This is a genomic window from Streptomyces albipurpureus, from assembly GCF_023701525.1.
In the GTDB taxonomy this organism is placed as follows: Bacteria; Actinomycetota; Actinomycetes; order Streptomycetales; family Streptomycetaceae; genus Streptomyces; species Streptomyces albipurpureus.
The window spans coordinates 1-83,679 of sequence record NZ_JAMQAW010000041.1; the positions used below are offsets into that span (position 1 = coordinate 1).

The 83,679-nt window shown below is 66.9% G+C and carries 76 protein-coding genes, 2 pseudogenes and 1 riboswitch; of the genes and pseudogenes, 36 read left to right on the forward strand and 42 right to left on the reverse strand.

Annotated features, from left to right (window positions below; translation table 11 throughout):
• Positions 1-8 precede the first annotated feature (8 nt).
• From NBG84_RS30160 to NBG84_RS30190, 7 genes are all read right to left on the reverse strand, one after another.
• On the reverse strand, positions 9-500 hold the full coding sequence (locus tag NBG84_RS30160) for a hypothetical protein (RefSeq protein WP_250922830.1): 492 nt from the start codon (positions 498-500) through the stop codon (positions 9-11).
• A gap of 81 nt (positions 501-581) precedes the next feature.
• Positions 582-1,454 carry a DUF2637 domain-containing protein gene (locus NBG84_RS30165; RefSeq protein ID WP_250922831.1) on the reverse strand — a complete coding sequence of 291 codons (873 nt, stop codon included), beginning with the start codon at positions 1,452-1,454 and terminating at the stop codon, positions 582-584.
• Positions 1,451-1,606 carry a hypothetical protein gene (locus tag NBG84_RS30170; RefSeq protein WP_250922832.1) on the reverse strand — a complete coding sequence of 52 codons (156 nt, stop codon included), beginning with the start codon at positions 1,604-1,606 and terminating at the stop codon, positions 1,451-1,453. The genes NBG84_RS30165 and NBG84_RS30170 overlap by 4 nt, the downstream gene beginning before the upstream one ends.
• Positions 1,603-2,058: a Pycsar system effector family protein gene (locus NBG84_RS30175; protein ID WP_250922833.1), complete on the reverse strand. Its 456-nt coding sequence runs from the start codon at positions 2,056-2,058 to the stop codon at positions 1,603-1,605. The genes NBG84_RS30170 and NBG84_RS30175 overlap by 4 nt, the downstream gene beginning before the upstream one ends.
• The gene (locus NBG84_RS30180) at positions 2,055-2,378 is read right to left on the reverse strand and encodes a hypothetical protein (protein WP_250922834.1); all 324 of its coding nucleotides are present in this window, start codon (positions 2,376-2,378) and stop codon (positions 2,055-2,057) included. The genes NBG84_RS30175 and NBG84_RS30180 overlap by 4 nt, the downstream gene beginning before the upstream one ends.
• Positions 2,375-2,635, reverse strand: coding sequence for a DUF6303 family protein (locus tag NBG84_RS30185; RefSeq protein WP_250922835.1), 261 nt, complete (start codon positions 2,633-2,635; stop codon positions 2,375-2,377). The genes NBG84_RS30180 and NBG84_RS30185 overlap by 4 nt, the downstream gene beginning before the upstream one ends.
• Positions 2,636-2,649: 14 nt before the next feature.
• Entirely contained in the window at positions 2,650-2,919 is a 270-nt protein-coding gene (locus tag NBG84_RS30190) for a DUF6284 family protein (protein WP_250922836.1), read from the reverse strand.
• 464 nt (positions 2,920-3,383) lie between these two features.
• On the opposite strand from NBG84_RS30190, the gene NBG84_RS30195 reads away from it, so the two are divergent.
• Genes NBG84_RS30195 through NBG84_RS30205 form a run of 3 tightly spaced genes read left to right on the forward strand, consistent with a single transcriptional unit; the run spans position 3,384 to position 5,234 of the window.
• Positions 3,384-4,196 carry a GntR family transcriptional regulator gene (locus NBG84_RS30195; protein WP_250922837.1) on the forward strand — a complete coding sequence of 271 codons (813 nt, stop codon included), beginning with the start codon at positions 3,384-3,386 and terminating at the stop codon, positions 4,194-4,196.
• Entirely contained in the window at positions 4,186-4,575 is a 390-nt protein-coding gene (locus NBG84_RS30200; RefSeq protein WP_250922838.1) for a hypothetical protein, read from the forward strand. The genes NBG84_RS30195 and NBG84_RS30200 overlap by 11 nt, the downstream gene beginning before the upstream one ends.
• Positions 4,572-5,234 carry a YdcF family protein gene (locus NBG84_RS30205; RefSeq protein ID WP_250922839.1) on the forward strand — a complete coding sequence of 221 codons (663 nt, stop codon included), beginning with the start codon at positions 4,572-4,574 and terminating at the stop codon, positions 5,232-5,234. Before NBG84_RS30200 ends, NBG84_RS30205 begins: the two co-directional genes overlap by 4 nt.
• 93 nt (positions 5,235-5,327) lie before the next feature.
• On the opposite strand, the gene NBG84_RS30210 is transcribed toward NBG84_RS30205, so the two are convergent.
• On the reverse strand, positions 5,328-5,822 hold the full coding sequence (locus NBG84_RS30210; RefSeq protein ID WP_250922840.1) for a hypothetical protein: 495 nt from the start codon (positions 5,820-5,822) through the stop codon (positions 5,328-5,330).
• 1,598 nt (positions 5,823-7,420) lie between these two features.
• Here NBG84_RS30210 and NBG84_RS30215 point away from each other — a divergent pair.
• Positions 7,421-7,690 (forward strand): type II toxin-antitoxin system Phd/YefM family antitoxin, encoded by a 270-nt coding sequence (locus NBG84_RS30215; RefSeq protein ID WP_250922841.1) that lies wholly within the window; start codon positions 7,421-7,423, stop codon positions 7,688-7,690.
• A complete protein-coding gene (locus NBG84_RS30220; protein WP_250922842.1) occupies positions 7,680-8,138 on the forward strand; it encodes a type II toxin-antitoxin system VapC family toxin in 459 nt (152 codons plus the stop codon). Before NBG84_RS30215 ends, NBG84_RS30220 begins: the two co-directional genes overlap by 11 nt.
• A 1,049-nt stretch (positions 8,139-9,187) precedes the next feature.
• Here the strand turns inward: NBG84_RS30220 and NBG84_RS30230 are convergent.
• The 6 genes and pseudogenes from NBG84_RS30230 to NBG84_RS30255 all read right to left on the reverse strand — a co-directional run bounded on the left by NBG84_RS30230 (position 9,188) and on the right by NBG84_RS30255 (position 16,485).
• Positions 9,188-10,969 (reverse strand): reverse transcriptase domain-containing protein, encoded by a 1,782-nt coding sequence (locus NBG84_RS30230; RefSeq protein WP_250922843.1) that lies wholly within the window; start codon positions 10,967-10,969, stop codon positions 9,188-9,190.
• 124 nt (positions 10,970-11,093) lie between these two features.
• A complete protein-coding gene (locus NBG84_RS30235; protein WP_250922844.1) occupies positions 11,094-12,920 on the reverse strand; it encodes a reverse transcriptase domain-containing protein in 1,827 nt (608 codons plus the stop codon).
• Positions 12,921-13,870: 950 nt separating this feature from the next.
• Positions 13,871-14,602 (reverse strand): IS5 family transposase, encoded by a 732-nt coding sequence (locus tag NBG84_RS30240; RefSeq protein ID WP_250922845.1) that lies wholly within the window; start codon positions 14,600-14,602, stop codon positions 13,871-13,873.
• A 379-nt stretch (positions 14,603-14,981) separates the two neighbouring features.
• Positions 14,982-15,317 (reverse strand): annotated as a pseudogene (locus NBG84_RS30245) (tyrosine-type recombinase/integrase); the annotation flags it as partial.
• 54 nt (positions 15,318-15,371) lie between these two features.
• Complete coding sequence (locus NBG84_RS30250; RefSeq protein WP_250922846.1) at positions 15,372-15,821, reverse strand: hypothetical protein; 450 nt, start codon at positions 15,819-15,821, stop codon at positions 15,372-15,374.
• Positions 15,822-15,831: 10 nt separating this feature from the next.
• Positions 15,832-16,485, reverse strand: a complete 654-nt coding sequence (locus NBG84_RS30255) for a hypothetical protein (RefSeq protein ID WP_250922847.1) — start codon at positions 16,483-16,485, stop codon at positions 15,832-15,834.
• Positions 16,486-17,405: 920 nt separating this feature from the next.
• Here NBG84_RS30255 and NBG84_RS30260 point away from each other — a divergent pair.
• A complete protein-coding gene (locus NBG84_RS30260) occupies positions 17,406-18,248 on the forward strand; it encodes a hypothetical protein (RefSeq protein WP_250922848.1) in 843 nt (280 codons plus the stop codon).
• Between the two features lie 1,075 nt (positions 18,249-19,323).
• Here NBG84_RS30260 and NBG84_RS30265 read toward each other — a convergent pair.
• Complete coding sequence (locus NBG84_RS30265; protein WP_250922849.1) at positions 19,324-19,539, reverse strand: DUF6243 family protein; 216 nt, start codon at positions 19,537-19,539, stop codon at positions 19,324-19,326.
• Between the two features lie 385 nt (positions 19,540-19,924).
• Here NBG84_RS30265 and NBG84_RS30270 point away from each other — a divergent pair, with 385 nt between their 5' ends.
• The gene (locus NBG84_RS30270; RefSeq protein WP_250922850.1) at positions 19,925-22,981 is read left to right on the forward strand and encodes an FG-GAP-like repeat-containing protein; all 3,057 of its coding nucleotides are present in this window, start codon (positions 19,925-19,927) and stop codon (positions 22,979-22,981) included.
• 279 nt (positions 22,982-23,260) lie between these two features.
• Here NBG84_RS30270 and NBG84_RS41795 read toward each other — a convergent pair.
• The 4 genes and pseudogenes from NBG84_RS41795 to NBG84_RS30290 all read right to left on the reverse strand — a co-directional run.
• Positions 23,261-23,436: pseudogene (locus NBG84_RS41795) on the reverse strand (tyrosine-type recombinase/integrase); the annotation flags it as partial.
• A gap of 158 nt (positions 23,437-23,594) precedes the next feature.
• On the reverse strand, positions 23,595-24,875 hold the full coding sequence (locus NBG84_RS30280) for a VWA domain-containing protein (protein ID WP_250922851.1): 1,281 nt from the start codon (positions 24,873-24,875) through the stop codon (positions 23,595-23,597).
• 749 nt (positions 24,876-25,624) lie between these two features.
• Positions 25,625-26,836: a S8 family peptidase gene (locus NBG84_RS30285; RefSeq protein WP_250922852.1), complete on the reverse strand. Its 1,212-nt coding sequence runs from the start codon at positions 26,834-26,836 to the stop codon at positions 25,625-25,627.
• A gap of 397 nt (positions 26,837-27,233) precedes the next feature.
• Positions 27,234-27,710, reverse strand: a complete 477-nt coding sequence (locus NBG84_RS30290) for a DUF2399 domain-containing protein (protein ID WP_250922899.1) — start codon at positions 27,708-27,710, stop codon at positions 27,234-27,236.
• Between the two features lie 57 nt (positions 27,711-27,767).
• Between NBG84_RS30290 and NBG84_RS30295 the strand changes: the two genes are divergently transcribed.
• Entirely contained in the window at positions 27,768-28,013 is a 246-nt protein-coding gene (locus NBG84_RS30295) for a hypothetical protein (RefSeq protein ID WP_250922853.1), read from the forward strand.
• Positions 28,014-28,375: 362 nt separating this feature from the next.
• On the opposite strand, the gene NBG84_RS30300 is transcribed toward NBG84_RS30295, so the two are convergent.
• From NBG84_RS30300 to NBG84_RS30320, 5 genes are read right to left on the reverse strand one after another with little or no spacing between them, the layout of a single operon-like run.
• Complete coding sequence (locus tag NBG84_RS30300) at positions 28,376-28,576, reverse strand: ferredoxin (RefSeq protein WP_250922854.1); 201 nt, start codon at positions 28,574-28,576, stop codon at positions 28,376-28,378.
• A gap of 6 nt (positions 28,577-28,582) precedes the next feature.
• Positions 28,583-29,770 carry a cytochrome P450 gene (locus NBG84_RS41230; protein ID WP_250922855.1) on the reverse strand — a complete coding sequence of 396 codons (1,188 nt, stop codon included), beginning with the start codon at positions 29,768-29,770 and terminating at the stop codon, positions 28,583-28,585.
• 26 nt (positions 29,771-29,796) lie between these two features.
• A complete protein-coding gene (locus tag NBG84_RS30310; RefSeq protein WP_250922856.1) occupies positions 29,797-30,534 on the reverse strand; it encodes a class I SAM-dependent DNA methyltransferase in 738 nt (245 codons plus the stop codon).
• Positions 30,535-30,541: 7 nt separating this feature from the next.
• Positions 30,542-31,867, reverse strand: a complete 1,326-nt coding sequence (locus tag NBG84_RS30315) for a YcaO-like family protein (RefSeq protein ID WP_250922857.1) — start codon at positions 31,865-31,867, stop codon at positions 30,542-30,544.
• Entirely contained in the window at positions 31,864-32,814 is a 951-nt protein-coding gene (locus tag NBG84_RS30320; protein WP_250922858.1) for an aKG-HExxH-type peptide beta-hydroxylase, read from the reverse strand. Before NBG84_RS30320 ends, NBG84_RS30315 begins: the two co-directional genes overlap by 4 nt.
• 1,148 nt (positions 32,815-33,962) lie before the next feature.
• On the opposite strand from NBG84_RS30320, the gene NBG84_RS30325 reads away from it, so the two are divergent.
• From NBG84_RS30325 to NBG84_RS30360, 8 genes are all read left to right on the forward strand, one after another.
• Positions 33,963-35,234, forward strand: coding sequence for a cation:proton antiporter (locus tag NBG84_RS30325; protein ID WP_250922859.1), 1,272 nt, complete (start codon positions 33,963-33,965; stop codon positions 35,232-35,234).
• A 586-nt stretch (positions 35,235-35,820) separates the two neighbouring features.
• Complete coding sequence (locus NBG84_RS30330) at positions 35,821-36,024, forward strand: cold-shock protein (RefSeq protein WP_020133169.1); 204 nt, start codon at positions 35,821-35,823, stop codon at positions 36,022-36,024.
• A 376-nt stretch (positions 36,025-36,400) separates the two neighbouring features.
• Positions 36,401-37,930, forward strand: coding sequence for a DEAD/DEAH box helicase (locus NBG84_RS30335; RefSeq protein ID WP_250922860.1), 1,530 nt, complete (start codon positions 36,401-36,403; stop codon positions 37,928-37,930).
• 88 nt (positions 37,931-38,018) lie between these two features.
• A complete protein-coding gene (locus tag NBG84_RS30340) occupies positions 38,019-38,417 on the forward strand; it encodes a CBS domain-containing protein (RefSeq protein ID WP_425608732.1) in 399 nt (132 codons plus the stop codon).
• A gap of 48 nt (positions 38,418-38,465) precedes the next feature.
• Entirely contained in the window at positions 38,466-38,774 is a 309-nt protein-coding gene (locus tag NBG84_RS30345) for an SCO5918 family protein (protein ID WP_250922861.1), read from the forward strand.
• A gap of 1,028 nt (positions 38,775-39,802) precedes the next feature.
• Positions 39,803-40,141 carry a helix-turn-helix domain-containing protein gene (locus NBG84_RS30350; RefSeq protein WP_250922862.1) on the forward strand — a complete coding sequence of 113 codons (339 nt, stop codon included), beginning with the start codon at positions 39,803-39,805 and terminating at the stop codon, positions 40,139-40,141.
• 1,002 nt (positions 40,142-41,143) lie between these two features.
• The gene (locus NBG84_RS30355) at positions 41,144-41,344 is read left to right on the forward strand and encodes a hypothetical protein (protein WP_250922863.1); all 201 of its coding nucleotides are present in this window, start codon (positions 41,144-41,146) and stop codon (positions 41,342-41,344) included.
• A gap of 2 nt (positions 41,345-41,346) precedes the next feature.
• Positions 41,347-42,060, forward strand: coding sequence for a hypothetical protein (locus tag NBG84_RS30360; RefSeq protein ID WP_250922864.1), 714 nt, complete (start codon positions 41,347-41,349; stop codon positions 42,058-42,060).
• An 83-nt stretch (positions 42,061-42,143) separates the two neighbouring features.
• Here NBG84_RS30360 and NBG84_RS30365 read toward each other — a convergent pair whose 3' ends face one another.
• On the reverse strand, positions 42,144-43,070 hold the full coding sequence (locus NBG84_RS30365) for a PaaX family transcriptional regulator C-terminal domain-containing protein (RefSeq protein WP_308312138.1): 927 nt from the start codon (positions 43,068-43,070) through the stop codon (positions 42,144-42,146).
• On the reverse strand, positions 43,070-43,915 hold the full coding sequence (locus tag NBG84_RS30370) for a GNAT family N-acetyltransferase (RefSeq protein ID WP_250922865.1): 846 nt from the start codon (positions 43,913-43,915) through the stop codon (positions 43,070-43,072). Before NBG84_RS30370 ends, NBG84_RS30365 begins: the two co-directional genes overlap by 1 nt.
• Positions 43,916-44,031: 116 nt before the next feature.
• On the opposite strand from NBG84_RS30370, the gene NBG84_RS30375 reads away from it, so the two are divergent.
• The 3 genes from NBG84_RS30375 to NBG84_RS30385 all read left to right on the forward strand — a co-directional run bounded on the left by NBG84_RS30375 (position 44,032) and on the right by NBG84_RS30385 (position 46,745).
• Positions 44,032-45,261, forward strand: coding sequence for a DUF418 domain-containing protein (locus tag NBG84_RS30375; protein ID WP_250922866.1), 1,230 nt, complete (start codon positions 44,032-44,034; stop codon positions 45,259-45,261).
• Between the two features lie 146 nt (positions 45,262-45,407).
• Complete coding sequence (locus NBG84_RS30380; protein ID WP_250922867.1) at positions 45,408-46,151, forward strand: DJ-1/PfpI family protein; 744 nt, start codon at positions 45,408-45,410, stop codon at positions 46,149-46,151.
• Positions 46,152-46,355: 204 nt separating this feature from the next.
• Positions 46,356-46,745: an SHOCT domain-containing protein gene (locus tag NBG84_RS30385; protein WP_250922868.1), complete on the forward strand. Its 390-nt coding sequence runs from the start codon at positions 46,356-46,358 to the stop codon at positions 46,743-46,745.
• A gap of 285 nt (positions 46,746-47,030) precedes the next feature.
• Here the strand turns inward: NBG84_RS30385 and NBG84_RS30390 are convergent, their stop codons facing one another.
• The gene (locus NBG84_RS30390) at positions 47,031-47,459 is read right to left on the reverse strand and encodes a DoxX family protein (protein WP_250922869.1); all 429 of its coding nucleotides are present in this window, start codon (positions 47,457-47,459) and stop codon (positions 47,031-47,033) included.
• Positions 47,460-47,956: 497 nt separating this feature from the next.
• Here NBG84_RS30390 and NBG84_RS30395 point away from each other — a divergent pair, with 497 nt between their 5' ends.
• The 5 genes from NBG84_RS30395 to NBG84_RS41235 are packed head-to-tail and all read left to right on the forward strand — an operon-like array spanning position 47,957 to position 56,397.
• Positions 47,957-49,198 (forward strand): hypothetical protein, encoded by a 1,242-nt coding sequence (locus NBG84_RS30395; RefSeq protein ID WP_250922870.1) that lies wholly within the window; start codon positions 47,957-47,959, stop codon positions 49,196-49,198.
• Positions 49,199-49,241: 43 nt separating this feature from the next.
• Complete coding sequence (locus NBG84_RS30400) at positions 49,242-50,504, forward strand: toll/interleukin-1 receptor domain-containing protein (protein WP_250922871.1); 1,263 nt, start codon at positions 49,242-49,244, stop codon at positions 50,502-50,504.
• 58 nt (positions 50,505-50,562) lie between these two features.
• The gene (locus NBG84_RS30405; protein WP_250922872.1) at positions 50,563-51,486 is read left to right on the forward strand and encodes an AAA family ATPase; all 924 of its coding nucleotides are present in this window, start codon (positions 50,563-50,565) and stop codon (positions 51,484-51,486) included.
• Between the two features lie 4 nt (positions 51,487-51,490).
• Positions 51,491-52,453: a hypothetical protein gene (locus tag NBG84_RS30410; RefSeq protein ID WP_250922873.1), complete on the forward strand. Its 963-nt coding sequence runs from the start codon at positions 51,491-51,493 to the stop codon at positions 52,451-52,453.
• A complete protein-coding gene (locus tag NBG84_RS41235; RefSeq protein WP_250922874.1) occupies positions 52,450-56,397 on the forward strand; it encodes a CHAT domain-containing protein in 3,948 nt (1,315 codons plus the stop codon). Before NBG84_RS30410 ends, NBG84_RS41235 begins: the two co-directional genes overlap by 4 nt.
• Positions 56,398-56,641: 244 nt before the next feature.
• On the opposite strand, the gene istB is transcribed toward NBG84_RS41235, so the two are convergent.
• The 4 genes from istB to NBG84_RS30440 all read right to left on the reverse strand — a co-directional run bounded on the left by istB (position 56,642) and on the right by NBG84_RS30440 (position 61,235).
• A complete protein-coding gene (istB, locus tag NBG84_RS40810; RefSeq protein ID WP_285368073.1) occupies positions 56,642-58,072 on the reverse strand; it encodes an IS21-like element helper ATPase IstB in 1,431 nt (476 codons plus the stop codon).
• 221 nt (positions 58,073-58,293) lie between these two features.
• Entirely contained in the window at positions 58,294-59,301 is a 1,008-nt protein-coding gene (locus tag NBG84_RS30430; RefSeq protein WP_250922875.1) for a polyprenyl synthetase family protein, read from the reverse strand.
• 83 nt (positions 59,302-59,384) lie between these two features.
• Positions 59,385-59,903 (reverse strand): hypothetical protein, encoded by a 519-nt coding sequence (locus NBG84_RS30435; RefSeq protein ID WP_250922876.1) that lies wholly within the window; start codon positions 59,901-59,903, stop codon positions 59,385-59,387.
• Positions 59,904-60,419: 516 nt separating this feature from the next.
• Positions 60,420-61,235, reverse strand: a complete 816-nt coding sequence (locus tag NBG84_RS30440; protein ID WP_250922877.1) for a calcium-binding protein — start codon at positions 61,233-61,235, stop codon at positions 60,420-60,422.
• Positions 61,236-61,718: 483 nt separating this feature from the next.
• Here NBG84_RS30440 and NBG84_RS30445 point away from each other — a divergent pair, with 483 nt between their 5' ends.
• A complete protein-coding gene (locus NBG84_RS30445; RefSeq protein WP_250922878.1) occupies positions 61,719-62,060 on the forward strand; it encodes a hypothetical protein in 342 nt (113 codons plus the stop codon).
• 365 nt (positions 62,061-62,425) lie between these two features.
• On the opposite strand, the gene NBG84_RS30450 is transcribed toward NBG84_RS30445, so the two are convergent.
• Entirely contained in the window at positions 62,426-63,316 is an 891-nt protein-coding gene (locus NBG84_RS30450; protein WP_250922879.1) for a universal stress protein, read from the reverse strand.
• Positions 63,317-63,723: 407 nt separating this feature from the next.
• Between NBG84_RS30450 and NBG84_RS30455 the strand changes: the two genes are divergently transcribed.
• Together NBG84_RS30455 and NBG84_RS30460 are read left to right on the forward strand one after the other, a co-directional pair.
• A complete protein-coding gene (locus tag NBG84_RS30455; protein ID WP_250922880.1) occupies positions 63,724-64,116 on the forward strand; it encodes a helix-turn-helix domain-containing protein in 393 nt (130 codons plus the stop codon).
• A gap of 235 nt (positions 64,117-64,351) precedes the next feature.
• Positions 64,352-64,762, forward strand: a complete 411-nt coding sequence (locus tag NBG84_RS30460) for a VOC family protein (protein ID WP_250922881.1) — start codon at positions 64,352-64,354, stop codon at positions 64,760-64,762.
• 64 nt (positions 64,763-64,826) lie between these two features.
• Here the strand turns inward: NBG84_RS30460 and NBG84_RS30465 are convergent, their stop codons facing one another.
• The 3 genes from NBG84_RS30465 to cobN all read right to left on the reverse strand — a co-directional run bounded on the left by NBG84_RS30465 (position 64,827) and on the right by cobN (position 69,940).
• The gene (locus tag NBG84_RS30465; RefSeq protein WP_250922882.1) at positions 64,827-65,234 is read right to left on the reverse strand and encodes a hypothetical protein; all 408 of its coding nucleotides are present in this window, start codon (positions 65,232-65,234) and stop codon (positions 64,827-64,829) included.
• A complete protein-coding gene (locus NBG84_RS30470; RefSeq protein WP_250922883.1) occupies positions 65,227-65,829 on the reverse strand; it encodes an RNA polymerase sigma factor in 603 nt (200 codons plus the stop codon). Before NBG84_RS30470 ends, NBG84_RS30465 begins: the two co-directional genes overlap by 8 nt.
• A 379-nt stretch (positions 65,830-66,208) precedes the next feature.
• Positions 66,209-69,940 (reverse strand): cobaltochelatase subunit CobN, encoded by a 3,732-nt coding sequence (cobN, locus tag NBG84_RS30475; RefSeq protein WP_250922884.1) that lies wholly within the window; start codon positions 69,938-69,940, stop codon positions 66,209-66,211.
• A 35-nt stretch (positions 69,941-69,975) separates the two neighbouring features.
• Positions 69,976-70,134, reverse strand: a riboswitch (cobalamin riboswitch).
• A gap of 310 nt (positions 70,135-70,444) precedes the next feature.
• Here cobN and NBG84_RS30480 point away from each other — a divergent pair.
• The 3 genes from NBG84_RS30480 (at position 70,445) to cobJ (ending at position 74,426) form a co-directional block, all read left to right on the forward strand.
• A complete protein-coding gene (locus tag NBG84_RS30480) occupies positions 70,445-72,130 on the forward strand; it encodes a hypothetical protein (protein WP_425608733.1) in 1,686 nt (561 codons plus the stop codon).
• Positions 72,131-72,168: 38 nt separating this feature from the next.
• A complete protein-coding gene (locus NBG84_RS30485; protein WP_250922902.1) occupies positions 72,169-72,795 on the forward strand; it encodes a precorrin-8X methylmutase in 627 nt (208 codons plus the stop codon).
• A gap of 110 nt (positions 72,796-72,905) precedes the next feature.
• Positions 72,906-74,426 carry a precorrin-3B C(17)-methyltransferase gene (gene cobJ, locus NBG84_RS30490; RefSeq protein WP_250922903.1) on the forward strand — a complete coding sequence of 507 codons (1,521 nt, stop codon included), beginning with the start codon at positions 72,906-72,908 and terminating at the stop codon, positions 74,424-74,426.
• Here cobJ and NBG84_RS30495 read toward each other — a convergent pair.
• The 3 genes from NBG84_RS30495 to NBG84_RS30505 form a co-directional block, all read right to left on the reverse strand.
• Positions 74,348-75,163 (reverse strand): cobalt-precorrin-6A reductase, encoded by an 816-nt coding sequence (locus NBG84_RS30495; RefSeq protein WP_250922886.1) that lies wholly within the window; start codon positions 75,161-75,163, stop codon positions 74,348-74,350. The two genes, cobJ and NBG84_RS30495, sit on opposite strands and share 79 nt — an antisense overlap.
• Positions 75,164-75,684: 521 nt before the next feature.
• Positions 75,685-75,897, reverse strand: a complete 213-nt coding sequence (locus NBG84_RS30500) for a DUF397 domain-containing protein (RefSeq protein WP_250922887.1) — start codon at positions 75,895-75,897, stop codon at positions 75,685-75,687.
• Entirely contained in the window at positions 75,894-76,733 is an 840-nt protein-coding gene (locus NBG84_RS30505) for a helix-turn-helix domain-containing protein (protein WP_250922888.1), read from the reverse strand. Before NBG84_RS30505 ends, NBG84_RS30500 begins: the two co-directional genes overlap by 4 nt.
• Before the next feature lie 104 nt (positions 76,734-76,837).
• On the opposite strand from NBG84_RS30505, the gene NBG84_RS30510 reads away from it, so the two are divergent.
• From NBG84_RS30510 to NBG84_RS30520, 3 genes are all read left to right on the forward strand, one after another.
• A complete protein-coding gene (locus NBG84_RS30510; protein ID WP_250922889.1) occupies positions 76,838-77,089 on the forward strand; it encodes a hypothetical protein in 252 nt (83 codons plus the stop codon).
• A gap of 2 nt (positions 77,090-77,091) precedes the next feature.
• On the forward strand, positions 77,092-77,367 hold the full coding sequence (locus NBG84_RS30515) for a hypothetical protein (RefSeq protein WP_250922890.1): 276 nt from the start codon (positions 77,092-77,094) through the stop codon (positions 77,365-77,367).
• Between the two features lie 534 nt (positions 77,368-77,901).
• A complete protein-coding gene (locus NBG84_RS30520) occupies positions 77,902-78,243 on the forward strand; it encodes a hypothetical protein (protein WP_250922891.1) in 342 nt (113 codons plus the stop codon).
• A 698-nt stretch (positions 78,244-78,941) separates the two neighbouring features.
• On the opposite strand, the gene NBG84_RS30525 is transcribed toward NBG84_RS30520, so the two are convergent.
• Together NBG84_RS30525 and NBG84_RS30530 are read right to left on the reverse strand one after the other, a co-directional pair.
• Complete coding sequence (locus tag NBG84_RS30525) at positions 78,942-79,187, reverse strand: hypothetical protein (RefSeq protein ID WP_250922892.1); 246 nt, start codon at positions 79,185-79,187, stop codon at positions 78,942-78,944.
• Entirely contained in the window at positions 79,184-79,429 is a 246-nt protein-coding gene (locus NBG84_RS30530) for a hypothetical protein (RefSeq protein WP_250922893.1), read from the reverse strand. Before NBG84_RS30530 ends, NBG84_RS30525 begins: the two co-directional genes overlap by 4 nt.
• Positions 79,430-79,826: 397 nt before the next feature.
• Here NBG84_RS30530 and NBG84_RS30535 point away from each other — a divergent pair, with 397 nt between their 5' ends.
• Both NBG84_RS30535 and NBG84_RS30540 read left to right on the forward strand, forming a co-directional pair.
• Complete coding sequence (locus NBG84_RS30535; RefSeq protein WP_250922894.1) at positions 79,827-80,141, forward strand: hypothetical protein; 315 nt, start codon at positions 79,827-79,829, stop codon at positions 80,139-80,141.
• 50 nt (positions 80,142-80,191) lie between these two features.
• On the forward strand, positions 80,192-80,383 hold the full coding sequence (locus NBG84_RS30540; protein WP_250922895.1) for a hypothetical protein: 192 nt from the start codon (positions 80,192-80,194) through the stop codon (positions 80,381-80,383).
• A gap of 39 nt (positions 80,384-80,422) precedes the next feature.
• On the opposite strand, the gene NBG84_RS30545 is transcribed toward NBG84_RS30540, so the two are convergent.
• Entirely contained in the window at positions 80,423-80,980 is a 558-nt protein-coding gene (locus NBG84_RS30545; RefSeq protein WP_250922896.1) for a GNAT family N-acetyltransferase, read from the reverse strand.
• A gap of 17 nt (positions 80,981-80,997) precedes the next feature.
• Entirely contained in the window at positions 80,998-82,362 is a 1,365-nt protein-coding gene (locus NBG84_RS30550; RefSeq protein WP_250922897.1) for an NsdA family TPR-like regulatory protein, read from the reverse strand.
• A gap of 267 nt (positions 82,363-82,629) precedes the next feature.
• On the opposite strand from NBG84_RS30550, the gene NBG84_RS30555 reads away from it, so the two are divergent.
• Positions 82,630-83,130: an ATP-binding protein gene (locus NBG84_RS30555; protein ID WP_250922898.1), complete on the forward strand. Its 501-nt coding sequence runs from the start codon at positions 82,630-82,632 to the stop codon at positions 83,128-83,130.
• The last annotated feature ends 549 nt before the right edge of the window (positions 83,131-83,679 follow it).

The window sequence follows — 83,679 nt, forward strand, 5'->3', positions numbered from 1 at the left end:
CCGCATCCTCACTCATCGGCATCTTCAATGCCGCTTCCGTCGGCATTTTCAGCGTCGCCCAACAAGCCCATGGCGTCCGCGTAGGCGCGCTCTTTGCTGTGGTCGAAGGCGAGCAGGTTCCTGTGATGCCAGCAGGGTGGGAGGAGGTCCCCGCCACCGCCCCAGCTCGTTTCGAATGCGCGGTGGCGGCGGACACGGAGCCCGAACTGGGAGCCACACAGCAGGTAGTCGGGTCTGATCGGGGCCTCGGGGACGCTCTCCATCACCCACGGCACCCCGGATACGGCGAGCAGCTGCCTGCCGGGGGTGAGGAGGTCGGGGTGGTCGCTGCGACTGCCTCGCCAAGCGGTGACCCTGGCGAACGCCTGGCACGGCCAGGACGCGTGGACCAGGTCGTACTCCTCGATCTCACCGCTGGTCATGAGCGCGGTGAGGTACTCCAGGGCGTCGGCCTGGACGAAGCGGTGGGGGGTAGTTCGGTTGGGGCCGGTTGTCGACACCGGTCACGTCGAACCCGGCCCGGTGGTAGCCCATGGCCAAGCCCCCGGCACCAGAGCACAGGTCCAGCAGGCGGGGGCGGGTCATGCGGCCACCGCCCCAGACTCACCGCTGGTGGCCCGTTCTGCCCGCAGCGCGTCGCGTAGGGTGCGGCCGTTCGCGGACGACGTCCGCACGGCTCGGCGGATCGCTTCCCCGGTCAGCTCCGAGTCGGACCAGTCGGCCGTAGCCGACCGGGCTTCAGTCAGCAGCTCGTCCGGGGTGCGGTTCGGTCGACTCGACCGGGCCGACTCCGGGACCGGGCCAGTCGACCGGGCGGCAGAAGTCGACTCCACCCCGACCGGGTCCACCCCATCAAGGCCTGGGTCGACTGCTTCGGTTTGGGCGGTCTGCTCAGTCGACTGGCCCGGTGGCAGTTCAGCCACCGTAGGGGCGGCGGTCCGGGTCGACTCCTGCAGCTCAGACCCCGACCGATCCTTCCAGTCGATTTCCACTGATTCATGCCGGTCTGCGGTCGGGTCTGACCGCTGCTGGTGGTGGAGCACCTTGGCCACCAGATCAGACCCGAAGTAGATCGAGCCGACCGGCAGGGACGTGGCGAGTAGGACCAGGGCCCAGTGGGCGGGGTCCCATCCGGCCAGTCGACTCCAGTCGACTACCCCACCATCGACGGCCGGTCCGTGGAGGCCGTGGACGTAGTTGAGGACCAGCGACGCGACCGTGTAAGCGGCAAGTACCCGCAGCGCGAAGTCCCGATCCCGGTCAGTCAGCACGAGTGCGGCGACCAGGGCCAGAGCCATCAGCCCATCTACCACGAACGGATACAAGAGCGCGGCCGTCCCGTCCGCACCCGTCGCCGTAGCGACATCCTTCAGGGCGTTCCACGACACCCGAAACGCCATACCGACCACGCCGACCAGGGCGACGACCAGGAGCGCCTTCGCGAAGCGGTTCACCGGTCGCCCTCCTCGATCTCGTCGAGGTCCCCCGGCACCCACATCCACGACTCGCCCCACCAATCCTCAGACGTGCCATCCGGGGTCGAGGGCGGGGCAGTGACCTGAGTGCGCGGGCTGAACAGCCCACGCAGGAAATGGGGGATGTTCATGCCGCACCCCCGATGGTGAACGCGGCGGCAGTGATCAGGAGCATTCCGCCCGCGCAGACCAGGTCAACCGCGCGTCGCAGGGTCCGGTATTTGGCCACGGCGATGCGGGAGAGGTTGACGATGTCCTGCCCGCGCTCATCGTGAGCGAGCCGGGCCAGGATCTCGTCAGCGGTGAGCGTGGCCCAGAGCGGGAACCCTGCCACGGCTGCACCGGAGATCCGGGGGCGGACCGCTCGCAGCAGCAGACCAGCGGCCACCACCAGCAGCAGGACACCCAACCTGCCGGCCACCGAAGCGGTGACGGGCAGTCGCACGTCCCTGGCCGCAGTCCAGACACCGGCCAACACCGCACCGATGAACGCCAGCAACAACGACGTCTTGGTGTCCGTGCGGGCGATTTCCGCCTTCACTTCCGCGTGAGCGGCGGTGAGGCCAGCTTCTAGGGCGCTCACGCTGCCACCCCCCGGACAGGGGCGGGGATTTCGCTGTAGCCGGTGAGGATCAGGGCGGCGCCGGAGTATTCGGTGAGCGCGGTAAGGACGCGCGTCCGGCTGCTCTGCTCCTTGTAGGTGATCGCATCGGACGGGATGACCAACGCTTCCCGCCACGCCTCGAACGCGGCGAAGTCGCCGTGAAAGCGCAACCGCAGGTGGTCGGGGAAGACCGTGGACACATCCACGTCCGGGGCGGGCAGATTCGGGAAGTCAGCGGCCAGCACCCGCAGCAGCCGCAGCGGGGCGGCCAGAGCAGTGAGGGTCAGGGGCTCGCTCATGCCGCACCCCCCATGGCGGCGGGCCGGACGGGGATGGTCGCGTCCAGCTCGACCCGGTCCATCGGACCGCCGGGCGACTCGCGCCACTCCCACTCGGCCCCGTCGGGGATCTCGTAGCCGAGAGCGGCCAGTGCCGCGGCCCGCTCGGCGGCCGTGGGGATCGGGTGGCCCGGTCCGAAAGCGTGCTCGGGCCAGTCGTCCACGGGGTCCTCGGAGCCGATGAACAGCTCCCACCCGCCCCGGTACTTCAGGCTCATGTGCGCGGTGTGCCTCATGCCGCACCCCCAGCAGGGGTTCCCGTGGCGGCCTGGTTGGTCAGAGCGATACGCGCGGCCAGCACCCGACGACGTGCACGGCGGATACGGCGTTCGTCCAGCTCCGAGACCGGACGGTCCAAGATGCTGATCTCAACGTCCAGCAACTCGACCTCGGCGGTGATGAGCGGGAGCTCCCGTTCGATGGCGTCCAGCTCTGCGGCGGTGGGCTCACGGTCGGGCAAGGCGGGGGCGGTGTCGACCGCCCGAAGGGGCATGATGGTCATGAGTCGGGTTCTCTCCCTAGCAGGTGGAAACGGCTCAGCACCCTCGGAGTGGTAGCTCCGGGGGTGCGCCGTTTCGTGGGTGGAGTGCCCCGGGCCGGATTCGATCCAGCGGCGTCACGCCTGGTCCGGGGCTGATCTGGCAGCGCCTACGGATGTCGTCGCAACGGGTCTCCTTCGGTTGACGGGTCTGTGGTTGTGCACTGCAAAGGGGCCTCAACGCCCCACTCTCCGGCCGTTGCTCGCGGTCGCCGGGCCACCTCGCCAGTCGGGCCGAAACCCTGTTCCACCTGGCCTTTAGCGGGATTGCAGCGTCCCCGCCCTCTACTCCGAGCAGCCCAAAGAAGGCTCCTCAGGCTTCGCTGTCCTGGGACTGCGAAGCGCCTAGGAGTAGGTTGGCGGACAGTCCCGGGACTGTCAACAGTCCTAGGACTGTGTTTGACTGATGGCGTCGAGAGGAGTGCCGCGTGGCACCAAAGTGGCGGGAACTGGCGGACCGATTGGCCGAGCGGATCAAGAGCGGCGAGTGGGAGCCGGGCAGGCAGCTGCCCCACATCCGGGAGCTGGTGGACGCGGGGGAGGGGTCGAAGACCACAGTCCACAGGGCGTACCAGGCCCTCGAAGCTGAGGGGCTTGTGGTGTCGTCACGTGGGCACGGGACCGTGGTCCGGGAGCACGCCCCACTCAAGCGGCTGGGTATCGCCCGGTACGACAAGGCCAAGTGGCGCGACGGTGACGAAGTCGCTTTCGTAGCGGACCGGGTGGCGTCCGGACGGGCGTACAGCCGGAATGACCAGACGCAGACAGTGAAGCGTGTCGTGGCTCCCTCGCGCGTCGCGGAGGCGTACGGAGTGCCGGAAGGCAGCGAGGTCTATGCGCGGGCCCGTCTCGTGAAGGAAGGCCGGCAGCCGACCCACACGCTCACCAGCTACTACCTGCCGCGGCACGTCGAGGGCACCCGAATCGTTGATCCGGCCCCCGGGCCTGCCGGCCGCGGGGGCGGCTTCAAGGTCCTCTACGACGCCGGATACGAGATCGACCACATGCGGGAAGAGCTCTTCGCTCGCGTCCCCGCTCCCGATGAAGCCGACCTGCTTCAGCTTGCCCCGGGGGAATGGGTCGTGGAACTTCACCGCACCACGTATACGGCTGACGGAACGATCGTGGAGTTCGCCATGGGCATTCACGCAGCGTCCCGTTTCGCGTGGTCCTATGACTTCAAGGTTCCCGACTCCGCAGGCGACCAGAAGACCGAGGAAGGAGGCCCCAGTGCCGAGTGAAGGAAAGCCGCAGCCGATCGACACAGCGGTCATCACGGGCCCTGGCGACGTTCCCACCACCGACCTGCGCCTATTGGCGGACCGGCGAGAGCGCCATACGACAGGTATCACCAGCAAGGGCGTAAACGGTGACCGTGCGAGGGATGTAATCGCCGCCCTTGCCCTCGGCGCTGCAATCCGCCGCGTCCTCGACGACCAGGAGCAGAATCTGATCCGCGAGGGTTTGCGGCACGGAGCGACATGGGAGCAACTCGCGGGGGCACTCGGCGTGGTAGACCCAGCAGAGGCGCGGAGGGCGTTTACGTCATGGTCCCAGCAGCTCCCAGAGAACGAGGCCACCGAAGCGCTACGCATCGCGGGAGACGGGCCAAACCAGTGATCTCAGCGCAGGCTTGGGAGGACGCGCAACTCATCTGGGACTACCACCAGATGCACCACACACCGAAGCCCTGTTCGGTCGCTATTGGCCTCGGCAGTCATGATCTGAGCGTCGCCACAGCAGCAAGCAAGGCGTACGAAGCAGGCTTGGCCACTCTCATCGTGTTCACCGGGGCCAACAGCCCGACGACTCGGGACCGCTTCCCCGACGGCGAGGCCACAGCCTACCGGGAACACGCACTCAAACTCGGGGTGCCGAACAGCGCGATACTCATCGAACCGCACGCCACGAACACCGGGCAGAACATCACGTACTCGCGGGAGCTCCTGGAGAGTACTGGCATCGACATCTCGTCAGTCCTTCTCATATCCAAGCCCTACGAGCAACGCCGGGCATACGCGACCGCTTGCAAGCTCTGGCCCAGTGTCGAGTTTGTGTGCCTCTCAGCGTCGATGGAGTTTACCGAGTACGTCGACAGCCTCGGTGATGCCCAACTCGTAATTGACATGCTCGTCGGTGCACTCCAGCGGCTCATGATCTATCCACAAAAAGGATTCATGATCAAACAGGAAGTGCCTGGTGACATCCTGGAGGCGTACGAGCGGCTGCGCCGAGATGGCTTCACAAGTCGCCTTATGCCTACGGATGCCCCTGACTGACCACTTCTTGCCCGCAGTCTCACTTCTGGCTCCTCCCCGCTGGCCATTCGTCACGGGAAGGGGCCACAGGTGATTCAAACTTTCTTTGCGGGTTCAAGAACTCCAACGCTTGAATGCTTCCCCCGCGTTTGGGTTCGAATGTTTCTTCATCGCCTTGAACTCGAAAATCAGCCTGCTCTGAACATCCGCTATTTCGTCAGCGAGGACGGCCACGTCACCTACCGACAATTCCCGCGCTTCGTCAATTTTTCGATATCTGCTGCGCGTGCAGTAGTAAACAGGCGATCCGTCATCCCTAGCACCCCAGGGTCGAGGGAGTAGGTCGTCCTCTGTGAAGGGGTCATACGGATACCAGACACCATGTATCACTGCGTTTCTGATGACACGATGTCGTGAGAGTTTATTCAACAACTCCAGAACGTTGGCATGGTGGCTCTCTGGCCAGCGTCGGCAGTACGGATCTCTCTCATGCAAGATGGATTTGCAAGTCTCAGAAAGCCACTCACTGCTCTGTCCCTGAAGAAGAATCCAAATGACCTCATTGGCGCCAGATATGTCAGTGATAAGCTCACGCAACAGTTCATCCATACGTGCACTCTCCGAGGCTACGCGACCTATTGCGCGATAGAGGTCATCATCCTCTACGAATACCGATCCGCCAGCCATCTTGCTACTTTCTGTTTTGTCGGGCAGTCGCCGATTTGTAACACATCCCTGCGACCCACCGCAGGGATTTATACCATCCACGCCCCGTGAAACTGTGCTGGTGTGCCGGACAGACCACCGGGGCCCAACCCCCTGCCCTTCCCTTGGATAGTTGGCATCTACGCTTGACAACAACGGCGGTACACATGGACAGCTTTGAACGACCTCTCGCGACCCGTGCCTGCACAGGCATTTATGGATGATTCCGCAAGTGATCGAACTCCTAAAGCGGATGTAGCCTTCGGCTAACCGAACCTTCGGACTGTCCGGTCCAGGCTTTAGGCCATGTGTGGGCCATCGAAGCGTCCAGAGACCTGCATCTGGTGAATCCGCAGGTCAGAGGCTCAGACATTTAAGGACCTGGGCGGTCTTGAAAGCCGTTTCCTTACTGGGACTACTAGCCCGCGTCGATCACCTCCTCCGACCAAGGCCCTTGCCCAACCCTGCCCTAAACCCCACACAAGCTGAGTAGGCTGTGCGAAGCGGCTCAGGTGCCGATGTCCCCGCGCGGGCGGGGGTGGTCCGGCTTCGACGTTTCCCATCCCCCCTCACGTCATACGACGTGAGGGAAGCGACCGGGGGTAACCCCGACACTTATGGGAGAAACAGTGTCGAAGCAGAAGGCTGAACTGTCCAAGGAGTTGGGGCTTCGCGCCATGGCCACGTTTGTCGGCCAGGCTCTGTGGCGTCTGGTGAGCTGGGCGGTGAGTAAGAACAGCCTGTAGCTGCACTGGCGGGGGCTCCACTGCGTGGAGCCCCCGTTCTCGCAATGTCAGCCTGCGCGTAAGACCGTTTGCTCCGATCCACAGTCGCATCAGCAGTCTCGTTCGCAGCCGTTCGGCTTGCCCACTCGCCCTTGTGCGGCCTAGGACTTGAACGGCCACGCACAGGGTGAACTAGGCCATGCAGAGTTGGAAAGCGTGTATTGGAGCAAGCGCACCACCTACGCACCACCTAGGGCAGACAGCCACGGTCAATCACGGGGCCGCCCACAGGCTGCCGGTGTTGCCGCCATAGGTCCATCGGTGCAGGTCAGAGCAGCAAGTAAGGATTGAGAAGCGCAGATTCCCAAGCTCAGAGCGCGAGTTCGATTCTCGTCACCCGCTCCACGAAGAAGGCCCAGGTCAGAGACCGGGGCCTTTCTTGTTGTCTAGACCACATCAGGCGTCGCGTGCCCGTCCCGTGCCCGTCCGTGTCAAATGGCCGATCGCGGCCCTTCTGGCAGGCAGTCTGCAGCAGCTGGTCCAGCCGGCCGACGACCGTCGACGCCCCAAGCAGTCCGCATCTCATCCGTTCGATTCTCGTCACTCACTCCCCGGGAAGCTTCAGCCCCCGCTCCCGGGATCTTGTCGTTGCTTGAAACCCCCAGCGCGGTGCATGGCCGTCGCAGCACAGCGCCACCGCAGCCACTCGCACCCTCCCTCTCTCCCCTACGTGCCATGATGTAGCACTAGGTAGCACATGGGGCTATCGTGTAAGCCATGGCAGCTCAGCACGAGATCACCCAGCGCGATCTGCGCAGTCGGTCGAAAGAGATCATGGACGCCGTTCAGGGCGGACAGTCCTTCACCGTCACCCGGGATGGCCACCAGATCGGTGAGCTGATCCCCCTCCGGCGACGCCGGCGGTTCGTCCCCCGCGGCGAGTTCGCGGCAATGTCCCGCACAGCGCCCGGCATCTCCCTCGATGCTTTCCGGACCGATCAGAGTGCCACCGCCGAGCAGGAGACGGACGATCCCTATGCCCGCTGAGCACCAGCAGGGACTGCTCGACACCAACATCATGATCTTGCGCAAGTGGGTGGACCCCGAAGAACTGCCCGCCGAAGTGGCGATCAGCGCCATCACCCTGGCAGAACTCTCCGCGGGTCCCCACGAAGTGCGCCGGAACGAAGAGCAGGACGACTACGACGAGCACGCCGAACGCGCACGCCGAATGGACGTCCTCCAACGTGCCGAGAACGAATTCGACCCCATCCCGTTCGACGCCGAAGCCGCCCGTATCTATGGCAGAGTGTGCGCGGCCGTCATCGGAGCCGGCCGCAAGCCCCGGCGTCGAGTAGCCGACTTGATGATCGCGGCAATCGCGATCGCCGAAGACCTGCCTCTCTTCACCACAAACCCCGACGACTTCAGGGGACTTGAAGAACTGCTCACTGTCGTCCCCGTCCATCGGCCGGCCGTGCTCCACGACCGATGAACAACATCAAGGCCAACGCCCGCGCCAGAGGTCGGATGTTTCCGGATCCCACTGGCGGTCGTACGTGTACGGAGTTTGATCCGCGTAATACGTCATGGCCGCCAAGTATCAGCAACCTGGTCAGCCCACCGCACCAGATGCGCACCAGAAGAGGCGGTGAACCACGGTCAACGGCGGCTTCACCAGCTCGGGAAACCCAGCTCGACATCCGTGAATGCCCAGTTCAGGCGGCACCCGCCGCTTAGAAGCCGTTGTCTTTCCGAGAGTGGTGGGTGGTTTTTGCTGGTCAGGCGTGGGGCCGGTCTGTCGGTGGCAGGGACGAGATGTCGTGTCGTCTCTTGGGTGGGGTGCCGGATGCCGTCGGTGATGGGGTTGTTGGAGGAGCACGAGCGGGCCGCTCGTCAGCGGGTGGAAGTTCTTCAGGCCGAGTTGCGGGAGGCGGAGGCCGTGGGTGGGAGCGGTTCGTGGTCGCCCGGGAGACGGTGGCCGAGGTTCTGTCGGGATCTGGCGGGGGCAGGGCGGCGCCTGCGGTCGTGGTGGTCGGCGAGCGGCCGGTGAGGGTTGTGGGTGCGGTGTCGGGTTCGGTGGTTCCGGTGTGGCGTGAAGGGCTCGATCCGACGGTCTTGGCGCCGGACTATCAGCGGCTCATGGCCGCTCTTGCCAGCGGGAATGGGCCGTGTGCCGGGGCGATGGACTGTCGGCAGCTCGCTGTGGCGGTCGGGCTGGAGCCGGTGCCCGCGAAGGTGGAGGGTGTGCGGTCGAAGGCCAAGCGGCTGGCCGCGCGGGGATGGCTGGCGGAGGAACGACCGGGGATGTTCAGTGCCGTCGCCGGGCGAGGCGACGGCTCATGACCATGCTCATCGACCACAGGATCATCGCCTCGGCGCTGTCGGTGCGGGCTTCGTAGTCGCGGGCCAGTCGCCGTGAGCGCATCAGCCATGCGGTTGGGTCGGCCGCGCAGTGAGGTGTCTGTCGTGACAGATCCTGTTCCGCGCGGCCTCCCGCCGAACCGGACATGACGGTTTCCCAGTCATCCGGCTCTCCAGTGACTACGGCGTGAATGTTCTGGCTGGCTGTTCTGAGTGGATGCGGTCGTGGCACACATCGCAGGCCACAACCGTTTTACGACGTCGTTGGAGCATGACGCGCGCCCAATCGGAAGGCCGCCATCCGGCATGCGCGAGGTCGGCGAGAGCTCGGACATGGTGCACTTGCACGTTGCCTTTGCTTCCGCAGATTTCGCAGGTGTCCGCCAGAAGTCTCGCGATGAGTTCCTTCTGCGGATAGTCCACCCGGACCGGCTCGCGATCGGCGAGTTCCGCCGCTCGCTGCCGTTGGAGGGGAATTCCACCGAACCGTGCGACCAGTGGTTTCCTGTTCTTCCGCTCGATGTGGGCCTCGAAGCAAACTCGGGGCCCGTTGGGCGTGTCGATCCTGGCTTTGTGCTTTGTGGCCATCTTCGACACTGATGAGCGGTGCTTGGCTGCGAGAGTCTTGAGCATGGAGGTTTCCATGACCCATTGCAGCCGGTGCAGCCGGAAGACGTCTCCGGCAAGCAGGTAGTACTGGACAATGCCCCGGTAGACGGTTCCGAAGGTCGCCACGATCGCATGATCGGTGCTGTTGATCAGGGCCGTCCTCTTCGCGGGTTCCCCGCGGGCAAGATAGGGGGCACATTTGGTTTTGATCACGTCCCGTGGGACACGGAGAGCGATCTGGCCGTTGACCCGACGGTAACGGCCGGTCTTCTTCGTGTCATTGTGCTGGGTCGTGACCTCGTAGCCGAGGAACCTCGCTGCCCCGGTACGGGCATGAGTGATCAGCGTCTTTTCCTGGGACAGTTCTAGCTTGAGTTCGTCACGCAGGAACTGGGCCAGGCGTTGCTTGATCTGTTCGGCCTCGGCTTTCGGTCCGGTGAAGCCAAGGAGATGATCGTCCGCGTAGCGTATGTAGCGCAATCTGCGATATTCCGGATCGTTCGGATCCGCACTCGGCAGGCTGACCATCCGCTGACGCAGTGCACGGGCCTGAACCCGGTCGCCGCGCCGGCGTGCTTTCGCCAGCAGATTCTGCAACTCCAGATATGCCGGGTTTCTGGCCCGGCGCTTCCCTCGGGTGTACTCCGGAACAAGGACTGTCTCGACGAACTCATCCAGTTTGTGCAGATAGATGTTGGACAGAACAGGGGAGGCCACTCCGCCTTGAGGTGCTCCGGAGAGCGTGGCACCCCACTTCCAGTCCTCCAGGTATCCGGCCTTGAGCATGTTGCGCACCAGCCGCAGAAACCGCTGGTCATGGATCTTCTCGCCGAGGATCGAGAGCAGGACCTGGTGGTCCAGGCTGCCGAAGCAGTCGGCAATGTCCCCTTCGATGAACCAGGACGTCCCGGTCCAGGTGTGGTCTACCTCTCGCAAAGCGGTGTGGCAGCCACGGCGGGGACGAAATCCATGGGAGCGGTCGGAGAATGTCGGCTCGTAGTACGCCTCCAACAGTAGGCGGATCACTTCACCGACGAGCTTGTCCGACCAGGTCGGCAGCCCCAGCGGACGCGTCTTCCCGTTCTTCTTCGGGATGTGGACACGCCGGACCGGACGGAAGCGGTAGCGCTCGTGGCGCATTGCCTCGATGATCCGGCCGATCTTCCGCTGCGACATGCCGTCCACGGTTTCCGATGTGACCCCGGGCGTCATCGCGCCATGGTTGGCGTAGATCCGCCCGTAGGCCAGCAGATACAACTGCGGGTTGAACAGTTGCCGATACAGTTCCTCGCACGGCAGGCCACGCCTGCCGCGTTCACGCAGGACACCCAGCACCGTTTTGGCGCTCTGCATTTCGCATACCTCCCGACCCTGTGGTGTCCGAATCACCTGGCCCCGCAGGGTAGGCCGCCGGCGAGGTATCCGCAGATGCGGACCCTTTTCCGACGGCCCCCCACCGAACCGGGCATGCGACTTATCACCGCACCCGGCTCTCCAGTACCACATTCGATGAAGCCTGCCCCGTTGAGGATCCGTTGTGGATTCCGTCGTGGCAGTCGCGGCAGACGATCAGGGTCTTGCGATGGCGAGATGCCATCTGCTGGGCCCAATCAGGCTGTTCAGCCTGCGTTTTGGAGAGGAGGTCTTTCAGACGCCGAACGTGGTGCACTTCGACATCAGTCCGCGACTGGCAGAGTTCGCAGCGGCCGGACATGAGCCGGTCGATGAGTTCCGCCGGGCGCTTCCTCCAGATCTCCGGGAGATTGTCTTTGAGAATTACCCTCGTGGTCCTGCGGGCAAGCGAAATCCCGCCCCATCGGGCAACCAGTGGCCTCTTTCCGTTGCCTCGCCCGACCGTGACTTGCAGACCTCTGCGAGGACCTGCTGGCGTCTGCCAGGTGGCGCGGTAGCGGTTCCAGACCTTGTTGACGCTGACCTTGTTCTTGTGGCCCAACGTCTTGGTCATCGACCGTTCCATGACCCACCTCAGCAGGCCGAGGCGGTGCCGGTTGTAGGCCAGCTGGTAGTACTCCGCAATGCCTCGGAACTCCGCCTGATACCGCGTCACGATACGGAAATCCGAATCATGAGCGCGTGTCAGCATGGCTGCCGGTTTACCGCGTCGCATGTAGGTCTTACGCTTGTCGCGCACGACATCCATAGGCACCTTCAGCCCGATCTGCCCATTGATGGAGCGATGACCGTTCCGATCGTGCTTGGCATCGTTGTGGTGGACTACGATTTCGTAGCCGAGGAAGCGAGCGGCTTGTGACCGCCCATGGGTGATCAAGGTTTTCTTTTCGGATAGTTCCAGCTTCAAACGATTCCGCAGAAACTTTCCGACCATTTCCTTGATGTACTCGGCTTCCCGCCGCGTTCCGGAGAATCCCAACAGCCAATCGTCCGCGTAACGGACGTAATGCAGCCGCCGGAAGCCTGGATCATTGGGGTCATGAGAGGGGAGCTTTTGCAGCTGACGACGCAGTTGCTTTGCTTCCTCCCGTTGCCCCTTCTTCTCCAGCTTCCAACTGGCCTTATGTATCCGCATGTACGGAAGATAAGGCTTGCGTCGGGCTCCCTGGTTAAAGACGGGCAAGAGCGTTGTCTCGACGTATTTGTCCAGTCGGTCCAGGTAGATATTGGAGAGCAGAGGGCTCAAAACTCCCCCTTGTGGCGCTCCACTTAGCGTTTCGTGGTAGCGCCATTCCTCCAGGTATCCAGCCTGAAGTAGTCCCTCGATCAACCGCAAGAAGCGGTTGTCGTGAATATTCTCGGCCAGGGTGGAGTGAAGCACTCCGTGATCCAGCCGGTCGAAACACTGGGAAATATCTCCCTCGATGAACCATGTCATACTGCGCCACGATTCAGATACTTCCGTAAGGGCGGTATGGCGGCCCTTCCCCGGCCTGAAGCCGTGAGAGCGGTTGGAGAACTGCGGCTCGTAATAGGCTTCCAGTAGCGAGCGTATTACTTCTTGCAACAGCTTGTCCGACCATGAGGGCAACCCCAGAGGGCGGCGTTTCCCTGGTGATCCTTTCTTCTCGATATACACACGCCGGACCGGGGTCCACCGATAGCGCTCATGCCGCAGCGCATCGATGATCACCTGAATCTTCTTCAGGCTCATGCCGTCCACGGTCTCCGTGGTGGAGCCGGGCGTCATAGAACCGTCATTGCGGTAGATCTTCCCGTAGGCACGCAAGTACAACTCCGGGTTGAACAGGTGCCGGTACAATCTCTCCAGTGGCAATCCTCTCTTGCCACGTTCATGGATGATCTCCATCAGGGCTTCGGCTCTCTGCATTACGCGTACCTTGCCTCTCTGGATATCGTGGAACCTGTGCCACTTGGCCCTGTAAGCGGCTTTCCCGCTCTCCTTGGTGGGGCGTTACTCCCACGACTACTATTGACACTCCGTCACCGTAGGGCTCTCGCCCCTTAGGCAATCCCGAATTCCTCTTGCATTGGACGTATCGAGCGTGACGTAGGCGACCCGTCCGTTCCCTTGAGTGAGCTCGTTGACCACCGCCCACCAGCCGGAAGATTGGGGCGAAGCAAAGGGGATTCGCCTGATGCTGGTGGCTCCGCTCCGGGCGTTGTATGTCGGAGGATGCACATTTCCATCGCTGGGAACTGGGTTTCAAACAGTCTGGTCTTCGCCATATCACACGGACCTTGCGCGACAGCACCTTAAACGCCTTCGCAGCGCTTCACGCTTTCCCGCCATGCTGTTGTCCCCTCGCGCTTTCGCGTCCAGGTAAGACGGGTGGTCCAGAGGCTTCACCTTCCGAACCCCTACTCTCTGAAAGAGTGATCCAACGCCGAGTTAGACGGCGCAACTTCGCCCGATGTGGACGGCTTTCCCGTCCTCCCTGGCCGGTCGTGACTCCGGCGACTACTACGGGGCCTCCGTCGCCATAGGACTCGCGTCCCTTAGGCGATCCCACGTTCGTCTCTGTCTGTACGTTCTAGCGCGACTTAGGCGTCCCACTCATCCCCTTGAATGTCCTCGCTGGACATCGCTCCGTGCTCCGGAAGTGCCCCGGACAACCTTCGAATCCAAGGCAGAGCGCGGCGCCGGTTTCAGTCGTCTTTCCGGCGGATGGGAACTTGCATCTTCTGGAGATTGGGATTCAAACAATCTAGTCTTCGCCATATCGCGCGGGCCGCCCAGCACACCGTCCCTGACAACTGGGCCCGGTTGCTGATTTTCTGACATGCTGTTGTCCCCTTCACCTTTCGGATCCAGGTAAGTCATCCGGCCCAGGAACCTCCTTCCGAGTTCCTCCCGGCTGATCCGGGGATACAAACAGAGCGCCTCGTGGCGCACAACGTGCGCTCCACCAGCCATCTTTTCGGCAGGACGACGAAGCCCGTCGTGTCGTCGCTGCGTTTGATCACTGTCAGCGCGATCCGCAGCACGCTGCGGGCGAAATCGCCGAGCCGGCCGGTGTAGCCGCCGTCCGCCCAGACCAGCGTGATGCGCCAGTGCCGTTCGCGCAGCCGGGCCAGCAGTGTCTGTCCCGCGTCGCGGTCGGTGACGGACGCCGCCGTGACCATCACGGCCAGAAGCAGACCGAGGGTGTCCACCACGATGTGGCGCTTGCGGCCGTTGACCTTCTTGCCGCCGTCGAAACCCCTGGTCGCGGCCGGTACTGATGCGGCGCCCTTCACCGACTGGGCGTCGATGATGCCCGCCGTCGGCTCCGGGTCACGGCCGGCCGCTTCACGGATCCGGTCGCGCAGCCGGTCGTGGAACTCGGCTGTCCAGCCTTTGTCGCGCCAGCGTCGGAAGAACGCGTAGACACGGTCCCACGCGGGGAAGTCCGCGGGCATCGACCGCCACGTGATGCCACCCGCGACCAGATAGCGGACCGCGTCGACCATCTGGCGGTGGCAGTAGCCCTCCGGCTGTCCGCCCCGGCCCTCCAGCCAGCCCGGCACCGGCAGCGCGGCACGGACCCCGGCCCATTCCGCATCCGTCATGTCCGACGGATACCGGGGCTCCCGGCCCGGGCGATCCCCCGCATTCCCGTACACGTGGGCGAGGCAGTCACACGACCGGGAAAGCGAGTTGGACGACGGGACAGGCAGCACGGAAGACTGCGGCACCAGGGCCTCCTGACGCTCGGATGGATTCGACACCCACGAGCTGTTCGGGAGGCCCTGCCTTCAAGCCTGGACCACCGGAAAACCACCCCGCCGGGCAACCACACTCGAACTCACGCCCACCATGCTCGATACGACAACGGCTTCTAAACGATCAGTGATGCCCAAGCTCAGAGCGCGAGTTCGATTCTTGTCACCCGCTCCACGAAGAAGGCCCAGGTCAGAGACCGGGGCCTTTCTTGTTGTTTAGACCACATCAGGTGTCGCGTGCCAGATCTGTGCCAGATGCTTGGCCATCCGCGATCTGTCGTTGCCTCTCGACCAGCTGATCGAGCCCGGCAGCCACCTCCGTCTGTCGCTCATGGTCCGAGTGCCGATAGATCAATGCCGCCCACTCGGTGGACTGCCCGGCCCGCACCATCGTGTCCTTGAGCGTGGCCCCGGAACGGGTCGCGAGGGTGTGCCCGGTGTGACGAAGATCGTAAAAGCGGAAGCCGTCCGGAAGGCCGACCGCCGTACGAGCCCTACGCCACTTGCGCCCGAAAGTGGACCGCCGAAACGGCTTGCCCCACTCCCCGACAAACAGCAACCCGCTCCGCCGACCTTGGCATTCGTGACCCGATGAGGCTCTGACACCCTCAGGTAGCTAGCACTTCAACAGAGCAAGGGTGACGGGAGGGCATCCCAAACGAGCAGTAAGATCAGATACAGCGACCCGCAGGTACGGGTGGACCGCGAGCTGCGCCGAGATCTGCCCAAATGCGACAAGGCTACTTTCTGTCACATCTCCGCCCGGCTCATCCTCAGCGGGGAATTCGAAAAGAGCACCCAAGTGCAATTGCAGCTTTACCGCATCTTTCCCTTGGTCGCCTTTTAGTACGATCTCATGCTCAAAGTGGTAGGTAAGGTTGCCCTTTTCCCTACCTATGCCCATTGTGGTCTCCAGCGACTTAATCTGCTGGAGCTCGCCCGATGCCTCAATGTCTAGGACCTCCGCATGCAGAAGGAAGGCCCGCACATCAATGAGTTGAGCATGAGCGACGACGGGCCGGGCCTGCTGGTTTAGCTCAGCAGACTTCTTGATCTTGAAGGCCACTGACACATCCCTAGTGACTTTGAGTAGTAGACAGCGGCCCGCTTCTCACAACTTGAGACCCACGGTTCCAGGAGTTGACCCATGCTTTCGTCACTCGACCAGAACGGGCGTGAAGTTCTGACTGCAGGCCAACCGGAGCGGTGATCTCATAGAATTCCAGACCGACGTGCTGCTCGCGCGATAGATTCCCCCAACGCAACAACCAGTTATCGACGATCACCATCTCGTCGCGCGATAGACCGAACTCAAGGTCCGCGACCTCAGGAACGTTGTGACGCAGCCACTCATTCACGGCAGCCCATTCCCAGATCTTTTTACCATTGGGGGAACCAATGGGCGTGGGGAATGGCTGGCCCTTTCGACGCTCACCCTGAACTAGTTGACGGACGCTCTCCCGGCTGCGATCTATTCGGCGGGCGATCTCCGCCGCATCGACCAAATCACGGTCAATACGCGTCACCATAACGTTCAGATGCTTTTCGATCTCAAACGCTGCACACTTCGCAGCCATGGCACCATTTGGATGACCTTCCATATAAACGGTCAGAAGTAGCCGTCCAAAGGATTCAGCCAGCAAGCCGTCAAAGTGGTCGTAGAAGGTAGATTCACTGGCCGACATATCGCTCGGCAGTGGTGCTTCAAACTTCAGGACATAGGTCTTCATCGTCGCCCCCCAGCCAGCTCAGCGATGCAACCTGTTGACACTCGTCAACAGTACGGTACCCGCTGGGGGCCTCGTCAAGCACTTGTCACTCTGACGGACGCTTCACGCTGCGTGGGTCACCGTCCGGCAGCGGGCAGGTCCTGGCCTCACGCACGAGGTCGCGAGCATGCCGCTCAGCCACCCGAGGCGTGCCGTTCACAGAGATGCGGTGACACCCAGCCGTGCACGTCAAGAGACCCCAGTGTCCACCTGCGTGCAGCATCCACCCCCCTGAAACCATGATCTTTTCCAGGGCCTCACGCACGGGTTTCTCCTTGTGCTTGTGAGGCTGCAGCTCTTCCCCCACCCATCCCCCTGATGGTGAATCCAGCCCGTTACCGACCTATTGCGCCAGTCCGAAGATTACACCGCGTCAGGTACGCATATGAATCTATCGTCACGGGGGAGATCACGAGCAAGGTCGATTTATCACCCACTGGGCGAACTAACCCGTTGGATTGGCGTGGTGATCCATTTCGATGGTGAGGCTCTGAGCAAGCAGACACTAACTGCCAGCGCTCCTACTTTGGCGCCCGATTGGTGGGGCCACGTCAGGGACCCAATGGAACGCACAACGGTTGTCGGCGTGCCAGATGCCTGCCAGAACGAACGGTGAGCCCCGGTCAACCTCGGTGTCCTGCAGCAGGGGCCACAAGGGACTGTCGGAGCCGTTCAGCGCCACCACCGATGCCTGGAGGCTCATGATTCCCCAGCTCAGAGCGCGAGTTCGATTCTCGTCACCCGCTCCAAAGGACCCCCCCAAGCCAGAGACCCGGGGGCGTTCGTATTGTCTAGCCGCACGAGGCGTCGCAAGTGGCTAGCACGATGGGGTCGCGGCACTAAACTAGAAGCAGCAGTGCCAGATAGGGCATCCTCGCGGCATGGACCTGGCGGGGATCGGCGCCTTCTCAGCAGCAACTGTGGCAGCGCTTGGCGTCTCAGCTGCTGTCGTGGTGGGCCGTTGGCAATTGCGCGGCGCACTGCGAGGAGCTGAGGAGACTGGCCGTGCTGGCGTTGCTCAGGCGGAGTCGACTTACAGAGCTGCCCTGGATGCCGTCCGTATCGAAGCTGACACGGCTCATCTGCAGTGGCGACGTGGCATCCGGCGTGACGCGTACACAGGGTTCCTTTTGGCGATGACACGGTGTGTGCAGACCGCCGAGGCGCTACCACGGAATCGAATAGAGACGACTCAAGTGCTCAGTGTCGCCGAGGCTGAACTTACACAGGCGAAAAATGATTTGAGCACAGCCCTTTGGGTGGTGAAACTCGAAGGGCCCACCACTGTCGCCGAAAACGCCGCAAGCGTGTTTTCGCTCCTCTGCGAACTCACTGAGGCGCTAGCTCGGAAGGCTGAGTCCCACCGGGCGGCCAGCACCCTTCATTACCTCAGCTTGTCCAATCCCCAAGCCGGCGAGCTGGACGTCGCGTTGATGGGATTGGCGGTGGCGGTAGACGAAACGGGTTACAACGCCCGCACGGGGGCAGTGGATCCACCGCATGAGGAGGTGGCAGAGGGGGTCGAACGCGCAAGGGAGCTGTACGGTCAATTGTCAGACGTTATAGGAACTTATGAATGGGTCGCGCTGCTCAACGAAGCACTCGGCTTTTTCACCGACCCTGAGGTGCTCAGTCGTCAGCTCTCGTCGGCTGTAGAGCAACTCCTCCCTGCCTGCAGGCAGGCTCTGGATGCCGCATCCAGCACAGATGATCTTTCCCCTTGACAGCAAATCTCTGAGTATCCACGGCTGACATCGACGACGCCGGACGGGGGCGTACGCCAGCACTCGTGTCTGCCCGCAGCAGTGCGAGGCCACGCTGACACTGTCAGCTCCTCAGCGGCTACAAAGCAATGCTCTCGGAAGAGAAGACACACTGAGTGTCTAACTGCGTGACAACGCGCACGCACTTCGGCGGACAACCGGGCACGTCTGTGGACCATCGCACCAGCTCATAGGTACCCGACCCAAGGCAGAGCCCCCACTCAAGTTGCTTCGGGACGAAGAGGTCGGCTGTACAGCGACCCCAGCACCCTCGTTCCTACCGTTTCCCTGGGAGCTCGCAGTAGGTGGTACGACTGTTCTGACCGATCCGGCCAGAGCTACGGATCGGAAGCTTGCCCTTGCCAGATCGACCGGTCAGTCGCGGTCACCCAGAGCCCGGGAAGCGCGCGATCCTGTATTGCCCTGCACGCTTGATGAGCCAGGAAGACGACTCCGCCGCCCCTGCCAGGCTTACAAAGCAGTGATCACACGGGCTACCGAAGGCACGCACCCCGCATCACAAGTCGGGCAACGTCAGCCCAACGCCGCTCTCGTGAGCTGGTTCGAGTGGCTTCGGAACAGGCGGGCATAGACGGCTCGCCACGCGGTTCCCTCAGCAGGCCGCACCAGATACGCACCAGATCAGGGAGGAAACACCGGTCGGCTGCGGCCACAGCAACTGATCGACATGCACCGCTTCCCGTACCGTTCGCGCAGGTCAGGGCCATCCCCTTGCAAAGACGATCCTTGATTCCCAAGCTCAGAGCGCGAGTTCGACTCTCGTCACCCGCTCCATACAGAAGCCCCAGGTCAGCAGCCCGGGGCTTTGTTGTTGTCTAGACCAATTTCGGGACCTCGCACCACTACGCACCCGGAGGACGCCCCGACGAGGTGCAGGACATGATGATGCTCAACGGGCGGCTGGCAGCAGCCAACCTCGATCAGCGCCCAGCCTCTCCCGGAGTTCCTCACCACTTGCGCAGTTCCGCGACGGCAAGCAGGTCTCGGGCATTCTGAACAGCCCGGCCCCGCGGCGTCAGCTCTGGTCGGTGTCGTCGCCCGTCTGCCCGGTGTCCTCAGCTGCGCCTGCCTTCTCGCGCATCTTGCGCACCAGCTCCGCCTTCTGGTCCGCGGCACCCTGGCGGTCGAGGTTGCGGTGCGGGCCGTTGTTCTGCCGTTCGGCGCGGGACAGCTTCTTGCGCTGCCCGCCGCCCATGCCCACGGGGTTGTTGATGTTCTTGCTCACGGTCACGGGTCCTCCCGGTAATGGTGTGAAGTGATCTACGGGTCTATCGGTGGGGACGGGCGCGGCGACGTCGAAGGGCGTCAGCAGGGGCCCATCGCGCACTCACTCGTAAATCGGCGTCTGGAGGAGCATGACAAAGACGTTACCCGGTTCCGTCGGCCCCGCACGCCAGGCTTTTCGCCGCCAGGGCGCAGGCCGGGCCTTCGGCCCCGCACCGCCGCCTGCCGCCTCCCCGACCCATGGGTCATGCACACGTAAATGCTATAGTCCCGCCACTCGCCTGGGGGGGGTGTCTGAACGTCCTGTCTGCCGCGCGTCCATGGCCTGCGGCTCAACGGCGTACGCACAGGTCTCTCCAAGCCTTCGACCACCGTCCCTGGAGAGGTCCCGCATGGGCAGACGTGCGCTCGTACGAGGCGCCACCGCCGCCGCCGTTTCCTTCACGCTCGCCGTCGGGCTCGGCCCGCTCTCGGCCGGCAGCGCGCATGGGGGGACGGTCACCGGAGAGGTGGTCGTGCCCGCCAGCACGGCCATGGTTCCCCGAACGGGCCTGCTGAGCGCGGGATCCTCGGGGTTCCTCCGGTACGAGGAGGGGCGGGGCCAGTTGTGGACGACGTACGACGGTGTCGACACGGTCGTCGATGCCTCGGGCACGGACGCGTACGGCGTCACCAGTGCCGGCGCGGGCTCGGACGTCGTCGCCCGCTACAACAGCTCCACCCGGACCGTGACGCTGCGGAACATGACGTCCGGCCAAGTCAGCACCGTCGCGCTCCCCGACGGACACTCGTACTACAGCACCCTCGGGTCGACGGTCGTCACAACGGCGGGAGCCCCGGGTACCAACTCCGTGTGGCATCTGCTGGACGTCCGGACCGACGGTTCCGTCACCGACCGCACGGTGGAAGGCGTTCCTTCCGGCGTCCACCTGTGGCCCGCCACAGGGTTGGGCGACGCGCGCGGACAGGTCGTGCGGTACCGGAAGGGCGACGACGAAGTCACCGGATGGCTCGATGTCGAGCAGGGGCGCTTCACCGCCCTGCCGTACACCGTGCTGCCGTGGCACTCCATGGTCGCGCTCAGCCCCACCCACCTGGTGTGGTGCTACGACGGCACCCTGCATGTCGCCTCCCGCCAGAACCCGGCCGCCGCCGTGCGGACCGTTCCGGTCGGCAATATCGCGCAGGTACTGGGCCTGGTCGGGGACACCGTCGTCGTGTCCCGGTACGACTCCGCCCTGGGCCAATACGACCTCGACCGCGCGGTCTCTCGGGTGGAAGCCGTCCCTCTCGACGGCTCCGCGCCGCGGACGCTGCTGGCCAGGACGTCACGGCAGGCCGTCGCGACTCCGGACGGCGGGCTGCTGGTCGCGGGCGGCGCCGACCCGGACCGCTGGGGCGTCTCCCTCATCGAGGCCGCCGGGGGCGGCGGCGGGGTCACCGTGCGCCGGATCGCGGACGCGTACCCCAGGCAGACCGCCCACACGGTCTCCCAGCTGACCCTCACCCAGGGACGGTTGACCACCGTCGAGCAGGATCCCGTGGGTGACTGGACGTATCTCCACACCCGTGAGACCGGAGTGGCCGGCTCCCCCACGGCGGGGGCACGCACCACCCGCGGCCGTATCGCGCCGGAGATCTACTCGTACAGTCGTCCTCGTCTGATCGACACCGGCGACGGCCGGACGGTCTTCTCCGGCTACGGCACGAGCGCCGTCCAGCAGCCCCAACTCCTCGGGCCCGCGCAGTCACTGCCCGGCACCCGGATCGACAGCTCCCGCAGCTTCCAGACCGCGATCGCCGCCAACGGCCGCTTCGCCGCCCTGGCCAGGCCGCACGACAGCAACGGCGTGGTGGAGACCCGGATCGTCGACCTCGACACCGGGCGCACGGTGTACACGACGACGGAGACCGTGCGGGCGATGTGGGGCACCACCGTGTGGGTGATGTCCGGCAACGACACCGTGGTCCCCGTCGACCTGCTGACCGGGAAGCGGGGCGAGCCGGTGGGGTTCGGACGCGGCTGCCTGCTGAACGACTTCCAGGCGGTCGGTCGGTGGCTGCTGTGGAACTGCGTGCTCAACTCGGAGGGCCAGGGTGTCTACGACACCGTCACCAAGCGGAACCTGACCCTCGTCTCCGGCTCCGGCTGGGAACAGGCGCAGCTCGGAGACGGCTTCGTCGCGACGGTCGAGGCCGGCCGGCTGAAGGTGATCGACGTCCGCAGCGGGACGCCGGTGTCGCACACCGCCGGGAAGTTCGAGGGGAACGCCTGGGACGTCGACCCGTACACGGGCGTGATCGCCCAGCTCCGCTCCGACAACACCATCCGGCTGACCTCCAGCGATGTCCCCGTCTCCGCCCTCGCCCAGCGCGACGCCACCGTCGCCGCCTCGGTGGACGTCAAGGGCGGCGCCGCGCAGTGGAGCCCGAAGTGGTGGCTGAACAAGACCGCGGCCTCCTGGAAGCTCGTGATCAACAACAGAGCCGGTACGGCCGTGCGCGCGCTCTCCGGCGGTGTGGCACGCGGTGTGGTGATCCCGGCCTGGAACGGCAAGGACGACTCCGGCCGGTTGGTGTCCAACGGCGGCTATGACTGGAAGTTGACCGTCACCCCCGCGGACGGGCAGGGCGCGGCACTGACCAGGACGGGCACGGTCAGGGTCACCGGAGCAGCCGCGGCCCGTCGCGACTTCGTCGGATCGGACGGTTTCGGCGAGCTGATGACGCTGAACGGCTCGGGCGGGCTGGCGTACCAGTACGGGACGGGGAAGGGAACGTTCACCGGGAGGCGAACGGGCTCCGGGTGGCCGACCACGGTGAAGGCGGTGCCCTTCGGCGACCTGAGCGGTGACCGGTGCAACGACGTGCTCGTCCGGTTCAGCAGCGGCGCGTTGCGCGCCTACCGGCCCGCGTGTGGGGCCGCGGCGACGCCTTCCACCGCGTACACCTCGCTGGGCTCGGGCTGGAACCAGTACGACGTGCTGACCTCGCCCGGGGACATCAGCGGTGACGGCCGGGCGGATCTGATCGCCCGCCGGCCGTCGACCGGCGACGTCTACCTCTACAAGGCGACGAGCACGGGCACACTCTCCGCCAGGGTGAAGATCGCGTCCAAGTGGACGGGATACAAGAAGATCCTGGGCGCGGGCGACCTCAACGGCGACGGTTACGCCGACCTGCTGGCGCAGGACAGGTCGAACGAGCTGTGGCGCTACGACGGAACCGCGACCGGCAAGTTCAAGAGCCGCGTGAAGGTCTTCAACAACTGGGGCGCGTCGTACAACGTGATCGTCGCCGTCGGCGACATCACCGGCGACGGCAGAGTCGACATCGTCTCCCGCGACACCTCCGGCACCGTCTGGCGCAACAGCGGCAACGGCAAGGGCTCCTTCGGCGGTCCTACGAGGATCGCCACCGGTTGGCAGGGGTACAAGGGCCTCTTCTGAGCCGGCCTTTGCCACTGCCCCGCGGGCCCGGACGACGTGATGCGTCCGGGCCCGTTCCATGCCCCGCATGCCCACGACACCCCGGCCACCGCTGCCCGCGAACGAACCACGGGTGAATTCCGGATCTGCCCCGGTCCGGGACTCGAACTGCGCATTCCGCTCATTCAGCGCGCAGGGCATGACCTGCGACCAGAACCGCGGCCCGAGATGGCACGCCGGGAGGTCAGCCAAGCCCGGCGGACCAGCCTTCCCGCCCGAGCGGCCTTCCCACCTAACGTGGCGGGCCGGACCGTAGGCGGCGATGTAGACCATCAGCCGCCAACGCTGCCCCAGAGCGTCGGCAAGCGCGCCGACCTGGGCAGCGGGCACGATGGATGTCGACCGCGGCGCCGCGGACTCCTTACCCGCCCCTCGATCCGGCACGGGTTGCGACGGATCAGCCCGTCCTCCGTCGCAACCCGTGACCACGGCAGCCCCACTGTCGACGAACGGACCGCTGAACGCCAGTAGGTTCGGCCGCTGGGATTCCGAAGCCTGGCCCGCCAGGCAGCGATCAGAGTCCTGAGGCGGTGTGGCGGGTTCGAATGCGACGAAACAGCGCCAGGTCAGATACCTACCGAAGCACACCAGCCGCCCGAGCGGCCGTCAGCCAGTCCGGGAACTCCTTCATGAGGCGATCGTAGAGATCAGCGTCTGGGCGCTTGGCGGGGTGCTGGCCGGCGCCGAAGTAGCCCGCGTTGTCGATGGTTCTACCAGTGAGGGTGTCGAGGCTTCGGAGGAAACGAAGATCCCGGCTCATTCCGAACCCGATGAACTGCCAGAAGATCGGCAGGGAACTGGACTGTCGCAGAAGCTCCCTTGTTTCCTTGCGGTCGAACGGATCCCCGTCCGTCTGGAAGATCACAAAGGCGGGGTCGGTGGACCGACTGGCTCGATAGTGATCGATGACGGCCCGCATGGCTGGCGCATAGCTCGTGCCGCCCCAGTCCAGGGATCGGTGGAGGGAGTCAATGCGTCCCTGGTAGTCGTGCAGGCTGATGTTGGTGACCAGGTCGACACGGTGGGAGAAGAACACAAGCGGCACAGTGCCATCGTCATCGAGGTTGGCGGACAGTCCCAGCGCTTGCTCCGCCAGGTGCTGCATCGTTCCGTTGTCGTAGAACCATCCCATGCTGCCGGAATGGTCGAGCACGAGGTAGACCGCCGCCCGTTGGCCCATGACGTGATGCTTCACAAGGGAGACATGAGCCGCCTTGTAGAGGTTCACCAGCCCGGGTGCCGACCTCTGGACCTTGTCCAGGCTGATGGCTGGCCCTGAAACCGGACCGGTCTGCGTTGGGGTCGGGGATGCGGATGGGGATGGGGATGCGGATGGGGCAGGATCCTGAGGATCGGTACCGTCGTCATCGATGACGACACCGAAGTCGGTGGCCAGGCCCGCCAGGCCGGTGGCCCACCCCTGACCGACCGCACGAACCTTCCATGCCCCGGCTCGTCGATAGATCTCCACCAGGATCACGGCCGATTCCTGGTGCGCGAAGGGCTCGGGAACGAAACCGACCTGAGCGCCACCGCATTGAACCCGCACTCCCAGAGTGCTCCCCGCGTCAAAGTACGCGGGGGCCAGTTGAGGGTCCGCACAGGCGACGATCACCATGCGGTCCACCGTCGCGGGTACCGCGGCCAGGTCGGCGCGTACTACCTGCCCAAAGAGGCTGACTCCGTCCTGCGATGGATGGTTGTAGAAGACCAGATCCTCATCGCCGCGCACCTTGCCCTCTGGTGTCAGCAGCACGGCGCAGACATCGATTTGAGTACCCGTCGATGTGAGAGTGACCTCGCAGAGCTCCGTGGGCAGTGGTGTGTTTCCGCCCTTGGTGAGCACGGTAGTCATGGCTGGCCCCCCTTCCAGAAGAGGCAACATAGCCCCCGAAAGGCGCATGCGCCAAGCCTCACCCAACGCGGCTCCGGTCGCCGGACCGCACTCCCGACCCCTGGGGTCTCACCCCCGCGCACAACCCCACGACCCATGTCCACAACCCTCTTACCTGGACCGCCCCGTTGGGATTGGCGCCCTATCGGCCCGGCCCGTCACAAGGGGGTCTCCGGAGGGTTTCGACACGGCCAGCAGGATGCTGCGGGAGAGGGCCGGTCACCTTGGCGACGATATCGTTGTGCAGGGCAGCCGCGCCGGGGGAACCGCTCGCCCCGACTCCCGGCATCGACTTCGCGATCCGCGTCGACTCCCAGAAGTTCGATGGGCTGATCGGTGAGAGATCCGGCTTCCCCAACCCCGACAGCGCGAAAGAGAGAACGATGCTCCACGCCATGGAGACAGGGAAGATCCAGGCAGGTGAAGCCGGACTACGCGGCTTGCGGGCGGAAGGGAACTCGCTTCCACCATCCATGTGGTCGTCACCAGCGCATGGATGAGAACGGTGCGGGAGCGCGCTGCCTCACGGCCGCTATCAGCCCGGGAGGTTTGACGAGGGATCTCCCGTCGCTCCGCTTCGCCCCGAGTACCACCGCGGGCGGCCTGCCAGCGACCGGGTGAAGGTGGCCGACGGGGCGCGGGAGCGGGAGCAACAAGGCCGCAGACCCGTACGGGTAACGGCCCCGTGCGGGTCTGCGGTCGTCATGTCGTTATGGGACGAGCCTCAGCAGTTTGTTGGGGGAGCCGGCTCCGATGGCCGTGAGGACATTGGGGGTGGCACCGTTGACGAGTGCCGTCGCCACGGCCGCCGGGGAAGCACCGGGGTGATTGGTCAGATAGATCGCGGCAGCGCCGGAGACATGGGGCGCGGCGAAGGAGGTGCCGTTGCCGGTGTAGGTAGCGGTGTCGGAGTTGTTCCAGCCGGCTGTGATGGCCGAGCCGGGCGCGAAGATATCGACGATCGGGCCGTGGTTGGAGTAGGTGGCCTTGGCGTCGGTCCTGGTCGTGGCGCCGACGGTGATCGCGGTGGTCACCCGGGCCGGGGAGTAACCGGACGCCGGTGCGCCCGAGTTGCCGGCCGCGATGGAGTACGTGACTCCAGAGGCGATCGACCGCCGGACGGCGTTGTCCAGTGTGGGGCTGGGCCCTCCGCCGAGGGAGACGTTCGCGACGGAGGAGGCCACATGGTTGGCGGTGATCCAGTCGACGCCGGCGATGACGCCGGCCGTGGTACCGGAGCCGGTGTTGCCGAGGACGCGCACGGCGACGATCTTGGCCTTCTTCGCCACGCCCCAGGTGGTCCCGGCGGCGGTGGTGGCGACATGGGTGCCGTGCCCGTAACCGTCCTGGGCGATGGGGTCGTTGTCGATGAAGTCGTAGCCGTTGAAGGCACGGCCGGCGATGTCCTGGTGGGTGATGCGGACCCCGGTGTCGAGGACGTAGATGGTCGTGTTGATGCCAGCCGAGTCCGGATAGGTGTACGTACCGTTCAGCGGGAGGTTCGCCTGGTCGATCCGGTCCAGGCCCCAGGGCGCGTTGTACTGGGTGGCGGTCGAGTGGACCTTCTGGTCCTGCTCGACCGAGGCGACCGCCGGGTCGGCGGCGAGCCGCTTGGCCTCGGCGCTGCTGAGCGTGGCGGCGTAACCGTTCAACGCCGCGGTGTAGGTGCGCTTGATCTGGCCGCCGTAGCCGGCTATCAGTTGCTTGCCGCGGGCCGTGGCCGCCGTGAATCCAGCGGTCTGCTTCAGCGTGACGATATAGCTTCCGGGCACCGCGCCCGCTGCTCCGGCCTGCAGGATTCTGCCCTCGGGCTGGGCTGCCTGGGCGGGTAAGACCGCGCCCGCTCCGACTGCCAACGCCGTAGTCGCCACGGTGGCAATCGCTACGGCGATCCGCCGCTTGGTGTTGCGCACTGCTGCCATCGAGTGGTCCTCCTCGAACGGTGGCGCGCCAGGAGTACACGCGCCCGCTGGGTGCGGCGTACGGGGTCTGTACGCCGCAACTGACGATGGCGCGACGCTTTCGGGCAGGGCAAGCATGTGGCGGATGTTGCCATGCCCACGACACAAAGCCATGTGTCTGCCAACTCGGCTTCACACAAGGCAACATGACCGTCGTCTCGCGTGCACGAACCATCGGTCCAGGGGCACGGCCCGAGGACCGCGGGAACGGGGGCCTTCCCGGCCCCTGCTCGCCCTGAGGCTGCCGATAGGACGCCCCTTCAAGGAGCGGGTCAGCTTCGTACGCGCTCAGCGCGGCGCGAACCTGATGCCGCCCGCCTCATCCAGCACACCTCGGTAGTGCACCTGGTAAACGCCCCTATACGGCCGCGTCAGCGAGGTCGCCGGCAGCCACCACCAGGTCGTCGAGAAGCGAGTCGGCCACTGTCTCTTCGACGACGGCCATGCCGCGCTCTGCCATGGAGGAGGTCAGGACCGGATCCCATGGGGCCTTGGTGATCCTTCCGAGGGGAGGGCCATGAGGGGTGTGGGCGAGTGCCGCGAGATAGTCGCCGGCCGCCATCCGCCAGGGGACGGCGGGCGTCTTGTCCATGACGTAGGCGGCGATGCGTATGCCCTCGCCGTCGAAGTCGCCGTGGTAGCGCAGCGTGGCTCCTTGCTCGGCGAGCGCGCGCAGCAGCTGGATGACCGCGCTGTTGGGCCAGCCCGATGTACAGACCAGGGGTGGGCAATGAGGACCGAAACGGCGTAGGTACTCGGGGTGGGCAGGGTGGCCCGCGGGTCTCTGGGTCGAGGCGGGTACGGGTGCACTTCTCGCCGGGGAGGCACCCGCCACGGCGCCCAAACAACGGGCGCTCTTCAGAGCATCCAGGAAGAGGAGGACACTGCTCGTATGACCCTACCCAAAACGCATCATTGCTCAGCCTGCTCGGACGGTGCCGCCACGGAGACAGTCGTTCATGAAGACCTGGTCGTCGGAGCACCCCTGTCCATGGAAGATCTCACCGACGCGGAGCGCCTCGATCGGTTCGCTCGTAAGTACGCCCACGACGGTTGCCAGGTCAAAGAGGTCAGGCGGGTCACACAGGACAGCTTGAGCGGCTATGCCTGGTCCGTTCGTTTCACCGAGAGTCCGTGACGCGTTGATCACCGGGCAGCTCCGGGAAGAGCGCCGCGAGGAGGAGCCTGGCCGATGAACCCTCGCTTCGTGTAGTGGACGCGAGAGCGTGTCTCGCCGGGCGGGAGCCTTGCGTGTCACGCCCTCTTCATGGGCCGACGTGCACCGCTGGCACCAGCGGCGATGGTCGAACGCGGAAGTGGATACCCCAGCGCAGCCGACCCGGGGTGCTCGTGCGCGTCAGTCTGAGGGCGCCCATGGAACTCAGTCCAAGAGCGCTCCGTGCCCACGCCCGTACGGAGCACGGGGGCGAAACGGGCCACCCGCGGCGCACGGGACTGACCCGCCGCGGGCCAGACGGCCGGGGGTCAGACGGCCGGGGGTCAGACGGCCGGGGCGTTGATGGTGATCGCCTCCACGGGGCACACGGCCGCAGCGTCCTCGACCCGCTCGTCCGGCGCGCCCGCGTCTTCGCGAAGTCGGGAGCGGCGGTCGGCGTCGAGGGCGAAGTGGCCTGGAGCGGTTGCCGCGCACAGGCCGGAGCCGATGCAGAGGGCTCGGTCGAGTTCGATGCGTTCGGTCATCGGACCTCACCACCCCACAGGGAGGGTGCGTGGGGCGCGGGTGGTCAGACCGCTGGTCCAGTCGGGGCGAGCGGCCGCGTGGAGGGACGGAAAGTGCCTTGTCAGGCCGGTGAGCGCCTCCTGGATTTGGACCCGGGCGAGTTGTGCGCCAGCGCAGAAGTGAGCGCCGTGTCCAAAGGCCAGATGAGAGGGAGCGGCCCGGGTGAGGTCCAGCAGATCGGGCTCCGGGTAGATGTGCTCGTCATGGTTGGCCGATGAGGTGGGTGCGATCACGGCCTCCCCCTCCTTGATCTTCACCCCACCGAGCACGGTGTCCTCGGTGGCCACCCGAAGGTTGGCGCCCAGGGTGGCCTGCGCGTACCGCAGGAGTTCCTCGACCGCGCTGGGGATCAGTGCGGGCTCGCGGCACAGCAGCGCATAGCGTTCTGGCTGTTCCAACAGCAGATGGACCAGGCCGGCGAGCCGGTTCGATGTGGTGCCGTAGCCGCCTGCCAGCAGGACGATGCAGAACGAGATGAGTTCGCCCTCGCTGAGCTGGTCTCCCTCGTCCCGCGCCGCGATGAGCGCACTCAGCATGTCCTGGGCGGGATCTGCCCGTTTGGCAGCGATGAGCCCGATGAGATAATCCGTCATTTCTTCCACTGCGGCGGTCACTTCGGCATCGGACCGGGCGGTTACGCTCCGCAGTGCCTCGTTCCAGGCGTCCAGTCGTTCGCCATCCACCCGAGGGGTCCCCAGCAGATCGCAGATCACAGCCAGCGGTAGGGGGCGGGTGAAGTGTGCGACAAGGTCCCTGGGGGACGGCTGCCGGGCCAGTTTCATCAGAAGGTCGTCGGTGAGCAGCGCGATGGAAGAACGCATGGCCTCGGCACGGCGGCCGGTGAGTGCGGGCGCGATGAGCTTGCGCAGCCGGGAGTGATCGGGCGGGTCGGCGGCGAGGATCGAGTCCGGCAGGGTGGTTGTGCGGTTGATCCGGGGGCCTTCTCCCCGGGTGGCGCGGGAGCGGCTGAACCGGGGATCGGCCAGCACCCGGCGGACATCGGCGTGCCGCGTCACCAGCCAGGCGGTGTCACCACTGGGCAGTCGGACCTTGACCACGGGTGTATGCCGGCGTAGTTCGGCGAATTCGGGGAGTGGGCCCAGTCCGTCCCTGGACGGGAAGGGGAACGGCAGCAGGTCTTCCTTACGGTTCACAGCACCCTCCGTCGTCGGTCGACCGGTCAGGCACGTTCGTATACGGAGACGTGGTAGGTGCTTTCCTGGCTGAAGGGTGCGCCCGACCAGTCGCCCCAGCGTTCCTTGATCCGTAGACCGGCCCGCTCCGCCATCAGATCGAGTTCGCCGCAGCCCGCGTAGCGGAAGTCGACGTGCATATGCCGGGTGCGGCCGTCCGCGTGGATGACGTAGTGCGAGCGGTAGCGCTGGACCGAGGGGTCAAGCTGTCGGTAGCAGAGGACGAGGTGGTCCTCGCCCTCCATCACCACTTGGGGTCCGGTCGCCGCCGCCAGGGCCTCCGGTAGATGGGAGTCAAAGACGAAGACCCCCGCGGGTGCGAGCCGCGCTGCCACCCGGGCGAAGCAGCGTGCCTGGCTGGCTTGGTCGGGGAGTTCAAAGAACGTGCCACCGGCGAGGAAGACCAGTGAGTAGGTCCCGGTGACGGAAACCTCGGCGAAGTCCCCGACCGTCACCGGGACGCTCGCTCCCCCCGGCTTCTCCCGCAGTCGGCGGACCATGGCCTCGGAGCCGTCGATTCCGTGCACATCGATGCCGCGTTCCCGCAGTGGCAGAGCGATCCGGCCGGTGCCGATGCCGAGTTCGAGTACGGGGCCCTCGCCGGCGAGCGCCGCAAGGGCGCTCACCGTGGCTCCGCTACTGCGACGCTTACCGAACCAGCGGTCGTAGTCTTCCGCGAACTCTGCGGCGTACCCGGGATGGAAGGCGGGGCGGTCAAGGGTCATGGGGCTCCTAACCGAAGGGGTGCGGATGGCCGGAATCGGTACGGGAAGGCAGGGGGAGGGCCCCGGGGGAAAGCACCCGGACCACCCGCACCCCCGCTTCGCGGGCGGGCTTCGCCGTGGTCTCGACGAGGATCACCTGATGGCCGGTGTGGTCGGCCAGGACGGTCAGCGGGTCGCGCGCGGGGGCGGGCTGGGCCTCGGGCGGCGGACCGGGCCCCGCTGAGGGGGGCGACGCCTCGAAACCTTCCTCCGACTGCTTCAGCCGTCTACGCCGTTCTTCCGGCTGTTCGGACTGTTCTCGCTGTTCGGGCCGCTCCCGCCGGACAGAGGACTGCTCCAGCCGGACAGGGGAGTGCTCCGGGCGGGCACGGGACTGCTCCGGCCCGGTGTGCGCCTCGTCCGCGGTCGCTGCTGGGCCGAGCCGTCCCACCGGTACGCCCCAGAGCCTCAGGCTGTCCTGTCGGTGGTAGGCCCACAGGGCATGTTGTACGGCGGTGGTGGGCGGGCTGGTGCCTCGCCACTGCTCCCATGTGCGGCGAGCCACCGGGGTGGTCATGCTCCAACGCACCATGAGGGCCTCGTACGCCGCTGTCTCCACCAGGGCGGAGATGTCGTCCCCCGGCCCGCACCTCGCTCCGAACGCCTGGCCGGTGCCGTCGGGCCGGTGCAGACACACCACGGCACAGACGGTCCCGGCGGGCGCGGGGACACTGAATGCCGTCGCCATCAGTTCCCTGGCCTCGATCACATCGGCCAGCGGAGTCGGCACCTCGGCGGTGAGGGGGACGGGTGGCCGCGGCTGGAGTCCGTACCAGCTGCGCCGTACCAGGTCGCGTTCGAGCACTTCCCAGGCGGCGTGCCGTGCGGCCGCCGTGAGATCGGGGTTGGCCGCGACCCCGGTGGAACCGGCCGACGGCAGGGCTTCACACTCGGCCGGGGGGCGGTGGTGCAGAAACACCGAGCCCGCGGGCACGAATACGTCCGCCCCCAGCGTCGTACGGCCCCGCACCCACAGCCGGCGGGCGTCGGGCCGGACCTCCGGCTCAAGAACGGGGATGCCCCTGCGCCGCAGCTCCCGCGAGGTTCCCACGGTCTCGGCCGCGGTCTCGGCCTCCCGTCCCGCCATCACATTGCCGAGTCGCTCCAGGAGTTCTCCGCGTGCGCCGGTGACCACGCGTTCCCGCTGGTGCCCGGCCGCACTGCCGACGAGTACGGGCGCTCCTCCCGCCGCGCTCGTCCCGCCGAAGGCGGCGGATCGGGCGGCGACCCGGGCGATCAGCACATCCGGATGGTCCTGGTAGGGCGCGAAGACCTGCGGTGCCCATGCGGTCACCCGGGACTCTCCAGCAAGGCGGCGGACTCGGCGAGCACGCGCCGCCCATGGGGGGTCAGGGCCTGGCGGTGGGCGGTCAGGGTGTCCACGGCCTGGTGCGCGGAGACCAGCAACTGGGCGTGCCGTGCGTCGACCGCGGAGCCCTGGCCGGCGAGCCGCCGGTACAGCAGCACACTCCGCGCGAGGACGACCAACTGCTGGAACAGGCCGGTCAGCGGTCGTGGGTCGGCCCGCAGCGGAGTGGTGACGAGCAGACCACCACTGCCGCCCGGCGCGTCCGGTGCACCGGAGCTCAGGAGCCGCTCGGGCTGGAGGAAGGGATCAGCCACCGCCGCGGCGTTGCATCGGGTGTGCGCTCCCTCGTGCACCAGTGCCTCGGCGAGGCGCACGACTCCAGACAGCCCGGTGGCGCTCTCGGTCAGGCGGACCCGGTTGACGAGCACGGCGCCGTGGATGGTGAAGTCCGTGTACCCGTTGATCGCATCGCCTTCGAGCAGAGCGATCTCCATGACCGTTTCCCGTATCTCATCGGCGTACTCGGGCCAGATCCGGTTCAGCAGTCCGACGGTCTCCGCGAGCACCTCGCGCTCCGCGGCCTGCCAGCGGGCGAGAGCAAGGGTGACCGGCTGGCCGTTCGCCCCCCTGCGGGGCGGGATCGACCGCAGGGCACGGGTGACGCTGCGGCTGAGGTGGCCCCCCGGTTCGGCCGGACCGAAGACGGGCGGGGGCAGCCGGTCAAGCGCGTCCATGAGGGTCCGCCGACGGTCCGGGGTGAGCGGCCCCGACCGCAGTTCCCGTTGCGCGGTGTGGACGACATCAACCGCCGCCGGATGTCCCAGACTGCCCCTGGGCGCGGCCAACCCGGCCCGGTCGAGTACCTCCCGCATGCGCTCCAGCAGGACTGTCCGCTCCTTGACGGCTCCGGCTGCATCCGGCTCGACGTACATGCCGCCCTCTCCTCAGACCGCTCGACACTGCCTCAGATCCGACACTGCCTCAGATCCGACCTGCCGCGAAGGTGTTCCAGAGCCGTGCTCCAGGGCTGACCTGCCGGCGCTGGCGCTGACTTCCACTGGCTGCGCTTGGTGATACGGCTGCTCTCACCGCATGACCGCATGGACTAGCGGGGACCGGACCGCACGGTTGTCGCGGCCGTTCACGGTCCGCTGGAGCTACTGGCTGCTGGATCGCTGGATCCGTTGAGACGTGCGGCGGGCCCGAGAGAGGTCCCGCCGCACGGGCTTGCGCATCGCCAGTCTCTAGTCGGGGAGGTCGACCATCAGTGCGAACTCGGGCAGTTCCGCTTCCTCGACCTGCTCGATTTCTTCGTTCATCGAGACTCCCTTCACCTCACCCGGCCCACCGCTGTCGGTAGGAGTCCACCGGCAGGCTCATCGTCAGGGAAGGAAGACCCAGGTGCCAAGAGTCACCGCCTCCACGCAGTGGGTAATGGACGGTGTTGTGGCGTCCTGAATCCGACTTGCCATCCTCGCCGGAGACGAGGCCTCCGCAACGCCACTCCGCCCGGCCCTGCACATACCCTCAGGACCCAGCCAGAGGAGAGGTCTCCAGCACAGCTGGTGATCGTTCACAACCTCGCCGCTTCCGCCTGCCCGGGCGGCCTCCGGCTGCTGAGGGGGGCCGGAAACGGTACTGCTGCCCGACCTGTCCCCAAACGGGATCGGGTACGCCGCTCTGCCGCAGCCTTCGAGCGCCCGGGCCAGGGGGACCCACCAGTGCGGCTGCCCGCGCGGTCTTCTCCCCGCACCACCATGCCGAGCGATCCGCCCTGCCCACCGGAAACCCGGCCAGGACCAGGAACCTGACCGAGACCATGAACCCCTGGACCAGGAAAGCCGACCTCGACCAGGAAGCCGACCGTGGTGCCTACCGAATCCGTCCTGCCGGTCGTTGCGGCACGCATGTCCCACGCGCTTCCCCCAGCGTTGGGTCGACAGGTCCATTCGTGGCCCATGGAAAACGCGTCGGAGCGCCGTCCCGCCTCGACACCACGGCTCCCACAAGCTAGCGATGCGGCGGAGGCGGCCGGGTTCCGGGGAGCGCGGACACCCGCAGTCCACAGGAGGAGGACCGGGTGAATCCATGGGCTGTCATCGCGACGGGCTCGGTGATCGCCGGCTATGCGGCGGTATCGCGCCGGCTGTCCAGCACCTGCGTCTCCGGGCCGATGGTGTTCGTCAGCTGCGGCCTTGCCATCGGACCCCTATGGCTCGACCTGATCGACCGCGCCCATGACGCGGAACTCGCCCGCGCACTGCTGGAGAGCGCCCTGGCCCTGGTGCTGTTCACCGGAGCCGCATCGATCAGACGGCGGGATCTGCGCCGGGAACGCTCCCTGCCCTCGCGGCTACTGGCAGTGGGCCTGCCACTGACCATGGCCATCGGTTGGCTCGTCGCCTGGGCCGTACTACCCGGTCTGAGCGGTTGGGAACTGGCCGTGGTCGCCATCATCCTGGCGCCCACCGATGCCGCGCTGGGTGAACAGGCCGTATCGAACAGCCGCGTCCCCGCCCAGGTACGACATGGACTCAGCGTCGAATCAGGCCTCAACGACGGCATCGTGCTGCCGTTCTTTCTGCTGGCGCTCGCGGCCGCCGGTGGCGGTGAGCATGGAGAGCAGGGTCCGTTGGCGGCCTTCTTCCTCGCCCTCGTCGCCAGCAGCGCCATTGGCCTCACGGCCGGCTGGCTGGGGGCGCGGGTGCTGCGCTGGTCAGCACTCCGGCGCTGGAGCACCGAAAGCTGGCGGCAGATCCTGATCCTGGCCGTGCCCGCCACGGCCTACGCACTCTGCGTAGTGATTGACGGGAGCGGCTTCATCGGGGCCTGGACCGCCGGCCTGGCCTTCGGCTCGGTACTGCGTACCAAGACCCCCGCCGGTCAGGCAGCGACCACCGAAGAGCACATCCACCGCGAAGTCGAGTTCAGCGATCGGCTCGGTGAATTCCTGGCCGCACTGAGCTTTGTGCTGTTCGGGGGGCTGATTCTCGGACCCGCGCTCCAGCACGCCGATGGACGGATGGTGCTGTACGCCGTGCTCAGCCTCACCGTCATCCGCATGGTTCCGGTCGTCATCGCCTTGTGGGGCACCGGGCTGCGGGCGCCCACCGTGGCGTACATCGGCTGGTTCGGTCCGCGCGGGCTCGCGTCCGTGGTGTTCGGACTGATCGCCTTCGAGGAGGGGCTCCCCGGAACAGAGCTGCTCAGCGGGGTGGTGGCCGTGACGGTGGCGCTCAGTGTCTATCTGCATGGGGCGTCGGCCGTGTTCCTGGGGTCCCGCTACGGCTCCTGGTACACCGACGCTCTGCGCCACTCCCCAGATCTACGGGAGGGCCGGACGGGACCGTAGCCAGCGTCGTTCGCCCCCGCCGGGCACGTCCCCCTGCTCAAGCCCGATGGCCAGTCCCGCAAGCCGTATCCCCGTCGCTCAAGCCCGAGCCCCCTGGCTCTCACCTGAAAACCTGCCGCTCAGGGTCGAAAGCCTGCCGCCCGCGCTGGAAAACCTGTCGCGCGAGGCTGAGGTTCTGTCGGTGCGGAGCCTGGAGCCCCACTGTCTTCGGGGCGAGACGCCGGGTTCCGCTCCAGCGCCGGGACCCGGCCAGAACCCTGACGCGGGGCGCCCTCCGGGGGAACGCTCCCCTCCCGGTGAATCAATATCTATGACCGTGAAGTGAGAAATCGGCGCAACGCGCGGTGAGAGTTTCTCTCACAACAGGCAGCACAGAATTACTTACCACGCCTAGCTGATCGTGTCGTGCTACTGTTGATCTCAGTTGCAGTTTTGGTTCCCAAAAACTTCAAGTTCACTCACCGGCCTTCCGGGTCGGTGGGAGTGCTTTTGTATTTCCGGATTTTTTCCGGGCGGGGCAATCATCGCGGCGACGCGGAGCCCGCACAGTGCGGACTCCGGGCACTGCCCCCGAAGGAGATTTAACATGGCTGCTGGTACCGTCAAGTGGTTCAACGCTGAAAAGGGTTTTGGCTTCATCGAGCAGGACGGTGGCGGGCCTGACGTGTTCGCCCACTACTCGAACATCGCCGCCCAGGGTTTCCGTGAGCTGCAGGAAGGTCAGAAGGTGACCTTCGACATCGCGCAGGGCCAGAAGGGCCCGACGGCCGAGAACATCGTTCCGGCCTAACGCTCACGCGCACTACACAGCTGGGGCCCGCACCTTGGGGTGCGGGCCCCAGCTCGTTGCATTTCAGGACACAGCCCCGACGGCCCTGCCGAAGTTCCTTCGGTTCAGGGCGCGAGCTCGGGGACCTGTGCGGGTCTCACCGCGTGACGGATGCTCCGTCAAGGCTCCGGATGAGAATCCGTGAGAGCCACATCTACCGCACACCCCGGGCGTTTACGCCTGGACCGTGCGACTCATTTAAGCGTTTCCACCCATGTGGATTTATCCATCGGTCGGATTCGCATTCGTATTTCGCTTGGCCCGTTTCTTGCGATTCTCTGCGCTGCTTCTTGCTGCGGGAATTCCTTGATACGTGCCGCATCGAGGAAGGTTCCGCATGAACCGCACACGTACAAACGACCGCTTCCCCCGTACCCGTAACGGAAGCGCCGGCGCAGGAAAGGGCGGCAAGCGCTTCGGTGCTCCCAGCCGCTCCGGTGCGCCGAGCCGCTCGGGTGCCCCGAGCCGTTCCGGTGGCTACGGCCGCCGTCCCGCCGCCGTGCAGGGAGAGTTCGCCCTGCCCGAGACCCTCACTCCCGGCCTGCCCGCCGTCGAGGCCTTCGCCGATCTCGACATGCCCAAGCAGCTGCTGGCCGCGCTGACCGCGGAAGGCGTGAGCGTCCCGTTCCCGATCCAGGCGGCGACCCTGCCGAACTCCCTCGCGGGCCGTGACGTTCTCGGCCGTGGCCGCACCGGTTCCGGCAAGACCCTCGCCTTCGGCCTCGCGCTGCTCGCCAGGACCGCCGGCCAGCGCGCCGAGCCTCGGCAGCCGCTGGGCCTGGTGCTCGTCCCCACCCGTGAGCTCGCCCAGCAGGTCACCGACGCGCTCACCCCGTACGCCCGTTCGCTGCGGCTCCGGCTGACCACGGTGGTCGGCGGAATGTCGATCGGCAAGCAGGCCAGCGCACTGCGCGGCGGGGTCGAGGTCGTCGTCGCCACTCCGGGACGGCTGAAGGACCTCATCGACCGCGGCGACTGCCGGCTGAACCAGGTCGCCATCACGGTGCTGGACGAGGCTGACCAGATGGCCGACATGGGCTTTATGCCGCAGGTCACCGCGCTTCTCAACCAGGTGCGTCCCGAGGGCCAGCGGATGCTGTTCTCCGCCACCCTGGACCGCAACGTCGACCTGCTGGTCCGTCGCTATCTGACCGACCCGGTGGTCCACTCCGTAGACCCGTCCGCGGGTGCGGTCACCACCATGGAGCACCACCTGCTCTATGTGCACGGCGCTGACAAGCACCAGACGACGACCGAGATCGCAGCCCGCGAGGGTCGAGTGATCATGTTCCTCGACACCAAGCACGCCGTCGACAAGCTCACCACCCACCTGCTGAACAGCGGTGTACGGGCAGCAGCGCTGCACGGTGGAAAGTCGCAGCCGCAGCGCACCCGGACCCTGACCCAGTTCAAGACCGGGCATGTGACGGTGCTGGTGGCGACCAATGTGGCCGCACGCGGTATCCATGTCGACAACCTCGACCTGGTCGTGAACGTCGACCCGCCCAGCGACCACAAGGACTATCTGCACCGCGGAGGCCGTACGGCACGTGCCGGTGAGTCCGGCATCGTGGTCACCCTGGTGACGCCCAACCAGCGCCGCGACATGACCCGTCTGATGTCGGACGCCGGAATCAACCCGCAGACCACCCAGGTCCGCTCCGGTGAGGAAGCGCTGAGCCGCATCACCGGCGCGCAGGCGCCCTCGGGCATCCCGGTCGTCATCAAGGCACCGGTGGTCGAGCGCCCCAAGCGCAGCACCGCCTCTTCGCGTGGTCGGCGCAGCCGTACCGCTCAGCAGCGTCGCACCGGCCAGGCACCCCGTGGTGCGGGGCAGGGGCAGTCCGCCTTCAACGCGGCGGCCTAGCACCTCTTCGAGTCGCCTAGCCCCTGCGAGGGTCGACGACGCTTGACCCATCTCCGTAACTCTTTGCAGGACTCGCTAGGAGACACCTTTGACGCTGGTTCAGATGCAGCAGCGCCCGGCGGATTTCTTCGCGAAGGCTATGGTCAACGCCATGGACGCTTCCGGACCGCAGGTCGGTGACGACATGACCGTCGAGGTCGCCTTGTCCGTGATGACAAGCGCCCGCGCCGGATATCTGCTCATCTGTGACGGGGACGGCCGGTGCACTGGTCTGATTACTCAGGCCCAGCTCGCCGCCGTCCGCAACAGCTCCTCGTACACTGATCGGGTCCGCCTGCGAGATTTCGATGGCGACAGCGGATCGTTTATCTCGCCCGTGTCCACGATGGCCGAAGCGGAACATGCGATGCGATACCAAAAGCTCGGGGCCGTACCCGTCGTTGACGAGCACGGCTGTGCCCTGGGCGTCCTCGCTCTCGCACGCTGATCCGCCTCACCCCCGATCAGACCGTTCTCCCTCCCCCTGTGAGGCATCATGCGCTGCGTTATCGCCCGTTTCCCGTTCGAACTCACCAAGAGCGGTGTGCTTGCGTCGATGAAGGGCGTCAAGCCCGAGCCGATCGACGGTGATTCCGTGATCATCGGCCGTCGCCACTACCCCGTGAAGCAGGTGGGCGAAGTCGTCACCCGCCAGGACCGCCGTGACTTCAGCGCCGGTGAGGTCACCAGGGCCATGGCGGCCCTCGGCTTCACCTGCCGTTCCGCCCCCAAGGCCGAGCCGGCGCCGGTGCTCACCCCGGTACAGCAGGCCTCGGCACTGCTGGGCACCCCCGTGGCCGTGTAACCACCGGGGCAGCCGCGAGCTGACACCAGAACAGCAGAGAGGGCCCGACCGGCGCGCGCCGGTCGGGCCCCTTTTGCATGCCCGGGGCCGGTGGCGCATGCCCGGAACCCCGCCTCCCTCCAGCGGGGACGCCGAGCGCGAGCCGCGGACCTTCGCTGAGGAGGTGGCCCCACTGGTCGTGCGCGGACGCCTTCCCACCCGATGCCCGGCCCGGGATTCCCCTGAGCCGGTACTCCCTGACCCGGGGGCCTTCTCCCACGCCGCGCGCACCCGGCCCGCTCCCCGGCTCCCCCATCCCCCGCTCTCGGGCCCACTCGCTGCCAGCGTTCCCCTGCCTCCCGCGCCCCTACCCTCCTACGAAGACCAGCCGACCCAGGGGGATGCCGGTGGGGGCGCTGGCACAGGGGCCGGGGCCGCACATTTCCTCCACCTCCAGCATTCCAAAATCTATCCTGGCCAGAGTAGACATTGGCGCACCACGTGGTTAGTGTTTCTCTCGTAGACGAGATCGAGCGAGACCCGGCAGAGATGAACTGGCGGGTAGCAGTATGAGAAGTTCGCAGGTCAGAGTGGCTGTGGAGGATCGAAGCCAAGCTGTTCACCAGGATGGCGACGGTACTGACAGCCGCGCTGGGTGGCCCGCAGCCAAGGGGCCGCCACCAGCAGTACCAGGAGTACGCACCACCAGCCGGTACCGCCGGAGCGAGCAGCATTGACAGCCCCAGCAGCACCGGTTGCGCAAGTGGTTGATCCAGAAGAAGAGATTCAGAGGGAGAACGGAGGAAGCAGGCGCCATCAGGATCGCCCGGGCGAGGAGGATTCGGCCCGGGTACCGCTAGACCCCGGATTGGAAGGTGGTCCCCGGTCACGCATTCGCGATCCCCGCACCCCCGCGCCTCTCTCAGGCCGGGTAGCGGAAACAGTAGGTCGGCGCAGCATTAGGGCCGGCAGATGGTGTTGAATTTCCTTCGGGGCCCTGGTGCCGTACGGCACCAGGGCCCCTCGACGCGTTGCACAACGAGGTGAGAATGACAGCAGATACTCCGCTCAGTGGCCGTCTCGATGACGACGACTACCCCGCGTACACCATGGGACGGGCTGCCGAGATGCTCGGCACCACCCCGGGCTTTCTCCGTGCCATCGGCGAGGCCCGTTTGATCTCTCCGCTCCGCTCGGAGGGCGGCCATCGCCGGTACTCCCGGTACCAACTGCGGATCGCCGCCCGCGCCCGCGAGCTGGTCGACCAGGGCACGCCCGTCGAAGCCGCGTGCCGGATCGTCATCCTTGAGGATCAACTTGAGGAAGCGCAGCGCATCAACGCCGAGTACCGCCGGGCCGCGGCCGAATCGCATGAGAGCCAGCGCTGAGTCCATCCATGCGCGGACTGGCCGGCTGGGGTACGGAAGTGGGGCGCGCGCCCCACAAGTGGGCCGAGGGGCAACTCCCGTACCGCCCATTCCGCCCTTCCGCGCTCGCCCGGAGGCAGAGCTCCCATGGACTTGGATACAGCGCGTTTGTGGGCTCCCATCGACTTGGGGGCCGATAGTCAGCTGTCATCGACTCCTGGGCTGATCATGTTCCGTGGAATCGGCCTCATGGGCATCTCTTCCTGAGCAGACGGTGTAGAGGGTGTGGAAGATCACTGCCCCCTGCCGATCGCCCGGCACCCACCGGGCTTCTTCGGTATGCGCCCGCGCCCCCGCTCGGAAATCGCCGACGCCCAGTCCCTTCCCGCCGCCTTCCCCCCTTGGGCGACCGGATCGTTCTGGTGAGGGAGCGCGGCCCCCATGCCGAACCCCGTCTTGGTCAGAAGCCGCGTTCCCGTACCGGCTCCAGGATTCGCCGTGGATTCTGGACTGCGTTGGTGGCCACCCCGCACAAGAGGGCCCTTCCGGTCGTGCCCGCACCCGAATCCAGCCTTTGTGCGATTCAGCACCGTAGATCACCCCCTTCCCCTTTACCGTGAGTCCATAGTCGACTCCCCACGGTGACCAGGCTGAAGGTGATGAGCACGGTGCGTCCGGCCGGCGTTGAAAGTCGAGCTGCCAGAAGAAGTCGAGCCGACCCAGAGGTTGAGCGAGCCTCAGGGGTTGAGCGAGCCCCGGATACCGCGAGCCTCGGATCCTCAGAGGCCTCAGCCGCTCTCCGGCGCCACCATCCACCGAGCCGTCGGCTGCCGGGTTGGACAAACACCCGAAAGAGCCGCAGCACCCTCGAAGCCCGTCAAACGAACGCGGGGCACGCAGCACCTCGGAGCGGGTGAGGCGGTCGCCCATGAGGAAGCCGCCTTCCGCTTCCCCGCCCGGTAGCGCGACCAACGGTGAGAACGGCAGTTCAGCTGGCATAAGAACGCTTACCAAGGGAGCGGGATGAGTGCAGCCATAGGGGAGCTACGCACAACAGGGCGCGCACATGGGCCAGTCGATGAGCCCGTGTACGACGGCTGCCACGATCGCCATGACCTCGCTGCGCTTGCCCCGGTCCTCGCCGTCACACGACACGGTTCCCGATACGCCCAGCGCACCGAGGGTTTCACCGGAGCGCTACGGCCCACGCGTCAGGGAGGCTGATCGTGGCGCTCACCACCGCATTGCGTGATCTTCCTCCGCACTTGCGGCTGTTGGCCTGGCCCGCGCTCAACCGCCGCGGCGCACTCACCGGAGTCACGGTGTCCACACCCAGTGGATTGGCGGCGGGCCCGGCATCCCTGGCCTGCTACAGCCGAGAGACGAGCATCGCGATCCGCCCACGGTACGAAGGTGCCGACCCCGAGTCGCTCCTGACAGCACCGGAGCACACGGACCTGTTGGCTGAACCGCTGCGGCTGGTGGGCACCCTGGCCCTGTGGGACTCAGTCGTCCGGGTGTCGGGTGTCTACGCCGGCGACATCTATCTGGCCTCGGAGCGCTCGGTGGCACGGCTGCTCCATATCGCCCATGCGGGCGAGCCCCCTACCTCGGTGGACCTCGGCGAACTGCTGGAGCAGTTGCACGCCCTGGAACTGCTCTACCGGTTCCCGGTCGCCCAGAAGTTCCGGGCCGCGCACGGCCAGGAACGCCAGTGCCGGATCAACGGCTGGGGCCAGCTGCTGTTTCGGTTGCTCAGCGGTACGCACACCGACCCCTTTGGGCTTGTCGCGGCTCGTGGGCGGCTCTCCCAGCATCTGCGCGACCATCGGAGCTCCTATCTCCGCGGAGTGCGGGCCGCTTCCGCCGCGAAGGACCACGGCAGTACCCGTCTCTGGGACGACATCCACGCCGAGCAGCCCATTCCCGTACTGGTCTAGGGCGGCTGACCGCCCACCACCGGCGGATCGCGAGCCAAAGGCCCCTCATCACTGTCTGCGCCCAGGTGCCTGATCAGCTCAGCTCATCGCTCTTCCTCGGCGACGGTGTCCGTGTAGAGCTGGAAGAGTCGGGGGTGCCGGCTGCCCCCGGGGCTTCGGTCGAGAAGGGCGCTCCAGCATTCGGCGGCCAGTCGGCGGGCCTCAGCTCCCGGCCAGGGCTGAGACAGGAGTTCAGGCGGCAGAAGGGGGTCGGGTTTCATGGCCTGGCTGAAGGCTGCCGCCAGTTCGACGGCCATGGTCAACTGGTCGGTCTCGTCGATGGGCACGCCCTGCGCAAGGCGCCCCAGATGCGATTCGGCGAGGGTGGCGAGCTGTTGGTAGCGGGCCGCCAGCTCATTGAGCGGCCAGAGCGCCGCAGCCAGCCGCGTCGGCTCGCTCAGATCGCCAATCTTGAGATCGCTGCTGGTCAGAGTGGTGAGGGCAGCCTGGATACCAAGATGCTGTGCCTGTGCCTCCACCTGTTGGTGAATGGGGTTCGCACTCACATAGAGGCCGCCTTGGACGGCCGCGGCGCCCAACTGGAGAAGCGAGTCGCGCAGGGCGTCACGGGCGGCACGATTGGTCTCGGGAACCACAAAGGCGAAGAGGTGCCAGGTGCCGTCCCAGGGTGCCAGCCCGCGATCCTGCCGATAGGCGTAGCGGACGTAGTCGACTTCCGGGGCGATCGAGCCGGTGACGTCCGCCGTGGCATGGAGGGTCCCTTGACGTCCGCGGCCGTGCTGGGTGAACCGGCCTTCGGCGACGAGTCGTTTGACGCAGAGACGCACCTGCTGGTCGGTCATGGTCAGGGCCGCTGCGACGGCGTAGAGCTCACCCATGGCGACCGTACCGTCGTCGCGGACCAGGGCGTGAACCAACAGCCGGGTGGGGATCTCGGGCGCCGGAGCGTGTCCACCGGGTAGGTCCCGCGCCGACTCGTTCATGAGCCCGGGTCGATGTGTTTCGGTCATCACTTCTCCACGCCGGTCGTACCGTCGTCCGATGGGCCAATGGGGCGGTGCAGGGCATCCGTATCGGTTCTCCTGCTCCTGCTCCTGCTCCTGCTCCTGCTCCTGCCACGGTGTTGCAGGCCGAAGTCCGCGTTAGCGCTCAGGTTCGCGGTCAGGTTCGCGGTCAGGTCAACGTGAGGGTCCGCGCTGAGGTCCGCGTTCTTCGTGCCTGTGCTCGCCCTGGTTTCGATGAGTCGGTGCATGGTGGTGACGGCACCGAATCCCAGCAGACCGCGCAGATACGGGGTCCGTTCCGTACGTACCGGCAGAAAGCCGTGCCGCTCGTACAGGGCGCGGGCGCGCTGGTTGGCATCGATGACATCCAATCGGATGCGGCGGCACCCGTGATCGGTAGCGAGCGCCGCCATCTCCCGAAGAAGCAGACTGCCGATGCCACGCCCACGGCAGGAAGCGTCGACGGCGAGACCGTCCATGACGAGTTCCTCCGGGGCCGGGGTTCGTGAGAAGAGAGCCAGGACCGCGAGGCGGGGCACTCCCCTGAACGGGCCGTAGGCCGACAGAACGCTGGCTGCCGTGCCACCGGTCAGCGCTCGGCCGCCGAGCTGATACCCGGCCACGCCGACCACCTCATCCCCGATCAGCGCGACCACACCCCGGTCCCTGTTCAGATGCGTGGCGATAAACCGCTTTCCGCTCTCTGGCGGGTTCAGGGCGGGGCCCAGCTTACGGCCGAACGCCTCCCAGTAGAGCTCGGCCACCCGCGCCTGAGCCCCGGCCGGCACACCCCGACGCAGAACGATCTTTCCTCGGCGTTCGACGTCGCGCTCCGCTGCCTCTCCGGTCATGCCGTGCCTCCTCTCACTTGCCCCCGGCCACTTCTTTCGAGTGTAATACGTACGAACTCAATACGATCGTTTTCAGTACGACCACTCCTCTTTATGACCACTCACGGGGATACCTGATGACAGCACCGACGACTGGAAAGACCCCACCGCCGACCTCACTGACCCACCGCAGTCCACGGATCATGGACATCGACGTGCTGAGGAGCTTCGCCCTCTTCGGCATCCTCATGGTCAACACCACCTACTTGGCTTCCGCCTACCAGGGCACCGGGCTGACGGACCCCGGCTTCGACTCCACCCTCGACAACGCGACCCGCTATCTGGTGGCCATCGCCTTCGAGGCGAAGTTCTACCTGCTGTTCTCCTTCCTCTTCGGCTACAGCTTCACCCTGCAAATGAAGTCAGCGGAGCGAGGAGACGCCCGTTTCACACCGCGTTTCCTCCGCCGCTGCGGGGCGTTGCTCGCGATCGGCGCTCTCCACGCGGTGGTGTTGTTCCCCGGTGACATCCTCACCACCTATGCGGTGCTGGGGCTGGTGCTGCTGGCCGCTCGCCGCACCCGGCCGCGCGCTGCGGTACGTACCGCCGTGATCCTGTTCACCGTCACGGCCGTCGGCTACCTACTGCTCGCCTGGGCACAGCAACTGGCGGGCGGCGGTGGTATCGACCCCGCTGCCGTCGGGGCCCAGGCCCAGCAGGCCACCGAGGCCCTGCGGGGGAGTCCCGGCTCGGTGATCAACGCACATCTGGAGCAGCTACCCGAGGTCGCCCTTCTGCTGATCTTCTTTCAGGCGCCCGCCGCACTGGCCGCCTTCCTCCTGGGGCTCGCGGCTGGAAAGCATGAAGTCCTGACCGACATCACCCGCCACAAGAGCTCGCTACGGCGAATCCAGTGGATCGGGTTCCCCATCGGCCTACTCGGCGGTGTGATCTACGCCCACTCGGGTCTGGAGCACCCCGGAACCGCCTACCAAATGGTCGGCCTCGGCATCGATGTGGCCACAGCTCCCCTGTTGGCCGCAGCCTACGCGGCCACCGTCCTGCGGCTCGCGGCCACCCGCCGCGGTGGGCGAGTGGCACCGGTACTGGCGCCGGCCGGGCGGATGACCCTCACCAACTATCTGATGCAGTCGCTGGTACTCGCCCTGTTGTTCACCGGCTTGGGAACCGCCCTGGTGGGCCGGGTGCCACCACCGCTGGTCGCACTCATCGCCGTAGCGCTGTTCACGGTGCAGTTGATCGTCTGCCGCTGGTGGCTCCGACACCACCGGTACGGACCGGTCGAGTGGCTGCTCCGGGCAGCGACCAACGCGGAGTGGCCACACTGGCGACGAGCCGCCCGGTAGTTGGCGACTCGCCCTGGGCGTGGCCACTTTCACAAGGCGCGATCTCCAAGACCCAACACCCCACCGGGAACTTCCGCACCACCCCGAACGACCAACTCAGCACGGGAAGAGAGTGGTACGCGTACCAACTGATGGAGGTCCCAGCCGTGGCATCGATCAACCGTCGAGGCGCATTGGTGACAGCAGCCGGAGCCGGGGCGGGGGTGGCTCTGGGCTCCGTGGACGCGGCTGCCCGCGAGGCCCAGCCGCGGTGGAGCGCCAAGCGTCCCCTCAGGGTGCACCTCGTCGCATTCGACGGAGTGGAGGAGCTTGACCTCTTCGGACCGCTCGAAGTCCTCGCGGGCGCCGCGGCCATGGGCCACCCCGTCACCGTACGTCTTGTCACCAGCGGGCAGCCGGGCCGAGTGACCTGCGGCTTCGGTACGGAGGTGGCTGTGCCCGGCGCCTGGGAACCGCGGGCGGCGGATGTGGTGGTCGTGCCCGGCGGCGGGTTTCGGCAGCGGGACGGCGCCGGTATCTGGGCCGAAATCAACAAGGGCGTCCTCCTCCAGGCGCTGCGCCGGGCATCGGCCCGCCCCTCACTGACCCTGGTGGGAGTGTGCACGGGAGTGATCGTGCTGCACTCCGCCGGTCTGATCGGCGCCCGCCCCTGCACCACCCATCAAGGCGCCAAGCCCTATCTGCGGGGCGAGGGGGCCGATGTGCGCGACGTACGGGTGGTCGACGACGGGAATCTGGTCTGCGCGGGCGGTGTCAGTTCGGGGATCGACGCGGCGCTGTGGTTGCTGGAACGGGAGATCGGCTCGAAGGCGGCAGCGGACGTCGAGTATCTGCTGGAGTTCGAGCGCAGGGGCACCGCTCTCCGTACCGGACGCGTCGACAACGCCTAGGTCATGGGTGGGCGGCACACCGGGAGCGAGACCCCGAGCGCCCCGGGCGTGAGGCACACTCCTCTGTCCGGGACCGGCCGGGCAGATGGTCCGGCCGGACCACCCGAACGGCCCAGAGAACGTGCGGCGACCGTCCGCCACTCCTTGACTGAAGCGTGCGACTCCAGGAGAGGAGTGGCCCTGGCACAGTGAACGGAGCCGACCGTGGATGACTATCCCCTGCTCAACCTGTTCTGGACCATGCTCTGGTTCTTCCTCTGGATCATGTGGCTCTTCCTTCTCTTCAAGGTCGTCGGCGATATCTTCCGCGATCATGAGTTGAGCGGCTGGGCCAAGGCCGGCTGGATCATCGTGGTGATCCTGCTGCCGTATGTCGGCGTGCTGATCTATGTGATCGTCCGGGGCAAGTCCATGGGCAGACGCGATGTCCAGGCCGCTCAGGACCGCGAGGCCGCCTTCAAGGCGTACATCCGTGAGACCGCGGGTCCCGGCGGTGGCGGTGTGCATGAACTGGCCAAGCTGGCGGAGCTGAAGGAGAAGGGCGTCATCACCGAAGACGACTTCCAGAAGGCCAAGGAGAAGCTGCTCACCTGATCGCCTTCATGTCCCGAACCGTTCTCCCAGCGGTTCCTCAGTCACCCCCGTGGTGTCCACCCCTGGCACGCGAACTCCGCCATCGCCCACATCGCCCGTCAGCAGAACAGCAGAACGCCGTGCGCGCTTCGCTCGATCGCGCACGGCTCGCTGGAACGGCTGTGAACCGCCACGGCCGTGAACCGCGGCCTTCGCGATCCCGACGGGCGTGATCCAACGCCGTGGTACCAACACCGTGGTACCAGCGCCCGCGCGGTTCCGGGGGCTGAGCGCAGATGGCTGGGCTCAGATGATCGTGAGTGCCGCTGCCGCGATGTAGACGAGCTGGAAGGCGCTTCGGGGGCCGATCGGATCGCCCTGGGCCACCTTCCTCCGGGCGGCGGAGACATTGGCCGGCCACAACGCGATCAGCAGAAGGATGATGCCGACGGCAGCCCAGGTGGAGGTCGCGGGGATCAGCAGTCCGATCGCCCCGGCGATCTCCAGCACGCCCGTGAGGCTCACCAGAAGATCCGGCCGCGGCAGCGACGGCGGAACCATCTCGACGATCTCGGGGCGAAGCCTGGGATGGAAGTGGGCGACCGCGGTGAAGAGGAGCATCACCGCCAGCCCCACCTTGAGCGCCGCCTGCCAGTTGTCGAGCGCGTCCACCCCGATCCAGCCAAGCACCCGGGCCACGACGAACCCCACAACGAGGGCGACAAAGGGCTCCATGGTTGCCTCCAGCGGTTGGGGACGGTCGCGGCGGCAAGGCCGCGTAGGTGACCCACCCGCGAACCCACCGCCTGTCCCACTGGATCACCCGCCCCGCCCCACGGCACTTCCAGCGCCAGCCCCCACCGCCAGACGGGCTACCTTCCCCACCCACTCGGTCTCCCGCGACCTCGCGCCCACGCCCTTCCACCCGTGGTGCCAGCGGAACCGAACGCCACCAGCTCCCTGACCGAGCCCCGCTCAGGCCGAGTGCTCAGCGGGATGGACAGGGCGGGCCCGGCGACCCGCTTCGTACGCTTCGTCATCGGAGTCCGCCGCGCCCAACTGACGGCGAGTGGGTCCCCATCCGAGCGCGACGCAACCCCGAGCTCGCAACCTGGGCGGACCTGACCGCCCAGTGCCGCCCCGCCCTGGGCGCCCCAACCGTCGAGGGGGTCCATGGCCCTAGCCTGGGGAACTTCGACAGCGTCGCCCAACGCGCGGCGACAAGGGGGAACATGCTGGCCGCTCGACGCATTCTGACCCTCGCGGGGAGTACCGCGGTACTCGGTGGGCTCATCGTGGCAGCCGTGCGCACCGCACTCCCCGCGGTGCTTGTCGCCACACCCATCGTCGGCGCGCTCTGGTTGCTGGTCCTGGTGGACTGCGGGTATCGCGTCGGGCGGGAGCGGGCACACCGCCGCCGCCGTACCCGCCGAGGGCAGCATGCTGCCTGGACGCCCGACCCCCACGTGCGGACGCCCATCACCTACCCGGGAATCCTGCGGCGTCCCCCCGGTGGTGACCCAGTGGATCGGCAGGGCGACTTCCGCGCGTTCGGCATCCGGCTCGCCGTCCTCCCGGCGCTCGCGGTGCTGTTCCTCACCGTCCAGATTCTGTTCCTCCGGGACAGCGAGGCGCTGGCAGTCGGTTTCGTCCTCGCCGAATGCCTTCTCCTGGCCGTCATGGTCTGGACGGTCTGGAAGGGTCAGGACCCCTCTCGGCCCTGGGTGGTCAATCGGGTGCGGGGAGAGCTCTTCCGTCGTGAGATGTATCTGCTGCTGGTCGGCGTCGGACCCTATCTCGGGTTGGGCGCCCAGAACGCTCAGCAGGTACGCGACGCCCGGTTGGACCTGCTCAGCACCGCGGGTCTCCCCCAACTCGATGATCTGGGACGCTTCACCGAGCGGACCGCTCAGGGAGCCGAGCGCCACTGGCAGGACGAGGTCTGGCGCCGCGGAACCCAGCAGTTGTCCGACCCCACCGATGCCACCGAGCGCATGCGGACCTATCTGGACTACCGCATACAACGGCAGGCCCTGTTCATGGAACTCGCGGGCGAGAAGTGCGAACGTACCGAGGAGTCCCTGGGCAGGGTCGCCAAGGGCATGGTGATCCTGGGCATCGCGATCGCCCTCCCCTACGCCGGACTGCTGTTGCTCGGCCGGGGCGGCGACGGACCGTCGACCGCCGCGTCGATCGTGGCGCTGCTCGCGGCGTGCGCTCCCCCGCTGTGCGGTGCCGTGTCGGCCGTCCAGAACCTTTTCGCGGCCCAGCGGTTGGCGCTCTCCTACCAGGAGACCCGGCAGGAACTGCGAGGGCATGAGAACACCCTGCGTACGCTGCTGGCCCAGCCGCTCACTCCCGATGCCTTCCTCTCGTTCCAGGCACTGGCCGTGCGGGTGGAGTCGACTCTCGCCGAGGAGTTGAGGCGCTGGCGGATCATCGTCGCCAGGCCCGAGTTCGACGCCGGATTGTGAGACTGCCCTCCGCGGCGCAGGACGATAGATCACAATCAGAGGCGTGAGGGACGTCTTCATCAGCCACAGCGCACGCGGTGATGACTTCGCGATGACCGTGATGCAAACGCTGAGGACGCGGCTCGCGGAGAAGGAGTTCAATCCGCTGGTGGACCAGGAGGACATTCCGCCCGGTCAGAAGTGGAGGCCTCATGTCATCGACTGGCTCGCCCGCTGCCGGGCGGCCATCGTCCTGATCAACAAGAAGGCCCTGGAGTCCGACTGGGTGCGCCGTGAGGTCAATATCCTGATGTGGCGCGAGGCTCTGGGCGCGGAGCTGACCGTGGTCCCGGTGCTCCTGGACGACCTGCCATCCGACGCGGTCGAGGGCGCGGGGATGTCGGAACTTCGGATCATCCAGTTCGCCCGCACCCCTCGCGGTGCGCCGCAGGACGCGGAGAGCATCGCAGATTTGGTGCTGAAGCAGTTCGCTGACCTGCCCAAGGCACCGCCCGCTGGGGACCCGATGGCCCGTTGGCTCGGCAGGCTGCAGCTGTTCCTCTCCGAGGCCCAGCGCTCCACACTGCTCATCAAGGCCGCAGAGGCCCTGGAACTTGAAGACAAGTACGTGGCCCATGTCACCGCCCAGCAGGGCGGTTGCCTCTTTCTCGCCCATCAGTTCCTGGTGGCCCCACCCGACCGGATGGAACGGGCCCTCGATGAGTTGGCGCCCGCGCTGTCCCACCACACCCTGCGCCAGTTGACCGGCGCGCTCAAGGCGACTTGGGTGAACGAGGAGGCGGCCCGCAAGTTGCTGCCCGCTCCCAAGAAGCCGCCATGGGAGATGACCGCCCTCCTCAACTCCTTCAAACCCGGTACCGCGGAGCAGTACATACGGCGAGCGACCTGCAATGCCACCCTGGGCTACGAGGTGAAATCAGCCGGCGTGCCGATCGGCGAGGATCGCATCGGGGAGCGCCAACGGGACTGGGAGCGGGACGTCTGGGTGGAGTTCTTCGACGCCCCCAATGAAGAGGACCGGATCCTTCCGAGCGATCTCCTCGACCGCACCCACTACTTCATCATCGATGAAACCGGCCCACCCGACTCTGACTTCGTGGCAGCGGTACACCGGCTCCACAGCGCCTTCTCCTGGTTGATCGTTTTGGTGACGACCGGCAAGGACCTGCCGACTCCGGAGGTTCAGGCCGCCTTCAACAAACCGATCCTGCTGGAACCCGCCCTCACCGCGGACAACGAGCTGGTCGCCAGACTTCGCAGCGACCGTCTCGACAAGATGCCCGACCGTCACTCCGGCAAGTACTAGCCGAGCGGATCACCACCGCACGAGATCCGTCCCCTACCGCCATCTACGAGGAGCTCCCGTGGCCCACCCCGTCTCCCACGGTCCCGACCCCAGGGACGGTCGGGTCTACGACATGTCGAAGGACCTCGGGCTGGCCATCAAGGTGGCGCTGGCGACCAATCGGCCCCTCCTGCTGAGCGGGGACCCCGGATCGGGAAAGTCCTCACTGGCTCCGTACTACGCCCGTGAGAACGGCATGCGGTACTACGAGCATGTGGTGACCTCCCGTACGCAGGCGACCGATCTGCTGTGGACCTTCGACAGTGTGCGACGGCTGGCCGACGCCCAAGCACACCGCTCCCATCTCCATGACGCCGAATACGTCCAACCCGGGGTGCTGTGGTGGTCGCTCGCCCCCGAGTCAGCCCACAGCCGCGGTGGGATGCTGCGGCCGTCCCACCGACACGACCCGTTGGACCGGTTCTACAAGGAGCACCAGGCCAAGGGCGCTGTCGTCCTGATCGACGAGATCGACAAGGCAGATCCGGACGTACCGAACAGTCTGCTGGTGCCCCTGGGTTCGCAGGAGTTCACGGTGGCCGAGACCCGGACCACGGTCTGCCGCGAACCCCATGTCAGCGACCATCTGATCGTGGTGACCACCAACGGGGAACGCGAGTTGCCGCAGGCGTTCCTCCGCCGCTGCGTCACCTTCACACTGCCCTCTCCGACCCATGAGAGCCTGCTGCGGATCGCGGAGTTGCACCTCCGTTTCGAAGGCGTGAAGTGGGACGGGCGCACCCGCGAGTTGGCCGATGTGCTGGCCGATGAGCTGATGGCCGCCCGGCAGGGCCCCGACGCCCAGCGCAACCGGCTGCCCAGCACCGCCGAGTATCTGGACGCCCTGCGCGCCTGCCGCGCGCTGCGGGTCCGCCCCGGGGAGCCGGACTGGGAGCTCATCCGCACCCTCACCCTCGCCAAGTCGGCTCAGCAGGACCGGTGATGTGATGCGCCCACAGATCTGGATCGCCGATGTGGTCCGCGCGCTGGAGGTGACCCAGGGCGAGGAGGAGCGGGCCCGGGTGGTGGAACTGCTGGGGTTCGCCTCGACCACGGCCCCGCAGAGCGGCGGTGACCTCTCCCCGGTGCGGCCCCTCCCCTTGGACCAGGGGTTCGACAGTGCCAGCACGGATCAGCGAGCCCCCCACCAGGACGACACACCGTTGTCGCCCACCGGCGATGAGCAACCGGAGACTTCCGGTGGACTTGACGACCTGCGTCTGCTTGCCCCCGTACGCACCCAGACCCCCAGCCAAGCCCCCGATCCGGTCGAACCCCTCGCCCTCCCGTCCTCCGAGCGCGTCCAAGGCCCCCATCTCCCGCTCCTGGTCCCGCACTGGACCAGTGCCATCCTCCAGGCCGCCCTCGCGCAGAAGGTGGCCGAGGGTCCCATCGACATCGACGCGCTGATCGACTCGCTCGCCCATGGCCGCCCCATCACCCGGCTACCGCGCCGTCCGGTGCCGACCCTGCGGTACGGGGTCCAGGTACTGGTCGACCGCGGCGCCGGGATGCAGCCCTTCCGCCGCGACCAGGACCATCTCGTCCGACAGCTCCGGTCCATCGTGGGCGCCGAGCTCGTCGAAGTGGGCTACTTCGCCGACCTGCCCCAGCGCGGTACGGGCCCCGGCGCCCGCTGGACCCGTACCACCTACGCGCCCCCGGCCAGCGGCAAACGCATTCTGCTCCTCTCCGACCTGGGCCTGGGTAGACCGCCGTACGCGCCTGAGCAGAGCGAACCCTCGGACTGGGAGGACTTCGTAGAACTCGTCACCCGCGCCGGCTGCCAACCCATCGCCCTGTCGCCCTACCCGCCCGACCGCTGGCCGGCCTGGATGACCAGACTGCTGCCCCTGGTGAGTTGGGATCGCAGCACCACCACCGGCTGGGTCAGCGCGAGGATGCCGTGATCGAGCTACCGCGGGAACTGCCGCCCACTCCCCCACCGGGCGCTCTGGAGCTGGCCGCCTCCCTGAGCATCGCCACCCGCATCGAGCCGGAGTTGATCCGGGCGGTACGCCTTGGGCTCCATCCCCACCTCGACGTGGGCGCCGAGTCCGACCTCTGGTTCTGCCACTGGGTGAGCGCCCGCACCCATGAGGCCATCGCCCTGATACCGCAGTGTCTGCCGTACCTGCGGGCGAGGCTGGCGCGGAGCCTGGAGACCGACCCGAGGATGGGCGGGGTCTTCGAGATCATCTCCGAGTACCACCAGGGCCTGTCTCCCGCGCTCGTCCTGGAGGAGCAGATCACCTGGCACACCCTGATCGGCGAACCGGAGATCGCCGACCAGCACCTTCACCGCGCCCTGCACGCCCTGGTCCGACAGAACCGCACCGGTGTCGCCGGCTGGTTCGCTGACGCCTGGCAGCGCATCCCCGCCCAGGCCCGCACGACCACCGCGGCCTGGAGCCTGGCCAACGCGACCCGCTCCCACGTACCGGCCCTCGATCCGGGCCAAGGGCCCGAGGTCACCCTCACCGATGTGGCGACCATCGCCGCCGCGGTCGGCGAGACCCGGCTGGGGGTGCGCCGGGCGGGCACTGATCTGCTCCTCGGGCAGGTCCAGGGGCCGGACGCGCTGGCCATCCTGGTGCCCGACACCCATCCTCGCCTGGTCGAGGTGATCACCAGTGGTCCCCTCCGCACGGTACGGGTCGAGGAGGGGGCGACCGTCCGCGTCCCGGTGGGAAAGGGTCCCGTCCACCTCCGTACCGGCGCCGGCCAGATCTATCCGACAAGCGTGCAGCCGCTGCTGCCTCCGCCGCTGCCGGCGCAGCGCGAGTGGGAGGTGCTCCTCAGCCTGCTCAGCCAGGGGGCACGGCCCTCCCTGGTCCCCCGGCTGATCGCCGAACTGAACGCTCTCCTCCGCAAGTTCCACCGGGAGGACGCCGACACGGCGCTCAAGGAAGCGGCCCAACTCTGCGAGCGCGCCCTCGGTGCGGGCTACACCCCGGAGGCGGAACCCCAACTCTGCCTGGCGTTCGCCGAGGTGCTGCAACTCCAAGGGGCCGTCTTCGGCATACGGGAATCACTCGATCGTGCCTTGACCATCGGGCGGGCTGTCCACCGCGATGCCACCGGCCCTTTCCACATCCGAGCGCTCCTCACCCTCGGACGGGCTCACCGGGATCTGTTCACCTACTCAGGGGAGACAGCCGAACTCCAGGAATCCGAGCGGCTCCTGAGCACCGCCCTCAACCTGGAGCTGGGCCAGGAAGCCGACCCAACGGAGCCCCTCGCCGAGGAACTGCGGACGGTGATGCTCCACTACGAGGTGGACCCACAACCTCGTCTGCTCTCCAGAGCGGAGCATCTCGCGTCCCTCGTCGGCGAGTGGAACGGTAGGCCGCCGCCGACGACACTGCTGGATCTGTCCAAGTTCCGGCTCGCGCAGTACGCGGTCACAACCGATCCCACCGAACTGGACCAGGCCGAGGCGATGGCTTGGGAGCTCACCGAGGCATCCGGCGTACCTACAACCGTACGGGCCGAAGGGCTGGCCGTACGCGCCACGGTCGCGCTGGTGCGAGCCCATCAAGGCGACCAGCGCGCTCTTGACTCGGCCCTGAGGGATCTCCGGGCCGCGATCGCACTGGTACCCGCGGGCCGAGCCCAGCTCCTTCCTCTGCGACTGGAGTACGGCCGTGCGCTGCGGCTGCGCTTCCGACTCCTGGGGCGGGAAAGAGACCTGACCGCGGCCGGGGTTCAGTTCCGCGCGGTGGTGAAGGGAGGGCCCCGGCCCTCGCTCTGGGCTGGGTTGATCGGCCTGTCCCGCTGCCAGTTGGATGACTTCCACCGCACCGGCGAGAGCGCCGCTCTCGACCGAGCCACCAACACCGCCAGGGAGGCGGTCTCCGCCGCGACCCGCACACCGTCCCAGCAGCGAAGCACTTCGCTGGTCCAACTCGCGGCGGCCCTCACCGCCAGATACCGGCTGACGAACGACACCCGGGATCTTGACCAGGCCATCGATACCTTGGAGTCGGCGGTACGGGCATCCGACCCGCGCCACCCCGTCCCGGAACACACGGTCTGCGCACTGGCCTCCGCTCTCATGGACCTCCATACGCACACCGCCGACGCCGCCCATCTCGCACGGGCCTACGGCGCGCTCGATCAATTCCTGGCGCGTCCCCTCCCAGGCGGCCCCGTTCCACCGTCGCAAGCCCTGATGCTCCGGGCCGCAGTGCTCGTGCGCCTTCCCGACGCGGAGGCGTCGAGTCTCCGCAGCGCTATGAGCGACGCGCAACGCCTCGCCCAGATGCCCTGGGCGAATCCTCTACTACGGCTCAAGGCAGCCTTGGTCTGGAGCGAACTCGGACTGCGCCTCAACGCATCGGACGCCATCATCGACGGCTACGTAGCCGTTGCCGCTGGGATTCCCACGGCCCTTCTGCTGCGCGGTCGCATCCAGGCGACGACGATGCAGTCGTGGGAGGCCCTGGGGCGAGAGGCTGCGGCCTACCTCATCGGCTCCGGGGACGCGGAAACCGCGCTGGAGATGCTGGAGTACCAGAACATCCTGCTGTCGTTCTGGAGCAGGGACTCCCCAGCTCAGCTGGACCAGCTGACCAGTACCGTGTCAAACCTGGTGGAGGAAGTGCGCTGGCTCTGGTCACTGAGCAACCTCGCCGCTCCCACCGCGGAACTGACCGGTTGGGAGGCATCGACAGACACCTCCGAACTGAACGCCCGGATGGACCGCCTCGCCCTCTCGATGCGCACAACCCCCGGCTTGGAGGGCCTCTTCGCACGCCCCACTGCCCGCGACTTGCTCCGGGCCGCGAGCGAGGGTCCCATCGTCGTCCTGAACGCGGCCGCTCACCGCTGCGATGCCCTGATCCTGACCCAGCGGGAAGTCTCGGTCTCTCCACTGGTACGCCTGGATCTCATCAGCCTCAAGGAGATGGCGGACGAGTACTCGGCGGACCGCGGCACTCTCTCCGAGCGATCGACCGGCCCTGATGCCCGGTCCCTCCTCCAGTGGCTGTGGCACCGGGTGGTGCGGCAGATCCTCAACGACCTCGATCCGTCGATCTCCTACCGATCCAGCGGCACCCGCACCGCCCTGGCAGTGGGCCCACCAGGTCCCTACGAGAGACTGAACCGCGTCTGGTGGTACCCCACCGGTCCCTTCGCCAAGCTGCCACTCCACGCAGCGGGCGACTACGACTCACGACTGCCGCAGAACGCCATGGACTACGGCGTGCACTCCTACACCCCGACCATCGACGCCCTGGTAAAGGCCCGAATCCGGGACCGGCAGACCACCTTCGCCCTCGAACCACGGATGCTCCTGGTACTGGGAGATCCTGATCTGCTCCATGCCACCAGGGAGGTCGAGGAGCTCCATCGGCGCCTTCCGGACTCCACCCTGCTACGCGGCAACAACGCCACCCTTGAGCATGTCCTGGCCAGCCTCCCCCACCACTCCTTCTTCCACTACTCCGGGCACGCGAGTCACGAAGGCGACCCGGCCGGACTCCACCTCCATGACCAGCGGCTCACACCGCGACACATCCCGACCGGCCTCGTCCCCGACGGGGCACTGGCCTACTTCTCGGCTTGCGACACCAACATCACCCCACGCGGCTCGGAGCATCCCCCCTGGACCATCGCCGCCGCCTTCCAGTCCGCTGGATACCGCCATGTGATCGCAGGGCTGGGCCAGGTCTCCGACCGGGCAGCCAGCGAAGTAGCCCTAGCCGTCTACCACTCTCTACTGAGCCCTGACAACACCCTCCACCCCCAACACACCGCCCGCGCCCTCCACCACGCCCTCCAACAACTCCCCACCGACCGCCCCGACTACCTGCTGACCCGTGCTTCCCTGGTGCACTTGGGCCCCTGACGCGAAGGCCTACGCCTGGCGCGCTAGAGTCGCAGGTCAGGAAGTGTGGTCCCCGCGCATGCGGGGGTGGTCCCTTCCCGGGCGTCGCGCACTACATGGGTGACATGTGGTCCCCGCGCATGCGGGGTCTCCCGGTGGCGCCCCCGCGCAGAGGACCCCGGCTCGATGGATCAGGCCGGGGTCCGTTGCGCAACGGTTGAAGGGAGGGGCGGAATCGCGGATGGGGCTCCGATGGTGCTTGTCGTCAGCTCCCGTCGGGCAGTGAGCTCAGCACGGCGTCATGGCCGTGGTTGCGCAGTCGGTAGCTGTCGCCCTTGAGGGGGATGACGTCGGCGTGGTGGGCCAGGCGGTCGATCAAGGCGAAGGTGACCGGGTCGTCGCCGAAGACCTCGGTCCAGCGGCCGAAGGGCTTGTCGCCGGTCACGATGATGGACCCGCGCTCATAGCGGTGGGAGATCAACCGGAACAGCAGGTTGGTGGCCTCCGGGGTGAAGGGGACGTAGCCGATCTCGTCCACGACCAGCAGGTCGCACTGGTCGAGGCGGGTCAACTCCTCGGTGAGGCGGCCGGTGTTCTGGGCCTCGGTGAGGCGGGTTACCCATTCGGTGGCGGTGGCGAAGCGTACGTCATGGCCGGCCCGGCAGGCGCGCATGCCGAGGGCGATCGCGAGGTGGGTCTTTCCGGTGCCGGGGGAACCGAGGAAGACCACGTTCTCGTGGGCGTCGATGAAGTTCAGCGTTGCCAGGCGGGTGACGGTTTCCCAGTCGTGCAGACGCTGGCGGTCATCGTCGAAGTCCTCCAGCCCCTTGTGAGCAGGGAAACCCGCCGCGCTGATCCGGACCTCGGCGCCGGCGGTGTCCCAAGTGGTGGGAAGGGCATTGGCGTTCTGGGTGGTCTGGGTGGTCTGGGTTGGGTTGGCGTCCAGTTCGGGTCGGGGGCTCTTGTCGGCTTGAGCGGGGATCCTGCCTCTCAGACCGACCAGATTCATCTCTTGGACGAAGGCCGGCTCCAGGGAGTCGGGCGGGGCCGTATCGGGTTCGGAACGGTGGTGTGCCCCACCGCCCCCGCCGTGTGGCGGCTGCCCGAGCCACTCCATGGGGCCGGACATATAGGCGAGGATCGCGGCCGAGAGGATGAACGCCATATGGATCACGGTTCCCCACAGCAGCGAGTGCTGGGAAGTGTGACTCACATCGACGAACATTTGCAGCAGGTGAACGGAGGAGATGCCCACGATGGCAGTGGCCAGTTTCACCTTCAGCACATTGGAGTTGACGTGCGACAGCCATTCCGGCTGGTCTCGGTGGCCTTGCAGGCCAATGCGCGAGACAAAGGTCTCATAGCCCCCGACGATGACCATGATCAGCAGATTTGCGATCATCACAACATCGACGAGCTTGAGTACGGCGAGCATGACATGCGTTTCATCTGCCTGGCCGCTGATGATGTTCTGCACCAGGTGCCACAGTTCGTTGAAGAACTTGTAGACATAGACGCCTTGGGCAGCCACCAGACCGAAGTACAGGGGTGCTTGTAGCCAGCGGGTCGCGAAAAGCGCGTATCCGAGTGATGGAGCCGCATAGCTCCTGAAATCCGGCTTAGCCGAATCGGGCGTGGCGTGGGTGAGCAACGGTTCTCCCATGGTGGCCGTGCGGCAGTCGGGTTTGGACCGCATACGCCGCCTTCAACGAGCCAACCGTGGGGAGCGTCACTGCAAATTCGTCGCTGGTATGCCGATCAGTCAATTCGCTTTGCCATACAGACGTTTGGTGCCACCACCGAACTAGGGGACAAGCGCCTGATGAATCCAGCGGTCTCCGGACGGGTCGCGCCGGGCGAGACCCCTCCAGCGCGGGAGTTGTCCGTCAACTTCACTCCGTCTCCAGGGCGCCCCTGTTAGTGCCCCCTGGAGACAATGAACCTCGGTAGTTCCCGTAGGAATACCCGATCCTCCTCATGCACCGGACCGTCGTCGGATTCAGCGGCCGGTGCGGTCTCCAGTACCCGGGCGATCTCCCGTTCCGCTGCCTCGGCCAGTTGCTCCGCCGCCGACTGGGCACTGTCCACGCACTCGTACGCCGTCATTCGCTCCAGCAGCCAGTGCACCTCGCCCTCGCCGTCGGCCGTCCGCTCGGTCCTGGTGCGCGAGAGGAAGCGACGGATTCTGCTGCGTTCCGCCGGGGAGCACCGGCCCAGCAGATGGATCAGCATCAGAGTGCGCTTTCCTTCCCATAGGTCTCCCGCGCGCTCCTTGCCGTACCGTTCGTCGGCGATCAGATTCAGTACGTCATCCCGGATCTGAAAGGCGGCGCCCAAGTACCAGCCGAACTGGTCGAGTTCCACCGCATCCGATGGCTTTCCGCAGGTAGCGAGAAGGCCCGCTCGGCACGGGTAGAGAAAGGTGTACCAAGAGGTCTTCTTCAAGCACATGCGGTAGTAGTCATCGGCCGTGAGTTCGCACACGTTGTCCCGAATCCAGCCCACTTCCAGCGCCTGGCCCTCCAGGGAGTGCCGGAACATCAGCTCCGTCTCTTCGAACAGCTGCCAGGCCACCTCCCCGCCCAGCGCATGCCGGGTCGCCATCATGCGTTGCAGACCCAGGAGATTGGTGACGTTCCCGACGTTGAGCGCCACGCCCACGCCGTAGCGGGCGGAGAGGGTGGGCGAATTCCGGCGGAGCTCGCTGCCGTCCTGGATATCGTCGTGGATCAGAAAGGCATTGTGAAACAGCTCCACGGCCACGGCGATGTGGAGCGCCATGCTCGTCTCGCCACCAAAAGCACGACAGACCGCAAGACAGAGTGCGGCCCGTAGCCCCTTTCCACCGCGGTTCGGATATTCGCCCGCCAAGTCATAGAGGTACGGGGGGCTCTGGCGCGGGATGTCAGAAAGCAGCGCATCCATGGTGAGAGCGTGATAGCGAGCGAGTACCCGCTCGACCAAAGCGGAGTCCGTGGCATGCGATTGCGCGGTGGGGGCTGTTGTCATCAGACCGGCTTGGGGCGGCTTGTGGGCTGGTCCGAGCCAGGGGCGACGACAATGCGCTCGGCGATCTGAGGGGTGAGCCTGGCAAGGTTCAGCAGTACGTCGATGGCGTTGTGGGCGTCGGTCACCGCGTTCTTGGCCACATCGGCGCCGCCGCCGGTAGATCCGCCGAGGAGCTGTGCGGAGACCAGATTGATCAGCTGATGAGAGCTGCGCCGGGTGCGTACGAGAAGCGCTTCGAATTCGTTCGGGTCAATGCGGTTCTCGCTGTTGAGGCGCTGCTCGACGCGCTGGGCCTCGGGAATTGCCCCCTGGGCCTCACGTTCGAAGACGGCGGCGACGGACATGATGAGGGTGTTGCCCTCATCCGTCAGCCCGCCGAGCAGATCGTCATCAGAGATGTCGTTCGCCCGTCCGTCGCCCGCTGTGCCCTGCTTCGCCGAAGCCCCCTGCTTGCCAGCCGACTTCTGCTTCTCCTGTGCCTTCTGCTTGCCCTGGGCGTGCGCTTTGTCCTTTGCCATGTTGGGCGGCCCTCACTTCGCCTCCGGGCGCCCCGTTGGCCCGGGTATGGGCTCGCGGCGTCGACGCCTCACTCAGGCACGGATTGTGACATTGGGAGGGGTCTTTCATCACTCATGGTGAATGCGCGTCAGGGTGAGAGTGGGTCACACCGCTGACGTTCACCCTCCCCCCCCTCTTCCGTGACCTCGGGCAAGGACCCTCGGAGCTCATGCCCGACGGCGTCGGCACCCCGCAAGGCAAGCCAGGGCCTCGGGGGCCGATGTCGGCCAGGGAGTTCGACAGAAGAATGACTCCGGCCCGCCGTGTGTGCACACACGGCGGGCCGGAGTCATTCAGCAGGATGTTTCGCATCGGCCCGTACGGCTGGTGGCCCATGGAGTGGGCCCGGTGCCGTAACCGTCATCGCACCGGAGGGCGATGACCTGCTGGCTCGAACCCCCAAGTCCGTTCCAGCCGAGCGGAGTCAAGCGGAGTCGAGCGGAGTCAAGCGGAGTCCAACTCAGCGCGTCAACGCGTCAACGCACGTCGATGTAGTCCGCCACCGGGGTCGAGCCCGCGGTGCTCGACGTACCCGCGAAGACATAGCGGTAGTAGCCATCGGCCGTCGCCTTGACCGTCGTCTTCAGGTTGCCCCTGCTGTCAGACTTGATCGTCTTGACCGTGGTGTAGGCGTTGGAACCCTTCTTGAGGTACTGGAGCTTCACGGACTGGGCGCCGTAACCCACGTACCTGCCGGAGTCCCAGCTGGCCCGGGTCAGGGCGCCGGTGATCGTGATGGTCTTGTTCTTCTTGACCGGCTCCGGCGCCGCGTTCACCGTGAGCTTCGCGGCACGCACGATGTTCAGCGTGCTCGCGGAGGCCTTCTCCGTCTCGTTCGCTTCCTCGTCCATGGCGTAGAGCGCCACCTTCCAGGTGCCGGCCTCCTTGTCCCACAGGTCGAGGGCCGGGTCAATGGTGAAGGTGGCCTTGCAGGTCGGCGTGGTGCCGGCGCCGCACTTGGCTTCGAAGTCATCGCTGAACAGGATGGAGTCGGCCTTGTTCAGGTTCTTGCCGCGCCACAGTGCCGCGTCCGCGGTGTAGATGCCCTGCGGGTCACTGGCCGTGAAGGACACCGTGACGGTCTTCTTGGCGGTGGTGCCGATGGCCACGGCCTTGCCGCCGCTCACAGCCACCTTCGAGAAGGTCGGGCCACCGGCCGAGAAGGCCGAGGCGCTCGAACGGGCGGAGGGCCAGGTGCCCGGCTTCGCGTCGTCCGCGTGCGCCATGGGGACTGCCAGACCGGTGAGGGCGAGAGCGCCGGTCACCACTGCGACAGAAGCACGAATGCGCATGTATCTCCCAATTCATGGGGCCACTTCCGGGACGCGACAGGAGCGTCACCAGGGGCCCTGGGTCTGTCCGAGTCTGCTGACTCAGCAGAACCGACACGGAAAGCGGGTGAAAGGTTGCACACCAGAGTGAAAATTACGTGATAACCGGTTTTACGATCTTGGTACCGGTGTAGAAATTCGCCCCGCACTCGCTCCTGTACCCGCCCGCTCGCCCGCTCGCTCGCTCCCGTAGCGGCCCCTCGAACCTCGCCACCGGCCGCTGTCTCTCCACCGGCCTCTCTCCACCGCCTCTCTACACGGAACGTTCAGAGCGGCCCCGTGTCCATCGGGTCGGCTTACCGGATTGATTTGTACGGACGAGACTCCGCCCACCAAGACGGCCGGCCCCTCGTACCCCGGGCAGCCGCGCACCGGATGCCGCTCCTCCCGGAACCCGGCAGGGTGATCTTCAGCAGGACTCCCGCACAGACAAGGACCCCGCCCATGTCCGTGATCCCACCACGGCGGCTCGCCAGCGCCGCCGGAGCAGCGCTGCTGACCCTCACCGTCGCGGGTTGCTCCGGCCTCGGCCGGACCGCCGTGGGTCCTGTCTCCTACGACACCGCCCAGGATCGGCATGCGACGATCCACAGCCCGCTGGTTCGCGGTTGCCACAAGCTGGCCTCCGCCGGAGCCGTATCCGTCGAGAACGGCAGCCTGGTGGACATCGTGCTGTACCCCACCGCCAATTGCTCCGGCGGTGACACGATCTACGTCGCCACCATGTCATCGGACGTCATCGCCCCCGGCGCGGCCCCCTGGCGGAGCTTCCGCCTGATCCACTGACGGCTCGCGAGACCGACGGACGGCCGTCGCGGCATACTCGCGCCCCACGCCGGGGCCCGCCCCTGCCGGCCCTCCGCGCGTACTCGCGCGGCTGCGGACGGGCGACGGGTGACAGGGGGACGGGTGCCGGGTGCGCAGTACGCCCCCTGGAGAACCAACGAGGTCCCGGACGGGTGCGCGTACGTCTCGTACCGCGCCCCTCCGGGACCTGCTGGAACCACTGTGCAACCTGTACAACCCGAGGCCGGTGGCCCCCGGCCTCGGGTCGGTCATGAGCCAGGAGCCCGATGGATCTCAGTCCTGGCCGGTAGCTCGTCCTGGTCGGTATCTCAGTCCTGGTCGGTAGCTCAGTTCTGGCCGGTGGCTCAGTCCTGGTCGAGCTGACCGGCTCGCACCACCGCGACCGGGCAGTTCGCATGGTGCAGGGCCGCCTGGCTGACCGAGCCCAGCAACAGCCCGGCGAAGCCACCACGGCCACGCGCCCCGACGACCAGCAGCTGTGCGGCCCCACTGGCCTCGATCAGCGCCTGACGGGGGCGGTTGCGCACCAACTGGCGGCGTACGGTCACATCCGGGTACTTCGCCTGCCAACCCGAGAGCGCCTCGGCGAGAACCCGCTCCTCCGTGCTCTGGAGCCGGTCGAGATCATCCACCAGATTGTCCGGGTGCCCGGGGTCATCATCGCCACGCTCACTCCATGAGCCCCACGCGTGCAGGGCGACCAGATCGGCGCCTCGCAGCGATGCCTCGGCGAACGCGAAGCCCACCGCCGCCTCCGCCTGGGGAGAACCGTCGGCGGCCAGCAGCACGGGACCCGTCGGATCGGGGGCGCCACGGACCACCAGCACCGGGCAGCGACCGTAGGTGGAGAGATGCACCGCCGTGGAACCGACGAGCAGACCGATGAAGCCGCCCATGCCCCGACTGCCGACCACCACGAGGGAAGCCGTTCGGGACTGGGCCTCCAACACGGCCAGGGGCTCACCGGTGATGAGGTCTTGGGTGACCTCCACATCCGGCGCGGCGGCACGGGCACGTGCCACCGCCTCATCCAGTGTTCGCACGGCGAGATTGCGGAGTCCGCCATCGGCCGGGCCCATGGCCGATGGGCCGAGCGAGACATGCATCTTCGGCCAGATGAACGCGTGCACCACATGGAGCCCAACACCGCGGATCTGAGCCTCGTGTGCTGCCGTATCGACCGCGGACAGGCTCGACTGCGAGCCATCCACTCCAACGACGACTGGTCCGTTCATCACTGCGCTCCCATCTCCACTCGTTGCACGACCGCCCTGGCATACGGGCGGCCCGCCGGGACGGGCGGCGGATCTGGCCGCTCTACCACCCGCACACCAGGTGCGGGCGGTGGCCGTCCCGCTTTCAGTCTCAACCCGATCGTCCGTGACTGTCAGGGGCCGAATGACCATGATCGGGGGGCCGATCAGCCCTCCGGTGCCCCGCTGAAGCCCTCTTCGGCAACTGTCCGGCGAGTCCGGGGGGACTCACTGGACACGCCCTCACCGACAGTACTCCCGGAGGCTGGCCGCCGTGATACACCACGAGGCGCGGGAGGGGCGGAGTGGAGGATCACGGCGGCTGACCCTCTCACCGGGCCTCCGCCAACGGTGACCAGCCTGGGGTGAAGACATGGTGTGATGATGTCGTGAACCGCGCTGTCGAAGAGACCAACCGCCGCATGCTTCGGGCCCGGGATGCGATGGACCGGGCCTATGCGCAGGCGTTGGACGTCCCTGGTCTGGCCCGGATCGCCCATGTGTCTCCGGCACACTTCACCCGCACCTTCCGGGCCACCTTCGGCGAGACGCCACACCGCTACCTACAGCGGCGGCGGGTCGAGCGCGCGATGTTCCTGCTGCGGGAGACCGATCGCAGCGTGACGGAGATCTGCTTCGAAGTCGGCTTCGGCAGCCCGGGGACCTTCAGCCGGACGTTCCACGACATCGTCGGCCGATCGCCGAGGACCTACCGCAGGGAAACGTCGGCGATGGGCGTACCGACATGCTTCACGATGACATGGATGCGGCCCAGCTCCTGACCTTCCCCCGCCGCCGCCCCCGCCGACACTGCTTCCCCAGCAACGCTGTTCCCGACTCCGTTCCCGACTCCGGTCCCGACTCCGTTTCCGGCATGGAATCCGGCATGGAATCCGGCATGGAATCCGGCGCTACCGCGGATTCGGCTACCGCTGATTCGACGACCGCTGACTCCCCACCGCTGACTGAGCAGTTTTGGACAAGTTTTCCTCCGCCCGGGCCCGTAGCGTGATGCACATGTTCAACGCCATCACTCATTCGCAGATGTACGTCCTCGACCAGGACGAGGCCCTCGACTTCTACGTCGGCAAACTCGGTCTGGAGGTCAGCGCCGATATCGATCTGGGCTTGATGCGCTGGCTCACCGTCAGCGTCCCCGGACACCCGGAGCGCCAGATCCTGCTGGAGAAGCCGGGCCCTCCCTCGATGTCCGAGGAGACGGCGGAGCAGGTACGTGAGCTGGTGACCAAGGGCGCGATGGGCGGCTGGTTCATCCTCACCACGGACGACTGCCGCAAGACGTACGAGACGCTGCTCGCCAAGGGCGTCGAGTTCACCGAGGAACCCACCGAGCGTCCGTACGGAATCGACTGCGGTCTTCGCGACCCCTTCGGCAACCGTCTCCGCTTCACCGAGCCGCGGGCCTGAAGACTGACCATGCCGCGGGCCTGAGGAGATCGAGGATGCCGCGGGCCTGAGGATGTCCCGGTGCTTACTCCCCCCTGCGCGTCGGCGTCGGCCCGGACGGCTGTGTGGGGGTCTCGATGGTGGTGAGGGACGCCGTTGTCCCGGCCGTGGAAGGGACGGCGACCGTCAGTTCACAGCGGCCTTCGGTACAAGACCGCTGTAGTCGCCCCATCGAGACGGTCTGCACCAGCCCTATCGTCCAACACAGCGGGCAGCCACGCAGTGCCAGCAGTCCTACGGGTGCGAGCACCAGGCTTCCCCAACCCAGGACCGGCACGAGCACGGCCGCCCCGATGAGCCCGCCGAACCCCACCGCGCCGCGCAACAGGTGTTGGGCCAGGGAGGCACTGGCAAAGCTCGTCGAGCCGGAGGCCGAGGTCGAGTCAGCGGCCGGGGCGGGGGTGGTGACGGTGGCATCCCTGAGATCAGTCACCGCGCCCTCCCGGCAGCTCATTCACACGTCCCGGCAGCTCATCGCCATTTCCCAACAGCTCATCGTCACTTCCCAGCAGCGAGGTGCGGACCGTCTCACGGGCGCGTCGAAGCCGGGACTTCATCGCCGCGTTGCTCAGGCCGAGCGCCTCGGCGACGGCCCGTCCGCTGTAGCCCTGGATGTCCCGCATGATCAGCACCCGTCGCTGGTCGATGGGGAGCGCGGTGATCGCCGCCGCCACCCGAGCGGCTTCCAACCGTTGGAAGACGTCCTCCTCGAAGGACGGCACCACCACGTCCGGCACCGGTTCGTGATGGTGCCGCATCTGCCGGGCTCTGCGGAGGCATTCATTGCGCACGATCCGGAACATCCAGGAAGCCAGTGCCCCGGAGGCCCGTAGCATTCCGATCTTCCGGTAGAGGATGATCAGGGCTTCCTGAGCCGCGTCCTCGGCGTCCTGGGGTGAGGCGCAGAGCGAGCGGGCGAATCGCTGCACATGCGGGTGCGACCCGGACACCAACGCGGCGGTGGCCTCGGTGTCTCCCTGCTGTGCCGCGGAGATCAGCTGCTGTCCGGGCCAGGAGGAGTCAGCCACGGGCGCGCCCCCGACGGCGCAATACGACGACCGTGCACGCGCACACCAGTACGGCGGCGACGGCGAGAGAGATTCCTATGATCACAATGCCTCCGATCCCTGTGCCGACGTTGTCGTCCGCACAGGGATAAGAGGCACGGTCGTCGAGAAAGGATTCACCCGACATCGGCCGGGGTCGGGAGCCCTACCCCGGCAGGGACACCCCGGCAGGCTGATCGAGCCGGTGCGCGACAGGCACCGAGCGGCTCCGGGGCGGGCGGGAAGCGCACGGGCATGACGCCACCGGGCCCGCGGGGGCCCGGTGGCGTCGAGCGAGGCCGGTGGACCGGCTGACTGCCTATGGAGCGGTCAGGGCCTTCCCGTACGCGACGTCCGCGCCCTAGCCTTCGCCCTCGGTCGCCGCCTCCGCGGCGTCCTCAAGGGTGCCTTCCGTGGAGAGGAACACCTCCCGCAGAGCCGCCAGCACCGCCGGGTCCGGCTTCTCCCACATCCCCCGCGACTCGGCCTCCAGCAGCCGTTCCGCGATGCCGTGCAGCGCCCAGGGGTTGGCCTGCCTCAGGAACTCCTGGTTCTCCGCGTCCAGTACGTAGGTCTCCGTCAGCTTGTCGTACATCCAGTCGGCGATCACACCGGTCGTCGCGTCGTACCCGAAGAGGTAGTCGACGGTCGCCGCCAGCTCGAACGCCCCCTTGTAGCCGTGCCGACGCATCGCCTCGATCCACTTCGGGTTCACCACCCGGGCCCGGAAGACCCGTGAGGTCTCCTCCACCAGGGTGCGGGTGCGGACCGTCTCCGGGCGGGTCGAGTCACCGATGTACGCCTCCGGGGCCGTACCCCGCAGCGCGCGCACGGTGGCCACCATGCCGCCGTGGTACTGGAAGTAGTCATCCGAGTCGGCGATGTCGTGTTCGCGTGTGTCGGTGTTCTTCGCGGCGACCTCGATCCGCTTGTACGCCGTCTCCATCTCGGCGCGCGCCGGCCGACCGTCCAGCTCCCGGCCGTAGGCGTAGCCGCCCCACACCGTGTAGACCTCGGCGAGATCGGCGTCCGTACGCCAGTCGCGCGAGTCGATCAGTTGGAGCAGCCCCGCGCCGTACGTACCCGGCCGCGAGCCGAAGATCCGTGTCGTGGCTCGGCGTTCGTCGCCGTGTTCGGCGAGATCGGCCTGGGTGTGCGCCCGTACGAAGTTGTCGTCGGCGCTCTCGTCGAGCGAGGCCGCCAACCGTACGGCGTCGTCCAGCAAGCCGATGACGTGCGGGAAGGCGTCCCGGAAGAATCCCGAGATCCGCAGGGTCACATCGATGCGCGGACGGTTCAGCTCCGCCAGCGGGATCGCTTCAAGACCGGTGACCCGGCGCGAGGCGTCGTCCCAGACCGGGCGGATACCGAGCAGGGCCATGGCCTCGGCGATGTCGTCACCGGCGGTACGCATCGCACTCGTACCCCACAGGGAGAGTCCGACGGACGTCGGCCAGTCGCCGTTGTCGGTGCGGTAGCGGGCGAGGAGGGAGTCAGCGAGCGCCTGCCCGGTCTCCCAGGCGAGCCGGGACGGGACCGCCTTCGGGTCGACGGAGTAGAAGTTACGGCCGGTCGGCAGCACATTGACCAGTCCGCGCAACGGGGAGCCGGACGGCCCGGCGGGGACGAAGCGGCCGTTCAGGGCGTCGATGGTGTGGTCGATCTCATCGGTGGTCGCCGCCAGCCGGGGCACCACCTCATTGGCGGCGAACCGCAGGATGTCGGCGACCTGTTCACCGTGCTCGGTGGGTACGGCGGCAGGCTCCCAGCCGGCGTCATCCATCGCCTGCACCAGCGCCCGCGCCCGCTCCTCCGCCTCGTCGGCGGTGGTACGGGTCGCCGCGGACTCATCGAGACCCAGTGCCTCCCGCAGCCCGGGCAGTGCCGTCGTACCGCCCCAGATCTGTCGGGCGCGCAGGATCGCGAGCACCAGATTGACCCGGTCGGCACCTGCCGGTGCCTTGCCCAGCACATGGAGACCGTCGCGGATCTGTGCGTCCTTGACCTCGCAGAGCCAGCCGTCGACATGGAGGAGGAAGTCGTCAAAACCGTCGTCGTCGGGACGGTCCGCCAGTCCCAGGTCGTGGTCGAGCTTGGCGGCTTGGATCAGGGTCCAGATCTGGGCCCTGATCGCGGGCAGTTTCGCCGGGTCCATGGACGAGATCTGGGCGTACTCGTCGAGCAGTTGCTCAAGCCGTGCGATGTCACCGTAGGAGTCGGCGCGGGCCATCGGCGGTACGAGATGGTCGATCAGGGTGGCGTGGACCCGGCGCTTGGCCTGGGTGCCCTCGCCCGGGTCGTTGACAAGGAAGGGATAGATCAGCGGTAGATCACCGAGGGCGGCATCGGGGCCGCAGGCGGCGGAGAGCCCGGCGTTCTTGCCCGGCAGCCACTCCAGATTGCCGTGCTTACCTAGGTGGATCATCGCATCGGCGCCGAACCCGCCGTCGGCGTCGGCGGTGGCCATCCAGCGGTAGGCGGCCAGATAGTGGTGGGACGGCGGAAGGTCGGGATCGTGGTAGATCGCGATCGGGTTCTCGCCGAAGCCGCGCGGCGGCTGGATGACGATCAGCAGATTGCCGTGGCGGAGTGCGGCGAGGACGATATCGCCCTCCGGATTGCGCGACTTGTCCACGAACATCTCACCGGGCGGCGGCCCCCAGTGCTCCTCCACGGCGGTACGGAGTTGCTCCGGCAGGGTCGCGTACCAGCGCCGGTAGTCGGCGGCGGGGATGCGGACCGGGTTACGGGCCAACTGCTCGTCGGTGAGCCATTCCCGGTCATGCCCACCCGCGTTGATCAGCGCGCGTATCAGCTCATCGCCGTCACCGGACGCCAGCCCCGGCACCTCCTCGGAGCCGAAGTCATAGCCTTCGGCGCGCAGCCGCCGCAGCAGGGCGACGGCGCTGGCCGGGGTGTCGAGACCGACCGCGTTGCCGATCCGGGAGTGTTTGGTGGGGTAGGCCGAGAGCACCAGCGCGAGGCGCTTCTCAGCGGCCGGGATATGACGCAGCCGAGCGTGCCGCACGGCGATCCCGGCCACCCTGGCCGCCCGCTCGGGGTCGGCGACATAGGCCGGGAGACCGTCCGCGTCGATCTCCTTGAAGGAGAACGGCACGGTGATCAGTCGCCCGTCGAACTCGGGGACCGCGATCTGACTGGCCGCGTCCAGCGGGGACACGCCCTCGTCGTTCGCCTCCCAGTCGGCGCGCGAGCCGGTGAGGCACAGCGCCTGGAGGATCGGTACGTCGAGCGAGGTCAGCGCGCCCGCGTCCCAGGACTCGTCGTCTCCGCCGGCCGACGCTTCGGCCGGCCGGGTGCCACCCGCGGCGAGAACGGTGGTCACGATCGTCTCGGCGGCCCGCAGCTCCTCGATCAACTCGGGCTCGGGCGCCCGGAGTGAGGCGACGTACAGCGGTAGCGCCCGTCCGCCCGCGTCTTCGATCGCACCGCAGAGGGCGTCGACGAAGCCCGTGTTGCCGCTCATGTGGTGGGCGCGGTAGTAGAGCACGGCGATGGTCGGCCCTTGGTCCGCCTTGGCCGTACGGGGCAGCCGGCCCCAGGAGGGGGCGGGCGCCGGTGGGTCGAAGCCGTGCCCGGTGAGCAGGACGGTGTCGGAGAGGAACCGCGCCAACTGCTCAAGGTTGGCCGGGCCGCCGTGGGCGAGATAGGCGTGCGCCTCGGCGGCGATGCCGATCGGAACGGTGGAAGCGGCCATCAGCTGGGCGTCGGGCGCCTGTTCGCCGGTGAGGACCACCAGCGGCAGACCGCTGGCCCTGACCTGGTCGAGCCCTTCCTCCCAGGCGCGGACACCGCCGAGGAGCCGTACGACGACCAGCCCGGCGCCGTCGAGCAGCGCGGGAAGGTCATCGAGGGCGGTACGGGAGGGGTTGGCGTAGCGGAAGCTGACCGGGCCGCCCGCGGCACGGGCGCTGAGGAGGTCGGTGTCGGACGTGGACAGCAGCAGAACGCTCGGTGCTTCATCCGTGGAGCCGATGGCTATGTCCTCGGTGGTCGGGGTCGGCCCCTGGGTGCCCAGGGGACCGGGGCTCGTCGGTCCGTCGCTCGGAGGGGTCTTCGGTGCAGGCGGCATACGGCATCAGGCCTTCCTCGGGGTGTCCACGCCCCGGGCGGTGTCGGACGACAGGAGTTCCTGACTCGACGGCCTGACTGTGCCTGTGTCCGGCCGACTCACAGTGGCGGGACCGCGCCGGATTCACACCGGGCTTCCTCCGCTGTCGCCTTCTGCGTTGCCGGACCGGGTGGCCCGTCACCGAAATAGTAAGGGTCGCCTTTTCGACGTGGTTCATACCGTCTTCCCAGTTCGGCACATACCGCGCTATCTACGCCATTCCAACCCGTCCCCCCAGCGTGGTCCCTGCCGTCCCTCCTGGTGCGGTTCTTGCTTCCCCTCGGTGCGGTCCCCGCCGTCCCTCCCGGTGCGGTCCCTGCTGCCCTCCTGGTGCGGTTCTTACTTCCCCCCGGTGCGGTCCCCGCCGTCCCTCCCGGTGCGGTGCGTACCGTCATGGCGCTGTGGGTTGATGTCCGCACGCTGGTGTGTTCACACCGTCCCAAAAGGCGGTCATCGCTGGTCGGTATGCTCGCCGCCATGCCCACCACGCCCCGCCCGGCCTCCACCGGCGCCGCCGGTACGCCCCCCGCCCGGGGGCGTGGAGACGCCTGCCCCGGCTCGCTCCGGCTGCACAGCGCGGACGACGGGGCACTGGCCCGGATCCGCGTGCCCGGGGGTGTGCTGAGCCCGGCCCAGGCCGATGCCCTGCTGGCCGCCGCCCTCCGGTTGGGCGATGGTGAACTCCATCTCACCTCGCGCGGCAATGTGCAGCTACGCGGGCTGGCAGCCGGTTGCGGCGGCGAACTGGCGACCCTGCTGGAGGACGCCGGACTGCTCCCTTCCGCAGCCCATGAGCGGGTACGGAACATCGTGGCCTCACCCCTGGCCGGTCTTGACGGTCGGGGAGCGGACGGCGTACGGGAGTGGCTGACCGCGCTGGACGGGCTGCTCTGCGCCAGCGCACGGGCGACCGCGCTCTCGGGACGGTTCCTCTTCGCGCTGGACGACGGGCGCGGGGATGTGGATGCGCTGGGCGCGGATGTGACGCTGATGGCGCTGCTGGATGGCCCGGTGGCGGCTGGATTGGAGGACGGCTCCCACCAAGACCCTGGCCCCCCGGCCACGGCCGCGCTGCGGATCGGTGACGCTGACGACGTGGTCCCGCTCCGCCACCCGGGCGATGGCCCCCGCGCAGCCCTACTCGCCGCGGAGACGTTCCTCGATGCGGCGGATCTCCACCGCGAAGAGCAGAAGGGTCGGAGCCTGGAGGCGAAGCCGAGCTCGGGAGTCTGGCGGGTACGGGAGCTCCCGGACGGTGGCGCCCGGCTGCTGGACCTGGTGGTGGCGCGACTGCGGGCCGAGGCAATCCCCGTGGCGGGCAGGGAGCGTCGCCCGCGACGCGAGGCGATACCGGCGGCGTACGGGGTGGTGGCTCGCGACCGCCGCTCGGGGACTTCCACGGGACCTTCCGAGGACGAGCCGCCGCCTGGGCATCAGGCGCCCGTCGCCATCAGCACAGCTCGGCGATCGGCCGAGACCGTGAGTGCGATCCCGTCGGGAGTCTCGGTCGGTGCGCCTCTCGGACGGCTGACCGCCCCGCAGTGGAGGCGGTTGACCGCCGCCGCTCGCAGAACCCCTCAGGGCGAACTGCGTCTCACACCCTGGCGTGGCGTCATCGTCACCGGAGTACCCCCCGAGCACGCCGCTGCCCGACTCACCGAACTGGCCGACTGCGGACTGGTCACCGCGGCGGATTCACCCTGGACCGGGGTGGGCGCCTGCATCGGACTGCCCGGCTGCGCCAAGTCCCACGCCGATGTGCGCAGTGCCGCCCACACCGTCGTATCCCTGCCCCTGCCCGTCCTGCCCAAAGACGCTGCGGCGGAGGGCGACATGCTCCCCGTGTACTGGTCCGGTTGTGAGCGCCGCTGTGGCCACCCCATCGGGGATTGGGTGGATGTCCTCGCCACCCCCGACGGCGACTTCCGGGTGACCCCGGTCCGCACGGCAGCCCACCACCTCCCCACCGGCACCGGCACCGGCACCGGCACCGGCACTGGCACTGGCACTGGCACTGGCACTGAGACGGTATCGACCGGGACCGATGGTTCGCTGGGTTCGCGGCATCCCCCTCGCCCCGAGACCTACCCGAGCACCGCCGACTCCGGCGCCCTCGCGCAAGCCGTGGCCGACGCCCGTCGCTCCCGATGAGCACCCCCGCCCCCTTCCCACCGAAGAGAGACCACACCGTGTTCGAGTACGAGAAGGACGGACCGGCGATCTACCGCCAGTCCTTCGCCACCATCCGAGCAGAGGCGGATCTCAGCGGCCTGCGCGCCGATGTGAGCCAGGTCGCGGTGCGAATGATCCACGCCTGCGGAATGGTGGACCTGGTACGCGATCTGGCCTACACCCCCGAGGTGGTGGCCCGGGCACGCGAGGCACTGCGAGCGGGCGCACCCATCCTCTGCGATGTGGCGATGGTCGCCAGCGGGGTCACCCGCAAGCGACTCCCCGCGGACAACGAGGTGATCTGCACCCTCTCCCACCCCACCGTCCCCACCCTCGCGGCCGAGCTCGGCACCACCCGTAGCGCGGCGGCCCTTGAGCTGTGGCGGGAGAGGATGGAAGGGGCCGTGGTCGCCGTCGGCAATGCGCCCACCGCGCTGTTCCGACTGCTGGAGATGATCGAGGAGGGCGCACCCCGCCCGGCCGCGATCATCGGAGTGCCCGTGGGTTTCGTGGGAGCGGCCGAGTCCAAGGACGCCCTGGCGGAGCATCCGTCGGGTCTGGAGCATCTGGTGATACGAGGAAGGCGCGGTGGCAGCGCGATGGCAGCGGCCGCCCTCAACGCCATCGCCAGCGAGGAAGAGTGAACGTGAGCGCCCACGACGACGACCGAACCGACGGCACGCCCCCAGCCCCGCGCACAACGGGAACGGGCAAGCTCTACGGTGTCGGCCTCGGCCCCGGGGACCCGTCCCTGATGACCGTACGGGCGGTGGAGGTCATCGCCGCCGCCGATGTCATCGCGTACCACTCGGCCCGTCACGGCCGCTCCATCGCCCGCTCGATCGCCGCGCGGCACATTCGCGCGGATCACATCGAGGAGCGGCTGATGTATCCGCTGACGGTGGAGACCACCGACCACCCCGGCGGCTATCGGGGCGCGCTCAACGACTTCTACGAGCAGGCGTCGGCGCAGCTCGCCGCCCATCTCGACGCGGGCCGCACGGTCGCCGTGCTCGCTGAGGGAGATCCGCTCTTCTACGGCTCCTACCAGCACATGCACAAGCGGCTGGCCCATCGCTATCCGACCGAGGTGATCCCCGGGGTGACCTCGGTGAGCGCCGCGGCCGCCCGGCTCGGTGAACCGCTGGTCGAGGCCGACGAGGTGCTGACGATCCTGCCCGGCACCCTGCCCGAGGAGGAGTTGGCGGCGCGGCTCGCGGCGACCGACTCGGCGGTGGTGATGAAGTTGGGGCGGACGTTCACCAAGGTCCGGCGGGCGCTGGAGCGTACGAACCGGCTGGACGAGGCCCGCTATGTCGAGCGCGCCACCATGGCCGATGAACGCACCGAACGGCTCGCCGATGTGGCGGCGGACTCGGTGCCGTACTTCTCGGTGGCGGTGCTGCCGAGCCGGGTCGGCGCCATGCCCACCGCCCCGGCCCGCACCAGCGCGGCCGGTGAGGTCGTCGTCGTCGGCACCGGCCCCGCCGGGCCGCTCTGGCTCACCCCAGAGACCCGGGGTGCGCTGGCCGCCGCCGATGATCTCGTCGGCTACACCACCTACTTGGACCGGGTACCCGAACGCCCCGGCCAGCAGCGCCACGGCTCGGACAACCGGGTCGAGGCCGAACGCGCCGAGTTCGCCCTCCAGCTCGCCCAGCGCGGCCGGCGGGTGGCGGTCGTATCGGGCGGTGATCCCGGGGTGTTCGCCATGGCCACCGCGGTACTGGAAGTCGCCTCGCGCGACGAGTACACCGATGTGCCGGTACGGGTACTGCCGGGGGTGACCGCCGCCAACGCGGCGGCCGCCAAGGCCGGCGCCCCCCTCGGCCATGACTACGCCACCCTCTCGCTCTCCGACCGGCTCAAGCCCTGGGAAGTGATCGCGGAACGCCTACGGGCGGCAGCGGCGGCCGATCTGGTGCTGGCGCTCTACAACCCGGGGTCCCGCAGCCGAACCTGGCAGGTCGGCAAGGCCCGCGATCTGCTCCTCGAATACCGCTCGCCCCAAACCCCGGTGGTGCTGGGACGGGACATCGGCGGCCCCGAGGAGTCGGTGCGGATCGTCCAGCTCGGCGAACTCGACCCGGCCGAGGTCGATATGCGCACGGTGCTGCTGGTGGGCTCTTCCCAGACCCAGACGGTACGCAGGGGCAATGGTGAAGGCGGCACCCAGATCGTCTGGACCCCGCGCCGCTACCCGGAGGTCTCGGAGTCCCCTGAGTCCCCTGAGTCCCCTGAGTCCCCTGAGTCGGCGAACGCCACGGCGAGCTGAGCCACCCAGTCGGCGGCCTCCTCCGGTGTCCCCACCACGGGCACCCCCTCGGGCGCGGGAGGCCGCCGCACCACCACCACCGGCAGCCCGGCCTCCCTCGCGGCAGCCAACTTCGGCGCGGTGGCCGCCCCACCGCTGTCCTTGGTCACCACCACATCGATACGGTGCCGGCGCAGCAACTCCCGCTCGCCCTCCAGCGTGAACGGCCCCCGATCGAGAAGCACCTCCATCCGCTGCGGACCCGGCCCTTCCGGCGGGTCCACGGACCGTACGAGGAACCAGGGCTCGACCAGCCCGGCAAAGGCAGCGAGCCCCATCCGCCCGGTGGTCAAGAACACCCGCCCCCCGAGCCCCGCCACCACCTCAGCCGCCTCCCCCAACGACCCGACCTCATACCACCGGTCGCCTTCCTGGGCGGTCCACCCGGGCCGCCGCAGAGCCAGCAGCGGTACGGGTGCAATGGCGGCGGCCTGGGCCGCATTGAAGCTGATGACCTCGGCAAACGGATGCGTAGCATCCACGATCGCCCCCACCCCCTGCCCCCGCACCCACTCCACCATCCCCTCCACCCCACCGAAACCGCCAACCCGCACTTCCCCGGCAAGCGTCCCCGGCCGCGCTACCCGGCCGGCCAGGGAACTGGTTACTCGGATGTTGCTCTGCTGCGGCTGTGACTGGTGCAGCAGCTCAGCGAGCTGACGGGCCTCGGTGGTACCGCCGAGGATGAGGAGGTGCATGGGGGTGGACTCCGGGGATGCTGGCTGGCAGGGGTGCGCCGGGGGCGCTGCCGATAGCCAAGCACATGGGGAGATGGGAGCCCCGCGTGTGCGGGGACGACGGAAAACGAGCACGACACGCCGACACTGAACGCGGAACACCCCCGCGTGTGCGGGGACGACGCACGGCCTCGCAAGCTGAGGACGAACGGGTACGGAAGACCCCCGCGTGTGCGGGGACGACGCGGGCCTGGATGGTGCGGATGACCTCTCCGGCGGAAGACCCCCGCGTGTGCGGGGACGACGGTGGGGCTTCTCCTTGCCCGGCTGCACATCGCGGAAGACCCCCGCGTGTGCGGGGACGACACTTACTGACCTGCGACGATTCTAGCGATCATGGTCGATTTCATTTAGTTGGAATCCTGGCATCGAACCTCCAACACATCCGCATTCAGCCCGACGAACTCCCGTGCACTGGATGACAGTGAGCCCCGCCGCTCCGGAGGACCGGAGTCGACGGGGCTCGGGATGGAGCTGGTCGACTAAACCTCGCTGGAACGGGCGAGGGTAACCAGCCCGGCGAACGCTGTGGGTGACACCATGAGGGCCACGCCAGTGGGGCGCTTACTGTCCCGGAGGGGGACGACACCAGTAGCCAACGCGTGGCCGGGGGCCCACTCCACGCAGGACCCGCCGTTGCCGCTGTACGAGGATTTGACCCAACGAAGTTGTGGAGACTGAGAGTCGGTCGTCACAGGGTGCCCTTTCGTGTCTGAGTGATCATGTCTACAGACGCCGCTTGGGAGAGCGCGTGTGCCTGCATCTGATGGTAGGCCCTCAGTAGGGGCACCACAGAGTTGAGTTCGCGGTCCAAGTGCCCGTGCGTCTGCGACTCGACGTAGGAGAACACCGAGCGATCAGACAGGGTCAATAGATTGACCAACCGATTGAATGGCCGTTCCTCGCCGATTGCGTAGGGGGCGAGCTGAAACACGGTGTTCGACTCCTCAGCGAACTCGACCAAGCGCGCCAACTGCCGATCCATGACTTCATGCCCCCCGATCGGTCGGCGGATACAGCTCTCATCCAGCACCACAAACAACAGAGGTGGTAGCGGTCGCGCCAAGGCGGCTTGGCGCTCTATCAGGAACGTCACCCGTTCCTGCGCCTGTTCGGCCGTGATGGAGCCTCGCCTCACATTGCTCGCCTCAAGGGCCGCCGCGTACTCCGGTGTCTGGAGCAATCCGGGGATAAGGCCGGACTCAAACAGCCGGATCTCTGCCGCCCGAGCCTCATACCCGACGTACTCCGGGTAGCCCTCAAGTAACGAGCCATTGTGCATCTCATGCCACTGGCGTTCGAACGTATCTACCATTCCTGCCATGCCAAAGACCCCATCGGCAGCTTTCGCAAAGCGCAAAGAAGGCGACTTGCGCGTAGTTTCAACGCCCGAAATATGCCCACTGGAAATGCCCATGCGTGCGGACAGATCATCTTGCGTCCAGCCGCGTACCTCACGCGAGCTGCGCAGACGCGCCCCGAACGCCGCTTGCGCCGATGCGTCCGGGTTCAAATCCTTGCGGTTCACCATCTGACCTCCAACTGACCTGTCCTTACAGCCACGTTGATCGAGTCCTGACTCTAGGCCAATCTGAATCCGCCCGGTAGTGGAATGACTACGGAGAGGAGTGGCCTGTGTCTGGCGAGAGGGTAGCTGAACGACAGACACCCCAACTCAGCGTCGGCGAGCTGGCGTACGACACCGCGAGGGGCGCGCTCGGCGTGGTCATGGACATAGGCACAGTGCAGGGCAGCTACACCCTCCGTCCGCCCGGAGGCGGCATCGAATGGGACGTGTCCGATGTCGATGTCCGTCTCGCCACGGTGTCGGACCGGCTCCGACCCGCTCTGTCCGAGGTGAACACACGTAGTAGGCGCGGGGGCTGAGCATGATCAGACGGTTTCGTGAACTTCTGTGGACCCTGAAACGCGTGGACTCCATGGCGGTACGGACACACATCGAGTGCGTGTCCGGTGCCAAGCCATGCGGCGCGGAGCCCCCCGCGACTGGTGCGGAGACAACTCCGGAGGTCGCCGAGGCCTGGGCGGAGTTCCACTTCAAGACGACCGGACACCGACGCTTCGAGCGGGTGTACTGCGACACCGTCCAGTGGGACCCCCCGACCGACGTGGACCCGAGAACCATCGAGGGAGTGTCTACGTGACACGATCCGCCGCCTTCACGCATGGGGGTCGCCCGATACCGGAAGCGATAGTTGCGCATCCCCCTGTTGAGCAGACGCATCTGAAAGCCCGCACCCGTCGCATCACCCTCTGAGAACGTCCGCCCCCTGAATACCCGGCCACTCTGATTCGCGGGTTCATCATGCGGGGCGGTCACCGGTCCGCCCGACTTCCGCTGAGGGTCGGCAGTCGGGCGGACCACCTACCCCCGCTTCGTGCGGCAGCGTCCCCCTGACGCTGCGGAGGAACGCACGGAGCGGCACCCCCTCGCGTCCGGTGCGGTCACCACCTGGGCCGAGGGAAGGGGAGCGAACCAACGCATTCGCTCCCGGCCCCGGTCGCCCTCCCGGCCCCCGCACGGGCGACCGGGGCTAACCCCACCCAACGACAGGACGCCCGGCCAACCAACTGCCCGCGTCCAGCGCTTCCAAAGCCACAAACAGAACGCCCCAAGGGACCGGTCCTACGCGGTTCCTCGGGGCTCGCCGAAGCAGTTCTGAGGAGCTGAACGACGTATGCGCAATCCTATCGTCCGTGCCCTCGCCTGGGTGCTCAACCGCTTCTGCACTCGCGAGCCAGGACGTCACTCCGCCCAGCACCTCGCACAGCGCCCGGCCCCGACCCCCGTCCAGCCGTGCGCACCGGATTTCATCGCTGAATTGCGGGCATGGTCCCGACCGTGGACCGGCCCGAGCTCAGAACTCGCACGCTCGATCTTCCGAGCCGAAGAGACAGACCACCTCACGCCCGAGTGCCGCGAACGCTACTTCGCAACAGCGTGGGCCGAACGCGGCTACGACTATCCCTACGTCGCCTTAACGGGTGTTCACCAGGTCCCCACGGGGGTACACACATGACCCGCGACGGACTCACAGCCAAGACCCCCGCAGAGTTCGGCGCGGTGTGCTGCATCTGTCGCTGCTGGACCCTGGCGCCTCTTCCGGTCCGGTATGTCGAGCGCATGAGCGGCGCACCGATAACTCTCTACGCCTGCCCTCCCCACGCCGAAACCCTGACCCCGGCCCCCAACCCTGGTGAGCTTGAGGCCGACACATAGACACCCACCAGATGGCGAACAGCCCCGCTCGACCAAGTGCCGAGTCGGGGCTACGCCATTCACCTCCCGCCCGGATGCCCAGCGCTCACGGCGAGACCAGCTAGGCGGAACAACCCCGCGCGTGCGGGGACCACGGCGGTGGGGGAGGACTGCCCATTACGCCCTCCGGACCACCCCCGCGCGTGCGGGGACCACGTGATCCTCCCCAGAAATACATGGGAGGCCTGAGGACCACCCCCGCGCGTGCGGGGACCACGGCGACGGCGCGGACTTCCCCGACCGGGTCCACGGACCACCCCCGCGCGTGCGGGGACCACACTTCCTGACCTGCGGTGATTCTAGCGATCACGGGCGGTTTCCTTTAGTTGGAATCCAAGGCCACACCCCCCCATCGCCCCGCCCACCATCATGACGCCCCCTTCCTCCTCTAGGACGCTCCCCGACCGCCACAAACAAGCAGCCAGGCCAACCGCCTAAGCCAGAGATGCAGTGCCCCCCTCAAGGCGGCGGAATAAGTCGTACAGCAGTCACTTTGAGTACCGACTGAGCTACGTAGTACACAACGATCACTCCAGCCACGATCACCTGGCGCCGGTCCTTCTCCCCGCCGACCGCATGGGACCGGTGCCCATAGGGGTCACGGCCAAGGGTCCGGTTCATCGTGGATTTGAACTCGCGGGTGGACTGCATATGTTTGAGCGCCGTCTCGGCAACCGGCGCATAGGCGATTTCGTAGCGGCTCACTCGGTGTCCTGGTCCCGCGCCCGGAGTTGGGCGAAGGTCTCCTCGTCTTCCGGTTCAGAGGCAATCCGCACGATCCAATCCTGCATGACCTGTTCGATGGTGTGCACATTCGCGGAGAAGACTTCGTCCAGGAAGTCTCTCTGCTGATCTCCCACGAGAACATCCCGGATACCGGCCACCGTTGCGGGCACATTGACCTTCTCGCCACCGCGGATGGTCCATAGCCTGTCGCCTTCAGCCATCACCAGAACCCTCTCCTCACACAGGAACACCGCTCCATGACACGGCCCGGCCCGTCATACAAGCCCGAGCAACCATTCAACTAGCTTCCACCTCCCAGAGACTGCCTCTGTAAGGCCTCCATCCCTCCTGGCGGAGCATCAGCTAGAACGCGCGCCCCCGCGCCCATGTCGCCGCCGCCCTCCGGTATCTGGCTGCCATAGGCTGGAAACCGCCGTGGGCCGATGAAGTGACATAACCGTCCGTATCCAAGAAGTTGCGTGAATCAGTTCTGGAGCGGAGCATGCTGACGCCCCGTTCAATATGTTCCCGCTCCGCTCTCACTCGACCGCCGATGTCGGTAGCGGGGCTGCTCGCACGGGTAACTTGTCCAAGGACGCGTGCGGAGATGAGGAGTGGATGGGCGAGCCGGAAGCTGGGAAGACCTTCAGCACCTATCTGGATGGGGACCAGATCGTGTTGCCCGCGACCATCAACGGCATCCGGAAGGCCCTACCACCCCATCTTCGGCGCCAGTTTGACGCCGAGGTGGGGGAGACGGCCGCGGAGGAACTGTTCGTCGTGTTGGCGGGTTGGGCGGAGAGGACCCGGCCGGACCTCATCGCGGCGAAGGACGCCATCTTCAGGCGTCTGGCGCAGGGTGACCATTCCGGCCTCATCTCCGAGGAAGAAGTGAACGATTTCTTCGGCCCGGACGAGACGAGTGCAGAGTGAGCGGCCATCGAGTTGCCTATACCGATCTGGCGCATGACGCGCTGAAGAAGATGAGCGCTGAACGTCTTCACGGCTTCCGGCAGGACATCCGCAGAGTCGCCATCGACCCACGTGGATTCGGGGACCCGGTAGGCGGGTTGCGGGACAAACGCCGAGCGGTGCTCGCGGGTACGGTGACCGACTACTGGATCAGCGGAAGCGTGCTCACCGTCACCGTTGTCACCATCGTTCACACCGACTGACGTCCTGGCACGGCGTAAGGATTCCATGCTGCCCCACGGTCAAGGCCGCGGGGCGCCCACCCACTCGTGATCGAGAATCGCGTGCACCACCGAGTCCCGCCACACCCCGGATTTCTGAATGTGTCCCCGGATGGTGCCTTCCTCGACCATCCCCGCAGCAGCCATGGTGCTCGCTGAGGCTGAGTTGAGAGGGGAGCGTGCACCCCAGACGCGGTGAAGGGCCAGTTCCTCAAAGGCGAGACCGAGAAGTAGATCCACCGTTTCCCTGCCGAACCCCTTGCCCCAGACGTCGGCCCGTAGCGCGAACCCGAAAGTGCAGGCGCTCTGCTGGTGGGGGTCAAGAGCGAGGCGCCCGACCCCGACCAAGGCGTTGCTGTCCCGCTCAACGACGGCGAGGGCATACTCACTGCGTGGTGTCACCGTGGCGGCCGCGATGCCCCGCGTGACGATGGCGTCCACATCGTCCTTGCTGCGGGGTTCGAACGACAGGTGCCGAGTCACCTCCGCATCGCCATAGATCGCGTAGACAGCCTCAACGTCGCCGATTTGGCACTCACGGAGTATGAGACGCGCACTGCCGCGGTTGACTGGGTACATGCACAAAACTCTACTGTTCAGCGTGGAAGAGCCAGCCGGTGAGGCTCATATGCCTCAATCTCGTCACGCAGGTCTCGGGCTACCACTGCGTCCCTGGTCCCGCCGGTGCCCAGTGCGTGCCGCACTCGTCGCGCGCTGACGACGATGCCACGGTTACGCATCAGCGGTTGGAGATCGAGCACCGGCCGCATGGCATCCGCGGCTCCGTCGAAGTCCCCGGCGTAGAGGCGCACCAACGCCAAGTTGCACTCGGCCCCTGCCTGGTCCCCAAATGCCCAGTGGTCTGTTGAGGCATCGCTGAAGGCTCGCACAGCCTCTTCTGCCTGGAAGGTCGTCACCGCGGTTCCGTTGCGGAGAAGTACTTCAGTCTCGACGCCGTAGTAGAGCTGTTTCGCCTCGGGGAAGGTGAGCAGGCCTCCGAGGGCATCGAGGTCGTCTGGCACAACCCGTTCCCGCTGCCTGATGGCAAGGAGGGAGGCCTTCCGGGCTGCCTCCGCGTCACCCATGAGAGCGGCGGCACGGGATTCGAGACTGGATAGCCAGACGGCGACGGTCCCACGGAGATTCGAGGCGGCGACAGCACCATGCCGGGCATAGTGCAGTGCGTCAGCCGGCTTGTCGGACCAATAGGCGATAAGCGACTTCAGGCCGTCGACGAGGGCGATCAGGCCCGAGTGCTCCGCGTCCTTAGCGCAGAGACCAGCGGTCCGGGCCTGCATCATCGCTGAATCGGGATCACCCATATCACTTGAGGCCTTCGCCATGAACCAAGTGAGCAACGTCGCCATGACGTTGAGCTCCTTCAACTGCGTGGGGCGAGCCCGCTTGCCCTCCAGCAGCCTGAACACTTCGTCTTGGGTGCTTACCAGGTCGTGAAGGACGCTCGAAAGCGGAAGTCGATGGTAGTTATTGATGATTCTCTTCAGCTGGTCCTGGAGCAACCCCATGGTTGTTTCGCCGACTTCACCAGCCTCTTTACTCAACGCGAACTCCATCGATCGCCGTGCCGCCATCTGTGCAGCCCCTCTCATGTCGAACAGTTCCGGACCGAAATCATCCCGCTCCGGTGTCAACACGCGGCCTGACGAGGATGCACCTGGTCTTGCTTCTGATAGGAGCTCATCAATATTCCGGTCGAACATTCGAGCTACTACCAGGCGAGGAAGGTTCTGCGGTCGAACTTGCTCTTTAAGCCAACGGGAGATTGTCTTCTTATGTACATCTAGGTATCGGATCTGAGGATCGTCGAGCTCGTCCCCCAGCGCCTTCGCGGCTCTCCTGAAGGCTATACGGAAGTCATCGGGGTGGCTCAGCCCGTTCTGTTCACTCAGCACTGTGAGAAGCCACGTCATCGGCGTCCGCCTTTCCACGATGACCGGCACGTCGAATTCGACGGTAGGTCGAGAACACGGCAACTGCCAATGTCTGGACGGAATCTACTGGAACATCCACCGGCTATGTCCCTGTTCTGTTCCCCAAGACCACCCGGCCTCAAGGCTCTGTCCAAGGTTTGGCTGTGGCTATGTCTCCCGCGCCAATCCACGATCTAGGCAGGGACCCGTGACAGATCGTGGGGAGCTGATGGGTCTGGCCGTCGGGATGATGTTGCCACCGCTGGCCTCCCCTTCTTGACTTGGACGGAGTGGATCATGCCGACGCTCAGGCTGGGCTTAGTGGCTGACCACCAGCGATGCCCGGAGAACGCCGCCTCCCGGACCGGGTACGGCTTCCACATGAAGTTGACTCGCACCACCCTGCCTGGCGAGTACATCTCAGACACCGACGGGCTGATAGTGGGTGAGATGCGGCGAACCGCGCTGGAGCAGCTTGAGCAGTGGTCACTGGATGCGCTGGCCGACCGGGTGGAGCTCGCGGTTTCCGAACTGGTCACCAACGCCTTCCGGCATGGGGTGGGGCCGTCCGTCAAGGTCTGTATGTGGCGCACCGACCGGGTCGTCTGCGTGGAGGTGGCGAATGGTCGGCCGGATGCCAGTTCGGATTTCGTTCAGCGCGATGTGAACGAACTTGCCGAAAATGGCCGGGGGTTGCTGCTGGTCGCGGCAGTGTCCGATGCCATAGGTCTATCGCCTGATCATTTTCGTATCTGGTGTTCGTTCGCCCTCGGCGGGGACCGCCACTGCTCAGAGTGAACGCTGCGTACCCCGCTCAGCAGGTGGGGATAGCCTCCCGGAGCTTCATACGACTACCGCACAACCGCGGCCTGTTCGGTCACGAAGGCGATTCCCTTTCCGCCGAGTGGTTCGCGGCCAGCCGGGCCAGCGCTGGGACCCGAACCTCGACCGACCGACTTCTGGTGGTCGACGCCCACCATCGACCACCAGCCCGAAAGCCCGCGCATGCGGGGACCGCACCATCGTCACCGCAGAGCGCATCTGGGACTGGGGACCACCCCCGCGCACGCGGGGACCACAGCTGGTCCCAGTGGTCGATGACGTGGGCGAGGGGACCACCCCCGCGCACGCGGGGACCACGCTCCATGGACCTCGGCGAGTCCTTGCCACGCCGGACCACCCCCGCACGCGCGGGGACCACGCTCCATGGACCTCGGCGAGTCCTTGCCACGCCGGACCACCCCCGCACGCGCGGGGACCACGCGCTGGGCACCCTCTGAGGTTCCCCCGTTGTGTGGGGGTGGTTGGTTAGCTGGTCAGGGTGGGTTGGTGTGGTGTGGGTTTCGC

Bases quoted from the DNA above. Each gene is read 5' to 3' on its own strand.
- NBG84_RS30170 (WP_250922832.1), bottom strand. From the start codon at position 1,606: ATGAACATCCCCCATTTCCTGCGTGGGCTGTTCAGCCCGCGCACTCAG.
- NBG84_RS30180 (WP_250922834.1), bottom strand. From the start codon at position 2,378: ATGAGCGAGCCCCTGACCCTCACTGCTCTGGCCGCCCCGCTGCGGCTG.
- NBG84_RS30185 (WP_250922835.1), bottom strand. From the start codon at position 2,635: ATGAGCCTGAAGTACCGGGGCGGGTGGGAGCTGTTCATCGGCTCCGAG.
- NBG84_RS30190 (WP_250922836.1), bottom strand. From the start codon at position 2,919: ATGACCATCATGCCCCTTCGGGCGGTCGACACCGCCCCCGCCTTGCCC.
- NBG84_RS30210 (WP_250922840.1), bottom strand. From the start codon at position 5,822: ATGGATGAACTGTTGCGTGAGCTTATCACTGACATATCTGGCGCCAAT.
- NBG84_RS30215 (WP_250922841.1), top strand. From the start codon at position 7,421: ATGGCAGCTCAGCACGAGATCACCCAGCGCGATCTGCGCAGTCGGTCG.
- NBG84_RS30220 (WP_250922842.1), top strand. From the start codon at position 7,680: ATGCCCGCTGAGCACCAGCAGGGACTGCTCGACACCAACATCATGATC.
- NBG84_RS30230 (WP_250922843.1), bottom strand. From the start codon at position 10,969: ATGCAGAGCGCCAAAACGGTGCTGGGTGTCCTGCGTGAACGCGGCAGG.
- NBG84_RS30235 (WP_250922844.1), bottom strand. From the start codon at position 12,920: ATGCAGAGAGCCGAAGCCCTGATGGAGATCATCCATGAACGTGGCAAG.
- NBG84_RS30240 (WP_250922845.1), bottom strand. From the start codon at position 14,602: ATGACGGATGCGGAATGGGCCGGGGTCCGTGCCGCGCTGCCGGTGCCG.
- NBG84_RS30255 (WP_250922847.1), bottom strand. From the start codon at position 16,485: ATGAAGACCTATGTCCTGAAGTTTGAAGCACCACTGCCGAGCGATATG.
- NBG84_RS30260 (WP_250922848.1), top strand. From the start codon at position 17,406: ATGGACCTGGCGGGGATCGGCGCCTTCTCAGCAGCAACTGTGGCAGCG.
- NBG84_RS30270 (WP_250922850.1), top strand. From the start codon at position 19,925: ATGGGCAGACGTGCGCTCGTACGAGGCGCCACCGCCGCCGCCGTTTCC.
- NBG84_RS30280 (WP_250922851.1), bottom strand. From the start codon at position 24,875: ATGACTACCGTGCTCACCAAGGGCGGAAACACACCACTGCCCACGGAG.
- NBG84_RS30285 (WP_250922852.1), bottom strand. From the start codon at position 26,836: ATGGCAGCAGTGCGCAACACCAAGCGGCGGATCGCCGTAGCGATTGCC.
- NBG84_RS30295 (WP_250922853.1), top strand. From the start codon at position 27,768: ATGACCCTACCCAAAACGCATCATTGCTCAGCCTGCTCGGACGGTGCC.
- NBG84_RS30300 (WP_250922854.1), bottom strand. From the start codon at position 28,576: ATGACCGAACGCATCGAACTCGACCGAGCCCTCTGCATCGGCTCCGGC.
- NBG84_RS30310 (WP_250922856.1), bottom strand. From the start codon at position 30,534: ATGACCCTTGACCGCCCCGCCTTCCATCCCGGGTACGCCGCAGAGTTC.
- NBG84_RS30320 (WP_250922858.1), bottom strand. From the start codon at position 32,814: ATGTACGTCGAGCCGGATGCAGCCGGAGCCGTCAAGGAGCGGACAGTC.
- NBG84_RS30330 (WP_020133169.1), top strand. From the start codon at position 35,821: ATGGCTGCTGGTACCGTCAAGTGGTTCAACGCTGAAAAGGGTTTTGGC.
- NBG84_RS30335 (WP_250922860.1), top strand. From the start codon at position 36,401: ATGAACCGCACACGTACAAACGACCGCTTCCCCCGTACCCGTAACGGA.
- NBG84_RS30345 (WP_250922861.1), top strand. From the start codon at position 38,466: ATGCGCTGCGTTATCGCCCGTTTCCCGTTCGAACTCACCAAGAGCGGT.
- NBG84_RS30350 (WP_250922862.1), top strand. From the start codon at position 39,803: ATGACAGCAGATACTCCGCTCAGTGGCCGTCTCGATGACGACGACTAC.
- NBG84_RS30355 (WP_250922863.1), top strand. From the start codon at position 41,144: ATGAGTGCAGCCATAGGGGAGCTACGCACAACAGGGCGCGCACATGGG.
- NBG84_RS30365 (WP_308312138.1), bottom strand. From the start codon at position 43,070: ATGACCGAAACACATCGACCCGGGCTCATGAACGAGTCGGCGCGGGAC.
- NBG84_RS30370 (WP_250922865.1), bottom strand. From the start codon at position 43,915: ATGACCGGAGAGGCAGCGGAGCGCGACGTCGAACGCCGAGGAAAGATC.
- NBG84_RS30375 (WP_250922866.1), top strand. From the start codon at position 44,032: ATGACAGCACCGACGACTGGAAAGACCCCACCGCCGACCTCACTGACC.
- NBG84_RS30390 (WP_250922869.1), bottom strand. From the start codon at position 47,459: ATGGAGCCCTTTGTCGCCCTCGTTGTGGGGTTCGTCGTGGCCCGGGTG.
- NBG84_RS30395 (WP_250922870.1), top strand. From the start codon at position 47,957: ATGCTGGCCGCTCGACGCATTCTGACCCTCGCGGGGAGTACCGCGGTA.
- NBG84_RS30410 (WP_250922873.1), top strand. From the start codon at position 51,491: ATGCGCCCACAGATCTGGATCGCCGATGTGGTCCGCGCGCTGGAGGTG.
- istB (WP_285368073.1), bottom strand. From the start codon at position 58,072: ATGCGGTCCAAACCCGACTGCCGCACGGCCACCATGGGAGAACCGTTG.
- NBG84_RS30430 (WP_250922875.1), bottom strand. From the start codon at position 59,301: ATGGATGCGCTGCTTTCTGACATCCCGCGCCAGAGCCCCCCGTACCTC.
- NBG84_RS30435 (WP_250922876.1), bottom strand. From the start codon at position 59,903: ATGGCAAAGGACAAAGCGCACGCCCAGGGCAAGCAGAAGGCACAGGAG.
- NBG84_RS30440 (WP_250922877.1), bottom strand. From the start codon at position 61,235: ATGCGCATTCGTGCTTCTGTCGCAGTGGTGACCGGCGCTCTCGCCCTC.
- NBG84_RS30445 (WP_250922878.1), top strand. From the start codon at position 61,719: ATGTCCGTGATCCCACCACGGCGGCTCGCCAGCGCCGCCGGAGCAGCG.
- NBG84_RS30450 (WP_250922879.1), bottom strand. From the start codon at position 63,316: ATGAACGGACCAGTCGTCGTTGGAGTGGATGGCTCGCAGTCGAGCCTG.
- NBG84_RS30460 (WP_250922881.1), top strand. From the start codon at position 64,352: ATGTTCAACGCCATCACTCATTCGCAGATGTACGTCCTCGACCAGGAC.
- cobN (WP_250922884.1), bottom strand. From the start codon at position 69,940: ATGCCGCCTGCACCGAAGACCCCTCCGAGCGACGGACCGACGAGCCCC.
- NBG84_RS30480 (WP_425608733.1), top strand. From the start codon at position 70,445: ATGCTCGCCGCCATGCCCACCACGCCCCGCCCGGCCTCCACCGGCGCC.
- cobJ (WP_250922903.1), top strand. From the start codon at position 72,906: ATGACCGTACGGGCGGTGGAGGTCATCGCCGCCGCCGATGTCATCGCG.
- NBG84_RS30495 (WP_250922886.1), bottom strand. From the start codon at position 75,163: ATGCACCTCCTCATCCTCGGCGGTACCACCGAGGCCCGTCAGCTCGCT.
- NBG84_RS30505 (WP_250922888.1), bottom strand. From the start codon at position 76,733: ATGGTGAACCGCAAGGATTTGAACCCGGACGCATCGGCGCAAGCGGCG.
- NBG84_RS30515 (WP_250922890.1), top strand. From the start codon at position 77,092: ATGATCAGACGGTTTCGTGAACTTCTGTGGACCCTGAAACGCGTGGAC.
- NBG84_RS30520 (WP_250922891.1), top strand. From the start codon at position 77,902: ATGCGCAATCCTATCGTCCGTGCCCTCGCCTGGGTGCTCAACCGCTTC.
- NBG84_RS30530 (WP_250922893.1), bottom strand. From the start codon at position 79,429: ATGGCTGAAGGCGACAGGCTATGGACCATCCGCGGTGGCGAGAAGGTC.
- NBG84_RS30535 (WP_250922894.1), top strand. From the start codon at position 79,827: ATGGGCGAGCCGGAAGCTGGGAAGACCTTCAGCACCTATCTGGATGGG.
- NBG84_RS30540 (WP_250922895.1), top strand. From the start codon at position 80,192: ATGAGCGCTGAACGTCTTCACGGCTTCCGGCAGGACATCCGCAGAGTC.
- NBG84_RS30545 (WP_250922896.1), bottom strand. From the start codon at position 80,980: ATGTACCCAGTCAACCGCGGCAGTGCGCGTCTCATACTCCGTGAGTGC.
- NBG84_RS30555 (WP_250922898.1), top strand. From the start codon at position 82,630: ATGCCGACGCTCAGGCTGGGCTTAGTGGCTGACCACCAGCGATGCCCG.